Source organism: Burkholderia sp. LMU1-1-1.1 (assembly GCF_040675865.1).
GTDB lineage: Bacteria > Pseudomonadota > Gammaproteobacteria > Burkholderiales > Burkholderiaceae_D > Rugamonas.
In genome coordinates this window covers 1-112472 of record NZ_JBEGHG010000007.1, presented here as the reverse complement: position 1 = coordinate 112472, position 112472 = coordinate 1, and the positions used below count along the sequence as shown (strand labels likewise).

The 112472-nt window shown below is 66.1% G+C and carries 108 protein-coding genes and 1 pseudogene (1 of these 109 running past the window's edge); 66 read left to right on the top strand and 43 right to left on the bottom strand.

Features of this window, described 5'->3' with window-relative positions:
• Positions 1–292, bottom strand: partial view of a TonB-dependent receptor plug domain-containing protein gene (locus MRBLMU1_RS08355; protein WP_363499634.1) — the beginning only. 2111 nt of this gene lie to the left of the window's left edge; the window shows 292 of its 2403 coding nt (coding positions 1–292); the start codon lies at positions 290–292; its stop codon lies off the left edge, out of view.
• Positions 293–545: 253 nt separating this feature from the next.
• Here MRBLMU1_RS08355 and MRBLMU1_RS08350 point away from each other — a divergent pair, with 253 nt between their 5' ends.
• From MRBLMU1_RS08350 to MRBLMU1_RS08335, 4 genes are all read left to right on the top strand, one after another.
• A complete protein-coding gene (locus MRBLMU1_RS08350; protein WP_363499632.1) occupies positions 546–3719 on the top strand; it encodes an error-prone DNA polymerase in 3174 nt (1057 codons plus the stop codon).
• A 165-nt stretch (positions 3720–3884) separates the two neighbouring features.
• Positions 3885–4565 carry an isochorismatase family protein gene (locus tag MRBLMU1_RS08345; protein WP_363499630.1) on the top strand — a complete coding sequence of 227 codons (681 nt, stop codon included), beginning with the start codon at positions 3885–3887 and terminating at the stop codon, positions 4563–4565.
• 107 nt (positions 4566–4672) lie between these two features.
• Complete coding sequence (locus tag MRBLMU1_RS08340; RefSeq protein ID WP_363499628.1) at positions 4673–5134, top strand: GNAT family N-acetyltransferase; 462 nt, start codon at positions 4673–4675, stop codon at positions 5132–5134.
• A gap of 161 nt (positions 5135–5295) precedes the next feature.
• A complete protein-coding gene (locus tag MRBLMU1_RS08335; RefSeq protein ID WP_363499626.1) occupies positions 5296–5883 on the top strand; it encodes a hypothetical protein in 588 nt (195 codons plus the stop codon).
• Between the two features lie 80 nt (positions 5884–5963).
• On the opposite strand, the gene MRBLMU1_RS08330 is transcribed toward MRBLMU1_RS08335, so the two are convergent.
• Positions 5964–6146: a hypothetical protein gene (locus MRBLMU1_RS08330; protein WP_363499624.1), complete on the bottom strand. Its 183-nt coding sequence runs from the start codon at positions 6144–6146 to the stop codon at positions 5964–5966.
• Positions 6143–6565: a PRC-barrel domain-containing protein gene (locus MRBLMU1_RS08325; protein WP_090314957.1), complete on the bottom strand. Its 423-nt coding sequence runs from the start codon at positions 6563–6565 to the stop codon at positions 6143–6145. The genes MRBLMU1_RS08330 and MRBLMU1_RS08325 overlap by 4 nt, the downstream gene beginning before the upstream one ends.
• 222 nt (positions 6566–6787) lie before the next feature.
• On the opposite strand from MRBLMU1_RS08325, the gene MRBLMU1_RS08320 reads away from it, so the two are divergent.
• The 15 genes from MRBLMU1_RS08320 to MRBLMU1_RS08250 all read left to right on the top strand — a co-directional run bounded on the left by MRBLMU1_RS08320 (position 6788) and on the right by MRBLMU1_RS08250 (position 20622).
• Positions 6788–8482, top strand: coding sequence for a CTP synthase (locus tag MRBLMU1_RS08320; RefSeq protein WP_363499621.1), 1695 nt, complete (start codon positions 6788–6790; stop codon positions 8480–8482).
• Positions 8479–9333: a 3-deoxy-8-phosphooctulonate synthase gene (gene kdsA, locus MRBLMU1_RS08315; protein WP_090314954.1), complete on the top strand. Its 855-nt coding sequence runs from the start codon at positions 8479–8481 to the stop codon at positions 9331–9333. The genes MRBLMU1_RS08320 and kdsA overlap by 4 nt, the downstream gene beginning before the upstream one ends.
• A 149-nt stretch (positions 9334–9482) precedes the next feature.
• Complete coding sequence (gene eno / locus MRBLMU1_RS08310; RefSeq protein WP_363499619.1) at positions 9483–10766, top strand: phosphopyruvate hydratase; 1284 nt, start codon at positions 9483–9485, stop codon at positions 10764–10766.
• Between the two features lie 60 nt (positions 10767–10826).
• Entirely contained in the window at positions 10827–11156 is a 330-nt protein-coding gene (gene ftsB, locus MRBLMU1_RS08305) for a cell division protein FtsB (protein ID WP_363499617.1), read from the top strand.
• Between the two features lie 156 nt (positions 11157–11312).
• Positions 11313–12170, top strand: a complete 858-nt coding sequence (locus tag MRBLMU1_RS08300) for a hypothetical protein (protein WP_363499615.1) — start codon at positions 11313–11315, stop codon at positions 12168–12170.
• Positions 12171–12242: 72 nt separating this feature from the next.
• Entirely contained in the window at positions 12243–12365 is a 123-nt protein-coding gene (locus MRBLMU1_RS08295; RefSeq protein ID WP_363499613.1) for a hypothetical protein, read from the top strand.
• A 4-nt stretch (positions 12366–12369) separates the two neighbouring features.
• Positions 12370–13305, top strand: coding sequence for a L,D-transpeptidase family protein (locus MRBLMU1_RS08290; RefSeq protein WP_363499611.1), 936 nt, complete (start codon positions 12370–12372; stop codon positions 13303–13305).
• Positions 13306–13379: 74 nt separating this feature from the next.
• On the top strand, positions 13380–13844 hold the full coding sequence (locus MRBLMU1_RS08285) for a DUF4124 domain-containing protein (RefSeq protein WP_363499609.1): 465 nt from the start codon (positions 13380–13382) through the stop codon (positions 13842–13844).
• A 30-nt stretch (positions 13845–13874) separates the two neighbouring features.
• A complete protein-coding gene (locus MRBLMU1_RS08280) occupies positions 13875–14279 on the top strand; it encodes a VOC family protein (RefSeq protein WP_363499607.1) in 405 nt (134 codons plus the stop codon).
• On the top strand, positions 14276–14893 hold the full coding sequence (locus MRBLMU1_RS08275) for a DUF1349 domain-containing protein (RefSeq protein ID WP_363499605.1): 618 nt from the start codon (positions 14276–14278) through the stop codon (positions 14891–14893). The genes MRBLMU1_RS08280 and MRBLMU1_RS08275 overlap by 4 nt, the downstream gene beginning before the upstream one ends.
• A complete protein-coding gene (locus tag MRBLMU1_RS08270) occupies positions 14893–15603 on the top strand; it encodes an aspartate/glutamate racemase family protein (RefSeq protein WP_363499603.1) in 711 nt (236 codons plus the stop codon). The genes MRBLMU1_RS08275 and MRBLMU1_RS08270 overlap by 1 nt, the downstream gene beginning before the upstream one ends.
• Positions 15600–16235 carry a glutathione S-transferase gene (locus MRBLMU1_RS08265; protein WP_363499601.1) on the top strand — a complete coding sequence of 212 codons (636 nt, stop codon included), beginning with the start codon at positions 15600–15602 and terminating at the stop codon, positions 16233–16235. Before MRBLMU1_RS08270 ends, MRBLMU1_RS08265 begins: the two co-directional genes overlap by 4 nt.
• A gap of 16 nt (positions 16236–16251) precedes the next feature.
• The gene (locus MRBLMU1_RS08260) at positions 16252–16821 is read left to right on the top strand and encodes a gamma carbonic anhydrase family protein (RefSeq protein WP_363499599.1); all 570 of its coding nucleotides are present in this window, start codon (positions 16252–16254) and stop codon (positions 16819–16821) included.
• 249 nt (positions 16822–17070) lie between these two features.
• A complete protein-coding gene (locus MRBLMU1_RS08255; protein WP_363499597.1) occupies positions 17071–19422 on the top strand; it encodes a TonB-dependent receptor domain-containing protein in 2352 nt (783 codons plus the stop codon).
• 18 nt (positions 19423–19440) lie between these two features.
• Positions 19441–20622 (top strand): hemin-degrading factor, encoded by a 1182-nt coding sequence (locus MRBLMU1_RS08250; protein WP_363499595.1) that lies wholly within the window; start codon positions 19441–19443, stop codon positions 20620–20622.
• Positions 20623–20700: 78 nt separating this feature from the next.
• Here MRBLMU1_RS08250 and MRBLMU1_RS08245 read toward each other — a convergent pair whose 3' ends face one another.
• The 3 genes from MRBLMU1_RS08245 to MRBLMU1_RS08235 form a co-directional block, all read right to left on the bottom strand.
• Entirely contained in the window at positions 20701–22974 is a 2274-nt protein-coding gene (locus tag MRBLMU1_RS08245) for a phosphocholine-specific phospholipase C (protein WP_363499593.1), read from the bottom strand.
• A 123-nt stretch (positions 22975–23097) separates the two neighbouring features.
• Positions 23098–24291 carry a glycerophosphodiester phosphodiesterase gene (locus MRBLMU1_RS08240; protein ID WP_363499591.1) on the bottom strand — a complete coding sequence of 398 codons (1194 nt, stop codon included), beginning with the start codon at positions 24289–24291 and terminating at the stop codon, positions 23098–23100.
• The gene (locus MRBLMU1_RS08235) at positions 24291–26705 is read right to left on the bottom strand and encodes a TonB-dependent receptor (protein ID WP_363499589.1); all 2415 of its coding nucleotides are present in this window, start codon (positions 26703–26705) and stop codon (positions 24291–24293) included. The genes MRBLMU1_RS08240 and MRBLMU1_RS08235 overlap by 1 nt, the downstream gene beginning before the upstream one ends.
• Positions 26706–26835: 130 nt before the next feature.
• Here MRBLMU1_RS08235 and MRBLMU1_RS08230 point away from each other — a divergent pair, with 130 nt between their 5' ends.
• Complete coding sequence (locus MRBLMU1_RS08230) at positions 26836–27153, top strand: hypothetical protein (RefSeq protein WP_363499587.1); 318 nt, start codon at positions 26836–26838, stop codon at positions 27151–27153.
• Between the two features lie 7 nt (positions 27154–27160).
• Entirely contained in the window at positions 27161–28132 is a 972-nt protein-coding gene (locus tag MRBLMU1_RS08225) for a bile acid:sodium symporter family protein (protein WP_363499585.1), read from the top strand.
• Between the two features lie 73 nt (positions 28133–28205).
• On the opposite strand, the gene hslO is transcribed toward MRBLMU1_RS08225, so the two are convergent.
• Positions 28206–29159, bottom strand: a complete 954-nt coding sequence (hslO, locus tag MRBLMU1_RS08220) for an Hsp33 family molecular chaperone HslO (protein ID WP_363499583.1) — start codon at positions 29157–29159, stop codon at positions 28206–28208.
• A gap of 3 nt (positions 29160–29162) precedes the next feature.
• On the bottom strand, positions 29163–29687 hold the full coding sequence (locus MRBLMU1_RS08215) for a gamma carbonic anhydrase family protein (protein WP_363499581.1): 525 nt from the start codon (positions 29685–29687) through the stop codon (positions 29163–29165).
• A gap of 162 nt (positions 29688–29849) precedes the next feature.
• Between MRBLMU1_RS08215 and MRBLMU1_RS08210 the strand changes: the two genes are divergently transcribed.
• Positions 29850–30734 carry an alpha/beta fold hydrolase gene (locus tag MRBLMU1_RS08210; protein ID WP_363499579.1) on the top strand — a complete coding sequence of 295 codons (885 nt, stop codon included), beginning with the start codon at positions 29850–29852 and terminating at the stop codon, positions 30732–30734.
• A gap of 117 nt (positions 30735–30851) precedes the next feature.
• On the opposite strand, the gene MRBLMU1_RS08205 is transcribed toward MRBLMU1_RS08210, so the two are convergent.
• Positions 30852–31133, bottom strand: a complete 282-nt coding sequence (locus MRBLMU1_RS08205) for a hypothetical protein (RefSeq protein WP_363499577.1) — start codon at positions 31131–31133, stop codon at positions 30852–30854.
• A 393-nt stretch (positions 31134–31526) separates the two neighbouring features.
• Positions 31527–32019 (bottom strand): annotated as a pseudogene (locus MRBLMU1_RS08200) (IS66 family transposase); the annotation flags it as partial.
• A gap of 402 nt (positions 32020–32421) precedes the next feature.
• Here MRBLMU1_RS08200 and MRBLMU1_RS08195 point away from each other — a divergent pair.
• The 10 genes from MRBLMU1_RS08195 (at position 32422) to bamC (ending at position 42342) form a co-directional block, all read left to right on the top strand.
• Complete coding sequence (locus tag MRBLMU1_RS08195) at positions 32422–32805, top strand: glutaredoxin family protein (RefSeq protein ID WP_363499575.1); 384 nt, start codon at positions 32422–32424, stop codon at positions 32803–32805.
• Positions 32806–33981: 1176 nt separating this feature from the next.
• On the top strand, positions 33982–34989 hold the full coding sequence (locus tag MRBLMU1_RS08190; protein ID WP_414646047.1) for a threonine ammonia-lyase: 1008 nt from the start codon (positions 33982–33984) through the stop codon (positions 34987–34989).
• Complete coding sequence (locus MRBLMU1_RS08185) at positions 34983–35816, top strand: 3',5'-nucleoside bisphosphate phosphatase (protein ID WP_363499571.1); 834 nt, start codon at positions 34983–34985, stop codon at positions 35814–35816. Before MRBLMU1_RS08190 ends, MRBLMU1_RS08185 begins: the two co-directional genes overlap by 7 nt.
• Before the next feature lie 120 nt (positions 35817–35936).
• Positions 35937–36812: a protease HtpX gene (gene htpX, locus MRBLMU1_RS08180; protein WP_363499569.1), complete on the top strand. Its 876-nt coding sequence runs from the start codon at positions 35937–35939 to the stop codon at positions 36810–36812.
• A 73-nt stretch (positions 36813–36885) separates the two neighbouring features.
• Positions 36886–37509 (top strand): L-threonylcarbamoyladenylate synthase, encoded by a 624-nt coding sequence (locus MRBLMU1_RS08175; protein ID WP_363499567.1) that lies wholly within the window; start codon positions 36886–36888, stop codon positions 37507–37509.
• Positions 37510–37589: 80 nt separating this feature from the next.
• The gene (locus MRBLMU1_RS08170; RefSeq protein WP_363499784.1) at positions 37590–38267 is read left to right on the top strand and encodes a site-2 protease family protein; all 678 of its coding nucleotides are present in this window, start codon (positions 37590–37592) and stop codon (positions 38265–38267) included.
• 7 nt (positions 38268–38274) lie between these two features.
• Complete coding sequence (locus MRBLMU1_RS08165; protein WP_363499565.1) at positions 38275–39477, top strand: tryptophan--tRNA ligase; 1203 nt, start codon at positions 38275–38277, stop codon at positions 39475–39477.
• A 44-nt stretch (positions 39478–39521) separates the two neighbouring features.
• Entirely contained in the window at positions 39522–40070 is a 549-nt protein-coding gene (locus MRBLMU1_RS08160) for a class I SAM-dependent methyltransferase (protein ID WP_363499563.1), read from the top strand.
• 84 nt (positions 40071–40154) lie between these two features.
• Entirely contained in the window at positions 40155–41030 is an 876-nt protein-coding gene (gene dapA / locus MRBLMU1_RS08155; protein ID WP_363499561.1) for a 4-hydroxy-tetrahydrodipicolinate synthase, read from the top strand.
• A gap of 121 nt (positions 41031–41151) precedes the next feature.
• Positions 41152–42342 (top strand): outer membrane protein assembly factor BamC, encoded by a 1191-nt coding sequence (gene bamC / locus MRBLMU1_RS08150; RefSeq protein ID WP_363499559.1) that lies wholly within the window; start codon positions 41152–41154, stop codon positions 42340–42342.
• 195 nt (positions 42343–42537) lie between these two features.
• On the opposite strand, the gene MRBLMU1_RS08145 is transcribed toward bamC, so the two are convergent.
• The 9 genes from MRBLMU1_RS08145 to MRBLMU1_RS08105 all read right to left on the bottom strand — a co-directional run bounded on the left by MRBLMU1_RS08145 (position 42538) and on the right by MRBLMU1_RS08105 (position 50282).
• Positions 42538–42786 (bottom strand): hypothetical protein, encoded by a 249-nt coding sequence (locus tag MRBLMU1_RS08145; RefSeq protein WP_315219227.1) that lies wholly within the window; start codon positions 42784–42786, stop codon positions 42538–42540.
• A gap of 289 nt (positions 42787–43075) precedes the next feature.
• Positions 43076–43552, bottom strand: a complete 477-nt coding sequence (locus MRBLMU1_RS08140) for a hypothetical protein (protein WP_363499556.1) — start codon at positions 43550–43552, stop codon at positions 43076–43078.
• Positions 43553–43573: 21 nt separating this feature from the next.
• On the bottom strand, positions 43574–44695 hold the full coding sequence (locus tag MRBLMU1_RS08135) for a cupin domain-containing protein (protein ID WP_363499554.1): 1122 nt from the start codon (positions 44693–44695) through the stop codon (positions 43574–43576).
• A 90-nt stretch (positions 44696–44785) separates the two neighbouring features.
• The gene (locus tag MRBLMU1_RS08130) at positions 44786–45532 is read right to left on the bottom strand and encodes an ABC transporter permease (protein WP_414646044.1); all 747 of its coding nucleotides are present in this window, start codon (positions 45530–45532) and stop codon (positions 44786–44788) included.
• Between the two features lie 15 nt (positions 45533–45547).
• Positions 45548–46780, bottom strand: coding sequence for an ABC transporter substrate-binding protein (locus MRBLMU1_RS08125; protein ID WP_363499550.1), 1233 nt, complete (start codon positions 46778–46780; stop codon positions 45548–45550).
• A gap of 29 nt (positions 46781–46809) precedes the next feature.
• On the bottom strand, positions 46810–47616 hold the full coding sequence (locus MRBLMU1_RS08120; RefSeq protein WP_363499548.1) for an ABC transporter ATP-binding protein: 807 nt from the start codon (positions 47614–47616) through the stop codon (positions 46810–46812).
• On the bottom strand, positions 47613–48683 hold the full coding sequence (locus MRBLMU1_RS08115; protein WP_363499546.1) for an acyl-CoA dehydrogenase family protein: 1071 nt from the start codon (positions 48681–48683) through the stop codon (positions 47613–47615). Before MRBLMU1_RS08115 ends, MRBLMU1_RS08120 begins: the two co-directional genes overlap by 4 nt.
• Before the next feature lie 2 nt (positions 48684–48685).
• Positions 48686–49240: a carboxymuconolactone decarboxylase family protein gene (locus MRBLMU1_RS08110; RefSeq protein WP_363499544.1), complete on the bottom strand. Its 555-nt coding sequence runs from the start codon at positions 49238–49240 to the stop codon at positions 48686–48688.
• Positions 49241–49343: 103 nt separating this feature from the next.
• Entirely contained in the window at positions 49344–50282 is a 939-nt protein-coding gene (locus MRBLMU1_RS08105) for an AraC family transcriptional regulator (protein ID WP_363499542.1), read from the bottom strand.
• Between the two features lie 147 nt (positions 50283–50429).
• Here MRBLMU1_RS08105 and MRBLMU1_RS08100 point away from each other — a divergent pair, with 147 nt between their 5' ends.
• A complete protein-coding gene (locus tag MRBLMU1_RS08100) occupies positions 50430–50972 on the top strand; it encodes an FKBP-type peptidyl-prolyl cis-trans isomerase (RefSeq protein ID WP_090314900.1) in 543 nt (180 codons plus the stop codon).
• Between the two features lie 9 nt (positions 50973–50981).
• Here MRBLMU1_RS08100 and MRBLMU1_RS08095 read toward each other — a convergent pair whose 3' ends face one another.
• From MRBLMU1_RS08095 to MRBLMU1_RS08080, 4 genes are all read right to left on the bottom strand, one after another.
• Positions 50982–51968, bottom strand: coding sequence for a hypothetical protein (locus MRBLMU1_RS08095; RefSeq protein ID WP_363499539.1), 987 nt, complete (start codon positions 51966–51968; stop codon positions 50982–50984).
• Positions 51965–54685, bottom strand: coding sequence for a DNA mismatch repair protein MutS (gene mutS / locus MRBLMU1_RS08090; RefSeq protein ID WP_363499537.1), 2721 nt, complete (start codon positions 54683–54685; stop codon positions 51965–51967). The genes MRBLMU1_RS08095 and mutS overlap by 4 nt, the downstream gene beginning before the upstream one ends.
• Positions 54686–54837: 152 nt before the next feature.
• Positions 54838–55584, bottom strand: coding sequence for an SDR family oxidoreductase (locus tag MRBLMU1_RS08085; RefSeq protein ID WP_363499535.1), 747 nt, complete (start codon positions 55582–55584; stop codon positions 54838–54840).
• Positions 55585–55714: 130 nt separating this feature from the next.
• On the bottom strand, positions 55715–56569 hold the full coding sequence (locus MRBLMU1_RS08080) for an AraC family transcriptional regulator (protein ID WP_363499533.1): 855 nt from the start codon (positions 56567–56569) through the stop codon (positions 55715–55717).
• Positions 56570–56970: 401 nt separating this feature from the next.
• Between MRBLMU1_RS08080 and MRBLMU1_RS08075 the strand changes: the two genes are divergently transcribed.
• The gene (locus MRBLMU1_RS08075) at positions 56971–58506 is read left to right on the top strand and encodes a class I SAM-dependent methyltransferase (RefSeq protein ID WP_363499531.1); all 1536 of its coding nucleotides are present in this window, start codon (positions 56971–56973) and stop codon (positions 58504–58506) included.
• Positions 58507–58551: 45 nt separating this feature from the next.
• Here MRBLMU1_RS08075 and MRBLMU1_RS08070 read toward each other — a convergent pair whose 3' ends face one another.
• Positions 58552–59946 carry a sensor histidine kinase gene (locus tag MRBLMU1_RS08070; protein WP_363499529.1) on the bottom strand — a complete coding sequence of 465 codons (1395 nt, stop codon included), beginning with the start codon at positions 59944–59946 and terminating at the stop codon, positions 58552–58554.
• On the bottom strand, positions 59943–60608 hold the full coding sequence (locus tag MRBLMU1_RS08065) for a response regulator transcription factor (RefSeq protein WP_363499527.1): 666 nt from the start codon (positions 60606–60608) through the stop codon (positions 59943–59945). The genes MRBLMU1_RS08070 and MRBLMU1_RS08065 overlap by 4 nt, the downstream gene beginning before the upstream one ends.
• A 187-nt stretch (positions 60609–60795) precedes the next feature.
• On the opposite strand from MRBLMU1_RS08065, the gene MRBLMU1_RS08060 reads away from it, so the two are divergent.
• Both MRBLMU1_RS08060 and MRBLMU1_RS08055 read left to right on the top strand, forming a co-directional pair.
• Positions 60796–61116 carry a type II toxin-antitoxin system RelB/DinJ family antitoxin gene (locus tag MRBLMU1_RS08060; RefSeq protein ID WP_363499525.1) on the top strand — a complete coding sequence of 107 codons (321 nt, stop codon included), beginning with the start codon at positions 60796–60798 and terminating at the stop codon, positions 61114–61116.
• Positions 61046–61438, top strand: a complete 393-nt coding sequence (locus tag MRBLMU1_RS08055; RefSeq protein ID WP_363499523.1) for a type II toxin-antitoxin system YafQ family toxin — start codon at positions 61046–61048, stop codon at positions 61436–61438. The genes MRBLMU1_RS08060 and MRBLMU1_RS08055 overlap by 71 nt, the downstream gene beginning before the upstream one ends.
• On the opposite strand, the gene MRBLMU1_RS08050 is transcribed toward MRBLMU1_RS08055, so the two are convergent.
• On the bottom strand, positions 61431–62366 hold the full coding sequence (locus MRBLMU1_RS08050; protein ID WP_414646043.1) for a LysR family transcriptional regulator: 936 nt from the start codon (positions 62364–62366) through the stop codon (positions 61431–61433). The genes MRBLMU1_RS08055 and MRBLMU1_RS08050 overlap by 8 nt on opposite strands.
• 122 nt (positions 62367–62488) lie before the next feature.
• On the opposite strand from MRBLMU1_RS08050, the gene MRBLMU1_RS08045 reads away from it, so the two are divergent.
• The 8 genes from MRBLMU1_RS08045 to MRBLMU1_RS08010 all read left to right on the top strand — a co-directional run bounded on the left by MRBLMU1_RS08045 (position 62489) and on the right by MRBLMU1_RS08010 (position 73245).
• Positions 62489–63355: an oxidoreductase gene (locus MRBLMU1_RS08045; protein ID WP_363499521.1), complete on the top strand. Its 867-nt coding sequence runs from the start codon at positions 62489–62491 to the stop codon at positions 63353–63355.
• Positions 63356–63474: 119 nt separating this feature from the next.
• Positions 63475–65127 carry a GGDEF domain-containing protein gene (locus MRBLMU1_RS08040; protein WP_363499519.1) on the top strand — a complete coding sequence of 551 codons (1653 nt, stop codon included), beginning with the start codon at positions 63475–63477 and terminating at the stop codon, positions 65125–65127.
• Positions 65128–65345: 218 nt separating this feature from the next.
• Entirely contained in the window at positions 65346–65816 is a 471-nt protein-coding gene (locus MRBLMU1_RS08035; protein ID WP_363499517.1) for a rhodanese-like domain-containing protein, read from the top strand.
• A 24-nt stretch (positions 65817–65840) separates the two neighbouring features.
• Positions 65841–66785 carry a serine O-acetyltransferase EpsC gene (gene epsC, locus MRBLMU1_RS08030; RefSeq protein WP_363499515.1) on the top strand — a complete coding sequence of 315 codons (945 nt, stop codon included), beginning with the start codon at positions 65841–65843 and terminating at the stop codon, positions 66783–66785.
• Between the two features lie 16 nt (positions 66786–66801).
• Positions 66802–67062, top strand: a complete 261-nt coding sequence (locus tag MRBLMU1_RS08025) for a helix-turn-helix domain-containing protein (protein ID WP_363499513.1) — start codon at positions 66802–66804, stop codon at positions 67060–67062.
• 200 nt (positions 67063–67262) lie between these two features.
• Positions 67263–68195 (top strand): family 2A encapsulin nanocompartment shell protein, encoded by a 933-nt coding sequence (locus tag MRBLMU1_RS08020; protein WP_363499511.1) that lies wholly within the window; start codon positions 67263–67265, stop codon positions 68193–68195.
• A 9-nt stretch (positions 68196–68204) separates the two neighbouring features.
• On the top strand, positions 68205–70211 hold the full coding sequence (locus MRBLMU1_RS08015; RefSeq protein ID WP_414646042.1) for a family 2A encapsulin nanocompartment cargo protein cysteine desulfurase: 2007 nt from the start codon (positions 68205–68207) through the stop codon (positions 70209–70211).
• Positions 70212–70293: 82 nt separating this feature from the next.
• Positions 70294–73245: an EAL domain-containing protein gene (locus MRBLMU1_RS08010; protein WP_363499509.1), complete on the top strand. Its 2952-nt coding sequence runs from the start codon at positions 70294–70296 to the stop codon at positions 73243–73245.
• On the opposite strand, the gene MRBLMU1_RS08005 is transcribed toward MRBLMU1_RS08010, so the two are convergent.
• Complete coding sequence (locus MRBLMU1_RS08005) at positions 73246–74001, bottom strand: SDR family NAD(P)-dependent oxidoreductase (RefSeq protein ID WP_363499507.1); 756 nt, start codon at positions 73999–74001, stop codon at positions 73246–73248.
• A 135-nt stretch (positions 74002–74136) separates the two neighbouring features.
• On the opposite strand from MRBLMU1_RS08005, the gene MRBLMU1_RS08000 reads away from it, so the two are divergent.
• On the top strand, positions 74137–75039 hold the full coding sequence (locus MRBLMU1_RS08000; RefSeq protein ID WP_363499505.1) for a LysR family transcriptional regulator: 903 nt from the start codon (positions 74137–74139) through the stop codon (positions 75037–75039).
• On the opposite strand, the gene MRBLMU1_RS07995 is transcribed toward MRBLMU1_RS08000, so the two are convergent.
• Genes MRBLMU1_RS07995 through MRBLMU1_RS07965 form a run of 7 tightly spaced genes read right to left on the bottom strand, consistent with a single transcriptional unit; the run spans position 75036 to position 80802 of the window.
• A complete protein-coding gene (locus MRBLMU1_RS07995) occupies positions 75036–76334 on the bottom strand; it encodes an MSMEG_0569 family flavin-dependent oxidoreductase (protein ID WP_363499503.1) in 1299 nt (432 codons plus the stop codon). The genes MRBLMU1_RS08000 and MRBLMU1_RS07995 overlap by 4 nt on opposite strands.
• 47 nt (positions 76335–76381) lie before the next feature.
• Complete coding sequence (locus tag MRBLMU1_RS07990; RefSeq protein WP_363499501.1) at positions 76382–76669, bottom strand: MSMEG_0570 family nitrogen starvation response protein; 288 nt, start codon at positions 76667–76669, stop codon at positions 76382–76384.
• Positions 76662–77678 carry a sll0787 family AIR synthase-like protein gene (locus MRBLMU1_RS07985; RefSeq protein ID WP_363499499.1) on the bottom strand — a complete coding sequence of 339 codons (1017 nt, stop codon included), beginning with the start codon at positions 77676–77678 and terminating at the stop codon, positions 76662–76664. The genes MRBLMU1_RS07990 and MRBLMU1_RS07985 overlap by 8 nt, the downstream gene beginning before the upstream one ends.
• Complete coding sequence (locus MRBLMU1_RS07980) at positions 77675–78217, bottom strand: MSMEG_0567/Sll0786 family nitrogen starvation N-acetyltransferase (protein ID WP_363499497.1); 543 nt, start codon at positions 78215–78217, stop codon at positions 77675–77677. The genes MRBLMU1_RS07985 and MRBLMU1_RS07980 overlap by 4 nt, the downstream gene beginning before the upstream one ends.
• Positions 78214–79326 carry an MSMEG_0568 family radical SAM protein gene (locus MRBLMU1_RS07975; RefSeq protein WP_363499495.1) on the bottom strand — a complete coding sequence of 371 codons (1113 nt, stop codon included), beginning with the start codon at positions 79324–79326 and terminating at the stop codon, positions 78214–78216. Before MRBLMU1_RS07975 ends, MRBLMU1_RS07980 begins: the two co-directional genes overlap by 4 nt.
• Positions 79323–80300, bottom strand: coding sequence for a Nit6803 family nitrilase (locus MRBLMU1_RS07970; RefSeq protein WP_363499493.1), 978 nt, complete (start codon positions 80298–80300; stop codon positions 79323–79325). The genes MRBLMU1_RS07975 and MRBLMU1_RS07970 overlap by 4 nt, the downstream gene beginning before the upstream one ends.
• A 19-nt stretch (positions 80301–80319) precedes the next feature.
• Positions 80320–80802, bottom strand: coding sequence for an MSMEG_0572/Sll0783 family nitrogen starvation response protein (locus MRBLMU1_RS07965; RefSeq protein ID WP_363499491.1), 483 nt, complete (start codon positions 80800–80802; stop codon positions 80320–80322).
• Positions 80803–81197: 395 nt separating this feature from the next.
• On the opposite strand from MRBLMU1_RS07965, the gene MRBLMU1_RS07960 reads away from it, so the two are divergent.
• The 7 genes from MRBLMU1_RS07960 (at position 81198) to MRBLMU1_RS07930 (ending at position 87943) form a co-directional block, all read left to right on the top strand.
• Positions 81198–82607: a PLP-dependent aminotransferase family protein gene (locus MRBLMU1_RS07960; RefSeq protein ID WP_363499489.1), complete on the top strand. Its 1410-nt coding sequence runs from the start codon at positions 81198–81200 to the stop codon at positions 82605–82607.
• A gap of 88 nt (positions 82608–82695) precedes the next feature.
• A complete protein-coding gene (locus MRBLMU1_RS07955) occupies positions 82696–83367 on the top strand; it encodes a heavy metal response regulator transcription factor (RefSeq protein WP_363499487.1) in 672 nt (223 codons plus the stop codon).
• Positions 83364–84818 (top strand): heavy metal sensor histidine kinase, encoded by a 1455-nt coding sequence (locus MRBLMU1_RS07950; RefSeq protein WP_363499485.1) that lies wholly within the window; start codon positions 83364–83366, stop codon positions 84816–84818. The genes MRBLMU1_RS07955 and MRBLMU1_RS07950 overlap by 4 nt, the downstream gene beginning before the upstream one ends.
• Before the next feature lie 87 nt (positions 84819–84905).
• A complete protein-coding gene (locus MRBLMU1_RS07945; RefSeq protein ID WP_363499483.1) occupies positions 84906–85388 on the top strand; it encodes a VOC family protein in 483 nt (160 codons plus the stop codon).
• The gene (locus MRBLMU1_RS07940; RefSeq protein ID WP_363499481.1) at positions 85385–85798 is read left to right on the top strand and encodes a YciI family protein; all 414 of its coding nucleotides are present in this window, start codon (positions 85385–85387) and stop codon (positions 85796–85798) included. Before MRBLMU1_RS07945 ends, MRBLMU1_RS07940 begins: the two co-directional genes overlap by 4 nt.
• A gap of 53 nt (positions 85799–85851) precedes the next feature.
• A complete protein-coding gene (locus MRBLMU1_RS07935; RefSeq protein WP_363499479.1) occupies positions 85852–86664 on the top strand; it encodes a YciI family protein in 813 nt (270 codons plus the stop codon).
• Between the two features lie 31 nt (positions 86665–86695).
• Positions 86696–87943, top strand: coding sequence for an RNA polymerase sigma factor (locus MRBLMU1_RS07930; protein ID WP_363499778.1), 1248 nt, complete (start codon positions 86696–86698; stop codon positions 87941–87943).
• Between the two features lie 126 nt (positions 87944–88069).
• Here the strand turns inward: MRBLMU1_RS07930 and MRBLMU1_RS07925 are convergent, their stop codons facing one another.
• Positions 88070–88582: a GAF domain-containing protein gene (locus MRBLMU1_RS07925; RefSeq protein WP_363499477.1), complete on the bottom strand. Its 513-nt coding sequence runs from the start codon at positions 88580–88582 to the stop codon at positions 88070–88072.
• Positions 88583–88847: 265 nt separating this feature from the next.
• Between MRBLMU1_RS07925 and MRBLMU1_RS07920 the strand changes: the two genes are divergently transcribed.
• The 6 genes from MRBLMU1_RS07920 (at position 88848) to MRBLMU1_RS07895 (ending at position 95694) form a co-directional block, all read left to right on the top strand.
• Complete coding sequence (locus MRBLMU1_RS07920; protein ID WP_363499475.1) at positions 88848–89081, top strand: hypothetical protein; 234 nt, start codon at positions 88848–88850, stop codon at positions 89079–89081.
• A gap of 73 nt (positions 89082–89154) precedes the next feature.
• Positions 89155–90267 (top strand): ligase-associated DNA damage response exonuclease, encoded by a 1113-nt coding sequence (locus tag MRBLMU1_RS07915; protein ID WP_363499473.1) that lies wholly within the window; start codon positions 89155–89157, stop codon positions 90265–90267.
• Positions 90260–91906 (top strand): ATP-dependent DNA ligase, encoded by a 1647-nt coding sequence (locus MRBLMU1_RS07910; protein WP_363499471.1) that lies wholly within the window; start codon positions 90260–90262, stop codon positions 91904–91906. Before MRBLMU1_RS07915 ends, MRBLMU1_RS07910 begins: the two co-directional genes overlap by 8 nt.
• Positions 91903–94416: a ligase-associated DNA damage response DEXH box helicase gene (locus MRBLMU1_RS07905; RefSeq protein WP_363499469.1), complete on the top strand. Its 2514-nt coding sequence runs from the start codon at positions 91903–91905 to the stop codon at positions 94414–94416. The genes MRBLMU1_RS07910 and MRBLMU1_RS07905 overlap by 4 nt, the downstream gene beginning before the upstream one ends.
• A gap of 8 nt (positions 94417–94424) precedes the next feature.
• Positions 94425–95144, top strand: coding sequence for a ligase-associated DNA damage response endonuclease PdeM (gene pdeM, locus MRBLMU1_RS07900; protein ID WP_414646040.1), 720 nt, complete (start codon positions 94425–94427; stop codon positions 95142–95144).
• Between the two features lie 160 nt (positions 95145–95304).
• Positions 95305–95694: a KGG domain-containing protein gene (locus MRBLMU1_RS07895; protein ID WP_363499467.1), complete on the top strand. Its 390-nt coding sequence runs from the start codon at positions 95305–95307 to the stop codon at positions 95692–95694.
• 112 nt (positions 95695–95806) lie between these two features.
• Here MRBLMU1_RS07895 and dnaK read toward each other — a convergent pair whose 3' ends face one another.
• Both dnaK and MRBLMU1_RS07885 read right to left on the bottom strand, forming a co-directional pair.
• Positions 95807–97735, bottom strand: a complete 1929-nt coding sequence (gene dnaK, locus MRBLMU1_RS07890; protein ID WP_363499465.1) for a molecular chaperone DnaK — start codon at positions 97733–97735, stop codon at positions 95807–95809.
• A gap of 97 nt (positions 97736–97832) precedes the next feature.
• Positions 97833–98330, bottom strand: coding sequence for a pyridoxamine 5'-phosphate oxidase family protein (locus MRBLMU1_RS07885; protein ID WP_363499463.1), 498 nt, complete (start codon positions 98328–98330; stop codon positions 97833–97835).
• 204 nt (positions 98331–98534) lie between these two features.
• Here MRBLMU1_RS07885 and MRBLMU1_RS07880 point away from each other — a divergent pair, with 204 nt between their 5' ends.
• From MRBLMU1_RS07880 to MRBLMU1_RS07855, 6 genes are all read left to right on the top strand, one after another.
• The gene (locus MRBLMU1_RS07880) at positions 98535–99173 is read left to right on the top strand and encodes a PepSY-associated TM helix domain-containing protein (protein ID WP_363499461.1); all 639 of its coding nucleotides are present in this window, start codon (positions 98535–98537) and stop codon (positions 99171–99173) included.
• Between the two features lie 21 nt (positions 99174–99194).
• Positions 99195–99710 (top strand): DUF2271 domain-containing protein, encoded by a 516-nt coding sequence (locus MRBLMU1_RS07875; protein WP_363499459.1) that lies wholly within the window; start codon positions 99195–99197, stop codon positions 99708–99710.
• Between the two features lie 13 nt (positions 99711–99723).
• Positions 99724–100548, top strand: a complete 825-nt coding sequence (locus MRBLMU1_RS07870; protein WP_363499457.1) for a DUF4198 domain-containing protein — start codon at positions 99724–99726, stop codon at positions 100546–100548.
• 10 nt (positions 100549–100558) lie between these two features.
• Positions 100559–101605, top strand: coding sequence for an FAD:protein FMN transferase (locus MRBLMU1_RS07865; RefSeq protein WP_363499455.1), 1047 nt, complete (start codon positions 100559–100561; stop codon positions 101603–101605).
• A 5-nt stretch (positions 101606–101610) separates the two neighbouring features.
• Entirely contained in the window at positions 101611–102978 is a 1368-nt protein-coding gene (locus tag MRBLMU1_RS07860) for a sulfite reductase subunit alpha (RefSeq protein WP_363499453.1), read from the top strand.
• Positions 102979–103364: 386 nt separating this feature from the next.
• Positions 103365–106133, top strand: coding sequence for a TonB-dependent receptor (locus MRBLMU1_RS07855; protein WP_363499451.1), 2769 nt, complete (start codon positions 103365–103367; stop codon positions 106131–106133).
• A 97-nt stretch (positions 106134–106230) separates the two neighbouring features.
• On the opposite strand, the gene MRBLMU1_RS07850 is transcribed toward MRBLMU1_RS07855, so the two are convergent.
• The 6 genes from MRBLMU1_RS07850 to MRBLMU1_RS07825 all read right to left on the bottom strand — a co-directional run bounded on the left by MRBLMU1_RS07850 (position 106231) and on the right by MRBLMU1_RS07825 (position 110664).
• Positions 106231–107544, bottom strand: a complete 1314-nt coding sequence (locus tag MRBLMU1_RS07850) for a DUF2325 domain-containing protein (RefSeq protein WP_363499449.1) — start codon at positions 107542–107544, stop codon at positions 106231–106233.
• A gap of 12 nt (positions 107545–107556) precedes the next feature.
• Positions 107557–107889: a hypothetical protein gene (locus MRBLMU1_RS07845; protein WP_363499447.1), complete on the bottom strand. Its 333-nt coding sequence runs from the start codon at positions 107887–107889 to the stop codon at positions 107557–107559.
• A 99-nt stretch (positions 107890–107988) separates the two neighbouring features.
• Positions 107989–108186, bottom strand: a complete 198-nt coding sequence (gene hemP / locus MRBLMU1_RS07840) for a hemin uptake protein HemP (protein WP_363499445.1) — start codon at positions 108184–108186, stop codon at positions 107989–107991.
• A 179-nt stretch (positions 108187–108365) separates the two neighbouring features.
• Positions 108366–109163, bottom strand: a complete 798-nt coding sequence (locus tag MRBLMU1_RS07835; protein ID WP_363499774.1) for a Crp/Fnr family transcriptional regulator — start codon at positions 109161–109163, stop codon at positions 108366–108368.
• 297 nt (positions 109164–109460) lie between these two features.
• On the bottom strand, positions 109461–110105 hold the full coding sequence (locus MRBLMU1_RS07830; protein ID WP_090314830.1) for a response regulator: 645 nt from the start codon (positions 110103–110105) through the stop codon (positions 109461–109463).
• 91 nt (positions 110106–110196) lie between these two features.
• Complete coding sequence (locus MRBLMU1_RS07825; protein WP_363499442.1) at positions 110197–110664, bottom strand: universal stress protein; 468 nt, start codon at positions 110662–110664, stop codon at positions 110197–110199.
• Between the two features lie 395 nt (positions 110665–111059).
• Between MRBLMU1_RS07825 and MRBLMU1_RS07820 the strand changes: the two genes are divergently transcribed.
• Positions 111060–111896, top strand: a complete 837-nt coding sequence (locus tag MRBLMU1_RS07820; protein ID WP_363499440.1) for a protein phosphatase CheZ — start codon at positions 111060–111062, stop codon at positions 111894–111896.
• On the top strand, positions 111896–112472 hold a 577-nt coding region (locus MRBLMU1_RS07815; protein WP_363499438.1), incomplete at its 3' end, for an Hpt domain-containing protein. The genes MRBLMU1_RS07820 and MRBLMU1_RS07815, both read left to right, overlap by 1 nt.

Below are 112472 nucleotides of genomic sequence, written 5' to 3'. Positions count from 1 at the left end.
CGCTCTGGCGGGTCGAGTTGAACGATGGCGAGATGTAGGTCAGCGACTGCGCCAGGTCGAACTGGCCGCCCTGTTCGGAGACCTTGTTCATCGGGATGATATCGACCGGCACCACGGTGTCGGTGGCCGACGAGGTGGCGCGGCGCGAGCCGACCAGCGTGACCGTTTGCATGGGAGCGGCGGCGGCCTCGGCCGGCGTGGTCTGGGCGTGGACGGCGGGACTCAGGCTCAGCGCGGTCGCGCCATAGAGGGTGAATAAGACGGCGTTGCGTAAGGTGGTGTTGGCTGGCACGTTTCGGCTCCCATGAAAAATTTGATTCTATTCAAATAATTTATATTGATATGGGTTTTCTGCCAATTTTGCGTTTAAACACTATTTACTGTTGTTTTGACGCGCCAACCGGGCCCGTGCGGGCGCCCGGGCTACGTAGTGTTACGGATGCCGCGCCGGGTCGGGTGGACTCGGCACCGGCCCCTATTAAAATGATTACGCGGCGGAAGGGGGGGCTGGGTGTAGAATACTGTATATAAACACAGTATCCATCATGAGCTTGTCATCGCCACCATCGTCGCAGGGACTGCCGGCCTACGCCGAGCTGTTCTGCATGAGCAACTTTTCCTTCCTGCAGGGCGCGTCGCGGCCGGAGGAGCTGGTCGCGCGCGCCGTCGAGCTCGATTATGCGGGGTTGGCCATCACCGACGAATGCTCGCTGGCCGGCGTGGTGCGCGCGCACGCGGCGGCCAAGGAGGCCGGTTTGCCGCTGGTCATCGGCAGCCACTTCCACCTGAAGAACCCGGACGGCAGCGCCGCGCTGTCGCTGGTCGCGCTGGCCAGGAACCGCGACGGCTACGGCAATTTGTGCGAATTGATCACCATCGCCCGCAACCGCGTCGCCAAGGGCAGCTACCTGCTGACGCCGGCCGACCTGGCCGCGCCGGCGCCGGCTTACGCGCATTTGAAGGGTTTGCCGGACTGCCTGATGATACTGCTGCCGCACTATCCGGCGCACCAGCCCGGCGACGTTGACCGGTTGCACGCGCAGGCGGCGTGGATGGAGGCGACCTTTCCGGGGCGCGCGTGGATGGGGCTGAACCTGCTGCAGCGCGCCTTCGACGAGGCGCATCGCCTCAGCATAGCCGAGGTGGCGTTGCAGCACGGCATGGCGGTGGTGGCCGTGGGGCAGGTGTGCATGCATGTGCGCTCGCGCAAGCCGCTGCACGACACGCTGACGGCGGTGCGGGTGGGCAAGCCGGTCGGCGAGTGCGGCTATGCGCTGGCGCAGAACGCCGAGCAGCATCTGCGTCCGCGCCTGCGGCTGGCCAACCTGTATCCGCCGGCGGCGCTGTTCGAGACCTTGCGCATCATGCAGGAGTGCACCTTCAAGCTGACCGAATTGTGCTACGAGTATCCGCACGAGCTGGTGCCGGCTGGCCACACGCCGGCCAGCTACCTGCGCCAGGAGGTGTACGAGGGCGCGGCGCGGCGCTTTCCGGCCGGGTTGTCGGACAAGGTGCGCGGCCAGATCGAGAACGAACTGAAACTGATCGCCGAGCTTAAATACGAACCGTATTTCCTGACCGTCTACGACATCGTGCGTTTCGCCCGCGACCAGGGCATCCTGTGCCAGGGGCGCGGCTCGGCGGCCAACTCGGTGGTGTGTTTTTGCCTTGGCGTGACGGAGGTCGACCCGGAGCGCAGCAACATGCTGACCGGGCGTTTCATCTCGCGCGAGCGCAACGAGCCGCCCGACATCGACGTCGACTTCGAGCACCAGCGGCGCGAGGAGGTGATCCAGTACATCTATAAAAAATACGGCGCCGACCGCGCCGCGCTGGCGGCCGTCGTCATCAGCTACCGGCCCAAGAGCGCGCTGCGCGACAGCGGCAAGGCGCTCGGCGTCGACCTGGCCATCGTCGAGAAGGTGGCCAAGTCGCACCACTGGTTCGACAGCCGCCACGACCTGCTCGGGCGGCTGGCCGAGTGCGGACTCGACCCGGACTCGCAACTGGCGCAGCAATGGGCCTCGCTGGCGATGACGCTGCTGGGTTTTCCGCGCCACCTGTCGCAGCATCCGGGCGGCTTCGTCATTTCGCACGAGAAGTTATCCCGGCTGGTGCCGATCGAGGCGGCCACGATGGAGGGGCGCTGCGTGATCCAGTGGGACAAGGACGACCTCGAAGAGCTCGGCCTGATGAAGGTCGACGTGCTGGCGCTGGGCATGCTCACGGCGCTGCGGCGCGCGCTCGACATGGTGGCCGAGCGCCGGGGCGCGCCGTTCCGCATGCAGGACATCCCGGCCGAGGACAAGCCTACCTACGCGATGATGTGCCAGGCCGACACCATCGGCGTGTTCCAGATCGAGTCGCGCGCGCAGATGAGCATGCTGCCACGGCTGCGGCCCAAGGTGTTCTACGACCTGGTCATCGAGGTGGCGCTGGTGCGGCCCGGGCCGATCCAGGGGGGCATGGTGCATCCGTATTTGCAGCGGCGCCAGGACAAGCGCTTGGTGGTCTATCCTGCCGGCTTGGAGGAGGCGCTGGGCCGCACGCTGGGCGTGCCGATCTTCCAGGAGCAGGTGATGCAGATCGCCGTCATCGCCGCCGGCTTCAGCGAGGGCGAGGCCGACCAGTTGCGGCGCGCGATGGCGGCCTGGAAGCGCAAGGGCGGTGTCGACAAATACCAACAGCGCATTATGGATGGCATGGCCGAACGCGGCTACGACGCGGCGTTCGCCGCCGCCATCTGCAGCCAGATCCAGGGCTTCGGCGAATACGGCTTTCCCGAATCGCACGCGGCCAGTTTCGCGCTGCTGACCTATGCCAGTTCCTGGCTCAAATGCCACGAGCCGGCCGCCTTCCTGTGCGCGCTGCTCAACAGCCAGCCGATGGGGTTCTACAGCCCGTCGCAACTGGTGCAGGACGCCAGGCGCCACGGCGTGGTGGTGCGCGAGATCGACGTCACCATCAGCGGCTGGGATTCGTCGCTGGAGGAGCCGGCGGGCAAGCTCGGGCAGCCTGCGGTGCGGCTCGGCCTGTCGATGATGAAGGGCATGCGCGACGGCGCCGCCCAGCGCATCGAAGCGGCGCGCGCGCGGGCGCCGTTCGCCGGCGTCGCCGACCTGGCGCGGCGCGCCGACCTGGACCGCCACGACCTGCAGGTGCTGGCCGCCGGCAACGCGCTGGTCCACCTGGCCGGCAACCGCCGCCAGGCGCTGTGGCAGGCGGTCGGCGCCACGCCGGACAAGGACTTGCTGCGTCCGACAACGCCAGACGAGGAGGCGCCGGTGCTGGCGCCGCCGACCGAGGGCGAGGAAATCCTCGGCGACTACCGCTCGCACGGCCTGACTTTGGGCCGGCATCCGCTGGCGCTGCTGCGCGCCAAGTTGCTGGAGCACCGCTTTTTGCCGGCGGCCACCTTGAACACCTACACCAACGGCATGCTGGCGCGCGCTTGCGGCATGGTCACGGTGCGGCAGCGGCCGGGCACGGCCAAGGGCGTGCTGTTCATCACACTTGAGGACGAGACCGGCAACGTCAACGTCATCATCTGGCCCAAGCTGGTGGAGGAGCAGCGCCGCGAAGTGCTGGGCGCGCCGCTGCTGGGCGTGTATGGCGTTTGGCAACAGGAGGGCATCGTGCGCCACCTGGTGGCCAAGCGGCTGGTCGACATGTCGCACCTGTTGGGCCGCCTGCCGACCATCAGCCGCGATTTTTGTTGAGGAGGGATTCCGAGCCGACGGCGCCCCCCATTTCGGGGGGAGTGCGGAGCGCGAACTTTCGCCGCGCCGCCACCGCGGACACAAATTCAGGCAAGCTGATTGGAGGCGCGCATTCGCGATTGCCCGCCATCACTGTCACCATTGCCCAACCAAGGAGAACGACCCATGCAAGACACCCCACATTCCAAATCCAGTGTACTGGCCACCGGCGGCGGCGCCGCGCTGCTCGATCCCGCCGATACCCTGGTGCTGCTGTTGGACCACCAGTCCGGGCTCTTCCAGACCGTCAAGGATATCGCGGTGGCCGACCTGCGGCGGAATGTGGAGACGATCGCCAGGCTGTGCACCCTGCTGAAGATCCCGGTGATCACCACCGCCTCGGAGCCGGCCGGCAGCAACGGTCCGCTGATGCCCGAAATCCACCAGTACGCCCCGCATGCCGTCTATGTGCCGCGCAAGGGCGAGGTCAACGCCTGGGACAACGCCGACTTTGTCGGCGCGGTGCGCGCCAGCGGCCGCAAGACGCTGGTGATGGCTGGCGTCTGGACCAGTGTTTGCGTGATGTTCCCGGCGCTTGACGCCGTCGCGGCAGGCTACGATGTCTACGCCGTCATCGACGCCTCCGGCGACCCGAGCGAGATGGCCTCCCGCGTCTCCGTCGCGCGCTTCGCGCAGGGCGGCGTCAAGCCCACCTCGACCAACGCGTTGCTGTCGGAACTGCACCGCACCTGGGCGCGCCCGGAAGCGGCGGAGCTGGCCAAGCTGTACGGCCTGGTAGCGCCCAACTATGCGGCCGTGGCGGAGAGCTATGCGCGGGCACAGCAGGCGGTGCGGGACGCGGCCTAGGATCCACTTGGTAGCCAAGCGGTTGGCCGACATGTCGCACTTGCCAGGCCGACTGTCGACCATCAGCTGCGATTTTGAAGTTCTGGCAGAATGGCCGGATGAACAAAATGACCATACGTCAGGCACGGCCGGGCGACGCCGCCGCCATCAGCGCGTTGATCGTCCCGCTGCTGCCATTGCTGACCCTGGAGCCAAGTGGCGCCGGCGCAGAGAAATTTATCGAAACCATGCAGCCGCCCGCGATCGAACGTGTGTTGGCGGACGAGCGTTACGACTACCAGTTGGGCCATGTCGCTGATGAGCTGGCCGGCGTGGTGGCGGTGCGCGACCACGCGCATTTGTATCATTTGTTCGTGGCGTCCAAGTGGCAGGGCAGGGGCTTAGGCCGGCTGCTGTGGCAGGCGGCCAGAGCGCGCGCGCTTGGCAAGAACGCCGATGGCGCCTTCACCGTCAACTCGTCGGCGTTCGCGCTGGAAATGTACCGTCACCTGGGATTCGTTCCCGCCGGCCCACGCGCCGAGCACGATGGCATCGCCTACATTCCAATGCGCTTGCCTGCGCCTGCGTAAGCGGAGTGTATGGGGTGAGCCCACGCCACCCCGTGCGGGAACGATACTCTTTTGGCTGTCGGTTTCCGTCTCTTTTTGTCTTTTTTGAACTCCAGCTCGGCCTCCGGGTCTAAAGAGACAGGAAGAGACAAAAACCGACAGAAACCGCAAGGAGAAAGAGTATGAATCCCCGAGAGACTCGCTCACTCCCACCAGCTACTGAACTCCAGCTTGAAGAATTCCTGCGCAAAAGCGGCAGCGCTTTATCGCTCACCGAGGCGCTGGTGGCCGCCGTCAAATTGTGGATCGAGCGCGAGAAGGCGAACGCCCAGCCATTGCGCGGCTACCAATGGAAGATTTTATTTCTACCGGAGGGAACCCGCGTACGCATGCAATATGAGGAAGACTGGCATAGCGCCGAAGTGCTCGGTGACGAGTTGATGTATCGCGGTCGTCCCGTGTCCCCGCATCAGTTGACCCAGGCCGTGGCGGGCGACGTACGCAATGCCTGGCGGGATCTGTGGATACGTTTTCCAGGAGAAAAGAACTGGGCGTGCGCCGCGCAACTGCGCGCCCGTCTGCAAAAACGCGCGGCCACTACGCCGCCAACGCCGGCCGAGGCGATGGCCAAAGCAGCCCAAACAATGAGCAACGCGCTGAACGCCGCACTGGTCTTGATCGAGCACGTCGACTTGCAGTGCCGAAACACTCTGGAGCGCCGCTTGCCCAAAAGCCGTCGTGAATATGATGAACTAGAGGATATCCATTAAAAAAAGACTTCGGCCGCCCATTCGCATGGGCGGCCGAAGCCGTACTACAACGATGCCTGGGAGGTGGTTATCCCTCCAACTCATCGCCTCTTGCGCCGCAGGTGGTCCGCCACCTGGTATTCACGATTGTCGGACCAGCTCGCCAGCGTGACGGGGACGCCGGCCGGCGGCCGCGCCTCCGTCTGGCGCCGGCGCGCGATCCGCACCATCAAGGTCGCGGTTAGCGCGGCCGCGCCGGCCAGCATGAACAGGGCCGACATCACAGCGGACCGCTGTCGAGGTTGTCGTAGCGGGTGCCGTAGTAGCTGTGGATCTGGCTGGCCCAAGTCTGGTTGGCCATGTTGGGCCAGTGGTCGGTGTCGAAGCCGGGCGCGTTTTCGATGCGCTCTTTGTCGATGTTGAGGGTGAAGCGTTTGTTGACCGTGTCCAGGGTCAGCGCTTCCCACGGCACGGCGAACAACTTCTCGCCGATGGTCAGGATGCCGCCCGACGACATGACCGCGTAGGCGATTTTGCCGGTGCGCATGTCGAGCATGATTTCCTTGATCTCGCCCAGGTGTTCGTTCTTCAGATTGTGCACGTGGTCGCCGATCAGCGTGTCGGCGCCCATCAGTTCGGGACCGGGGCCCTTGTTGCCGTTGTCGACATACATACCGTAAGCATCGCGTTCTGTGTAGCTCATGATGTCCTCCTCTAAGAATGAGTTGCCATTCTGACTTTATCGTTTGTGACGGTCTGTACGCTGAGACACAGTCGGACCGGATTGCCAAACCGGCCATTTTTGCCGAATAAACAATCGGAGTTTTCCGGTCCGTAGCGGATTTTTCCGGGGGCGATGCTGAAGAAATAGCCGTTTTAGGGTATAATTTCAATTTCCCGCACGTGCCGTTCGGCACTATCTGCAATGACCAAATTTGTCTTCGTCACCGGTGGCGTCGTGTCTTCCCTTGGTAAAGGGATTGCCGCCGCCTCCCTCGCCGCGATCCTCGAATCGCGCGGCCTCAAAGTCACCATGCTCAAGCTCGACCCGTACATCAACGTCGACCCTGGCACGATGAGCCCCATGCAGCACGGTGAAGTGTTCGTCACCGACGACGGCGCCGAGACCGATCTCGACCTCGGCCACTACGAGCGCTTCATCTCGACCCGCATGAAAAAGGTGAACAACTTCACCACCGGCCAGATCTACGAATCGGTGATCCGCAAGGAACGCCGCGGCGAATACCTGGGCAAGACCGTGCAGGTCATTCCCCACATCACCAACGAGATCCAGGACTACATCCGCCGCGGCGCCGAGGGTTACGACGTGGCCCTGTGCGAAATCGGCGGCACCGTCGGCGACATCGAGTCGCTGCCGTTCCTCGAGGCGGCACGCCAGCTGAGCCTGCGCGCCGGCCGCAAGAACACCGCCTTCGTGCACCTGACCCTGGTGCCGTACATCGCCTCGGCCGGCGAACTGAAAACCAAGCCGACCCAGCACTCGGTGCAGAAACTGCGCGAGATCGGCATCTCGCCGAACGCGCTGCTGTGCCGCGCCGACCGCCCGATCCCGGACGACGAACGCGCCAAGATCTCCTTGTTCTCCAACATCGAAGAGCAGGCCGTCATCTCCGTGTGGGACGTCGACACCATCTACAAAGTGCCGCAGATGCTGCACGACCAGGGCCTCGACGCCATCATCTGCGAGGCGCTCGACATCAACCCGGCGCCGGCCGACCTGTCCGTCTGGAGCCGCCTGATCTACACGCTCGAGCATCCGAAGAGCGAAGTGTCGATCGGCATGGTCGGCAAATACGTCGAGCTGACCGAATCGTACAAGTCGCTGACCGAAGCGCTGCGCCACGCCGGCATCCACAACGAATCGAAGGTCAACATCGAGTACATCGACTCGGAAGAGATCGAGACGACCGGCTGCGCCGCGCTGGCGAAATACGACGCCATCCTGGTGCCGGGCGGCTTCGGCAAGCGCGGCGTCGAGGGCAAGATCATGGCGGCCCAGTTCGCCCGCGAAAACAAGATCCCCTACCTGGGCATCTGCCTCGGCATGCAGGTCGCGCTGATCGAATACGCGCGCCACATGGCCGGCCTGACCAGCGCCAACTCGACCGAGTTCGACCTGGAAACCTCGCAACCGGTGGTCGCCCTGATCGACCAGTGGCAGGGCCAGGACGGCAAGGTCGAAAAGCGCGACGAGAACTCCGACCTGGGCGGCACCATGCGCCTGGGCGCGCAAACCTGCGCGATCAAGCCGGGCACGCTGGCGGCCGAGATCTACGGCCCGGTCGTGACCGAGCGCCACCGCCACCGCTACGAGGCCAACAACCACTACCTGCCGCGCGTCGAAGCGGCCGGCCTGGTGGTGGCGGCCCGCACGCCGACCGAGGACCTGTGCGAGATCATGGAACTGCCGCGCACGGGCGACAATTCGCACCCGTGGTACATGGGCGTGCAGTACCACCCGGAATTCAAATCCACCCCGCGTGACGGCCATCCGCTGTTCACGTCCTACATCAAGGCGGCACTGGCCCACAAGGCAGCCGGCGGCAACCGCCCGCACGCCGTCGCTGAGAGTACTGCGTTGCAAGGAGATGCGGCATGAAACTCTGTGGCTTCGAAGCCGGCCTCGATCAGCCGTTCTTCCTGATCGCCGGCACCTGCGTGATCGAATCGCGCCAGATGGCGTTCGACACCGCCGGCGCGCTCAAGGAAATGACGGCCGCGCTGGGCATCCCGTTCATCTACAAGTCCTCGTTCGACAAGGCCAACCGGTCGTCGGGTACCTCGTATCGCGGCCCCGGCCGCGACAAGGGCCTCGAGATCCTCGGCGACGTCAAGCGCGAACTGGGCGTGCCGGTCCTGACCGACGTCCACTCGATCGACGAGATCGCCGAAGTGTCGGCCGTCGTCGACGTGCTGCAGACGCCGGCCTTCCTGTGCCGCCAGACCGATTTCATCACGGCCTGCGCGCAGTCCGGCCTGCCGGTCAACATCAAGAAGGGCCAGTTCCTGGCCCCGCACGACATGAAAAACGTCATCGACAAAGCACGCGCGGCCGCCAAGGCCAAGGGCTTGCCGGACGACGTCTTCATGGCGTGCGAGCGCGGCGCCTCGTTCGGCTACAACAACCTGGTGTCCGACATGCGCTCCCTGGCCATCATGCGCGAATCGAACTGCCCGGTCGTGTTCGACGCCACCCACTCGGTGCAATTGCCGGGCGGTAACGGCACCTCGTCGGGCGGCATGCGCGAGATGGTGCCGGTGCTGTCGCGCGCGGCAGTCGCCGTCGGCGTGGCCGGCCTGTTCATGGAAACCCACCCGAACCCGGCCGAGGCGCTGTCGGACGGCCCCAACGCCGTGCCGCTGGGCCGCATGAAGGAACTGCTGTCGACGCTGATCGAGCTGGACCGCATCACCAAGAAGGCTGGCTTCCTCGAGAACAGTTTCAACTAAGCAGCTTCATCTAAAGCAATCGCAGGCAAAAATGCCCGGCGCGCGTTGGCAAACACCTCTGCGCCGGGTTATATTCCCGTTATCCTTAAATTGTCCATCATGCAACACACGATGGACAAACACGTTTTCGTCTAACTTTGGAGAATGACATGAGTGCTATTGTTGATATTATCGGCCGTGAAATTATCGATTCGCGCGGCAATCCGACCGTCGAATGCGACGTCCTGCTCGAATCGGGCGTCATGGGCCGCGCCGCCGTGCCATCGGGCGCCTCGACCGGTTCGCGCGAAGCGATCGAACTGCGCGACGGCGATCCGAAGCGTTATTTCGGCAAGGGCGTGCTGCAAGCCTGCGAAAATATCAACACCGAAATCTCGGAAGCGATCATGGGCCTCGACGCCAATGAACAAGCCTTCCTGGACCGCACCCTGATCGATCTGGACGGCACAGAAAACAAAGGCCGCCTGGGCGCCAACGCCATGCTGGCCGTGTCGATGGCCGTGGCCAAGGCCGCCGCCGAGGAAGCCGGCCTGCCGCTGTACCGCTACTTCGGCGGCTCGGGCGCGATGCAACTGCCGGTGCCGATGATGAACGTCATCAACGGCGGCGCCCACGCCGACAACAACCTGGACATCCAGGAATTCATGATCATCCCGGTCGGCGCGCCGTCGTTCAAGGAAGCGGTGCGCTACGGCGCCGAGGTGTTCCACACCCTCAAAAAGATCCTGCACAAGAAGGGCCTGAGCACGGCCGTCGGCGACGAGGGCGGCTTCGCCCCGTCCCTGGCCAACCATGAGGAAGCGATCAAGCTGATCATCCAGGCCATCGAGGAAGCCGGCTACGAGCCGGGCGCGCAGATCGCCATCGGCCTGGACTGCGCCGCCTCCGAGTTCTACAAGAACGGCAAGTACGAGTTGGAAGGCGAGGGCCTGTCGCTGACCGCCACCGAGTTCACCAACCTGCTGGCAACCTGGTGCGACAAATACCCGATCATCTCGATCGAGGACGCGATGCACGAGGGCGACTGGGACGGCTGGGCCATCCTGACCAAGGAACTGGGCAAGAAAATCCAGCTGGTGGGCGACGACCTGTACGTCACCAACACCAAGATCCTCAAGGAAGGCATCGCCAAGGGCATCGCCAACTCGATCCTGATCAAGATCAACCAGATCGGCACCCTGACCGAAACCTTCGCCGCCATCGAAATGGCCAAGCGCGCCGGCTACACGGCCGTCATCTCGCACCGTTCGGGCGAGACCGAGGACTCGACCATCGCCGACATCGCCGTCGGCCTGAACGCGCTGCAGATCAAGACCGGCTCGATGTCGCGTTCGGACCGCATGGCCAAGTACAACCAGCTGCTGCGCATCGAGGAAGACCTGGGCGACATCGCATCCTACCCCGGCCGCGACGCGTTCTATAACCTGAAGTAATGTAGTGCCGCGCGGCCGCCGGACCCGTGTCCGGCGGCCGCGCTCGAGCCCATATCGACCATGCGCCTGATCACCCTCGCCCTGGCAGTCTTGCTGCTGCTGATACAGTACCCGCTCTGGCTGGGGAAGGGCGGCTGGCTGCGCGTGGCCGACCTTGAAGCGCAGGTCGGCACGGCCCACAAAAAGAACGCCGAACTGCTGGCCCGCAACGCCAAGCTCGACTCGGAGGTGCGCGACCTCAAGGACGGCACCGGCGCCGTCGAGGAACGCGCCCGCTACGAGCTCAGCATGATCAAACAAAACGAAATCTTCATCCAGATCGTCGGCAAGGGCCAAGCCGCCCCGCCGGTGCCACTGGCGGCGCCTCCAGCGCCCCCGGCCGGCCAATAACCCGGATCACTTCTAAAACACGTAGGGCGGATTAGCGCAGCGTAATCGGCCAGGCGCCGTCGGCGGCTCATCGGCCCCCGTGACATTTCGCTAGATTTCCACGCGGAAATAAACTGTATGATACCGACGAGCACCCAGCGAAGTGACCATACCGCCATGACCCAAGCCCCCGCACAAGCCCGCGCCGTCCCGGCGCCCCGCCCAAAGCCCGGCCGCCGGCCGCCCGCCCGCGCCTGGGCAACACTGCTACTGGCCGCCACGCTGATCCCCCCCGCCGCCAACGCCACCTGCATCCCCGTGCGCGTCGGCTACATGGACCAGCACCGCCCGCCGTACTGGCTGGGCGAGGGCGCCGAAGTCCCCGACCCGCCCGGCGCCGCCGTCGACCTGATGCACGACGCCGTGCTCGGCGCTGGCTTCGGCTGCCCGCCGGTCTGGGTGCGCCTGCCGATCGCCCGCCTGCGCGTCGCCCTGGCCAACGGCGACATCGACATGTCGCCCATGGGAGAGCTACCGGTTTACCCGCCGGAGATAGCGCTACCACGCGACAAGGCCGGCAACATCGACCTCGACCGCGCCATGCACAACGCCCTGATCGTGCTGGTGCGCGCCGGCGACAAGCTGCCGGCCTCTACCCAGCCGATGCAGTACTTCAAGGGCAAGCTGCTCGGCGTGGCGCAAGGCCAAAGCTACGCTGCCCGCCTGCGCGACGCCGGCCTGACGATCGACGACGGCGCGCGCGACCTCGATCGCAATCTCGAAAAACTGCGGCTCGGGCGCATCGACGGCGTGGTCGTCGCCGCCGTCTCGCCCGAGCACCTGAAGGCCACCTTGGCGCGCTACAAGGGCGCCGTCGTGCAACTGCCGCAGCCGCTGATCAACACGCGCGTCTGGCTCGCCTTCAACGACACCTTCTACCGCGCCCACCCGGCGCAGGTCGAGGCATTGTGGACCTGGCTCGACGTCAACCGCCACCGGCTCGGCTACGTCATGCAGAAATACCGCAAGCAGTAGAAGTGCGCGATGCGGGTCCGCGATTTGGTAGAATCCGGGTCCGTTATAGCGACCATCAGAATCGACTCCCCCATGCTCCACCCCATCTCCTTCGGCGTGCGCGACCTCCAGTTCGCCGGCCTGTTCCACGACGCCGCGCTCGTCGATCCCGATGGCCACCGCATCGAAGCGGCCATCAACCGTCCCCAGGCCTGATTTGTTGAAGACGCTGTTTGTGACCATCGCGCTGGCGCTGGCCGGCATCGCCGACGCGAAATCCCCGGCCCCCGCCATCTCCGCCAACCCGGCCGCCGGCGGCCACGACCTGCTGCGCGCGCAGGTGCTGCTCGACCGCGCCCATTTCTCGTCCGGCGAGATCGACGGCAACAAGGGCAGCAACCTGCGCAAGGCCGTCATCGGTTTCCAGAAGCTGCACCAGCTGCCGCTGACCGGCGTGCTCGACACGGCCACCTGGGCCGTGCTCTCGACCGACACCGCGCCCGTGCTCGACGTCTACACCGTCACCGCCGAGGACGTGGCCGGCCCGTACCGGCCGGTGCCGGCCACGATGGCCGACAAGGCCAAGCTGCCGGCGCTGGGCTACGCCAGCCTGGCCGAGGCGCTGGGCGAGAAATTCCACAGCAGCCCCGAGCTGCTGCGCCGCCTCAACCCCGGCAAATCGTTCGTCCGCGCCGGCGAGCAACTGCTGGTGCCGAACGTGGCGTCGGCCAAGCCGCTGCCCAAGGCGACCTCGATCCTGGTCGACGCCAGCGACGGCACCCTGACCTTGCTCGACGCCGGCGGCATGCCGATCGCGCAATTCCCCGCCAGCACCGGCAGCGCCCACGACCCGCTGCCGGAAGGGCGCTGGGAGGTGCGCGGCATCGCCGCCAACCCGGAATACCGCTACAACCCCAAGCTGTTCTGGGACGCCAAGGCGGGCGACACCGGCGCCCGCATCCCGGCCGGCCCCAACAACCCGGTAGGCGCCGTCTGGATTCAACTGAGCAAGCCGCACTACGGCATCCACGGCACGCCGGAGCCGGGCAAGATCGGCAAGACGCAATCGCACGGCTGTATCCGCCTGACCAACTGGGACGCGCGGACGGTGGCGCGGGCGATCTCGCGCGGCGCCGTGGTGTTGTTGCAAGGTTAGTGACATTTCAATAGATTCTACGCGGAAATAATCCGTAGAATTGGCTGGTCGATTCTCCATGAGAACAATCTTCCATGACCAAAAACCTTGCCGCGTCGCTGACATTGCCGCTGGCGCTGGCCCTGCTGGGCGCCAGCGGCACCGTCCACGCCGACATCTACAAATGGGTCGACGCCAACGGCGTCACCAACTACACCGACAACCCCGACAGGGCCGGCGGCGCCCGCGTGCAGATGCTCAAAACGTCGGCCGCGCCGGCGGCCGATCCGGCCGGCACCTGGCAACAGCGCGAGGCCGAGTTCCAGCGCCGCCAGCAGCACAAGCTGATGGCGCCGGCCTACCGCCCGCGCGGTGAGGGCGGGGCAGGCGGCGGAGCGAACGCCGCCATCCATCGCGGCGGCCAGCCGGAAACCGACGCCAGCCGCTGCGCGCTGGCGCGCGCCGTCATCGACGGCACCGTGCGCCACGCCAACGACCTGCCGATCGACCGCTACGACCGCGACGTCGCCACCAACGATATCCGCACCTATTGTCGCTAAGTTAATTTAAAATGGCCGCAGGAGGTGCGTATGGCCATATCCCTGGATCACCTGATGGTGCCGTCGCGCGACAAGCTGGCGGCGGCCAAACTGCTGGCCGAGCTGCTGGACGTGCCGTGGTCGACCACCGGCATCGGCCCGTTCGCCCCGGTCTACGTCAACGACGGCCTGACCATCGACTTCGACGAATGGGCCGGGCCCGTTCCTTTGATACACTACTGCTTCCGCGTCGACCAGGCCGAATTCGACGCCATCCTCGCGCGCATCCGGTCGGCCGGCATCGCCTACCGCAGCGCCGTGCATGGCCCGACCGACTTCGCCGTCGACACGCAACACGGCGGCAGCATCGTCTATTGGAACGAGCCCGACGGCCACCAATGGGAAATGCTCACCGTCAGCTACGCACGGCCACCACCAGACAAGGACACCGGATGAGCGACACCCCGCTGCACGAAACCTTCGCCGACACCATGCTCAGCCCAAGGCTGCAATGGGATTGCGAGCCCGCCCACTGGCAGGTCGACTACGGCGCCAACCGCCTGCGCATCCACACCGACGCCGCCACCGACTTCTGGCAGCGCACCCACTACGGCTTCCAGGTCGACAACGGCCACTTCCTGCACCTGAAGGCCGAAGGCGACTTCGTGCTGACGACCAAGGTCACCTCGCGTCCCGTGCACCAGTACGACCAGGCCGGGCTGATGGTGCGGCTGTCGTCCGGCTGCTGGCTCAAGACCTCGGTCGAGTTCGAACCGGACGGCGACAACCGCCTCGGCGTGGTCGTCACCAACGGCCATTATTCGGACTGGTCGACCCAGCCGCTGGCCAAGGAGATCGACACCATCTGGTTGCGCGTGCGCGCCGAGGACAACGACTGTATCGTCGAATCGTCGCTCGACGGCGAGCAATGGACGCAACTGCGCATGGCCCACCTGCACGAGCGCGCGGGCGCCGACTCGATCGCCTGCGGCCTGTACGCCTGCAGCCCCAAGGAAGCCGGCTTCGAGGCCGAGTTCTCCTTCCTCAGCTTCATTCCGGGGCGGATCTGATGAAGACTATCGGATTAATCGGCGGCATGAGCTGGGAATCGACGGTGCCGTACTACCGGGAGGTCAACCAAACGGTCAAGGAGCTGCTGGGCGGGCTGCACTCGGCCAAGGTGGTGCTGGTCAGCGTCGACTTCCATGACGTCGAACGCTTGCAGCGCGCCGGCGACTGGGACGCGGCCGGCGCGCTGCTGGCCGGCGCTGCCCGTTCGCTGCAGGCCGCCGGCGCCGACTTTATCGTGCTGTGCACCAACACCATGCACAAGGTCGCGCCTGCCATCGAGGCGGCGGTGGACATCCCGCTGTTCCACATCGCCGACCCGACGGCCGCCGCCATCAAGGCCGCCGGCCATACCAAGATCGGCCTGATCGGCACCCGTTTCACGATGGAGCAGGCGTTCTACAAGGACCGGCTGCGCGAGTTGCACGGCCTGGACGTGATCGTCCCCGAGCCGGCCGGGCGCGACATCGTCCACCGCGTCATCTACGAAGAACTCTGCCTGGGCAACATCGTCGACGCCTCGCGCGACGACTACCGCCGCATCATCGCCGCGCTGGTGGAGCGGGGCGCCCAGGCCGTCATTCTCGGCTGCACCGAGATCTCGCTGCTGATCCACCCATCCGACGCGGCCGTGCCGCTGTTCGACACCACCGCCATCCACGCCCGCAAGGCCGCCGAGTTCGCGCTCGGTGATTCGAAGGAGAAAACATGAAACTGATAGGCATGCTCGATTCCCCCTATGTGCGCCGCGTCGCCGTGTCGCTGCAGTTGCTTGACGTGCCGTTCGAACACCAGTCGCTGTCGGTGTTCCGCACCTTCGACCAGTTCCGCCAGATCAATCCCGTGGTCAAGGCGCCGACCCTGGTCACCGCCGACGGCACCGTGCTGATGGACTCGACGCTGATCCTGCAATACGCCGAAACCCTGGCCAGGCCCGAGCTGCGGCTGACGCCGTCGGACCCGGCCGCGTTGTTGCGCTCGCTGCGCGTGCTCGGCCTGGCGCTGGCCGCCTGCGACAAGGGCGTGCAGATCGTCTACGAACGCAACGTGCGTCCGGCCGAAAAACTGCACCAGCCGTGGGTCGAGCGCGTCACCTTGCAAATGCTGTCGGCCTTCGACGCGCTCGAAGCCGAGCAGCGGGAGCGGCCGCTGATCCTCGGCGGCCCCGGCACGGACCACGGCGCGGTCATGACGGCCGTCACCTGGCACTTCATGCGGCAAATGCTGCCCGAGGTGGTGGCCGCCGAAAACTATCCGTCGCTGGACGAACTGTCGCGCCGCGCCGAAGCGTTGCCGCCATTCGCCGCCGCGCCGCACGGCGACAGCACCTATTTCCCCCACTGACTTATCCGGACACCGCATGCCCTTATCCCCGTATCTCGACACCAGCCCCGTCCTTGGCGACGACATCTATCTGCACGCCTCGGCGCAAGTGATCGGCGACGTCCGTATCGGCCGCGACAGCTCGGTCTGGTGCAACACCGTGCTGCGTGGCGACGTCAACCGCATCGTCATCGGCGAGTGCAGCAACGTGCAAGACTTCGCCATGGGCCATGTCGCCCACAAGCACCCGGGCAAGCCGGACGGCTCGCCGCTGATCATCGGCGACTACGTCACCATCGGCCACTCGGTGCTGCTGCACGGCTGCACCATCGGTAATGAATGCCTGATCGGCATGGGTTCGATCATCATGGACGACGTCGTGGTGCAAGACCGCGTCATGATCGGCGCCGGCAGCCTGGTCTCGCCGGGCAAGGTGCTGGAAAGCGGCCACTTGTACGTTGGCCGTCCCGCGAAAAAAGTCAGGGCGCTCAGCCCGGAGGAAATCGCCTACCTGAAATACTCCGCCGAGCACTACGTCCGCGTCAAAAACAACCACATCAGCAGCGAGACCAACGCAACGCGGAGCCAGGCCAACGAACCGTCCTGACCTCACCACGGCCTGAACACGTGAAAAAATCTAAACCACGTAGGGCGGATTAGCCGGAACGGCGTAATCCGCCAAGCTCCGCCAATACCGCCAGAAAATTTCCCCCCGTCTTACATCCTAACCGCTTTGACAATAATCAATCTTTACACGCCAACCACTTGTAAATGAGAATCATTATTGCTAGTATGCGTTTTTGCCAGCAATCGTAGGTCCGAGAGCCAGCCGTCCACAACTCTCTCTTGGAACTCTATGGCTGCCACCACCACGGGCGCCCGGCATTCGGCCGCGCCTTCTCACGTCCCACGACCGCGCCTGATGGGCGTCGCGGTGCACTCCGCAATGATCACCCTGATGGCCGCCGCCATGCTCCCGGCGCACGCGCAACAAGCGCAAGCGGCGGCTGCCGCCAGCGCCCCGGCCCTCGGCGAAATCGTCGTCCAGGCCAAGCGCGACGAAGCCGCCTCCACCCGCAACGGGACCACTACCGTCGTCAGCACCGAGCAGCTGGAGCAGAACAACGCCATCGACATGGCCAAGATCGCCCGCTACTCGCCGCTGATCAGCGTGCCGGCGGCCGCCAGCGGCGGCGCCAACGTCTGGGACAGCGCCGGCAACACCGGCATCAACATTCGCGGCGTCGAAGGCAACCGCGTCAGCCTCGAAGTCGACGGCATCTCGCTGCCGGACGCCGCGCCGCGCCCGGAAGGCACGTCGATGAACTCGTTCGGCATCGGCCGCGATTACACCGACCCGGAAACCTTCCACTACGTCGGCATCGGCTCGGGCGCCAGCCCGGCCGGCGGCGGCACGCCCGGCCTGGGCGGGGCGGTCTCGTTCGTCACCAAATCGCCGGAGATGTACCTGGACGGCACCCGCAAGCTCTACGCCGACTACAAGTTCGGCTACGCGTCGGAACAGGCGTCGCGCATGCACGCCGTCACCGCCGCCACCGCGCTCGGCGAGCACCTGCAAGCGCTGATCGTCGCCGTCCACCGGGACGGCGCCGAAACCAAGACCGAAGGCGACGCCGTTCCCAACCCGGACGACTGGTCGTCCGACGCCGTGCTCGCCAAGCTGAACTGGAAGCTCGCCCGCGACCAGGAACTGCGCTTCACCATCGACCACTACAAGGCCGAACACGACCGCGTCTACAACAACAAGGTCGGCGCCCTGTATCCCGCCGGCGCGACGCAGAACTCCAACACCGAGCGCACCCGCTACAGTGTCGAGCACCGCTACACGCCGGCCAACGGCCTGCTGTTCGACAAGCTCGAAACCAAACTCTACAAGCAAACCGCCTCGGTCGAGGACGACACCAACGCCGACTACGTCAGCGGCGGCCAGCCCTACATCCGCAACATCACCACCGGCTACTTCAACGACAGCAAGGGCATCGCGTTCGACGCCGTCAAACAGTTGAACCCGTCCACGGTGCTCGGCTACGGCGTGCTGTACGAGGAGCTGGAAAGCCGCCGCCCATGGATCGAGGACCGCACGGTGGTGCGCACCGGCGCCCACCAGATCACGATGAAAAACCGCATGGCCGACATGGACACCGACAAGCTGGCCGCCTACGTGCGCGGCGAGTTCGGATTCGACCTGGCCGGCCACCAGGCCACGTTGACGCCGGGGCTGCGCGCCGAGCGGCGCAAGCTGACACCGCAAAACCTGCAAAACTACGTCATCGCCGTGCCGAGCGCGGCCAGGGAAATCCGCGAGGACAAGGACACCTTCGTCACGCCGAGCCTGAATTTCTCGGTCGAGCTGGCGCCGCAGCTGAGCACCTACGCCCAATACACGCGCGGCACCCGCCTGCCGAGCGCGGCCGAGCGCACCGGCACCTACGACTCGTTCAGCTACACCGGCGCCGGCAACGGCTACGCCGTGCTGGGCAACCCCGACCTCAAAAAGGAAACCAGCAACGCCTTCGAGGTGGGCCTGAAGGGCGCGCCGACACAAGGTGTAGAGCTCAGCTTCTCGCTGTTCCACACCAGTTACGACAACTTCATCGAATACGCCGCGCAGCCGGCCGACCCGGTCAACTACCCGACCATCACGCAAGGCCTGTTCCGTCCGGAAAACGTCGGCAAGGCCAAAATCCGTGGCGGCGAAGTGAGCAGCCGCTTCGCGCTGGGCCAATGGTGGCAGCCGATGCGGGGCTACAGTCTGGCGCTGGCCGGCGGCATCTCGCGCGGCACGGCCGAAAACAAGGACAGCGGCAAGAAGGCCGAACTGGCCTCGGTGCAGCCGTACAAGGCCAACGCCACGTTCGCCTACGACGACCCGGCCAAGCGCGGCGGCGCCGCCTTCATCGTCAGCACGGTGCGCGGCAAGCGCGCTTCGGCCGACGTGTTCACCAGCGCCACGACCGGCATGTTCGCCGTGCCCGGCTACACGGTCATGGACCTGACCGCGTACTGGCACATCAACAAGCACGCCACCGTCAGCGGCGGCCTGTACAACCTGGCCGACCGCAAGTACTGGGACTACGCCTCGTCGCGCAGCCTGGTCGCCGGCACCACGGCGGCCACGTTGGCCGACATCGAACGCCAGGCGCGTCCGGGCCGCAACTTCGCCGTCAACCTTAAAGTCATCTACTAAACAACCCACGGAGCCACCATGAAACCTCACCACCGATTTACCCTGGCGCTGACCGGCGCCTTGCTGTTCACCGCGTTGCCGGGCGGCGCCGCCAGCCTGGCCGAACGCTGGGAAACCCTGCGCGCCGAGCAGCCCAAGCTGGCCGCGCGCGACGCCGCCAAAACGCTCAGCGTCTCGGAAGCGGACCTGCTGGCGACCGGCATCGGCAAGACCGTCGTCCGCCTCAAGGAAGGCGACACCGTGCCGCGCGAAATCATGCGCCGCGCGCTCGACCTGGGCAAGGTGCTGGCGCTGACGCGCAACGAAAATGGCGTGCTCGAGCGCACCGGCGTCGCCAGCAAGCTCAAATCGCAGGACGACATCGTCGGTCTCGAGGAAGACAAGCAAAAGGAACGCGAAGCGCGCCTGCGCAACATCGCCGGCGGCTACCTGGGCGGCGAGATCGACCTGCGTTTCACCTTCGACAAATGGAAATACGCGTTCGCGGTGACGCAGCCGGGCAAGGACGGCGCCGTCTCGCGCAGCCTGCAATTCTTCGACGCCAGCGGCAACGCCGTGCACAAGCTGTACCTCAAGAACGACGCCGGCGTGCCGGTGTTCGACAAGCTGGTGGCCGACTTCCGCGCGCCGTCGCAAAGCGCCGACCTGAAGGTGGCCGCGCAACCTGTGAAGGCCAAGGAAAAGCCGGACAGCGAGATCGACGTCAAGGAATTCCAGCTGGCATGGAATGAAATCAACGACGTACACCAGTTCAACCGCCTGCTGACGGAGTTCGGCGTCTCGCGCCAGCAAGCGATGCGCCTCGCCCCGGCCGGGGCCGCCACGCGCATCACGCCGCAAGCGGTGCGCCAGCTGCTGGAAGAGACGGCCAAGCAAAAGATCGACATCATGGTCTTTTTGGGCAACGGCTCGACGATCCAGATCTTCAGCGGCAAGGTAGGCAAGGTCGCCGCCTCGCCGGGCTGGTTCAACGTGCTCGACCCGGAATTCAATTTGCACCTGCGTGACAGCGCCTTCGCCAGCGGCTGGGTGGTCAAGCGCGCCGGCATCACCTCGGTCGAATTCTACGACCACAATAGCGACCAGGTCGTCAGCTTCTTCGGCGTCCGCGAACCGAAAAAACCGCAGCCGGAAAGCTGGATCAACATGACCGCCGCCTTGCCAAAAGCCGACGACGCCTCGCGCCAAGCGAGCCGCTAAAAACCCGGGGTCAAGTCTGTCATTCGGACACGGACTGGTCAGTAAGCGCGGTCAAATAGATCAGCTCGTGTCTGAATGTCAGACTTGACCCCGGAGTGGCATTCCCATCGCCGGGTCGCTGACGGAGTCCCTGCCGTTTTCGACCCGTCCGGCGTAGCGGCGCCGGAAACTTTTCTGCGCGCCGCAGGTGATCGTGAAGTCATACCAGTTGCCGCTGTCGGCCACCGGCCATTGGAACGTTCCGACGCCTCCGCCGGCCACCGCGATCGTCCACGGGCCGTCGCTTCGATACGCTTCGGCCGTTGCCGTGAATGTGCAAGCGTCGCCGTGGTTGTGGATGTCAACCGTCAGCCCGGCCGGACTACCCGCCTCGTAGCGGATGTCGATCTCCGGGCCCGCCGCACCCTCCTGCTCGTTGAGGTCGCCAATAAAGTGGCGGTGAAAGCCGTTCGGTCCCAGCACCCACAGGCGGTAAGCGCCGCCGTCCGCCGCAACCTCCCAGCTTCCCTCCAACGTCTTGCCGGCCTCGACTACATAGCGCCGTGGTATCCGGTCCAGGTGCAGCTCGTCGTACACGTGGAATACCGCGCCGGCGCGGTCGCCGCTGTCGTTGGCGAACGCCAGCGTCACCCGCTGCGCGCTGGCGGTGGCGCGCGCCGTCACCTGCAATACATAGGGCAGTGCGCGCGAGGGGCGGGTGCCGCCGGCCTGCGCCGGCAGTCTGGAGGTGGTCGTCGCCGGCGGGTGTTCCAGCGCGGCGGCCTTGGCCTGGGCCAGCGCCAGCGCGTCGACGTCCGCCTTGGTGCTGCGCCCGCCGAGCGTTGGCAACGCCTCGGCGTTCGGGTTGACGAAGTTGAAGCAGGAGGTCAGGTCGCCGCACACCGCACGCCGGTAAGCGCTGATCTGCGGCTCGAGGACGCCGAAGCGCTTCTCGAGAAATTGCAGCACCGAGGTATGGTCGAAGACCTGCGAGTTGACCCAGCCGCCACGGCTCCACGGCGACACGATCCACATCGGCACGCGCGGCCCCGGTCCGTAGGGGCGGCCATCGATCGCCGGCTGCCTGCCGGTCGCCGGCGTGTGGTTGTGGTACTCGAGCGCCATATCGGCGGCGCTCAGCGTGGTGCCGCCGGCGATGCCGCCGTCGGCGGCCACCGATGGCGGGCACGGCGCCGGCAGGTGGTCGAACAAGCCATCGTTCTCGTCGAAATTAATCAACAGAACGGTCTTGCTCCACACCTCTGGATGCGCCGTGAGCGCATCCAGAATTTCCTGCACATACCAACCGCCCTGGGCCGGGCTGGAGCATGCCGGATGCTCGCTGTAGACCGATGGCGCGATGATCCACGACACGGCCGGCAGCTTGCCGTGGCTGATGTCCTCGCGGAAGGTTTCCAGGAAACCATGCGGCATGGTGTTGTGGAATCCCTTGGCCAACGGGCTGAGGGCGTCGTCGATGCCGGCGTCATAGAACGGGCCGGCGCGATTGACGTCCTGGGTGATGTCGGTGGCGGCGACGTGCAGCGGACGGCGGCGCTCGGGCAGTTTTTCGATTTCCGCGCGCCAGTGGCGAAAACTCATCATCTCGTTGCAGCCGAAGTTGTCGACCAGGCTTTGGTACACCTTCCAACCGACCCCCGCCTTTTCCAGACGGTCGGCGTAGGTGGTCCAGGTCCAGCCTTCGCTCGAGGGGCCGATGTCGTTGCCGTCCTCGTACTGGTTGTTGAGCACGGCCACCTGGACCGGTTTGCCGTCGGCCGGGCTTCGGCCGTTGGGGCCGTTGGTGCCGGTCCAATAGAACAGCCGGTTCGCGATCGTCCCCGTGTGCATGCCGCAGTGGTAGTGGTCGCAGAGGGTGAAGGCATCGGCCAGCGCCCGTTGGAACGGCACCTCGGCGGTTTCGAAATATCCCATCGACAGCGCGGTCTTGGCGTCCGGCCACCGGTTCATCCGGCCGTGGTCCCACGCCGCCTGCGAATCGATCCATGTGTGCGGCGTGCCGCCGGCGCGTTGCGCATTGCCCTTGCTCGCGTCAAGGTGGAAGGGCATATAAGTCGCGGCGGGCGTGGTGCTGGTCTGATACAGGACGTTGTAGCCGTTCGGCGCTGGCGCGACGAAGCGGTCGCCGTATCCGCGCACGCCCCTGAAGGTGCCGAAGTAGCTGTCGAACGAGCGGTTTTCCAGCATGAGCATGACGACATGCTGAACATCGTTGATGGTGCCGGTGGCGTTGTTGGCTTCGATCGCCAGCGCGCGCCGGATCGCCGGCGGGAATCCGGACAGGGCGGCGATCGAGGCGGCGGTGCCGAGGGAGCTGCGCAGGAACTTGCGTTTGGAATGATCTGTGGGCATGGTGGAGAATCTCACTCCGGGGTCAGGTCCACCATTTCTACACGTGCTTATCTGTTTGTAGCGATTTGGCGCCACTACACATCAGTTCGTGTAGAAATGGTGGACCTGACCCCGGAGTTGCTGTTAGGTGCCGACGGCGGCGCGGCCCAGCGCCGGGTCGTCGGTGAAGAAGCCATCGAGCCCGATGGCGATGTAACGCTTCATCTCGGCGATCGAGCCGGCTTCGTTGCGCGCCTGCAGGCTGCCGCCGTCGCGGAAGTCCGTCGCCAGAAACTGGTTCTCCGGCCGGAACGTCCACGGCTCCACGCGCAGGCCGGCTTTGTGCGCGTCGTCGACGAACGAACTCGGCTCGGCCAGGCTGCCGTCCTTCTTCAGCGGAATGATCGAGCGCGTCGGCGGCGCGATCACGTCGGCGTACTGTGCGATGTCGCGCATGCCGGCCGGCGTGCACATCTGCGCGAACGTCAGCTTGCCGCCGGCCGCCGCCACATCCATCGGCCGCACGTCCTGGCCGATCACCAGCTGCATGATGCGCAGGTTGGCGCGCCGTCCCAGCTTGCCCCGCAGGTACTTCAGATTGGCCACCTCGAACGACTGGATCTCGACCGGGTTGCGGCGCGTGTAGTCGTGCGCGTCCAGGATCGCCAGGAAGCGGTCCTCCAGCGGCAGGCCGACGCTGGCGAAGTAGGTCGAGTGCTTCAACTCCGGCACGATGCCGATGATGCGCCCGCGCGCCGCCGCCTCGGCCGCGACGAAGTCGATGATCTCCTCGAACGTCGCGACCTGGAACATGCCGTTGTACTGCGCGCTGCCCGGACGGTAGGCCGGGATGCGCTCGACCGCGCGCAAGGTCTTCAGTTCGGCCAGCGTGAAGTCGTCGACGAACCAGCCGTCGTGCGGCTCGCCGTCGATGGTCTTGCGCGTCTTGCGGCTGGCGAACTCCGGGCGGCCGGCGACGTCGGTGGTTTCGCTGAGATACGCCTCGTGCCGTGCCACCAGCACGCCGTCCTTGGTGCTGCACAGGTCAGGTTCGACGTAGTCGGCGCCGTCGGCGATGGCCTTGGCGTACGACGCCAGGGTGTGCTCGGGCCGCAGCGCGCTGGCGCCACGGTGGGCGAACACCAGCGGCTTCTTGCCGCCGCCGATGCCGCCGGCGCCGACCGGCGCGATGCCCGGCAGGCCCGACTGGTCGGCCAGGCCGCCGGTCGCCGCCAGCACCGACGATGCCGGCAATATCAGCGAGGCGCCGGCGGTCAGCGCCGCCGTTTGGATAAAGCCCCGGCGCGACAGGCGCGATGGGAAATAAAGTTTGTTCATCAGAAGTCAGCCATCAAAGTCAGGAAGCCCTGACGTGGTGCGATCGGGAATGTATTGTAAGTCCCGCTGGCGGCGCCGACCACCACATTCAGGCTGCCCTCGCGATCGGCCAGGTTGGTGATGTTGACGCGGTAGCGGGCGTTCTTGATCAAGCCGCCGTTGAGGAAGGGCAGCTTGCCCGACACGCCAAGGCTCATCAGGAAGTAGCTCGGCACCGACAGGTCGTTGGTGTAGGTCGCGTAGCGCTTGCCGACGTAGTCGCCGATCAGCTGGAACTCGGTGTCGGCGACGGTCAAGGTGGCCACCGTTTTGTTCATCCACTCCGGGCTGCCCGGCACGGCCTTGCCGGCGGTCGGCACGATGGCCGCGCCGTTCATGTAGTTGTCCTGGTATTCCGAGCGGTTGTACGACAGCGCGTTGTAGAACGAGAACATGCGGCCGAAGTGCAGCGTGCCGGACAGGTCGATGCCGTCGGTCTTGACGCTGCCGACGTTGGCCAGCACCGGGTTGCCGCCGATGATGGAGGTGATCACCGGCGTCGGGCTGATCTGCAGTAGGCGGTCCTTGAAGTCGACGTGGTAGACGTTGACCTGGCCGTCGATGGCGCTCACACCGCCGATGTCGAGCTGGTGGCTGGTGCGCAGGCCCGCTTCATAGGTGATCGAGGTTTCCGGCTTGGCCGTATCGCGGAACAGGTCGAACGCCTGCTGGCTCGCCAGGCTCCACGGCGAGGCGCCGCCGCCGCCGTAGGTGACGAACTGGCGCATGTTCTTTTGCACATTGACGAACAACTGGTCATGCGGCGTGATGTCCCAGCGCGCGCCGAGCTGTGGCAGCAGCCATTTCTTGGTGGTGATCTTGCCGACCGGCAGGGCGGTCGAGCCGTTGGCGATGGCGCCGACCTTCGGCTGCACCGGGAACTGGCCGTCGGCCCATTGCAGGCTCGATTTGAAGCCGGCCTGCAGCGCCAGGTCGTCGCGCACGCGCCATTCGTCCTGCACCGAAATCTGCGCGACCTTGTTGTCGATCTTGCTGCCGTACTGCGTGATCAGCGGATCGCTCGGACGGTCGTACGGCGAGCTCGGATGGTTGACGTCGAACGCGTACCAGCGGCGGTAGGCCGACGAGCGGTTGCTTTCGAGCCAGAGGCTGGCCTGCAGCTTGTGGTCGCCCAGTTCGGTGGACAGGCTCGATAGGTAGCCGCTGCGGTTGATGGTGTATTCGGTGGTGCGCGTGGCGTAGCCGGAGTTGCCGAACACTTGCTTCAGGTTCTGGCCGGGGAAGTAGACCGAGAACAGGCCCGGCAGGCCAGCCACGCCGATCGGGCCGGCCACAATGCCGACGCCGTCGTCGTTGTGGTAGTAGACCTGGTTGGACCAGGTGGTCGATTCGCCCAGGTTCATGTCGAACTTGGCGTAGGTCAGCCAGTCGGTGCGCTGGGCGACGCCGTAATAGTTGCGGTAGTTGTTGCCGTCGGCGGCGGGGGTGACCCCGGTCGGCGACAGGTAGGACAGCGCCTGCTGGATGTTCGGATACATGAACGGGCGGGTGTACGGCTGGTACTTCTCGCTGGCCGAGCGCACCGTGCTGTCCTCGTTCGGCTCGGTCTTGTCCGAGTAGTTGACGAACAAGGTCAGCTTGCCCAGGCCCGATTGATTGACGAACTTGGCGTTGAACTGGTCGCCGCCCTGGCGGCCGTGGAAGTCCCACGCGCGCTGCTCCTGGTGCACGCCGGAGATGTAGGCGCTGTTGCCGTCGCCGAAGCTGCCGGTGTCGTAGCGCAGGAAGGTGCGCGAGGTCTTGTAGCTGCCGACGGTCTGCTGCAGCGCGAGGTTGCGCGTCTGCGATGGATCGCTGGAGAAGGTCTCGATGGTGCCGCCCAGGTTGCTGGTCGACGCGGTCGACAGGTCGCCGGCGCCCGACGACAGGATCACGCTGCCGACGTTTTCGCTGATGACGGCGCGCTGCGGCGACAGGCCGTTGTAGTTGCCGTACTGCTGGTCGCCCAGCGGCACGCCGTCCATCGTGTAGCCCAGCTGCGGGCCGCTGAAGCCGTGGATGAACAGCGAGGTGTTTTGTTCGTTGTTGCCCCATGGGTCGGCGGTCTGGAAGCTCACGCCCGGCAGGGTTTGCAGCGCTTTCAATGGATTGATACCCGGCAGGATCTTCTGCATATCGCTCTTGGTCATCGCGACCGACGAGCGGGTCTTGCGGGTGGCGATCTCCACGGTGGCCATCGGCGCCGCTACGGCCCCGGCTGCGGAGGTATCGGCGCTATCTGCAGCGGCGGCGGGAGCGTCGGCGACATTGGCCGGAGCGGCCATTTCAGCGACGGCGGCGGCGACGTTGGCGGCCATGGCCAGCATCGGGAAGCTCAGCGCGGCGAAGCACACTGCGGATAATTTCTTGTTCATGTTCTGCCTTGGAAAACCGATTAAAAGAGTAACAACAGGAATAGCAACGCAGCGCATGATAGTTACGGCGTGTTACCGGGTGATGACCGATGCGTTACACTGCCGTATGGAAATAAGAGGGAAGAACAGGATGCGTATACTTCTGATGCTGGCCTTGGCGTTGCCACTGGCCGGCTGTTACACGGTCAATCAGGCCAAGCTGGGCAACTTCGTCGCCGACACCGTGCAGCCCGGCATGCCGCTGGAGCAGGCGGTGGCGCGCATGCGGGTCGAGGGCTTTTCCTGCAACACCAGCAGCGCCGGCACCGTGACGGTGTGCACCCGGACGCAGGAACGGCTGATGCGCGGCGCCTGCGTCGAACGCGTCGATCTGATCCGCGGCACGGCGTCGGCCAAGACGCTCGGCGCGGTCGAGATTCTGGAAGTCCAATGCGCCAAGATGTGGTAACCCAGCGATGACCCGTCCCCGATTCCTACCCGATAACTTTACGCTGGCCATGCTCGTGACGATAGGCACGGCCAGCCTGTTCCCTTGCACCGGCCATGGCGCCGTCATCTTCAACGGCATCACCCATGGCGCCGTGTGCCTGCTGTTCTTCCTGCACGGCGCCAAGCTGTCGCGCGAGGCGGTGGTGGCCGGCATCACGCACTGGCGGCTGCACTTGCTGGTGCTGTTGTGCACGTTCGCGCTGTTCCCCTTGCTGGGATTCGTGCTCAAGCCGTTGCTGATGCCGCTGGTGACCCCGGACCTGTATCTGGGCATCCTGTTCCTGTGCATGTTGCCGTCCACGGTGCAATCGTCGATCGCCTTCACGGCGGCCGCGCGCGGCAATGTGCCGGCGGCGATCTGCAGCGCGTCGGCTTCGAACCTGCTGGGGATTTTCCTGACGCCGCTGATGGTCGGGTTGTTGACGGCGGCGCAGATGACGGGTGGTTCGCCGTGGGAGTCGGCGTTGCAGATCGCCTTGCAGTTGCTGCTGCCGTTTATCGCCGGGCAGGTCGCGCGGCGCTGGATCGGTGCCTGGGTCGAGCGCAACAAGCCGCTGACGCGGATGGTGGATCAGGGGTCGATTCTGCTGGTGGTGTACACCGCGTTCAGCGAGGCGGTCGGGCAGGGCTTGTGGCATCAGCTGTCATGGTCGTCGCTGGGCGGGCTGATGTTGATTGACGTGGTGTTGCTGGGATTGGTGATGCTGACCGCCGCGCAATTGAGCCGGCGGTTGGGATTCAGCCGCGAGGACCGGATCGCCATCGTGTTTTGCGGATCGAAGAAGAGTTTGGCCAGCGGCGTGCCGATGGCCAAGGTGTTGTTCGCGGGCGGCGCCTTGGGCGCGGTGGTGTTGCCGTTGATGTTGTTCCACCAGTTGCAATTGATGGTGTGCGCGGTGCTGGCGCAGCGGTATGCCAGAGCGCCGGAGGTAAAGTAGTCTTCAACCCGCAAAGCGGCCACCTGGGGTCGTACCCGGTCGGGTACGACCCCGGCCTGCGGGGTGCGGGTTATCAATGCTTAACGTCGCTCGCCGGTATCAACGCCGCGACCGGCTCGTCGCTGGCGAACAATTGCGCGCAATCGACCTTGTCGTAATCGTAGTGCTGGCCGCAGAAATCGCAATTGACGCCAACGTGGCCCTGCTCCTCCAGCACGCTGTCAACTTCCTCGCGTCCCAGCATCTTGAGCATGTTGCCCACTTTCTCCCGCGTGCAGGTGCAATGGAACGACGGGCTCAACGGATCGAATACCCGGATCGTCTCTTCCCAGAACAAGCGCTGCATCAGCACATCGACTGTCGTCTCCAGCAACTCCTGCTCCTTCAACGTCGAGCCCAGGATCACCGCCCGGTTCCACGTCTCCAACGCATCCTCCTGCGTCAGCGGCGCGGCGCCGGCCTTGCCGCCATGGTCCGGCAGCTTTTGCAGCAGCAGCCCGCGCGAGACGTTGTCGTCCGCCGCCAGCCACAGCTTGGTGTCCAGCTGTTCCGAGCGCAGCATGTAGTTTTCGATGACGGTCGCCACATCGTCGCCGTCCAGCGGCACGATGCCCTGGTAGGGCTGCTGGCCGGGTACCTTGTCGGCCGGGTCGAGCGTGATGATGAAGCGGCCCTTGCCATTGGCGTTCAACATCGCCGGCAAGGTGGCGTCGTCGGCGATGACCGCGTTCTCGGCCAGCTTGGCGGTGGCGCGCAGGCGCAGCTCGGCGTCGCACTCGACCACCAGCAACTGCACCGGACCGTCGCCATGGATTTGCATGATGATGGACCCGTTGAACTTCAGGTTGGCCGACAGCAGCGCGGCCGCGCCGACCATCTGGCCCAGCAGCTTCTTGACCGGGGCGGGGTAGGCGTGCCGCGACAACACCTCGCGCCACGTGGCCGAAATGTCGATGAATTCGCCGCGCACGGCGGCGTTCTCGAAGATGAATTTCTGCAGGACGTCCGTAGTCAGGGTAATGCTCATGTTTTATCCAATCTTTTTGAGTTGCGTCTTGAACAGCTGGCCGCGTTGCACATAGCTGTCGGCGCTGGCGAGCAGGCGCGCGGTGTCCTCGGCGGTCAGGGTGCGCACGGCCTTGGCTGGCGAGCCGATGATCAGCGAGTTGTCCGGGAATTCCTTGCCTTCGGTGACCAGCGCGCCGGCCCCGACCAGGCATCCGGCGCCGATCTTGGCGCCGTTCAGGATCACGGCCTGGATGCCGATCAGGGCGCCGTCGCCGATGGTGCAGCCGTGCAGCATGGCCTGGTGGCCGATGGTCACGTTCTTGCCCACGGTCAGCGGGTAGCCCATGTCCGTATGCATCACGGTGCCCTCCTGGACGTTGCTGTTCTCGCCAATGGTGATGCGTTCGTTATCGCCGCGCAAGGTCGCGCCAAACCACACCGACGTGTTGGCATGCAGGCTGACCTTGCCCACCAGGGTCGCGCTGTCGGCGACAAATGACGATGCATCGATCTCTGGCGCGTGTTCGCCCAGTTGATAAATAGACATTGGAAACCTTCGGTTGAATGATGGGAACGGCGGGATGGCGCTATTTTACGCTTGCACCAGCAGCGAACGGTCGTGCTATTATTTTGCTTTGCGGCCAGCAATGTACCGATATTGCGCCGACTCCGCCGTTTTCAAGCTTCAGTCTATATGAGGACAAGAACCATGATGCTGACACCTTCCCGCTCCGAATTCCTCACCATACGCGGTTTGCGTTGCCATTTGCATCACTGGGGCAGGGAAGGCGCGCCCAAGATCTTCATGCTGCACGGCTGGATGGACGTGGGCGCCTCGTTCCAGTTCGTCGTCGACGCCTTGAAGGGGGACTGGCACGTGATCGCGCCGGATTGGCGCGGTTTCGGCTTGTCCGACCGCAGCGGTGACGACACCTATTGGTTCCCCGACTACCTGGCCGATCTGGACGCGATCCTGCGCCACTATTCGCCGGACAAGGCGGTCGACATCGTCGGCCACAGCATGGGCGGCAACATCCTCGGCCTGTACGCGGGCGCACGGCCGGAGCGCATCCGCAAGCTGGTCAACCTGGAGGGCGCGGGCCTGCGCGCCGCCAAGCCCGAGCAGGCGCCGGGCCGCTACGCCAAATGGATGGACGGTTTGCTGGAAAAGCCGGAGCTGCGCACCTATCCGTCGCGACAGGCGGTGGCGGCGCGCTTGCAGAAAACCAATCCGCGCCTGAGCGACGAGCGTGCGGCCTTCCTGTCGCAGCACTGGTCGGCGCAGAACGAGCAGGGCGAGTGGGAGATCCTCGGCGATCCCGTGCACAAGCAGCAAGGCCCGCTGCCGTACAACGTCGACGAGGTGATGGCGTGTTGGAAAGCCATCACGGCGCCGGTGCTGTGGGTCGAGGCCGACCAGACCAATATGTGGGACTGGCTCGGCTCGAAGCCGGGCGGGCAGGTGGAGCTGGAGCGCCGCCTCGGCCATTTGCGCGATGTCACCCGCAAGATGGTGCACGATGCCGGCCATATGCTGCACCACGACCAGCCGGTCGAGCTAGCTGGTTACATCGAGGAATTCTTGATGGCGTGACAGGGGCGTTATTTCGACGATGGCGTCCAATATTGGGCTAACGCTATACGCTGGCCGAGCTCGGGCGGGTTGCTAGGCGTATTTATCATCGGCGCTGTAGACTGGCAGCCTGTGTTGCTAAGGCTCATGGTACCCGGGGCAAAATAACCCCTCTTCGCCCTCCAGTCTTTCAGCAAGCATTGTCGCTTCACTTGGCGATTCCGTCACGACATCATCAAATCCAATGACTGACCGTCCATCCACCACATTGATGTATTGCACGCGTAGCACTAACGCCCCTCGCAAAATTTCGACAACATCGCCAATTTTGGGATGCGACGCTAGTTCTAGTTCGCCAGTCACGTTCCCATATGCGCGAATTGGCGATTCAAAGATCGAAAAATCGATTTCATATCTCATGGGTTCGGAGCTCCTGGTGTCAGCAGCGTCATCGCTGCAGAAGTGTCACTACTCATGTCACAGCCCATTTTTCGTCCGAGTGTGATCATCGCCCAGATGTTATTGATGCGTCCGTTCAAATCATCCCGTGTACGAGCCACATCGTACTCGTGTTTGTCATGCCTGGATTTGGCGTACTGTACATACCTAAAAGAATAGTGTCGGTGCGGCATCTTTTCCATTTTAATCAATGCCAATCCGGCTTCACAAGCCCCTCCAGCGCATACTGCAGGAATAAGCAGACAGAAAGGGCATAGGCCCGCCGGATCAGTGTAAGCGTCTGCCCACTGACGTCTTGAGTACTTGGGGAATTTGATTGATGATGGCGTCATACCTCTGGGAAGCGGCGTGATCTCAATGGGCTGCTGGCAGGTTGCAGTTCCAGGGTAAGAAATCATCAACCCGGTTAACGGGATGGTCGGCGATATGCGTCAGCACGTGACGCAACCAAGCTTCGGGCGACACCGTTCAGCTTGGCCGTGCCGATCAGCGAGTAGATCGCGGCGGCGCGGTCCTCGCCGCTGTCGGCGTCGGCGAACAGGTAGTTGCGGCGGCCGATGGTGACGCCACGCAAAGTGCGTTCGGCAGCCGAGTTATCAATCTCGATGACGCCGTCGTCGCAGTAGCGCAGCAACGCCGGCCACAGTTTGAGCGCGTACAGGATCGCCGCCGCCGTGTCTGACTTGCGCGACAACGTATCGAGCGTGATACGCAGCCAGCGTTCCAGACCGTCGAGCAGCGGGCGCGAGCGAGCTTGCCGAACTTGTCGTCGTTCGTCGGGAGGATTGCCCCGGATCTCGGCCTCGATCACATAGAACTCGGCGATCCGCGGCAGCGCCTCGGTGGTCAGAGGCGTCGCGCGCAGGTCGGACTGCCGCACGAAACGGCCCCCGATGAATTAATCAGTGCTTCCCTAACGTGATAGTGCGCTGTTGGCCCAGCCAACGGCAACCATTTTTGCTATACGCCAGTTTTGGCTGCTAATTTCGCGAAGATACAAGCGCACCTGCGATATTAATTCTGCACATTGAAACATCTTTATTCGAGGTAAATCACAACATTCTCACGCTTTGTAACTTTTCTGAATAATCAACTGGTATGGTTGATGAAAAACATCAATATGTCGTAGAAATTAGAATTTTCCTCTGCTATCATTAAATGGAATTTTGATTCGACATACTCGAATTAATAAACATACGCCACCCTACCAGCATTGCCACGTCGATTTTTGAAATTAGGAATATCAAAGATGATTGCGAGATTAAAAACCACTGCATTGTATTTCTTAATTTTGGCTGGTGGCCTTGGAGTAGGGTTAGCAATAGCAAAGTTACCAAAATTGCTAGAAAAACGTTATCAGCAGGGGGATTATTCGGCCTATTTTTCTACCTCAAACGTGAAGGTGGTGATTTACGGTACATCCACCTGCCCGTTTTGCGCTAAAGCACGCGACCACCTTACACATAAAAAGATCGCATTTTCCGACTTCAATGTCGACAAATCGGAGATCGCTAACGAACAGTTCAAAACATTTAAGGGAACTGTCGTGCCTGTAATCATCATCGGAGACAGGCTCATAACTGGATTCCAACCCGATGTCATTGACGAGGCGTTGCGTGCCGCAGTTCATTAATTCACTCCCACCGGAACCGGTGGATTCTGGGAATTTTCCGATTAATTTTGACCAAGTTTTGATATATTTAGGTTGCATCCCTGTAATTTTATTACTGAAAAACTTTGAAAGGTAGAATGTGAAAAAGCTAAAATTATTCCTGTTTTCCATCGGCGTCGGTACGGCATTCGCATTTGCGCATGCTGATGACAATTTGCCATGCAGTTACTACTGCGACGTGAATTATAATACTTGTGGTGAGGGTGGCCTCAGCGCTGGCGCCTGCTCTAAACTATATGATATGTGTAACGAGGCCTGCAGAGCAGGAGGGGAATGATCTTACGCTCCTTGGTTTGATGGATTTCAAACCAAAGATCTTAAACGACTTGAACAATGGGGGCCGTAGCCAGCCACGGCATCGGTCCCTGTTAAAATCTTCGCCAAGGCAAAATGGATCGGCCGAATCCAAAATAAGCCTGAATGTTTCAATCGACTGGTCAGAACAGGGAGAACCCCATGTCGCAGTTCGATGATTCGCACCCGTACGTTGCATCAATCTGCAGCCTTCAACGATTGCCTCGAGCACGCTCTCGCAGGCCTCTCCGCGCGGCCAGTTACCTGCCAAAGCGAACACCCTATCGCCATCAAGCCAGGCCGCTACGGTACCTCCGCTATACATGGACCATTAGGTTGCCCCTGCTGTTGAGCGTTGGCCTTTACTTACGACGGCGAAATGCAGAGCCGTTCAGCAATGGATTCTGTGGCTGGCGGCTCAACCGACGAAATTCGATGATGATAGTCTGATGCGATCTTATGAAACATTGGAGATTTTGGCTGCCGAACAGCTCTAAGCTTTTTGCGCCGAGAACTGGAACCGTGAAGGGACAATGAGCTTCACGTAAAGTGACATCTCCATCCCGCATTTGTTGCGTTGGGGCTTGCCAGGGCCTTGGTTCTTTGGCATGATTGATCGCATGAACCCGCATAACACCACCGTCACGAACCTCCGCCACGTCGCCGCAGACGCCGGCCGGGCCGCGTTCGCCGGTTGCGGTCGGTCCGTCTCCATTATTCGAATTATTCAGGGTCGCTGAGCTGCGGCTGCGCCGGTGCTTGGCGCCCCCAGTCCCAGCGCATCATCGCGCGCGGGCACGGCCCGCGCTCCCCTGAATAGTCTCATGGAGCACCCCAATGACAATGTCCCACCCGTACCCCTCGCTGTCCCAGATCCGCGATACCGCCGCACGCCTGCAAGGAAAAGTTCTGCGCACCCCCGTCTGGCGCTGGCAAACCGGCGTCATCGAAGAACAATTCCCCACCACCGAGGTCTGGCTCAAGCTGGAACTATTTCAAAAAACCGGCACCTTCAAGCTGCGCGGCGCGCTCAACTGCATCGAGGCGCTGGACGCGGCGGCGCGCCGGCGCGGCGTGGTCGCTGTCAGCGCCGGCAACCATGCGATCGCCGTGGCGTACACGGCGCGGCTGGCCGGATGTAGCGCCAAGGTCGTCATGCCGGCGCACGCCAGCCCCGCGCGCATCGGCGCCTGCCGCGAGTTCGGCGCCGAAGTGTTGCTGATGCCCGACGTACACCAGGCGTTCGCGCGCGGCCGCGAGATCGAGCGCGACGAGGGCCGCACCATGCTGCATCCCTACGACGGCCCGCTGACCGCACAGGGCACCGGCACGGTCGGGCTGGAGCTGATGGCGCAGGTGCCCGATCTGGACGCGGTGGTGGTCCCGGTCGGTGGCGGCGGCTTGTGCGGAGGCATCGCCGCCGCCGTCAAACAGCTCAATCCGCACTGCGCCGTGTACGGCGTCGAACCGTTCGGGGCCGACGCGTTGTACCGCAGCTTCGCCTCCGGCGCGCCGGAGACGCTGGAGCGGGTCGATACCGTCGCCGACAGCCTGGGCGCGCCGTATGCGATGGAGTACAGCTTCAACGTCTGCCGCCGCTTCGTCAACGAGGTGGTGCGGGTCGACGACGACCAGATCTGCGAGGCCATGCTGTATTTGTTCCGCGACGCCAAGCTGGTGGCCGAGCCGGCGGCGGCGGTGGCGACCGCCGCGTTGTTCGGTCCGCTGCGCGAGCGGTTGGCGGGCAAGCGCGTGGCTTTGCTGGTGTGCGGCTCGAACATCGATCCCGCGCGCTTTGCGGAGCTGCTGTGCCGGGGCGCGCGCATCCGGGATACAATGACAGCATGTTAAAAGTCGATCTGCACTGCCATTCCAATGTCTCCGACGGCGTTCTTGCTCCCGCCGCCGTGGCCGCCCACGCGCGCAAGGCCGGCGTCGACGTCTGGGCCTTGACCGATCACGACGAAGTCGGCGGGATTCCGGCCGCCCGCGCCGCCGCCAAGGAGCAGGGGATGCAGTTTGTCTCCGGCGTCGAGATTTCGATCACGTGGGCCAATGAAACGGTGCACATCGTCGGCCTGCGCATCGACGAGACCAACGCGGCGCTGGTCAACGGCCTGGCGTGCACGCGCTCGGGCCGCGACAACCGGGGCCGGGAAATCGCGCGCCAGCTGGAAGCCGTCGGCATCAAAGGCGCCTACGAAGGCGCGCTGACCTACGTCGGCAACCCGGACCTGATGTCGCGTACCCACTTTGCCCGCTATCTGGTGGAAATCGGCGCCTGCGCCAATATTCCGGATGTGTTCAAGAAGTACCTGTCCGAGGGCAAGCCGGGTTACGTGCCGCATTGCTGGGCTAGCCTGGCGGATTCGGTCGAGTGGATACGCGGGGCCGGCGGCATCGCCGTCATCGCCCACCCGGGGCGATATCGCTTCAGCCAGCTGGCCCAGGGCCAGTTGTTCGACGAGTTCAAGCAACTGGGCGGGGAGGCGATCGAGGTCGTCACCGGCAGCCATACGCCGGACCAGTATCCGGTGTATGCGCAGTTGGCGAATAGTTACGGTTTTCTCGCGTCGCGCGGGACCGATTTCCACGCGCCGGGCGAGTCGCGTGTCGATTTCGCGTTGTTGCCGCCATTGCCCGCCAACGTCAAGCCGGTGTGGCACGATTGGTTCTAGGCTGCGCCGGTAATATCTTTCGCTGATTACCGGCGGTAATTAATATTGCCATCTTGATTTTGCGTAAAGCCGGTCATACCTTATGATCTGGGCAAACTTGTCCGTATCGGAGAACAACCAATGAAACGCATCGTCCTGTTTATCGCCACCAACCTCGCCGTCATGCTGGTGCTGTCCATCGTGCTGTCGCTGCTGGGCATCGGCCGTCCGGGCGCGGGCGGCAACCTCGAGATGGGCAGCCTGCTGGCGTTTTCGCTGGTGGTCGGTTTCACCGGCGCGATCTTCTCGCTGCTGATCAGCAAGCCGATGGCCAAATGGTCGACCGGCGCGCGCGTGATCGAGACGCCGTCGTCGTCGACCGAGCTGTGGCTGGTCAACACCGTCAAGGCGCTGTCCGAGCGCGCCGGCATCGGCATGCCCGAGGTGGCCGTCTACGCCGGCGAGCCGAACGCCTTCGCCACCGGCGCCTTCAAGAACTCGGCGCTGGTGGCCGTGTCGACCGGTTTGCTGGAGAACATGAACCGCGACGAGGTCGAGGCCGTGCTCGGCCACGAGGTGGCCCACATCGCCAACGGCGACATGGTCACCATGACGCTGATTCAGGGCGTGGTCAACACCTTCGTGGTGTTCCTGGCGCGCGTGGTCGGCTTCTTCGTCGACAAGGTATTGCTCAAGAACGACCGCCAGGGCACCGGCATCGGCTACATGGTCACCGTGTTCGTCTGCGAGCTGGTGTTCGGTCTGGTCGCCTCGCTGATCGTGGCCTGGTTCTCGCGCCAGCGCGAATTCCGCGCCGACGCCGGCTCGGCCAAGCTGCTCGGCAGCAGCGTACCGATGCAGCACGCGCTGGCCCGCCTGAACGGCATGGAGCCGGGCGCCTTGCCGCAATCGATCGCCGCCTCCGGCATCACCAACCGTGGCGGCTGGGGCGCGCTGTTCTCGACCCATCCGCCTTTCGAGCAGCGCATCGCCGCCTTGCGTAGCGTACAATCCTGATGTTATTAATAGCGGCCTGGGCCGGCTGTGGTCCCCCACAACTTCAGCTAAAACCAGGCCCTGCCACCCAACCATGAGTCAATTCTTCCAGGTCCATCCCGTCAACCCGCAAGCGCGCCTGATCAAGCAGGCATCGCAGATCATCGACGGCGGCGGCATCGTCGCCGTGCCGACCGATTCCTGCTATGCGCTGGTCTGCCACCTGGACGACAAGGGCGCCGTCGAGCGCCTGCGCCGCATCCGCGGCATCGACGAGAAGCACCACCTGACCCTGCTGTGCCGCGACCTGAGCGAGATCGGCGTCTACGCGCGCGTGGACAACCGCCAGTTCCGCCTGCTCAAGAGCGCCACGCCGGGGCCGTACACCTTCATCCTCGAGGCGACCAAGATCGTGCCGCGCCGGCTCAGCCATCCGTCGCGCAAGACCATCGGCCTGCGCGTGCCGGAGAACCCGATCGTGCTGGCGCTGCTGGAGCAGTTGCAGCAGCCGCTGCTGGGCACGACCCTGATCATGCCGGGCGAGCAGGACGCGCTCAACGACGCCGACACCATCTGCGAGCGGCTCGGCAAGCAGATCGAGCTGGTCATCGACGGCGGCGCCTGCAGCATGGAGCCGACCACCGTGATCGACCTGACCGGACCGGACGCCGAACTGGTGCGCCAGGGCCGGGGCGACGCGGCCTTGTTCGGACTCTGACCCTCCCTTCGCGACAAGGCAAGCGCGCCGGCCTTCGACGGCGCCCAAGATCACTTAGCAGCCTCTGGTAGAATCCCTCCATCATGGATATAGATAGCATCGTCCGGACCATCACGGTCTACGCCATCCCGGTTCTTTTTGCAATTTCCCTGCACGAAGCCGCCCACGGCTATGTCGCCCGCTACTTCGGCGACTCCACCGCCGCCGACATGGGCCGCCTGAGCATCAACCCGATGCGCCATATCGACCCGTTCGGCACGGTGCTGCTGCCGCTGGTGCTGAGCCTGCTGACCCTGCCCGCGCTGGGCTACGCCAAGCCGGTGCCGGTCGATTACGATCGCCTGCGCAACCCGAAAAAGCAGATGGCCCTGGTGGCCGCCGCCGGTCCCGGCGCCAACTTCGTCATGGGGCTGGGCTGGATGGTGCTGTGGGTGGTGCTGACGTTCGTGTTCCATGCCGACCAGGACGACTTCTTCATCCTGATGGCCAAGGCCGGTATCGGCGTCAACTCCGCCATGTTCGTGTTCAACCTGATTCCGCTGCCGCCGCTCGATGGCGGGCGCATCGTCACCGGCATCCTGCCGATGCCGCTGGCGCGCAAGTACGCGCAGATCGAGCGCTATGGTGTCTACGTCTTTATCGGCCTGATCCTGATGATGCAGTTCGGACTGCTGACCGGTTTCCTCATCAGCGGCATGCATCTGGTGCAGGGCGTTTTCCACATCCTGGTCAAACCGCTGATCTTCCTTTTGGCTTAAGCAAACCATGTATCCCGATCGCGTCGTCTCCGGCATGCGTCCGACCGGCTCCATGCACCTGGGCCACTACCACGGCGCGCTGAAAAACTGGATCAAGCTGCAGGCCGAGCAGCCGTGCCTGTTCTTCGTGGCCGACTGGCACGCGCTGACCACGCACTACGACGATCCCAGCGTCATCGAGCGCAGCACGTGGGAGATGCTGATCGACTGGCTGGCCGCCGGCATCGATCCGTCGCAGACGACCTTGTTCATCCAGTCGCGCGTGCCGGAGCACGCCGAGCTGCACCTGCTGCTGTCGATGGCCACGCCACTGGGCTGGCTCGAAAGGGTGCCGACCTACAAGGACCAGATCGACAATCTGTCGCACCGCGACCTGGCCACCTACGGCTTCCTCGGCTACCCGCTGCTGCAGGCGGCCGACGTGCTGATCTACCGCGCGAGCATGGTGCCGGTGGGCGACGACCAGGTGCCGCATATCGAGATGATGCGGGAAATAGCGCGACGTTTTAATCACTTGTACGGCAAGGAAAAAGGCTTCGAGGAAAAGGCGGAGAAGGCTGTCAAGAAGCTGGGCAGCAAGCGCGCCAAGCTGTACATGGAGCTGCGCACCGAATACCAGCAGGACGGCAAGGACGAGGCGCTGGAGCAGGCCAAGGCCATGCTCGACGACGCCCAGAACTTGTCGCTGGGCGACCGCGAGCGCCTGTTCGGCTATCTGGAGGGCAGCCGCAAGCTGATCCTGGTCGAGCCGCAGTCGCGCCTGACCGCCGCCTCGCGCCTGCCGGGCCTGGACGGACGCAAGATGTCCAAGAGCTACGGCAACGCCATCGCGTTGCGCGAGGACAAGGAATCGGTCGGCAAGAAGATCCGCACCATGCCGACCGATCCGGCGCGCGTGCGCCGCACCGACGCCGGCGATCCGGCCCGCTGCCCGGTCTGGCAATTCCACCAGGTGTATTCCGATTCGCCGACCCAGGCCTGGGTGCAGCGCGGCTGCATGTCGGCCGGTATCGGCTGCATCGAGTGCAAGCAGCCGGTCATCGACGCCATCGTCAAGGAGCAGGAGCCGATGCACGAGCGCGCCCAGCAATATCTGGACGACCCGTCGCTGGTGCGCGCCATCGTCGCCGACGGCAACGACGCCGCCCGCCGCCTGGCCCAAGACACCATGCGCGACGTGCGCGAGGCCATGGGCCTGGCCTACACCTAGCGCTGGAAACTTTGTAACCCTTCGTAAATTCCGGTAAAGACATCATGAGCGATAACATCTCCCCCTGGGTACGGCGCTACGCCCCTTTGATCCCCGGCGGCGACGTGCTGGATCTGGCCTGTGGCAACGGCCGCCATACCCGCCATCTGGCCTCGCTCGGCCATTCGGTGGTGGCGGTCGACCGCGATCCGGACGCGCTGGCGCTGGCGGCCGGCCCCGACATCACCACCTCCAACATCGACCTGGAGGAGGCCGGCGCCGCCTGGCCGTTCGGCCCCGCGCGATTCGCCGGCATCGTGGTCACAAACTACTTGCATCGTCCGCTAACAGCCGCGATGATCGCCAGCCTGGCGCCGGACGGCGTGTTGATCTACGAAACCTTCGCCGACGGCAATGCGCAGTTCGGCAAACCGTCGAATCCGGACTTCCTGCTCAACCCGGGCGAACTGCTGGACTGGGCGCGCGAGCACGGCCTGCGCGTGGTGGCCTTCGAGGACGGCGTCGTCGACGCGCCAAAAACTGCCATGGTGCAACGAATCTGCGCCGTGAAGCCCGATTTTCCGCGTGTGGCGGCGCTGTTGCCGCCATTTTGACGGCCGATTTGTCGCCCCGAATGCACCATAACCGCGACTCATCGTCTACAATCGTCGTTTTAATACTTTATGCAGTGGTTTCCTATGATTAAGGGCAGCATAGTAGCAATCGTCACTCCGATGCACCCGGACGGCAGTCTGGATTTCGAGGGCCTGAACCGCCTGATCGACTGGCACATCGCCGAGGGCACGGACAGCATCGTCATCGCCGGCACCACCGGCGAATCGGCCACCGTCAGCGTCGAAGAGCACTGCGCGCTGATCAAGGCGACGGTGGCCCACGCCAACGGCCGCATCCCGATCATCGCCGGCGCCGGCGCCAACTCGACCGCCGAGGCGATCAAGCTGACCCGTTTCGCCAAGGAAGCGGGCGCCGACGCCACGCTGCAAGTGGTTCCCTACTACAACCGTCCGACCCAGGAAGGCATGTTCCAGCACTTCAAGGCCATCGCCGAGGCGGTGGACTTGCCGGTGATCCTGTACAACGTGCCGGGCCGCACCGTGGCCGACATGAGCAACGAGACCATCCTGCGTCTGGCGGCCGTGCCCGGCATCGTCGGCGTCAAGGACGCGACCGGCAACATCGGCCGCGGCTACGACCTGCTGCGCCTGGCGCCGAAATCGTTCGCCGTCTACTCCGGCGACGATCCGACCGCGATGGCGCTGATGCTCGGCGGCGGCGCCGGCAACATCTCCGTCACCGCCAACGTCATGCCGCGCGCCATGGCCGAGATGTGCGCGGCCGCGATCGCCGGCGACATCCCGAAAGCGGTGGCGCTGAACAATCAAATGTTCCCGCTGCACCAGAAGCTGTTCATCGAGCCGAACCCGGTGCCGGTCAAGTGGGCGTTGGCGGAAATGGGCAAGATGCCGGCCGGCATACGCCTGCCGCTGGTGCCGCTGGGCGCCGATTGTCACGACGCGGTGCGCGCGGCCCTGCGAGAGGCCGGCGTACTGTAAAACCCCGGCAGGCACGCTGGCGCCCGCGCTTTTTGACGGGCGCGGCGGCTGCCTGAGCAACAAGCCCCGACTCGATCGGATCATATTTTGCTGCACTCCAGCTTCTTATAACAGTAACGACATGACTATACGCAAGACAGCTTCTATTTCCTCGCAGCGCGTGCTGGTACTGGGCGCATTGATGGCCAGTTTGACCGGTTGCGGCATGATCAGCTCCGTCATCGGTAACGACAAGGTGGACTACAAGTCCGCCAAGAAGGCCAGCACCCTGGACGTGCCGCCGGATCTGACGCAATTGCAGAAGGATAACCGCTACTCGCTGCCGGACTCGAACAACGGCGTCGCCACCGCCTCCGGCTACAACGCCGCCAAGGGCGCGGCGGCCGCCGCCGGTGTCGGGCCCGGCGTGGTCGTGCCGGGCCAGCCGGCCGCCGGCACCGTGGTGCCGACCACCGTCAACGATATCAAGGTCGAACGCGACGGCAACCAGCGCTGGCTGGTGATCAAGCAGACGCCGGAGCAACTGTGGCCGCAGCTGAAGAAGTTCTGGGAGGATTCGGGCTTCACCTTGGCGCAGGAACTGCCGACCGCCGGCATCATGGAAACCGAATGGAACGAGAACCGCGCCAAGATTCCGCAGGACTTCATCCGTAACACCATCGGCAAGGTGTTCGACTCGGTCTATTCGAGCGGCGAGCGCGACAAGTTCCGCACCCGCATCGAGCGCCGCGCGGACGGTGCCAGCGAGATCTACATCAGCCATCGCGGCGCCCAGGAAGTGGTCACCGGCGCCCAGAAGGAATCGACGATCTGGACCCCGCGTCCGAACGATCCGGGCCTGGAAGCCGAATTCCTGGCGCGCATGATGAACAAGCTGGGCAACGGCGGCGAGGACACGTCGCCGGCCAAGACCGCCGTCGAATCGGCCATCGTCCAGCCGCAGCACGCTTCGCTGGTCGGCACCGGCGCCGAGCGCGCCGTGCAGGTGGACGAGGGCTTCGACCGCGCATGGCGCCGGGTCGGCCTGGCGCTGGACCGCGCCGGCTTCACCGTCGAGGACCGCGACCGCACCAGCGGCACGTACTTCGTCCGCTACATCGACGACGCGACCGAAACCAAGGGCTTCTTCAGCAAGCTGTTCAGCTGGGGCTCGTCGTCGGAAGCCGATAAGGAAGCGCAGCGCTATCGTATTTCGGTGAAGGCCGGCGCTGGTAACAGCAGCATCGTTACCGTCATGAACAATGCCGGCAAACCGGAAACGGGTCCGGTCGGCGATAAGATCCTGACCCTGCTGCACGAGCAATTGAAATAAGCTTGACCGCGGTGGCGGCGCCGGATTGGCGCCGCCGTCTGAATATCCGGAGAATATCCGGGCATAAAAAAACCGGCGCGATGCGCCGGTTTTTTTATATCTGCGAATAAATGGAGATTTCCATTTGGACGCAAAAGCTTCAGACGAAAAAAAACCCGCCGACGCCATAAGCGCGGGCGGGTTTTTCCTTACTGATTACTTCGAAGCAGCAGGTGCCGAAGCAGCTGGAGCAGCAGCGTCAGCAGCAGGAGCGGCTGGAGCAGCAGCGTCAGCGGCTGGAGCGGCTGGAGCAGCAGCGTCAGCGGCTGGAGCAGCTGGAGCGGCAGCAGGAGCGGCTTCTGGAGCCACTACTGGTGCTGGGGTAACGGTGGTTTCTTCTTTTTTCGAGCAAGCGGTCAGAGCAGCAACGGCCAGCAGGGAAACGATCAGCAGGGATTTTTTCATGGATTTTCCTTAGTAAATACAAAATTGAACACAGTGTTGCGATTAATAATTACCGGTAATTATCGCTCATTAGGTCGTCTTCGAAGGCTTTTCGTACCTGACATGGTGCCTGCCAGACAACGGAAACTTCCTAACCGAATATTATAGCGATTTTTACTGCGTCGCAATAGGACAAAGAGCCGTTCTCACAACTATTTTGCGGTATCGCAACATTTCGCTTTCGACTTCGGTTTAGGGAAGCCGGCGGCTACGGAGTTCGCTTCGAACACCGCATTTTACCCCCAACCGCTCAAAGTCCTGTTGAATTTGCAAACAATCCGGGACCGGATTCGTCCCAAATTGTAAGGAAACGTTCCAAAGGCGTGTTTATATCGGCGGGGCCGTCGAAAACTGCTTCACCACGGAAATGATCCGAATGAAAACGGCGGACCACATGACGGTCATCGGCAATACAGAAAGAGTCCGTTAGTTGCCGCAAAGACTGGCTGGTGCGCCGGATCTCGATCGCATGGCCGTAATCCTTAACCAAACGCAAGAAACGCGGCGCGTCCCGCTCGATCGCGCGGCCATCGTGGGCGGCCAGTTGCAGGCGTCCACCCCCTTTGAGGAAGCGGCGCAGCACCGCGTCGGTGGCGCTGCCGCCCAGGTTCCAGATGGCGAAATCGGGATCGAACAGCCGCAGCGTATGCTCTGCACGGTCCAGGCAGGCGGCCAATTGTTCGGCAAACCCGCCCTTCGTCGTAAAGGGAAATACTTGCCTTTCCATCCCGCCCTCCGTCAAGTTTGATTAGCCCAGTTCGATCCAGCCGTCCTGATACCACGTGTACAGCGCGTCCATCACATCGTCCGACGCCTGCGCCAGCTCGGCGCCGGCCAGTGCGCGTTTATTCGCCAGCAATTCCAGCGCCACCTTGTCGGCGCGGCCGACGCCGAACGATTCGCCGTTGATGAACACGTGCTTGCCGCGATACAGCATCTGCGTCTTGCGCGACAGCGACAGGCCCTTCTTCGCGGCCGCCTCGCCGAACTTGCCGAACGTCAGCGGCTTGGCCGGTCCGGTGAAGAACACGTTGTGCTTGGGCTCGGACATATACTCGCCCAGGAAGATCGTCACGTCCTCTTCGGTGAAGCGGACCTTGTTGATTTCCTCGGTGATCGTGTCCAGCATGTGACGCGGAATCTCGGCCGGCTTGGCCGTCGCCTCCAGTTCCGGATCGGCGTAGCGGCCCGGCAGGTCGATCGAATCGGCCATGAATTGCAGGAACGCCTCGCCCAGCTCCTGGTACGACGGCGAGCGGAAGCCGATCGAATAGGTCTGGCAATCGCCGATGGCCACGCCGTCGTGCGCGTAGTGCGGCGGCAGGTACAGCATGTCGCCCGGGTTGAGGACGAACTCCTCGTTCGGCTTGAAGTTGGCCAGGATCTTGAGCGGCAGGCCCTCGACCAGGCTCAGGTCCTTCTGCGGGCCGATGCGCCAGCGGCGCTGTCCCTGCGCCTGCAGCAGGAACACGTCGTAGGAATCGAAGTGCGGGCCGACGCCGCCGCCGTCGGTGGCGAAGCTGACCATCAGGTCGTCGAGGCGGGCGTCGGGGATGAAGCGGAACTGGCGCAGCAGCGCGTCGGCCTTGGCGTCGAACAGGTTGACGCCCTGGACCAGCAGCGTCCATTCCTTTTGCGTCAGCGGCGGCAGGTTTTCCAGCGGGCCGTGCTGCATCGACCATTCGCCGTCGACGGCCGCGATCAGGCGCGATTCGGCGTGGTTGGTCGAGGCCAGCTTGGTCAGGGCATCCAGGCTCAGCAGTGGCTTGAAGCCGGGGATGGCGTTACGGATCAGGAGTGGCTTTTTGTGCCAGTAGTCGCGCAGAAACTGCGCCGGCGTGATGTCGCCGAGGAGCTGTAATTTTTTCATACCGCATTATAAACCCGCACCCCCGTCAGAGGGGGCGGACCCGATGGGGCCGCCCCCGGCGGTCCGCGCCGTGCGGGTTGATGCTTGCGTTCAGCGCGCGTGCAACCACCTGGCGTGCAACCACCGCGCCAGATAATCGAGCGCGAACCCCAGCACGCCGATCAGCACGATCGCCGCCATCAACTCGTTGTAAGCCAAGCGGTCGCGCGCGTCGAGAATGAAGTAGCCCAATCCCGCCGACACCCCCAGCATCTCCGCCGGCACCAGCACGATCCAGATGATGCCGATCGCCAGCCGCACCCCGGTCAGGATATCGGCCATGATCCCCGGCAGCACCACGCGCAGCACGGTCTCCGTCCTGGTGGCCGACAAACTGCGCGCCAGCAGCAGCCAGTTCGGATCGAGCCGCGCGACGCCGGTGGCGGTGTTGAGCAAAATCGGCCACACGGCGGCGAACGCCAGTAAAAAGTAGACCGGCGCGTCGCCCACGCCCAAGGTCATCACCGCCAGCGGCATCCAAGACAGCGGCGACACCATGCGCAGTAGCTGGAACAGCGGCATGGCCGCCGCCGCGAAGCGCCGCGAGCTGCCAACCAACACCCCCAGCGGCACGCCGATCAGCACCGCCGCCGCCAGGCCATAACCAACCCGGCGCAGACTGAGGCCGATGTCGCGCCAGATGTCCGGCCCTTGCAGTAGTTGTAGCAGCGCGCGGCCGGCCTCCAGCGGCGCGAAGGCCGCCGCGATCGGAGTGTCCTTCTCCAGCGCGACGACCCCGGCCTGCCACAGCGCCAGCGCCACCGCGAAGCCGAGCAGCGGCAAACCGGCGCGACTCATGACATTCGCCATCCGTCAGACCGCCAGCACTTCGCCGCGCAGCAGGTTGGCCGGCAGGCCGAACGCGCCCGGGCCGCCGACGGCGGCGATCGCCTTGCGCACGAAGCGGTCGTCGATCAGGTCGCGCGCGACGAACGACGGCTCCAGCTTTTGCAGGAAGCCGGTGTCGCCCTCCAGCCGCGTGGTCTTGAGCGCCTTGACCATCTGCTCGGTGTACGACGCGAACGGGAAGGGCTGGAAGTCGATGCGGCGCTGGTTCCAGTCCTTGTGGACGATGACGCCGCGTTTTTCGTAGTCGGCGTAGTCGGTCACGGTCAGCACCTTCGACAGCACCTGCAGCGCGTGCGGCGTGTAGCGGTGGGCGTCGCCGTTCGACAGCAGGCGCGCGGTGTCGATCTGGTTCGAGCGCGTCCACAGCTGCGCCTTGACGATCGCGTTGGTCACGCGCTGCGCCCATTCCGGACGGGCCGCGATGTCGCGCTCGGACAGGAAGGTGACGCAGCAGGCGTGGTTCTTCCAGACGTCGCCGGAGAAGCGCAGCACTTTGCCGACGCCGTTGGTTTCGGCCAGCGCGTTGAACGGCTCGGCGACGATGAAGCCGGCGATCGATTTGCTGGCCAGCGCGGAGACCATCTCCGCCGGCGCCAGCACCACCAGGTTGACCTCCTTTGGCCCGATGGCGCCCTCGCGGCCCTTGGCCACCACCGACAGGCCGGCCTTGGCCAGGATCTGCTGCAACAGGATGTTGTGGATCGAGTACCAGAACGGAATCGCCACGGTGCGTCCGCCCAGATCGGCGACGCTGTTGATCTCCTTGGCCACCGTCAGCGCCGAGCCGTTGACGTGGTTCCACGCCACCACCTTGGCCGGGAACTTGGCGCCGTAGCGCACCGACATGGTGGCCGGCGACAGCAGGTGGATCACATTGACCTGGCCGGAGACGAAGGCCTCGATGATCTGCGCCCAGCTGCGGAACAGGCGCGGCGTCTCGGCCTGCAAGCCCTCGGCCTCGAACAGCTTGCGGCCGTGCGCCACCAGCAGCGGCGTGGCGTCGGTGATCGGCAGGTAGCCGATCTTGACCGGCTGGTCGTCGCCTTTCGGGCCTTGTTGCGCCATGGCGTCGCCGGCGAACAGCAGCGGCGCGGCGACGCTGGCGCTACCCAGCGCGGACACGCGCAGGAAGTCGCGGCGCGTCATGCCGCAGTCGCAATCGGAGGCGGCGCAGATGTGGTAAGGGTTTGCGGTCATGGGGAGCTTTCGGATGGTTTGAATGATGTTCAGGCGGCCGATTCGGCCGCCGGCGAGGCGGGCGCGCGCACGTCCTGCAGCGCGGCGAGGATGCGCAGCCGCAGCGCGCCGATCGCATCGGTGTCGGCCAGGCGCGGATGCGGCAGGTCGACCTGCCATTCATGCACGATGCGCCCCGGCTGGCCGCCCATCAGCACGATGCGGTCGGCCACCAGGATCGCCTCGTCGATGTCGTGTGTAACCAGCAGCACGGCGCTGTGCCAGCGGTGCACCACGTCGACCAATAGCGCTTGCATTTCGGCGCGGGTGATGGCGTCGAGCGCGGAAAACGGTTCGTCGGCGAACAGCAGCTCCGGCTGGCGCGCCAGCGCCCGTGCCAGCGCCACGCGCTGCGCCATGCCGCCGGACAGCGCGTTCGGGTAGCGTTTCTCGCTGCCGGCCAGGCCGACGGCGTCGATCGCGTCCTGCACACGCTTGGCGTGGTCTTGTTTCGATATCTTCGGCTGGTGGGCGAAATCGAGGCCGAAGCCGACGTTGGCGGCGACGTTCAGCCATGGCAGCAGGCTCGCTTGCTGGAACACCAGCGCGCTGCGCGGACTCGGTTCGGTCAGCGGCGCGCCAAGGAAGGCGACCTTGCCGCGCGAGGGACGCTGCAGGCCCGCCAGCACGCGCAGCAAGGTCGATTTGCCACAGCCGCTGCCGCCGAGCAGGCAGACGATTTCGCGCGGGCGCACCGCGAGCGTGATGTCGTCGAAGGTGTGGCCGGCGCCGGGGTAGGCGAAACCAAGCCCCTCGGCTTGCAGCGCCAGGCCGTCGCTCATACTGGCGTCGTTCATTTCGCGGACGCCGCGTGCCTGGCCAGCGCCGCCTGCAGCTGCGTGATGCTCGGCGTGATCACCGGGATGAAGGCCGCTTCGCGCCAGCGCCGCGCGAAGCCGTCCTGCTCCTGTTCCAGATAGGCGTGGCCGCCCTTGGCGTGCAGTTCCAGCGTCAGCGCCTCTTGCACCAGATCGGCCAGCGCGATGCGCAGCCGGAACAGCGTCGGCGCGTCGGCGACGAAGCGGCCGTCGGCCACGCCTTCGAGCAGGTGTTGCGTGTGCAGCGTCAGCGCATCGCGCGCGGCGGCGATGCGCTCACCGAGCTGGCCGCGTCCCTTGGCGCCGCTGTCGAGGGTGCGGGCCGCCTGTTCCAGGCTGGCGCGCGCCAGGCCGATCGACATCCCGCATTGCATGCCCAGGAAGGCTGGCCGCACGCGCGGCAGCCAGTCCGGCGCCTGCGACGAGATGATGTTCTCCGGCGCGACCGCCACGCCTTCGAGCCGAACGGCGGCGGTGTTACTGCCCCGCATGGCGATCAGCTGCAAATTGGCGCTGCGCTGCACGCCGGAGGCGTCGCCGGAGAAGGCCACCACCGCCGGCGGCGCGCCGTTGACCGGCGCAACGGCGGCCGCCGCGACAAAGCGCTGCGGCCGCAGGTTGGTGATCCAGGCCAGCTTGCCGTTCAAGGTCCAGCCATCCCCGTCCGGGCTGGCGTCGATCTGCAGCGGCTCCATCCCCGACAGGAATTTCATCGCGTTCGACAAGCCGGTGGCGCCGGCCAGAGTGCCGGCCATCAGTTCCGGCAGCAGGCGTTCGCGCAGCGCCGCGTTCGGGCTTTGCAGCAGATATTCGATGAAGCTGCGCTGACCCCAGTAGACGAAGGCCGCCGTCACCGAATGGCGCGCCACCTCGGCGATGCCGTCGATGGCGTCGCGCACGTCGCCGCCGCTGCCGCCAAGATGGGACGGCACGCCCGCCAGGAAGCAGCCCTGCGCCGCCAGCGCGGGCATCACCTGGTCCGCCAGGTCTTCGGATTGGTCGAGGGAGTCCGCGTGCTGCGCCAGCCAGTCGTAGAGGCCCGTCATCCTTACACCGCGCCAGGCAGATACGGTTGCAGCTGCGGATTGACCGGCGTGCCGGCCAGGCTGTTGGCGAAGTTGCACAAGGTGGCCAGGCTGATGCCGAGCACCACCTCCAGCGCCTGCTGCTGGTTGTAGCCGGCGTCGATGAAGGCTTGCAGCTCCTCGTCGCCGACCGCGCCGCGCCGGGCGATGACGGCGGCAGCGAAGCGGGCCACCGCGTCCAGCTTCGCATCGCCGGTGGCGGCGCCGGTTTGCAGCGCGCGCACGGTGTCGGCGTTCTGGCCGGCCTTTTTCAGCGCGATGGCGCTATGGCCGGCGATGCAGAAATCGCAGCCGTGGATGCGCGCGGCTGTGATCTGCACCACTTCGCGCTCGGCCAGCGTCAGGCTGGCGCGCGAGTTGATGGCGGAAACGGTCAGGTAGGTTTCCAGCGCCACCGGCGCGTTGGCCAGCACGCCGATCAGGTTGGGCAGGTAGCCGTTGTTGGCGATGGCTTTTTCGACGAAGGCGCGGCTATCGGCCGGCGCGGTGTCGAGCGTGTGCAGGGTCAGACGGGACATGGTGGTTTTTCCTAAATGTTGACGACATATTATCAGGCGCGCGCGCGATCCGCGCCATGTCCAAAAGTCGCGGTTCCTTGTTCAAACGTCTTTTTCGTTCTTCTTATGCGGTCGCGCGCAGCTGGCGGCGGTAGGCGCCCGGCTGCTCGCCGACGATGCGCTTGAAGGCGCGCGTGAACGCCGCGTTGGACTGGTAGCCCACGTGCGCGGCCGCCTGCTCGACCGAGTCGCCGGCGTTGAGGCGCTGGGTGGCCAGCCGCATGCGCAGGCGCAGCAGGAACTGCGCCGGCGTGACCCCGCCGGCGCCGGTGAAGTGCTTGCAGAAGGCCGCGCGCGACATGTGCGCGGCGTCGGCCATGCGGGCGATGCTCCAGTCGTCGCCCGGATTGTCGAGCATCCGTTCGAGCAGCGCCATGAACTCGCCGCGCTGGGCCAGCGCCAGCAGGCCGGCGGTCAGCGCCTCGCGCTGGCTGGCGTGGCGGATCAGGTAAAAGAACAGCAGTTCGACCAGGCGAGCGATCAGCGGCGACGGCCGCTCGGGATCGCCGCCGTTGGCCGCCTCGGCGTGGATCATGTCGAACAGCGCCGCGCTGTGGCCCAGGGCGGCGTCGCCGCTGCGGCACACCAGGTATTCGGGGAAGGAGCCGATCACCATCGGACTGAGGGCGCCGCTGAAGCGGAAGAAGCCGCAGGCCAGGCCGGCGCCGTCGCTGCCGGCGTACTCGTTGCCGCCGTCGTCGCCGGCCAGCGGCAGCATCGGCTGGCGCGCGACCGGGGCGGCGGGGTCCGGCGAGGAACTCAGGAAGTGCGCCACATCGCTCATCAGGAACACGCCGTCGCGCGCGTGCAGCCGCAGCGCCGGCTGGCCGTCGATGTGCAGATAGCACATGCCCCGCAGCACCAGGTGGAAGCTGGCCATGGCCCGGCCGGCGGTCGACACGCGCCACGGCCCGCAGTAGCGGCCCACGTGCAGCGCGGCGGCGTCGAGCTCGATACTGCCGAGCAGCCATTGGGCGAGTTTGTCGGAGGTGGCTTGTCGCATGGACACCATTGTAGGGCTTGCGCCGTGCAAGGGACAGAACCGAATCGCATATCGTTATGCGGATTGCGTATGCGCCGTCCGGGGCGGCGCGGCCCGGTGCACGATTAAAGGTATAATCTGCCTGCTCATAACAGAAAGGAAATTCCAATGAAGATTGCCAAGAACACGGTCGTGACTGTGAATTACAAACTGTCCGATGCACAGGACAATCTGATCGAAGACGGCCGTCAACCGATGGTCTATCTGCACGGTGGCTACGAGAACACCCTGCCAAAAATCGAAGAAGAACTGGACGGCAAGGAAGTCGGTTACTCGTCGATCATCCAGATCGAGCCCGAGGACGCGTTCGGCGACTATGACGCCGCGCTGGTCAAGGTCGAGCCGCGCAACCGCCTGCCGGAGCCGCTGGAAGTGGGCATGCAGTTCGAAGGCATGCCCGACGGCGACGACGCCGACGAAGCGATGATCTTCACCGTCACCGATATCGCCGACGACAAGGTCGTTTTGGACGGCAACCACCCGCTGGCCGGCATGGCGCTGCGCTTCTCGCTCAACGTCACCGAAGTGCGCGAAGCGTCGGACGAGGAAATCGCCCACGGCCACGTGCACGGCGCCCACGGCCACCACCACGGTGACGAGGACGACGAAGGCGAAGACGGCGACCACGTCGCCATCCACCCGATCCACTAATCTAGTCGATCACGGCGTCGTCTCGGCGCCGCCGCCCTTGATGGTGAACAGGGCGGCGGCGTCGGGATTGACGCGCACCTCGGCCCATTCCGCGGCCACGCTCAGATGCCCGACGTTGCCGCGCCAATCGATGGCCGGCTCGGTCCTGCCGGCGCCGCCGGTCTGGGGCTGGGTGTCGACCAGCAGCACCTTCCCCTTGAATTTTCCGGCCAGCGTCTTGATTTGACGGCGCGGTTCGGCGAAGCCGTCCTGTTTCGACTCGAAACGGGGCAACAGCGAAAACCCTTCCTCCTCCTGCAGTCCGACGGCGCCGTCCGAGAACAGCACCAGCCCGTGCATCTTCTGGCGCGCGGCCAGGGTGAACAGGCGGTGCAGCCAGGCGCGGTTGGCGACCAGGCGGTCCTCGTACTCGCTGTTGCGGCCCGCCTCCGGCCGATAGTGGTTGTTGTTGGCCGGCAGATTGATGGTGGCGAACAGCACCTTGCCGTACTCCCAGTGCGCGTTTTCGGCGTAGCTGCGGAACTTCGCGGTGCTGGACAAGCGCGTCACCTGCATGCGCTGCGCGCCCAGCGACTCGGGCTCGCCGTAAAACAGCTCGCGCAGGCGGTTCAGGCGTTCGATCGCGTTCGAGCGGCCGGCCGAATTGAGGCAGGCGCTCCAGTCGCTGCCGGCCAGCGACACCACCACCGGCGCGGCCGCGTCGTCCAGGATCGCGTGGCGCGCGGCGTACAGCCTGTCGCTGCAAGGCTCCTTGTCGCCCTTGATGCCGGTGGCGACGATGAACGCCGAATTGGCCTGCATGGCGGCGGCGATGGCGCGCCTGAGGGGCGCCTCGTCGGCGCCGTTCTTGAACGGATGGCCGATGACCGCGAACTGGAAGCCCTTGCCGGCCGATGGCGAGCGCGCGTGCGCCGGCGCGACCGCCGCCGCGATGCTCAGCGCGATGGTCAGCGCGATCTTTTGCGCAAAGACCCGCCTGGACGCGGCGCGCGTCATGCCTGCGCGGTCTCCGTCAGGTGCTTGAGCTGATGCTTAAGCTGATACAAGCGGTCCAGCGCCTCGCGCGGGGTCAGCGCGTCCGGGTCCAGATCGTCGAGCGCCTCGAGCAGCTCGCGCATGGCCGGCGTTGGATTGCCGTTGCCATGGCCGGTGGCGCCGTCGGCGGCCGCCGGCGTTTCCAGCGGCTCGTCGTTGGCGTCGGTGGTCGGCGCCGCGAACAGGTCCAGTTGCGGCGTGGCGTCGAGCGCCTGCGCCTCCAGCCGCGCCAGGTGCTTGCGCGCCGCCTTGATCACCGTCTGCGGCACGCCGGCCAGCTGCGCCACCTGCAAGCCGTAGCTCTGCGAGGCCGGCCCGTCCTGCACCGCGTGCAGGAACACGATGCTGTCCTTGTGCTCGACCGCCGACAGGTGCACGTTGGCCGCCGTCGGATGGCTCTCCGGCAGCTGCGTCAGTTCGAAGTAGTGGGTCGCGAACAGCGAGAAGCTGCGGCTGGTGTCGATCAGGTGGCGCGCGATCGCCCACGCCAGCGCCAGGCCGTCGAAGGTCGAGGTGCCGCGTCCCACTTCGTCCATCAGCACCAGCGAATGCTCGGTGGCGCCGTTGAGGATCGCCGCCGATTCGGTCATCTCCACCATGAAGGTCGAGCGGCCGCCGGCCAGGTCGTCGGTGGCGCCGATGCGGGTGAAGATGCGGTCGATCGGGCCGATCGTCGCGCTGGTGGCCGGCACGTAGCTGCCGACGTAGGCGAGCAGGGTGATCAGCGCCACCTGGCGCATGAAGGTCGATTTACCGCCCATGTTCGGACCGGTGATCAGCAGCAGGCGGCGGTCGTCGACGAAGCGGCAATCGTTGGCGATGAAACGCTCGATCTGGTTCTCGACCACCGGATGGCGGCCCTCGACGATGTTGATGCAGGGGCCGTCGACCAGCTGCGGCGCGCACCAGTTGTGGCGCAGCGCGTGGTCGGTCAGCGACACCAGCGCGTCGAGTTGCGACAGCGCTTTCGAGATCGTTTGCAGGCAGCCGATGAACGGCGCCAGGTCGGCCAGCAGCTGGTCGTAGAGCATCTTCTCGCGGGCCAGCGCCTTGTCCTGCGCCGACAGCGCCTTGTCCTCGAACGCCTTCAGTTCCGGCGTGATGTAGCGCTCGGCGTTCTTCAGCGTCTGGCGGCGGCGGTAATCGTCCGGCACCTTGGTGGTCTGGCCGTGCGTGACCTCGATGTAGAAGCCGTGCACCTTGTTGTACTCCACGCGCAGGTTGGCGATGCCGGTGCGGGCCCGTTCGCGCGTCTCCAGGTCGACCAGGAACTGGCCGGCGTTCTCCGACAGCGCGCGCAGCTCGTCGAGCTCCGCGTCGAAGCCGCGCGCGAACACGCCGCCGTCGCGCACCATGTTGGCCGGCTCCGGCGCCACCGCGCGCACCAGCAGGTCCAGGCACTCCTCGGGCGAGGACAGGTCGGTGTGGATGGCGTTGAGCAGGCCATCCGGATCGGTCAGCGCGCGCTGCAAGCCGTGGCGCAGGGCCGGCAGCTGCTTGACGCCGTCGCGCAGGCTGGCCAGGTCGCGCGGACGCGCCGACAGCAGCGCGATGCGCGTGGTGATGCGTTCGATGTCCGGCACCTGCGCCAGGGTGTGCGACAGGCCGCCGGTGGCGTCGGCCCGCGCCAGCGCGGCGATGGCCTCGTGGCGCGAGCGGGCGATGGCCTGGTCGCGGCGCGCGTGGTGCAGCCAGTAGCGCAGCAGGCGCGAGCCCATCGCCGTGCGGCAGTGGTCCAGCAGCGAGAACAGGGTCGGGGACTCCTGGCCGCGAATGGTCTCGGTCAGTTCCAGGTTGCGGCGCGTGGCCGCGTCCAGGCCGATGAATTCACTCTCGGTCTCGGTGCTCAGGCTGCGCACGTGCTGCAGGCCGCGCCCCTGGGTCGACTGGGCGTAGCGAAGCAGCGCGCCGGCCGCGCCGAACGCCGCGCCCAGGCCGTCGGCGCCGAAGCCGGTCAGCGTCGCCACGCCCAGCTGATCGAGCAGCGACTTGTGGCCGCTGACGACGTCGAAGTGCCAGTCCGGCACCCGGTTGACGTGGCAGTGGACGGCCTCCTCGAACAGGTCGGCGTTGTCGCCGCGCAGGATCTCGGCCGGCGCGATGCGTTCGAGCTCCTGCTGCATGCGGGTGTTGACGGTGCGGCTGTCGCCGGAGAACTCCATCAGCTTGAGCGAGCCGCTCGCCAGCGACAGCCACGCCAGGCCGGCGGTGCACACCTTGCGCTGGCTGATGATGCACATCGCCAGCAGCGGGCGCTCGGCCTTTTCCGGCAGCAGGTCGGCGTCGGTCAGGGTGCCCGGCGTGACCACCCGCATCACCTTGCGCTCGACCGGGCCTTTGCTGGTGGCCGGGTCGCCGATTTGTTCGCAGATCGCGCACGACTCGCCGATCTTGACCAGCTTGGCCAGATAGCCCTCGAGCGAGTGGAACGGCACGCCGCACATCTTGATCGGCTGTCCGCCCGACGAACCGCGCGCCGTCAGCGTGATGCCGAGCACGCGCGCCGCCTTTTCCGCGTCCGAATGGAACAGCTCATAGAAGTCGCCCATGCGGTAGAACACCAACATATCGGGATACTCGGCCTTGATGCTCAGGTACTGCTGCATCATTGGAGTAATTTTTTCTGTGGGACTGTTCTTGACGGCGGCGGCGTTGATTTCGTTGGGGACGGTGGTCATTGGTTCTTTTTCGGCGGTGCGATGAGTCTGGTTTTGCCGGGGCGAAACGACCCCGGCGCTTAACCCGACATTCTACCGCGTTCGGCGACGCGTTGATGGATTCGCGACGCCGGTTGGACGCCAGCCGGTGACGGCGGCGTCCAGGCTTCCGCCTACCAGGGCTGCTCGGTCGGCATGATGAACAGCTCGGCCACGTCGACATGTTCCGGCGCGTTCAGCGCGTAGAGGATGGAGTCGGCGATGTCGTCGGCCTTGAGGAACGTCATTTGCTGTTTCAGGCCCTCCATCTGCTGGCGGTAGGCCTGGTCGGAGATGTGCTCGAACAGCTCGCTCTCGACCGCCCCCGGCTGCAGGCAGGTGACGCGGATATTGTATTTTGGCGCCACCTCCATGCGCAGGATGTCGGAGAACGCCGCCACCGCGTGCTTGGTGGCGCAGTACACGCCCAGGCCGGCGAAGGTCTTGCGGCCGGCGATCGACGAGGTGTTGATCATGTGTCCCGACTTCTGCGCCTGCATGATCGGCAGCACGGCGGCCACGGTGTTGAACAACCCCTTGATGTTGACGTCGACCATGCGGTGCCATTCCTCGACGCGCAGGCTGGCGATGTCCGAGATCGGCATCAGGCCGGCGTTGTTGAACGCAATGTCGACGCGGCCCCATTTCTCGTGCAGCGTGGCGACGCCGCCGGCCACCGACTCCTGGTCCGTCACGTCCATCGGCAGAGCGACCGCCTCGCCGCCGGCGGCCTCGATGTCGGCCGCCAGCGCCCGCAGGCGTTCCAGGCGGCGCGCCGCCAGGCCGACCTTGACGCCGTGCGCGGCCAGTTTCTTCGCGGTGGCCGCGCCGATGCCGCTCGACGCGCCGGTGACCAGGGCTACTTTTCCTTTGAGTTCCATGTCCTATCCTTTCGAGTGTGAAGTTGGCGCTTCGCGGCGGGCTGCCTGAAGCACGGATTCATGATGCCGCCGGGCGCGGTTAGCGTCGCGCGGCGGCTTGCTCGAACTGTCGCGATCTTGCGGCGCGCCGTCAGCGGTAGGCCGAAGGGGGGACGCCGGTGTGCTTGCGGAACACCGACGCGAAATGACTGGGGCTGCCGTAGCCGACGGCCAGCCCGACCTGGATGATGGCCGCGTCGGTCTCCGACAGCAGGCGGCGCGCCCGCTCCATCCGCAAGCGGATGAAGTAGGCCGACGGCGGCAGCCCGGTCGACTGCTTGAACGCGCGGCTGAAATGGAATTCGCTCAGCTCCGCCTCGCCGGCCAGCCGCGCCAGGTCGAACGGTTGCGCCAGGCGCGCGCGCATCGAGTCGACGATCCGGTGCAGCTTGTAGGCCGGCAGGCCGCCGCGCGGGCGCGCCGCGCCGGCGCCGTACGCGCGCGCCAGATGCACGGCCAGCGCCTGGGCGATGCCCTGGATGTACGGCCCGCTCGGCGTCCGCTGGCCGACCAGTTCCACGCGGATGTGCTCGAGCAGCGCCGACAGCGTGGCGTCGCGCCCGCCGGACACTTCGCGCAGCGCGGTATCGCGCATCAGCGCCACGCCAATGTACACGTGCATGACGGTGAACGGCGCACCGGGTTCGGCCCGCCAGCGCATCTCGGTCGGGGTGGTGGCGGTGGTGAGGAAAAAGTCGCCGGCGGCGACGCGGTTGGCTTGCCAGGCGCCGCCGGGCGCGCGCTCCTCGACCACGGCCGCGCCGGACAGTATCCACACGATCAACGGTTCGGGCACGGCCGGAATGGTGATCTCGTCCTGCACCGGCCGGCGCGACAGGATCTGTACGAACACGTCGCCGGACGACTGCGCGCGGTGCTCCCTGAGCAGATCTCCGGGAATGTAGGCTTCGAAGGCCTCGGCGGAGGTTTTCGGTATCGCTTGCATCGTCACCTCGGAAAAGGGTTGGCCAGCCAGCAGTATGGCCGTTGAGAAAAGGACACGAAATATCGGATACTATTTCCGCGTTGCCCAATCCTCCAAAATTGACCGCTATTGAAAAGAAAAGACATCTGCTGTGCGGCACCGCCGCACAATGTTGTTGTCATGCGCATGTTGGCGCGATAGTATTTAAGAACCGGCCCGCAAGACGCGCACGATGTCGGCCGCGGTTCCGGCGGTTTGGGCAGGAATTGCGGCGGATCAGGCAATCGGCCTGGCGCTTGGCTGGCGATAATAGCGGGTTGCTAGTGACAGTTCGGCGTCCGGGAAAAGCTTGCACCTGCGCGGTTCCCCCCGGGCGGGATGGCGCCCCATGGCGCTCGTTAATCTCGAGATCAAGGAAACGCATGACTGATTGGACCAGCGGCTATGTCGCGGACATTGGCTACACTTATGGATATTACGGGGAACTCAATCCGCTGCGCGCCCGGCTCCCGCTACTGACCGCCAATCTGGCGCTCCCCAAATCCGGCGTCGCATGCGAGCTGGGCTTCGGACAGGGTGTCAGCACAAACGTCCATGCCGCCGGCTCGGGCACGCGCTGGTACGGCACCGACTTCAATCCCTCGCAGGCCAATTTCGCCCAGCATCTGGCGGAGAGTTTCAGCGACGGCCCGCAACTGTTCGACCAGTCCTTCGCCGAATTTTGCGCCCGGGACGACCTGCCCAACTTCGATTTCATCGGCCTGCACGGCATCTGGAGCTGGATCTCCGATGATAACCGCGCCACCATCGTCGATTTCCTGCGCCGCAAGCTCAACGTCGGCGGTATCCTCTATATCAGCTATAACACCCAGCCGGGCTGGGCTGCGATGGTGCCGGTGCGCGACCTGCTGAACCAGCATGCCGACGTGCTGGCGCCGCCCGGCGCCGGCGTGGTGGCGCGGATCGAAGGCGCGCTGGCCTTCGGCAAGAAATTGTGGGCCGTCAATCCGGCCTTCGCCCGTACCAATCCGCAGATCGCCGACCGGCTCAAGAATATCGATGCCATGGACCGCAACTACCTCGCGCACGAATACTTCAACCGCGACTGGTTGCCGATGTCGTTCGCCGACATGGCCAGCGCGCTGGCGCCGGCGAAGATCGATTTCGCCTGCTCGGCCACCTACCTCGACCATTTGCCCAAGGTCCACATGACGCCCGAGCAGATCGCGTTGCTCGACGAGTTGCCCGATCCGGTGTTCCGCCAGAGCACGCGCGATTTCATGGTCGGCCAGCAGTTCCGGCGCGATTATTGGGTCAAGGGTGCGCGCAAGTTGAGCGCGCTCGAATACGGCGAACAGCTGCGCGCCCAGCGCGTGGTGATGGTGGTGCCGCGCGACAGCGTGACCATGACCGTCCAAGGCGCGCTGGGCGAGGCCACGCTGTCCGACGCGATCTACCGGCCCATCCTGGATTTGATGAGCGATCACCAGGTGCGCAGCGTGGGTGAGATCGAGCAGGCGTTGCGCGAGCATGCCATACCGCTGGCCAGCCTCCACCAGGCGCTGATGGTGCTGACGGAGAAGGCCGCGCTGGCGCCGGCGCATGACGAGGCGACGATCGCGTCCGCGCGTCCGCGCACCGATCAGCTCAACCGCGTGTTGCTCGACCGCGCGCGCGGCAGCGCCGACATCAACTATCTGGCCAGCCCGGTGCTGGGCGGCGCCGTGGCGCTGACACGCTTTCCGCAACTGTTCATCCTGGCCATCCAGGCCGGCAAATCGTCGCCCGAGGAATGGGGCGCCTACGCATGGCAGATCATCAAGGCCCAAGGACAGAGCATCGTCAAGGCGGGCCAACCCTTGCAGGGCGACCAGGCCAACCTGGCCGAGCTGATCGCGCAGGCGACCGAGTTCGGCAGGCAGCGCGTGGCGGGATTGCGCGCCCTCGGCGTGTTCTGACGCCCGGTGAAAAAACGGGGGAGCGAAGCGCCTTTCCGGCGCCGGCTATGCGCGCCCCGCCGGGGGCGCCGCGACCGCCGGAAACAGCACGCGCACCCTGAAGCCGGCGTCGTCGAGGCCGGCTCCCGTTTCAATCACGGCCCGGTGCAGCTCGGCGATGCCGGCCACCAGCGACAGGCCGATGCCGCTGCCGCGCATCGGGTTGCCCGCGACGCGGTGGAACCGGATGAAGATGGCGGCGCGTTCCGACTCGGGCACGCCGGGGCCGTCGTCTGCCACTTCAAGATACGCTTGTGGCGGCGCGCCCGGCGCGCCGGCGGCCCGGTAGCCGCAACTGACCAGCACCCGGCCATCGGCGGCCGTGTAGCGCAAGGCGTTGTCGATCAGATTGCGCAGCAGGATGCCGATTTCGTCGATGTCGCAGCGGATCTGGCAGGTATGGACGTTCAGGTAGATCGCGCGCCGGTTCTGCGCGGCGAGCACCTCGAATTCCCGCACGACGTGCTGTGCCAGCGCGCTCAGGTCGGTCTCCACCTGCTTGACGGATTTGGTTCCCGCGTTCAGGCGGGCCAGGTCGAGCAATTGCTCCGACAGGCGGGTGCTGCGCCTGGCCATCAGCAGCAATTTGTCCAGGGCCTCCCGGGTGGCCTGGGGATGGTCGGCGCGCAGCGCGATCTCGACCTGCGCCTGCAGCGCCGACAGCGGGGTGCGCAACTCGTGCGCGGCGTCGCCGATGAAGCGGCGCTCGCCCTCGATGGCTTCATCGAGTTGCTCCAGCACATGGTTGAACGACGTGACCAGCGGATGCAACTCGCTGGGCAGGCGCTCCAGCGGCAGCGGTGTGAGATCGAAGTTGCGCCGCCTGCGCATGGCCGCGCCCAACGCCGTGACCGGCTTGAGCGAGCTGCGCACCACGAACCACATGATGACGCCCGCGAGCAGTAGCAGCAAGGTCGCCAGTATCAGCGAATGCGAGACCTCCTTTCGCAGGTCGGCGTCGACGACGCTTTGCAGATTGCCCACCTGGACGGTCACCCGGCCGCTGCGGTCGGAAACACTGTAGACGCGCCACTTGCGGCCCTCGACCATCGTCGACGCCGGGCCGTCGATGAAGCTCGGCTGCAGCGGCTGGGTGGGCGCGCCCGGTGTGCTGCGCGCCAGGCTGCCGCGATCGAGCCAGATCTGGAATTTGAGCCCGTCGAGGTCGCGCCGCGCCGGCGCCGGCAGTTCCAGTCCCGGCCCGCCCCTGCGCTCGAAGCGGCTGGCCGCCGGTATCGTGATGATGAGCTGGGTGGCGATGGCCCCCAGTTTCTCGTCCCAGGTGCTGGTGCGGTTGAGCGTCAAATGGGTCATGACGACGGCCACGACCACGACCCAGCACAGCAGGGTGACCCCGAGTATGACGAGCAGCAATTGCGCGTTGATCGAGCGTGGCCTCATGCCGTGGGTTGTCCGATGACGTAGCCGAGGCCGTGCACGGTGCGGATCAGATCGTCGCCTAGCTTGCGGCGCAATTGGTGGATGAAGACCGCGATGGTGTTGCTCTCCACGGTGCTGGCGGTGCCGTAGACCAGGTCTTGCAGATGGTCGCGCGTGACCACGTGGCCGGGACGCTCCATCAGCGCCAGCAAGGTGCGGTACTCGTTCGCGCTGAGCACCACCTCGGCGTCCCCCTTGTGCACCACCCGGCGGCCGCGATCGACGCGGACGTCGCCGTAGGTGACCACCGGCACCACGCTGCCCTGGCTGCGGCGGATCACCGAGCGCACGCGCGCCCACAGCTCGTCGAACTGGAACGGCTTGACCAGGTAGTCGTCGGCGCCGGCGTCCAGGCCGGCGATGCGCTCGCTCAGCTGGCCGCGCGCGGTCAGGATCAACACCGGGGTGGCGTCGTAGCGTTCGCGCATGGCGCGCAACACCGTCAGGCCGGATTCGCCCGACAGGCCGATGTCGAGCAGCACCACCGAGTAGGTGTGGTCGGCCAGGGCGGCGCGCGCCGCCGGCGCGTCGCAGACGTGGTCGACGCCCCAGGCGTTGAGCCGCGCGCCGGCGCAGATGGTCTCGCCCAGCATCGGGTCGTCTTCCACAAGAAGGAGTCGCATTCGGATCGTTTCGGTTGGCAAAGTCGGGCTTGCCTTCGATGATGGCACGGACATTTTAGGTTCTTTTTAAGGCGGCCCGGGTTGGCGACCACGCTGGACTCTTACAAAAAGACGGGCTACACTGGGTTGTGGCTACATTGTAGCTACACTGTAAGATAATCCAAGTGGTATTGATGAAGGAAGTCATATGTTGACAGCAACTATACGCTCCCGTGTCGAGCCCGAGCTGAAAGAGGAGGCCACCAGGATACTGGAATCATGTGGCCTGGATTTGTCCACCGCCATCCGTCTTTTCCTCAACAATGTCGTGGTTGCTAAAGGGCTGCCGTTTGATATTGCGCCCAATCCCACAACAGTCGCGGCGATGGAAGAGGCTCGCAAGCTTTCCGCACGATTTAGTTCCCCTGAAGAGTTTTTCGATGAATTAGAGGATAAAAATGCCAGTGAAGAAGGGCAAGGGCGAAAAAAAATCTCGAAGCCCCACGCTGGAAAGCCCAAGCGTCGATGACAGGCGGTTGGTTCCTAAAGTAGCCGAGTTCGGCGGTGCGCGCCCGCCACGTATTTTTGACAGAACCAGCGCCTTTAAAAAAGACTGGGATCGGCTAGTGTCAAGCGGGCGCTACGATATGTCGCGCCTTAAAACCGTCATGATGCATTTGATCGCGAATGAAGGTCCGCTGCCTGCGGAATACGCGGATCATGCCTTGCTGGGGAAATGGCAGGATCATCGAGATTGTCACGTTGGCGGCGACTGGGTTCTCATCTATAAGCTGACGGCAGCGGAAGTGATTTTTGTGCGCACAGGCACTCACAGCGATCTTTTTAAGTAGTTTGTCGTCCATGCTGATTCACCGCGTCCGCAGACCGGATGAAATCGACAAACGCGCGCAGCGGCGCCGGCAGGTGGCGCCGGCCCGAATAGTATAAAAACGGTCCCGGGAAATCCGCCCACCAGTCTCGCAGGATCGGCTGCAACTGGCCGGACGCCATGTACGGCTCCAGCCACTCCTCGAACAGATAGATCACGCCGTGCCCGGCCACGGCGGCGCCCACCGCCAGGTCGAACACGGTCGGCGTGACGACCAGCGGCCCGGTCGGCTCGACGGTCAGGGTCTGGCCGTCGCGCTCGAATTCCCATGGATAGATGGCTCCGCTGAGAAACTTGCCGCGCAGGCAGTCGTGCCGCAGCAGGTCGCGCGGGTGCTCGGGCACGCCGCGCCGCGCCAGATAGCCGGGCGACGCCGCCACCGCGAAGCGCTGCACGCGCGGCCCGATCGGAATGGCGATCATGTCCTGTTCCAGCCGCTCGCCGTAGCGGATGCCGGCGTCGCAGCCGCTGGCGACGACGTCGACGAAATTATTGTCGATCACCACGTCCAGCACGATGTCGGGATAGGCGCGCATGAATTGGTTCACCAGCGGCTGCAGGAAAAAGCGCGCGGCGCTGACCGGCACGTTGAGCCGCAAGGTGCCGCGCGGGCTGTCGCGCAGGTCGTTGAGCACGTCGAGCGCGCCGGCCACCTCGTTCAACGCCGGCTGCAGGCGCGCCAGCAGCAACGCCCCGGCCTCGGTCGGGGTGACGCTGCGGGTGGTGCGCAACAGCAGCCGGATGCCGAGCTGGTTCTCCAGCCGCCGCAGCGCTTCGCTCAGCGCCGACGCCGATTGGCCGCCGGCGCGCGCGGCCTGCCGGAAGCCGCCGTGCTGGACGACCAGTGCGAAAGTGGCCAGATCGGCCATGGAAGGGGTATTCGTGGTCATCGGTGCGCTTTCGATTGTGCGGATTTTCGTACAGCCCGTGCGGCATTGCCCCCATTATCACACGGTCTCCCTGTCGCTACCATGTGTCCATGCTTTCCCACATCACACACCAGGAGATCGACATGGGCAGATATTCACCTTCCAGCGACCAGTTCACGCCCGCCAGCAGCGCCCTGCGCTTCAACCGCGTCGGCTACGGCGCCATGCAACTGGCCGGGCCGCACGTGTGGGGGCCGCCGAAGGACCGCGCCGCCGCCGTGGCCGTGCTGCGCGAGGCGATCGAGCTGGGCGTCAACCACATCGACACCGCCGATTTCTACGGGCCGCACGTCACCAACCAGATCATCCGCGAAGCCTTGCACCCTTACCGCGACGATTTGACCATCGTCACCAAGATCGGTTTTGCGCGCGGCGCCGACCAGTCGTGGCTGCCGGCGGCGTCGCCGCAACAACTGCGCGACGCGGTGCATGACAACCTGCGCAACCTGCAATTGGACGTCCTTGACGTGGTCAACTACCGCGCGCCGGGCGTGCAAGGCCCGGACGGCTCGTCGATCGGCGAGGCGATCGCGGCGATGGCGCGCCTGAAGGAGGAGGGGCTGATCCGCCATATCGGCGTGAGCAACGTCACGGCGGAACAGGTGGCCGAGGCGCGTTCGATCACCGGCATCGTCTGCGTGCAGAACCAGTACAACCTGGCCCAGCGCGGCGACGATCCTCTGATCGACACGCTGGCCGCGCAGGGCATCGCTTACGTGCCGTTCTTCCCGCTGGGCGGATTCTCGCCGTTGCAGTCCGACGCGCTGACCAGGGCGGCCGCCGCGATGGACGCGCAGCCGATGCAGGTGGCGCTGGCGTGGCTGTTGCAGCGCTCGCCCAACATCCTGGTCATCCCCGGCACTTCGTCGGTGGCGCACCTGCGGGACAACGTCGCCGCCGGCGCCTTGCGCCTCGACGCCGACACCTTGGCGATACTGAACGCCATGTGACGCCGGCTGTGGGAAATCCGACACACAAATTACTTTGTGGAAAGTAATCCTGTTATGATCCCATGACGAGGCCCAATCCCCGCCGCGTTTTTACCCGTTAAAAATAGCCAAAGGGAAGTATGCCGCAGTCCACTATCAACGAGCCCGACCCCATCGCCCCGCCGTCCGCCGGCGCCGGTGGCGGGGCGGGCGCGTCAAAACTGGTGCAGCTCGAGGGGAAAAAGCGGCCCGTCGGCCGCGCCGCGTCTTTTTTCCTGATTTTCGTCATCTGCGCCATGTGCGGCCTGCAGTTCGCCTACCGTAGCGGCGCCCGCCAGACCCAGCTCGAAGAGAGCCGGCGCGCCACCGTCAATATCGCCAGCGCCACCGCCGAGCACGCGGAGCGCACGATCGACATCGTCGCCTCGGTGCTGTTCGGCGTGGTCGAGCGGGTCGAGGTGGACGGCACCGGTCCGTCCAATTTCCCACGCCTGCACAGGCTGCTGAAGGCGCGGGTCGCCCAGACCCGTGGCCTGCTGGGCATCTTCGTCTACGATGAACAAGGCCGGTGGGTCATCACCTCGCTCGACCAGGTCGGGCCGAACGCCAACAATGCCGACCGTCCGTATTTCAAGTATCACCAGGCGCACGCCGATCGCGGCGTGCACATTGGCGCGCCGGTGCGCAGCCGTTCGTCCGGCCAGTGGATCTTGCCGGTGTCGCGCCGCATCAACCACCCCGACGGCTCGTTCGCGGGCGTCGTGCTGGCGACCATCCGCATCGATTATTTCCAGGAGTATTACGACGGCTTCGATATCGGCAAAGCCGGCGCGATCTTCATCGCGCTCGCCGACGGCACGCTGATCACGCGCCGCCCGATGCTCAACAACGTGATCGGCACCAGCCTCAATGGCGGCGCGGTGTTCACCCAGCTGGCGCAGGGGCACGACAGCGGCACGGCGATGCGGGTGGCCCTGGTCGACAAGGTCGAGCGGCTGTACAGCTACCGGCGCGTGCGCGGCTACCCGCTGGTGATCGCGGCGTCGCTGGCCAAGGAGGAGATCTTTGCCCAATGGTGGATCGACACCTGGCGCCAGTGCGGCGCGCTGGCCTTGCTGCTGGCCACACTGGGCTGGCTGGGCGCGCGCCTGTTCCGCCAGATCAGCCTGCGCGACCGGCTGGAGGTCGAACTGCGCAACTCCCGCGTCGCGCTGGAGGACAGCGTCGGCAAGCTGGAGCTGATCGCCACCACCGACGCGCTGACGGGCTTGAAGAACCGCCGCTACCTCAACGAGCGGCTGGAAACCGAACTCGCGCGCGCCGCGCGCGACGGCCTGCCGGTGGCGCTGATCATGCTCGACGTAGACTTTTTCAAGCGCTACAACGACAGCTACGGCCACCCGGCCGGCGACGCTTGCCTGAAGCTGGTCAGCGATGTCGTGGGGAAGGCCGCGCAACGCGGCGCCGACGTCGCCGCCCGCTTCGGCGGCGAAGAGTTCGTGGTCTTTCTGGCCAACACGGATCTGGACGGCGCCCGCGCCGTCGCCGAAGGCATCTGCGCGGCGGTGCGCGCGCTCAACGAGCCGCACCGTGCCAGCGATTTCGGCGTCGTCACCATCAGCGCCGGGGTGGTCGCCAGCGTCCCCGTCCCGGGCGGCGGGGGCGGCGCGCTGATCGAAGCGGCCGACGCGGCGCTGTATGAGGCCAAACACCAGGGGCGCAACCGGGTATCCCCGCCGCCGAAGCCCGGGAACCATCCGTCCCCGCGGCAGCCGGCCTGCGCCGAAGCCTGACACCCCGCGCCACTTCCCCGCCTTTCCCGCCACGGCCGGCATTCGCCGCGCCGTCTTCAATCGACGGCATCCCGTCGCATATACGGTTTCCGTCTTTGCGAAGTTGATTTTATTCGTTTTGTTTCACTTCGCCGAACCGTATATTTCATCTCGCAAGCCGTCTATCGCCATCAACCGGCCGACGGATTCCACCATTCAAGCCATCATAAGGTCTCTCTATGTCAGTCGACGTCCTCTCGCCGGCACTGCCTCCAGTGCTGGCATCGATCAAGGCCGACGCGGCCGCGTCCCAATTGCCGTATGCCGGCGGCGTCCGCCCGGCGGTCGCCTGGGAACTGTTCTCCACCCAGGACGTGCTGCTGGTCGACGTGCGCACCGGCGAGGAGCGCAAATTCGTCGGCCACGTGCCCGACAGCCTGCATCTGCCGTGGGCCACCGGCACCGCGCTGACGCGCAATCCGCGCTTCGTGCGCGAACTGGAAAGCAAAATCGGCGGCAAGGACACCGTGGTCCTATTGCTATGCCGCAGCGGCAAGCGCTCCGCCCTGGCGGCCGAGGCCGCCACCAAGGCCGGGTTCACCAACGTCTTCAATGTCCTCGAAGGCTTCGAGGGCGAGATCGACGCGCGCCAACAGCGCGGCAAGGCGGACGGCTGGCGCTTCCACGGCCTGCCGTGGGTGCAGGACTAAACCCATTTTTCCGACGAGGACAGCGTGGCTACTTTCGACATCACCACCATCGTGCAGTCGCTGCACGAGGCGCGCCACCGCTGGCGCCAGCAGCAAAGCCGCGGCAGCGAACCGGGCGGGCGGGAATTCCCCTCGCGTAACGCGCTGGCGGCCATCATCGACAGCCTCAAGGGCGTGCTGTTCCCGATGCGGCTGGGACCGCCGGACCTGCGCCAGGAAAGCGAGGACTTCCACGTCGCCCACGCGCTCGACGGTGTGCTGCACGCGCTGCTCAAGCAGGTGCGGCGCGAGTTGACATACAACGCCGGCCTGCGTGGCGAACCAGTGCGCGTCGACGCCAGTGTCGAACACGACATCGACCAGGAGGCGCTGGGCGCCGTGCGCAGCTTCGCCGCCGCGCTGCCGGCCATCCGCTCGCTGCTCGACAGCGACGTCATGGCCGCCTACCAGGGCGACCCGGCCGCGCGCAGCGTCGACGAGGTGCTGCTGTGCTACCCGGGCGTGCTGGCGATGATCCATTACCGCATAGCCCACCAGTTCTACACGCTGGGGCTGACCTTGCTGGCGCGCATCGTGTCCGAGCTGGCGCACGGCGCCACCGGCATCGACATCCATCCCGGCGCGCGCATCGGCGCCGGCTTCTTCATCGACCACGGCACCGGCGTGGTGATCGGCGAGACGGCCGTCATCGGCGCCCGCGTGCGGCTGTACCAGGCCGTCACGCTCGGCGCCAAGCGCTTCCCGACCGACGCCGAGGGCAATCTGCAAAAGGGCTTGCCGCGCCATCCGGTGGTCGAGGACGACGTCGTCATCTACGCCGGCGCCACCGTCCTCGGACTGATCACGATCGGCAAGGGCGCCATCATCGGCGGCAATGTCTGGCTGACGCACGACGTGCCGCCGGGCGGACGCATCGCCCAGGCCGAGTCGCGCGTGGGCGCCTTCGCCAACGGCATCGCGGCGGCATGAGCGGCGGGGAGGACGGATGAACAGCCTTGTGCGCAGCTTCGGCATCGGCGTGCGGCAACTGCGGGAGGCGCGGGGGTGGTCGCAGGAACAGCTGGCCGAAAACTCCAATCTGAACCGTTCCTACGTCGGCGAGATCGAGCGGGGCAGGGTGATCGCCTCGCTGCTGACGGTCGAGAAGCTGGCGCTGGCGCTCAAGCTGACGCCGTCGGCCCTGTTGACGCGCGGCGAGACCGTCGGCCATGCGCTGACATCGCGTTCCGAGCCGCCCGGCGGCTGATCGCTACCCCGGGGTCAGTGCCGACATTCAGACACGAGCTCGGCGGCCGGGCTGTTCAGCCCGTGTCCGAATGTCGGCACTGACCCCCGGGTGGGATTGGTGGCGATAGCATGTTGAGCTGACTCATCAGTAACGCCATACTGGCCCGGTTATTTTCCGCATAACCTTATTTGTTTTTCACTTACTGAAATGGAGTCACGATGTCGGCAACTGTAGGCGGTACCACGGCGCTGGGCGATAACGCAGCGCGGCAATTAGCGAACGCGACCAAGACCGTTCCCCAGCTCGAGACCATCAGCCCGCGCTGGCTGACGCACCTGCTGCAATGGGTGCCGGTGGAGGCCGGCATCTACCGCCTCAACAAGGTCAAGAATCCGGAGGCGATCAAGGTGACCTGCACCGCGCGCGAGCAAGAGAACCAGTTGCCGCGCACCTATGTCGACTACGAGGAAAACCCGCGCGAGTATTTCCTCAACGCCGTCTCGACCGTGCTCGACGTGCACACCCGCGTCTCCGATCTCTACAGCAGCCCGCACGACCAGATCAAGGAGCAGCTGCGCCTGACGATCGAGACCATCAAGGAAAACCAGGAAAGCGAGCTGATCAACAATCCCGACTACGGCCTGCTGGCCCAGGTGACCGACGAGCAGCGCATCCTGCCGCTGACGGGCGCGCCGACGCCGGACGACCTCGACGAGCTGCTGACCAAGGTGTGGAAGGAGCCGGCCTTTTTCCTGACCCACCCGCTGGCGATCGCCGCCTTCGGCCGCGAGGCGACCCGGCGCGGCACGCCGCCGCCGACCATCAGCCTGTTCGGCTCGCAGTTCATCACGTGGCGCGGCATTCCGCTGATTCCGTCGGACAAGGTGCCGGTGGCCGACGGCAAGAGCAAGATCCTGCTGCTGCGCGTGGGCGACAAGCGCCAGGGCGTGGTCGGCCTGTTCCAGCCGGGCCTGCCCGGCGAGCAAAGCCCGGGCCTGTCGGTGCGCTTCATGGGCATCAACAACCACGCGATCTCGTCGTACCTGATCTCGCTGTACTGCTCGCTCGCGGTGCTGACCTCCGACGCGCTGGCCGTGCTCGACGACGTCGAGATCAACAAGTACCACGACTATCCCGACACCTACAAGTAAGCGCGCGACGTGAGCCTCCTTTCGCCCCCCATCTCCCTGCCGGCGGACCGCGCCGCCGGCGTTCCCGAGCCGTCCGGCGCGCCGTTCGATCCGGCCGCGCTGGCGCGCCTGGCCAACGAGTTCTTTTCGGCGCCGCCGTTCGCCCGGCAACTGGACGTCCCCGGCGTGCAGGCGCCGGCCAATATCGCGCCGCCCGGTTCGCCGCTGGTCAGCCCGGCCGGCTTCGGTCCCAGCGTGCCCGGCACGCCGATCCCGCAGGGACAGATCCCCGGCACCAATTTGCTTCCGGCGTCGCCGACCCAGGTGCTGTCGCTGGGCAATCGCGCGCCGGCGTTGATGCCGGCCGCGCAGGCCGGCAACGGCGTGCCCGACAAGGCGTTCGGCGCGATCCCGGCGTATGAGCCGCGCAACGGCGGCGCCGTGCTGGGCGTGCCGAACGTGTCGGACACGACCGCGACCGCCAGCCCGCCGGCCGAGGCGTCGTCGTACTATTTCCTGGGCGAGCGCTATGGCCAGCCGCGGCCGCAAGCGAACTCGGCCGCCGTGCCGGCGCCGCCATACCAGCAAGCGGACGCGTCTTTGCCGACGCCGTCGCTGCCGGCGTCGCGGTTGCCGGCCCAGCCTTCGCTGGCGCCGCCGGCCACCGGCTTGCCGGGCGCGCCCGCGCCGGCGGCGCCCTCGCCGTCGTCGGCGCCGCAGTACTACTTCGTCGACGCGGTGGTGTTGCCGAGCGGCTACGTCACCCCGGCCAAGCCGGCGCCGCACGCGACGGCGCCGTTGGCCGGCGGCGACCGCCATCCACCGTTCGACGTGCACGCGGTGCGGCGCGATTTCCCGATTCTCCAGGAAAAGGTCAACGGCCGCCAGCTGGTCTGGTTCGACAACGCCGCCACTACCCACAAGCCGCAGTCGGTGATCGACCGCGTCGCGTATTTCTACGCGCATGAGAATTCGAACATCCACCGCGCGGCGCACGAGCTCGCCGCGCGCGCCACCGACGCCTACGAGGGCGCCCGCGAGCGGGTGCGGCGCTTCCTCAACGCGCCCGACGTCAACGAGGTCATCTTCGTGCGCGGCACCACCGAGGCCATCAACCTGGTGGCCAAGAGCTGGGGCGGGCAACACGTGGGCGAGGGCGACGAGATCATCGTTTCCAATCTCGAGCACCACGCCAACATCGTGCCGTGGCAGCAACTGGCCGCCGCCAAGGGCGCCAGGTTGCGCGTGATCCCGGTCGACGACTCGGGCCAGGTGTTGCTCGACGAGTACCGCAAGTTGCTCAACGACCGCACCAAGATCGTCGCCGTCACGCAGGTGTCGAACGCGCTGGGCACGGTCACGCCGGTCAAGGAAATTGTCGAGCTCGCCAAACGCGCCGGCGCCAGGACCCTGGTCGACGGCGCGCAATCGGTCTCGCACATGCGCATCGACGTGCAGGACATCGGCGCCGACTTCTTCGTGTTCTCGGGCCACAAGCTGTTCGGGCCGACCGGCATCGGCGCGCTGTGGGGCAAGCGCGAGGTGCTCGAGGACATGCCGCCATGGCAGGGCGGCGGCAATATGATCGCCGACGTGACGTTCGAGAAGACCGTGTTCCAGCCGATCCCCAACAAGTTCGAGGCCGGCACGGGCAACATCGCCGACGCCGTCGGGCTGGGCGCGGCGATCGACTACGTGACGCGTATCGGCATCGAGAACATCGCCCGCTACGAGCACGACCTGCTGGTGTACGGCATGCGCGAGCTGGGGCAAATCAAGGGCGTGCGCCTGATCGGCACGGCCGCCGACAAGGCCAGCGTGATGTCGTTCGTGCTGGCCGGTTACACCACGGAAGATGTCGGTCACGCGCTCAACGAGGAGGGCATCGCCGTGCGCACCGGCCACCATTGCGCGCAGCCTATCCTGCGGCGCTTCGGCGTGGAGACGACGGTGCGGCCGTCGTTGGCGTTTTACAACACGTTCGACGAGATCGACCGCTTGATCGCCGTGGTGCGCAGGCTGGCGGCGGCACGGTAGAAACGCGACCAAACGGCGCGGCGAAAATCCGGCAAAATAGTCGTTAACTTTTGTCGATCCGCGCCGATTCGGCCGGGCAGCCATGCCGCCGTCTTCCACAATGTCGATGCCGTTGCCGCACCAGGCGGCGGAGATGTTCCGCCTGATGGCGGAGGAGATCAAGGAATGCGCCATCTTCCTGATGGACGCGCGCGGCGTCATCACCAGCTGGAGCCACGCGGCCGAGACCATGAAGGGCTACCGCGCCGACGAGGCGATCGGCCGGCACCTGTCGCTGCTGTACTGTGACGAGGACAACGCGCGCGGCTGGGCCGACCACAATTTGTGCGAGGCGGCCAATCACGGTTTTTATCGCGAGGAAACATGGCGCAGGAAAAAGGACGGCAGCCTGTTCTGGGCGCGTATCGCCCTGACCGGGCTGCGCGACGAGCGCGGCCAACTGGTCGGCTTTTCCAAGCTCACGATCGACCTGACGCGGCACAAGATGCTGGAGCAGTGCCTCGACGACAAGGAGGAGAACCGCCGCATCATGACGGCGGCCAACGCCGGCACGTGGAAGTGGGACGCCGCCAGCCGCCGGCTGGCGTTGTCCCCCGAGCTGAAGCAATTGCTCGGCTACGACGCCGGCGGCGCCGCGCCCGACGCCAGCGACTGGCGCACCCTGGTCGATCCGCAGGACGTGCCGGCCGTGTGCGCCAGGTTGCGCACCATGATGACGTCCATGCCGGCGCAGCCGCTGGCCCTGGAGGTGCGATTGTGCCGCCAGGACGGCGACTGCCGCTGGTTCTTCGTGCGCGCCGACTGGCGGCGCGATATCGAGGGCCAGGGCGAACTGAGCGGCGTGTGCGTCGACACCCACGACATGCGCCTGCTGGCCGAGGAGCGCGAGCGCCTGCTGAATGAACTGCAACTGGTACGCCAGCGTTTTCGCGCCGTCCTCGACCAGATGCCGTCCGGCGTGCTCGTGGCGGAGGTGCCCTCGGGCAAGCTGCTGTATCAAAACCTCAAGGCCAGGCGCATCTTCGGCGCCACGCTCGACGACACGTCCAGCTATCACGACTACGCCCGCACCGACGTCCGCGATCCGGACGGGCGGCGCCTGCCGGCGCACGAATTTCCGCTGGCCCAGGCGATCATCACCGGACAGCCGGTGCCGGCGCGCGAGCTGGTGTTCCATCCGCCCGGCGCCGCGCCGCGTTGCTTCCGCGTCGGCGCCACGCCGGTGCAGGCCGACGGCGACGACCTCCGCATGGCCGTCGCCGTGGTCCACGACATCGACGACCTGAAGCGGATGCAGGAATCGCTGCGGGCGGAAAAGGAGCGCGCCGAAGTGACCTTGCGGGCGATTAGCAACGGCGTCATCACCACCGGCCTGGACGGCTGTATCGACAGCATGAACACGGCCGCCGAACGGCTGACCGGCTGGAGCCAGCGCCAGGCGCTCGGGCTGCCGCTCGACCAGGTGCTGCAACTGGACGAGGAGCCGGCGGCCGAGGCGGCCGAGGCGGCCGGTCCCGCGCGCGCGCCGCCGTCCGCGCCAGGCGCGGCGCGCGTCACCGATCCCGTGCAGCGCTGCATGCACGAGAACCGGCCGGTGGCGCCGGCCGCGCCGGCGGTGCTGTTGTCGCGCAACGGCAGCCGGCACACGATCGAATACGCGGCCGCGCCCCTGCAACTGTCGGACAACCGCACCTGCGGCGCGGTGCTGGTGCTCAACGACGTCACCGAGTCGCGCGGGCTGCTCAAGCACCTGAGCTACCAGGCCAGCCACGACGTGCTGACCGGGCTGGTGAACCGGCGCGAGTTCGGCGTGCGCTTGCAGCGCGCGCTCGACCGCACCGGCCAGCCCGGCGCCAGCAACAGCGCGCTGCTGTACCTGGACCTGGACCAGTTCAAGATCGTCAACGACACTTGCGGCCACGCGGCCGGCGACGACCTGCTGCGCCAGCTGTCGGTGGCCTACGGCGCCCACGTGCGCGAGCGCGACACGCTGGCGCGCATCGGCGGCGACGAGTTCGCGCTGATCGTCGAACACTGCACGATGGAGGAGGCCAAGGTGGTGGCCAACAAGCTGCTCGAGACCACGCGCAACTTCCGCTACCTCTGCAACAACCAGGTGTTCCGGCTGGGCGTGAGCATCGGCCTGACGCCGCTCGACGGCGGCACCACGACGATGGAGGAGGCGCTGCGCCAGGCCGACCACGCCTGCTACATCGCCAAGGAGGGCGGCCGCAACCGGGTGTTCCTGCAACAGCGGGGCGGCGCCGAGATCGCGCAGCGGCGCAACGACATGTACTGGGTCAAGCGGCTCGGCGACGCCTTCCGCAACGACGAGCTGCAGCTGTACCACCAGCCGATCCGCGCGCTCGGCGCCAGCGGCAGCGGCGGGCTGCACTACGAGATCCTGTTGCGCATGAAGGACGGCGGCGCCGGACCGGTGGGACCGACCAGCTTCCTGCCGGCGGCCGAGCGCTACGACATCATGCAGGAGGTCGACCGCTGGGTGCTGGACCGCAGCCTGGCCTGGCTGGAGGGCCATCCCGGGCATGTCGCCCGGCTCGAGCTGTGCACCATCAACCTGTCGCAGCGGGCGCTGGCCGATCCGGGTTTTCAACAGTACGCGGTCGCACGCATCCAGGCGGTGGCGGTGCCGGCCCATAAACTGTGCTTCGAGATCACCGAGACCGGCGCGTTCGCCAACCTGCCGAACACGTTGTCGTTCGTGCTGGCGCTGCAACGGCTGGGGTGCCGCTTCGCGCTCGACGATTTCGGCACCGGCATGGCGTCGTTCGCCTACCTGAAGCAGTTGCCGGTCAATTACGTCAAGATCGACGGCTCGTTCATCCAGATGATGACCAGCAGCACGGTGGACTTCGAGATGGTGCGTTTCACCAACGACATCAGCCACATCATGGGGCGCCGCACCATCGCCGAGTTCGTCAACGACCCGGACACGCTGGCCAAGCTCACCGAGATCGGCGTCGACTACGCCCAGGGTTTCATGCTGGGCGAGCCGCGGCCGCTCGATGGCTGACTAGATTTGCGCCAGGCCGCCGTCGACGAACAGCTCGATGCCGTTGACGAAGCTGGCGTCGTCCGAGGCCAGGAACACCGCCGCCTTGGCGATTTCGTCGGGTTCGCCGACGCGGCCCATTGGAACCTGCGCGGCGAGGTGGTCGAGCAGGCCTTGTTGTTGGGCGGCGTCCGGCCCGGCCAGCTCCACCAGGCCGGGGGTCTTGATCGGACCGGGGCTGATGGTGTTGACCCGGATGCCGCGTCCCTTCAGGTCGAGGATCCAGTTGCGCGCGAACGAGCGCACCGCCGCCTTCGACGCGGCGTAGACGCTGAACGCCTCGGTGCCGACGCTGCCGGCGGTCGAGCCGGTCAGTATCACCGACGCGCCCTCGCCCAGCAGCGGCAGCGCCGCCTGCACCGTGAACAGGGTGCCTTTGACGTTGCGGTTGAAGGTGTCGTCGAAGTGTTCCTCGGTGATCTGGCCCAGCGGCAGCATCGAGCCGCCGCCGGCGTTGGTCACCAACACATCGAGCTTGCCGTGTTCCGCCTTGACGCGCTCGAACAGCGCCCGCAGTTGCGACGGGTCGGCCGAATCGACCCGCGTGCCGACGGCGGCCGCGCCGATCGCCTCGACGGCGGCGTCGAGTTCCGGCTGGCGGCGCCCGGTGATGTAGACGCGCGCGCCCTCGGCGGCGAAACGTTTGGCGATGGCCAGGCCGATGCCGCTGGTGCCGCCGGTGACGACGGCTACTTTTGCTTCGAGTTTCTTGGACATGATGTTTCCTTTGCGATGGGTGGGGTCCGGAAGACCATGAACACAGTGTGCGGCCGAAACAGGTCCGCGATAAGACAGGCGCGGCGCATATAATTTATGCTTTAATTGCATAAATTAATTTTAGTTCTGGTCCAAATGAATAAATTGCTGTGGATGCGCTGTTTTGTGCGTGTGGTCGAGACCGGCAGCTTTTCGGCCGTCGCCCGCGAGCTCGCCATCGGACAGCCCAACGTCAGCCGCCATATCGCCGCGCTGGAGGCGGACCTGGGCGCGCTGCTGCTGCACCGTTCAACGCGCCAGCTGGCGGTCACCCCAGAGGGGCAGCGCTATTACGCGCAGGCGCGGCAGGCGCTCGACCTGATCGCCCAGGCGGAGGCCGACGTGCTGGGGCAGCACAATCCGCGCGGCTTGCTGCGCGTGGCCTGCTCGCCGGCGCTGGGCACGGAAATCATCACCGACACCTTGCCGGCCTTCCTGGAACGCTATCCCGACATCGAGCTGGAATTGCGCATGGGCGACGCCTATGTCGATCTGGTGGCCGAGGGCGTCGACGTGGCCATCCGGGGCGGCGAGCTCAAGGACAGTGCGCTGCGCGCCCGGCGCGTGGGCAGCTCGGAGCGCTTGTGCGTCGCCAGCGCCGGCTATGTGGCCCGGCACGGCGCGCCGGCGGCGACGGCCGACCTGGCGCGGCACCAGTGCATCGTCTACACGCTGCTCGGGGGCGGCGGCGCGTGGCGGTTCAGCGATGGCGAGGTCGACGTGCGCGGGCGGCTGCGGGTCAACAGCCTGGAAGGCGTGCGGCGCGCGGCGCTCGACGGCATCGGCATCGGCTACCTGCCGATGTGGATGGTGGCCGATCACCTGCGGACGGGGGCGCTGGTCGCCGTGCTGGCCGGGCACGCCCCCGCGCTCACGCCCGTCAACGCGGTCTACTCGGCGGCGCGCCTGCTGCCGCTGCGCGCGGCCGTTTTCATCGACCACGTCGCCGCGCTGTTCGCGGCCACGCCGGGGCTCGACGGCGTGCTGCTGGCGCGCTAGGCCAGCGCGCTGGCTGGCGCGGCGTGCGTGGCGGCGTCGATGCCGGCATCCATCCTGGCGGCGATGTGCGCGGCCAGATGTTCGGCGTCGCGGCCGACGCCGGAGAAGCGTCCCGAGCCCCAGGTGTACTGCCACGGCAGGCCAAGGAAGTACAGGCCGGCTGCCTCGGTGACGCCGCGCTCGTGCCTCGGATAGCCGCGCCGGTCGAAGATGTCGGCGTCGATCCAGCCGAAATCGGTGCGGAAGCCGATGCACCAGACAACGGCGGCGACCCGCGCCAGGTCCAGCGTCGCCGGGGCGTCGGCGGCCGGCTGCCACAGCGGCTCGTATGGCGCCTGCGCCGGCGCGGCGATGCCGTGTGCCTCGATATGGCGGTCGATGCTGTCGTTGATCTTGCGGTAGACGGCGTCGGCGCCATCGAGGTTGGCGCGCAGGTCGTCGCCGAAATGCGCCACGCCGCCGCGCAGGCCCTGGTAGCGGCCATACAGCGCCATGCCTTCCAGCGCGAACTTGCGCAGGTCGATATCGCGCCCGCCATCGCGCCCGGTGACGTAGTGGTTGGTCTTGTCGCGCACCCCGGCGCCGAGCGGGTGGCGCTCGACCGGCAGGTCGTAGTACGCCATTTCATCGAGCCATTTGACGACATCCTTGCCACGGTAGCGGCGCGCCACGCGCGGCGCGTCGCCCACGCACAGGTGCACCTTGCGCCCGGCCAGGTGCAGGTCCTCGGCGATCTGGCAGCCCGACTGGCCGGTGCCGACCACCAGCACCTCGCCGTCCGGCAGCCGCCCGGGGTTCACATAGTCCGAAGAATGCAGCTGCGCGACATTCGCGGGCAATTGCGCGGCGTCGGCCGGCAGGATCGGTGTGTGGTAGCCGCCCACCGCCACCACCACCTGGCCGGCGCGAAAGAGGCCAGCGTCGGTGGCGACCTCGTAGCCGCCGCCATTTTCCGGCGCCACGGCGCGCACGGCGGTGACGGTCACGCCTTCGCGCGCCGGCGGCGCGAACGCGGCGATGTAGCCGTCGATGTAGTCGACGATCTGCTGCTTGACCATGAAGCCGTCCGGATCGTCGCCCCGGTACGGAAAGCCGGGCAGCGCGCATTGCCAGTTCGGCGTGACCAGGCAAAAGCTGTCCCAGCGCTCGCTGCGCCAGGCGTGGCCGAGCCGGTGCTTTTCCAGGATCAGGTGCGGCACGCCGCGCTGCTTGAGCAGGTAGCTGAGCGACAGGCCGGCCTGGCCGCCGCCGATGATCAGGACCTCGTGGTAGGGATGGGTGGTGTGGCTGGACATGATGGATACTCGCGTGGATGAAGGGGATGGTTGGATCGCGGGCGCGCTCAGCGCGGCAGCGTCTCGACGGTGACGGCGGCGCCGGGATCGGCCTCGAAGCGGCCGGCGCTGGCCTCGAGCCGCGCCAGCTGGTCCATGGCCGAGGAGCAGGCGTAGCCGTATTTCAGGCGCACCCGCTCGCTGGCCAGGGTCAGCGCGGTGCGGCTGCGCGCCATGAAATCGGCCAGCGGGTAGCGTTCGCCGGCGCGCAGATACTCATGGACGACCGTCGACGGGGAATAGCACTGGCTGACGCTGTCGTCGGGCCAGCGCACGGTGAAGCGCACTTCAGGCATGGTCTGTCTCCTTGGCGGGGGCGCAGCCGATCAGCGCCTGTTGGTTGAAGTCCCACAGCGTGGCGCGGGCCTGGCCGCCCAACGTCAGTTGCAGCTTGCGGCCGGCGTCGGTGCGGCCGATGACGGCGCAGGCCAGTTCGCGGCTGCGGAAACGCGCCGCCACCGCGTCGACATGGGCGTCGTCGACGCTGAGGATGAAGCCGTAGCTGGGGAAGGTCGCCAGCCAGCGCGCCAGCGGCACGCCGTCCGGACGGGGAAGCGCGGCCAGGTCGATGGTGGCGCCGATGCCGGAGCATTCGAGCAGCATCAGCGCGGTGCCGGCCACGCCGGCCATGCTGATGTCCTTGGCCGCCGCGCACAGGCCGTCCTCGGCGATCGCCGGCAGCAGTTCGAGGTCGGCGCGCAGGCGTTCCGGCGGCGCGCCGACGCTGGCGTTCCAGTAGTCGTAGGGCTCGTGGTAGGCGCCCCGGAAGTCGAACGCCACCACCAGGTTTTGCCCGGGCAGGGCGTCAAAGCTGGTGAGCAGCCGGTTGGCGCGCCCGGTGATCGCCACCGACAGCTGTTCGCGGTCGCTGCGCCGGTTGCTGTGGCCGCCGACGATGGGGACCCGGTAGGTTTCGGCGGCCGCCGCCATGCCTTGCAATAGCGGCAGCGCGGCGTCGCCGTCGCGGCTCCACAGCGCGTCGACGACGGCCAGCGGCCGTCCGCCCATGGCGTAGATGTCGCTGACGTTGACCATCACGCCGCAGTAGCCGGCGAACCACGGCTCGCGGGCGACGAACTCGTTGACGAAGCCTTCGATCGCCAGCAGCAGATAGCCGCCGCCGTCGCACGGGATGGCGGCGCAGTCGTCGCCGACCGGCGCGGCCCAGGCGCCGCCGCGCGCCGCGCCGTCCCCGGGCGTCGCCAGCGCGCGCACCACCTGCGCGATATCGCCCTTGTGGGCGATGCCGGAGGAGGCGCGCAGCGTGCGCACGATGTGCGCCAGTTCGATCTCGGCCGCGCTCATGGCGCGCCCCGGGCGCACAGGAAGCCGCTGGCGCCGTCGGCGATCGGCGGGTAGAAGCCCAGGTCGGCCCGCATCAGGTGGTGGACGCGGCCATGCAGCTCCAGCGGCCCGAGGCTGCGCCAGTGCAGCTGTTCGAACATCGCCACATTTTGCTCCTGCACGTGGGCCAGAAAGGTGGTGCAGCCCAGGGCGCGCGCGCTGCCGACGGCCAGCCGTATCAAGCCGCTGCCGACGGCGGCCTGGCGCCGCGCCGGGCGCGCCACGGCCAGGCGCGAGCCCCACCACACGCCGCCGGCGGCATGATGGATGCGCACCGTGCCGGCCACTTCGCCGGCGCCGGCGATCGCCACCAGCGTCAGCGCCGTGGCGTCGATGTCGTCGATGTCGTCGCCGTCGAACAGGCCTTGTTCCCCGCAGAAGACGGTGTGGCGCAGGCGCAGGGCGGCTTGCCGCTCGGCGTCGCTGGTGGCGAGTTTGATGCGCACGGTCGGCCCGGCCGGAGCGGTTGGGGCAGGGCGGACCAGCAAGGCGGTGTTCATGACGGATTCCTTTCAAAGGTGGACAACGAGGAGCAGGCGCCGCAACGCCCGCAGCCGGCCTTGATGTCGGAAGAACGCAGGCCGCCGGCGCCGAGCATTTCTCCCAGCGGCGCGAGCAGCGCGCGCATGAAGTCGGGCGACGGCGCCGGATGGTCTTCCAGCGGCGTGCCGGCGATCGGCACGAAAGGCACCACGAACGGATAGACGCCGATGGCGATCAGCTGTTCGCAGCAGCGCAGGATGGCCTCGGGCGTGTCGCCCAGGCCGGCCAGGATGTAGGTACTGACCTGGCCGTGGCCGAACACCTCGACCGCGCGCGCGAAGGCGTCGAAGTAGCGCTCCAGCGGCACGCCGGCCTTGCCCGGCATGATGCGCGCGCGCACTTCGGGCGTGACCGCCTCCAGGTGCATGCCGAGCGTGTCGATGCCGGCGTCGCGCATGCGGGCGAACCAGGCGTTGTCGTCGGGCGGCTCGCACTGGCCCTGGAGCGGCAGCGCCACCGCCGACTTGACGGCGAAGGCGCTCTCGCACAGGATGGCGGCGCCACGGTCGGTGGCGTTGGGCGTGCCGGTGGTCATGACCATGTGGCGCACGCCGTCGAGCAGCACCGCCGCCCGCGCCACCTCGGCCAGTTGTTCCGGCGTCTTGCGCAGGATGGTGCGGCCGGCCGCCAGCGACTGGCCGATGGCGCAGAACTGGCACGACTTGCGCCGGCTCCCGTAGCGGATGCAGCTTTGCAGCACCGTGGTCGCCAGCACGTCCTTGCCGTGCAGGGTGGCGATCTGCCGGTACGGTACGCCGTCGAGCGTTTGCATCTTGTAGAAGCGCGGCTGGCGCGGGAACGAGATCATGCCCACGGCGCGGCCGTCGCGCAGGATGGCGCTGCGCCCGTCCGGGCCCGCCGGCGCGGCCAGGTAGGGCGAGTGGAAGGCGCCGCCGGTGTGCACCGGGACCATCACCGTCAGGCCGTCGACGGTGACCGCCTTGTGGTCCGACGGGCCGGCGCCGCCGCGCCGGCTGGGGGCGCCGTCGCCCGGATCGCTCAGGCGCATGCCCAGCGATTGCAGCTCGGTGATCAGCCGCTGGTCGGGGGAGGTGATGGCGCTCATGCCGCCTGCTCCACGGGCTCGCCGTCGCCGGGGAGCGGGTGCGCAGAACGCAGCGCGGGCTTGGCGCGGTCGTCGATCACCAGGTTAAGCAGCTCGGGCCGGGCGTAGTGGCCGACCGAATCCATCATCCGTTTGCGCTTGGTGATCAGCGCCATGTCGAGGTCCGCGATGACGATGCCTTCGCCGCTGCGCAGCGGTTCGGCCAGCAGCACGCCCTCGGGCGAGACGATGGTGGTGCAGCAGCCGCCGCGCAGCGCCTTCTGCTGCGCCGGGTCGGTGGTGATGGTGGCGATCTGCTCCTCGGTCAGCCAGCCGGTGGCGTTGATGACGAAGCAGCCCGATTCGAGCGCGTGGTGGCGGATCGTCACCTCCATCTGGTCGGCGAACACCTGTCCCACCATCGAGCCGGGGAACTGCGCGCAGTGGATTTGCTCGTGCTGCGCCATCAGCGCGTAGCGCGCCAGCGGGTTGTAGTGCTCCCAGCAGGCCAGCGCGCCGACCCGGCCGACGGCCGTCTCCACCACTTTGAGGCCGCTGGCGTCGCCCTGGCCCCAGATCATGCGCTCGTGGTAGGTCGGCGTGATCTTGCGCCGCTTGAGCACCAGCGCGCCGTCGGCGTCGAACACCAGCTGGGTGTTATACAGGCTGCCGTGATCGCGCTCGTTCACGCCCAGCACCACCACCACGCCGTGGCCGCGCGCGGCGGCGGCGACGGCGTCGGTGACGGGCCCCGGCACCGCCACCGCGCGCTCGTACAGCAGCAGATGTTCGGCGCCGGCGGCGAAAGGCGGACGCACGAACGAAAAGTAGGGGTAGTAGGGCACGAAGGTCTCGGGAAAGACCACCATCTCGGCGCCGTTGGCCGCCGCTTCGGCGATCGCTTCGAGCACGCGCGCCAGCGTGCCGCCGGCGCTGGTCAGGTCCGGCGCGATCTGCACCGCCGCCGCCCGCACCGTCTTCCTGGTCGTTGTCATAGGTCCGCCTCCTTTCCGCTTACAGCGTCCAGGTGTCGATGATCACCGCGTTGTCGCGCAGGTGCAGCAGCTTCAGGTCCAGCACGTCCTGCGGGGCGATAGCGCGGATGCCTTCGATCAGCGACGGCTCGCCGTGGCCGTACAGCGCCTGCAGCGCGAAGCGGCAGGCGTAGACCTTGCCGCCTTCGGCCATGAACTTGACCAGCTGGTTGTTCTGGTTCAGGTGGCCGGGGAAGGCCTCGTCGCCCAGCGTGGGAAAGCCGCGCTGCAATCCCAGTGTCACGCCCGGGCCGTACAGCAGCACCGTGGTCTCGTAGCCTTTGCGCTGCAGGCGGGTGGCCTGCAGCAGGTTGACGAAACCGATCGAACCCTCGAAGGCGACGGTGTGGAAGGTGACCAGCGCCTTTTCGCCCGGACGGGCTTTGACGTCCTCGAATACCTTCTCTTCGTAGTCAACAAAATAGTCGCCCTTGACGTGGGCTTTGTGGTCGATGGCTGGCATGGCGTTGGTTCCTTCAATGGAGTTGTAGGGAGCACCGGGCGTTCGGATTGACTGCGCCGCGATAGCCCCTTTGAATGCATCCGGCGTGCCAGGGCGGCCGCATTGAGGGGCTGTTTGCAGGGATGGAAATCCAGTCAATCCGGGTTTTCGGCCTGGGCGCCATTCTGCGGACGGCGCGCCGGTTTTCAGGCCGCGGCCGCCGCTCCATTCAAGTCGTGCAGTCAATCGCCTGTATCTACGGGGAAAGATCCAGAACGGACCTGCGCCGCGATGGGGCGCGGTGCGCGCCGATGGTGCGCCGGCACCGCGCTTTCCCCGCTTTCCGGTCGGTTTCGGCCGGCACGGATAATGCATGCAATCGGCCCGTCAAGTTTGAATTGAATGGAGAAACCGCGATGCCCAAATCCGCCGCCGCGTGGCTGCCGAAACTGAAAAAAGGCCAGGGACCGGTATACAAGGTGATCGCCGACGCCATCGCCGCCGACATCGCCACCGGCCGGCTCGCGCCCGAGCAGCGCTTGCCGCCGCAGCGCCAACTTGCCGACGCCTTGGGCATCGACTTCACCACCGTGGCACGCGCTTACGGCGAGGCGCACAAGCGCGGCCTGGTCGATTCGACGGTGGGGCGCGGCACCTTCGTCTGCGGCCGCCGGGCGATGGCGATCCCGCGGGCGGTGGCGGGGCGGCCCAACGTCGACTTGTCGATGAACATGCCGCCGGAGGCGCTCACGCCGGAGTTGTCGGCGCTGATGCGCGCCGGCGTGGCGTCGCTGGGCGAATCGCCGGCCGCCATGCAGGCGCTGTTGCGCTACCAGGACTTCGGCGGCTCGGCGTCGGACCGCGAAGCCGGCGCCTTGTGGCTGCGGCGGCGCGGCCTGTCGGTGGAACCCGAGCGGCTGCTGGTGGCGCCGGGCGCGCAGGCGGCGCTGCTGGCCATCCTCAGCACCGTCGCGCCGCCCGGCTCGGTGGTGTGCTGCGAGGCGCTGACCTATCCCGGCCTGCGCGCGCTGGCCGGCCTGCTCAACCTGCGCTTGGTCGGCTTGCCGATGGACGGCGAGGGCATCGACGCGCTGGCCTTCGCCGCCGCCTGCGCGCAGTACGCGCCGCAGGCGTTGTACTGCAATCCGACCTTGCTCAACCCGACCACGTTGACGATGTCGCCGCAGCGGCGCCAAGCCATCGTGCAGGTGGCGCGCCACTACAAGGTGCCGCTCATCGAGGACGACGCCTACGGTTTCCTGCCGCGCGACGGCGCCGCGCCGATCGCCGCCATCGGCGCCGACATCACCTTTTACGTGGCCGGACTGGCCAAGTGCATCGGCGCCGGCCTGCGGCTGGCCTACGTTGTCGCACCCGACGTGGCGGACACCGCGCGGCTGGCGGCGGCGCTGCGGGCGACGGCGGTGATGGCGTCGCCGTTCACGGCCGCGCTGGCGACGCGCTGGGTGCGCGACGGCACCGCCGACCTGGCATTGAATGCGATTCGCAAGGAGTCGATGGCGCGCCAGCGGCTGGCCGCGCGCATCCTGCCGGCCGGCAGCTACGCCTCGCAGCCGGAGGCGTTCCATTTGTGGATACGCCTGCCGCCGCAGTGGGACCGGCTGGCGTTCACCGCCCACCTGCGCGCCACCGGCATCGGCGTGGTGCCCAGCGACGCCTTCGCGGTCGATGGCGGCGGTCAGCCGCCGCAGGCGGTGCGCGTGTGCATCGGCGGCCTCGCCAGCCAGGAGCAGCTGCGCCACGCACTGCAAACGATCGCCGACGCCATGCGCGAGGCGCCGCTGGCGGCGCCGGCGGTGTTGTGAGCGGTCCCGCATGATGTATCCTTGTTAAGTGCTGTAAATGACGGATTTGTAATCCAAATCCGCCTTCGAACATCGGACAATGGGCGTCATGAAAATACTGGTGGTGGAAGACGAGCCCAAGGCGGGCGATTACCTGGTCAAGGGCTTGCGCGAATCGGGCTACGTGGCGGACCTGGCGCGCAACGGCGTCGACGGCCTGGCGCTGGCGCTGGAACACGACTACGACCTGATCGTGCTGGACGTGATGCTGCCGCAAATGGACGGCTGGGCGGTGCTGGGCAAGCTGCGCGAGCGCAAGCACACGCCGGTGCTGTTCCTGACCGCGCGCGACGACGTGGCCGACCGGGTCAAGGGGCTGGAGCTGGGCGCCGACGACTATCTGGTCAAGCCGTTCGCCTTCGCCGAGCTGCTGGCCCGCATCAAGACCCTGATGCGGCGCGGGCCGGTGCGCGAGGCCGACGTGGTGCGCGTGGCCGACCTGGAGATCGACGTGCTGCGCCGCCGCGTCACGCGCCAGGCCCAGCGCATCGAGCTGACGGCCAAGGAGTTCGCGCTGCTGCACCTGCTGGCCAAGCGCCAGGGCGAGGTGCTGTCGCGCACGCAGATCGCGTCGATGGTGTGGGACATGAACTTCGATTCCGACACCAACGTCGTCGATGTCGCGATCCGCCGGCTGCGCGCCAAGATCGACGACCCGTATCCGCTCAAGCTGATCCAGACGGTGCGTGGCATCGGCTATCTGGTCGAGGAGCGCGCGTGACGGTGGCGCGGGCGGCGCGCGCCGCGCCCGCGCCGAAAGCGCGCAGGCCGCGTCCGCTGTCCCTGACCTTGCGGGTGGCTCTGCTGCTGTCGGCGGTGGCGGTGGCGACCTTCCTGGCGGTCGGCGCCTACCTGTACCAGACGTTGGCCAGCCAGATGGCCCGGCGCGACGATATCGAGTTGATCGCCAAGGTGGCGCAGATACGCCGCATCCTGGCCGAGCTGCCGTCGCCGCGGGCGATCGTGGAAAATCCCCGGCCGCTGACCGATGCGCTGTTCGGGCACGATGATTTCATGCTCAGCGTCAAAGGTCCGGACGGCGCGCCCTTGCTGCGCACCTCGCTGACTTCGCGGCCGCTGCCGCAGGTCGAGCGCGTGCCGCCACAGCGGGCGCTGACCCTGGCCGACGTGCACGACTGGACGCCGGCCATGGGCACCGGCCGCATGGTCAGCGCGGTCGGGCTGGTGGGCGCGGACGGCCAGCCGGTGCAGATCACCTTGGCGCGCGAGCGCTCGGACCGGCTGCGCCTCATGCGTAATTACGCGGTCGACCTGTTCGTCGCCCTGTGCGTGGGCGCGACGCTGGCCGCCTTGCTCGGCTACGCCATCGTGCGCCACAGCATGCGGCGGCTGCGCTCGGTCATCGGCAAGGCCAACGACATCAACACCAGCCGCCTCAACACCCGCCTGTCGGTCGAGGACGCGCCGGTCGAGTTGCGCGAGATGGGCCAGGCCTTCAACGCCATGCTCGACCGGCTGGAGGATGGCGTGCAGCGCCTGTCCGGCTTTGCCGCCGACCTCGCGCACGACCTGCGCACGCCGGTCAACACCTTGATGATGGAGACCCAGGTGGCGCTGTCGCGCCCGCGCACGGTGCAGGAGTACCAGGCGCTGCTGGCCTCCAACTCCGAGGAGTACGAGCGGCTGGCGCGCATGATCGAAAACACGCTGTTCCTTGCGCGGGTCGACAACGCGCAGTTGGGCCTGCGGCGCGAAGCGGTCGACCTGCGCGCCGAGCTGCAACGCATCCATGATTATTTCGAAATCCTGGCCGACGATGTCGGCGTGCGGCTGACGGTCGAGTCGCCGCCGCTGCGGGCCGAGGTCGACCCGGTGCTGTTGCAGCGCGCGGTGGGCAACCTGGTGTCGAACGCGATCCGCCACACGCCGGCCGGCGGCGAGGTGGCCTTGTCGGCGCGCGCAACGGCCGACGGCGTGGAATTGGCCGTCAGCAACACCGGCCCCGGCATCGCCGCCGAACACTTGCCGCACATCTTCGACCGTTACTACCGGGCCGACCCGGCCCGCTCGGACCACGCGCACTCGGCGGGACTGGGCCTATCGATCGTGCGCGCCATCATGGAATTGCACGGCGGTAAAATCCGCGTGGACAGCATCCCGGGCGCGCGCACGGTTTTTTACCTGTCGTTTGAAAAAACTCAAAATATTTAAGAAAATCTGTCGATTTGGTTTGTGCTGCTTCGTCGTGGAGGTAGAGTGGGATGTCTCACTCGGTTCAACCACACTTAGGAGATCACCATGACTGCACCAGTAGAACCCGTCCCCCGCGACATGCACACGGTCACCCCGCACCTGGTGTGCGACGGCGCGGCCGACGCCATCGAATTTTATAAAAAATCCTTCGACGCGGTCGAAACTGCCCGCATGCAGACGCCGGACGGCAAGATCATGCACGCCAGCGTGCGCATCGGCGACTCGACCGTGATGCTGGTCGACGAGTTTCCCGACTATGGCAGCGTCGGCCCCAAAAAACTCAACGGCAGTCCCGTGACCATGCACGTCTACGTGCCGGACGTGGACCGGGTGTTCGCGCAGGCGGTCGCCGCCGGCGCCACCGTGCGCATGCCGCTGGAGAACCAGTTCTGGGGCGACCGCTACGGCCAGGTCGTCGATCCGTTCGGCCACAACTGGTCGATCGCCACCCATGTCAAGGACATGACGCCCGAAGAGATGAACCAGGCGATGCAATCGATGAACCCCGAATGCGGGCCGCAATCATGAGATTCATGATCATCGTCAAAGCCACCGAGGACTCGGAGGCGGGCAAGATGCCGGGCACCGAGTTGCTGACGGCCATGGGCAAGTTCAACGAGGAACTGGTCAACGCCGGCGTGCTGCTGGCCGGCGAAGGGCTGCAGCCCAGCGCCAAGGGCGCGCGCATCCGCTACGAGGGCAGCCAGCGCACCGTGATCGACGGCCCGTTCCCCGAGATCCGGCAGCTGGTCGCCGGCTTCTGGCTGATCCAGGTGAAGTCGAAGGAGGAGGCCATCGAATGGATGAAGCGCTGTCCGAATCCGTCCGACGGTCCGTCCGAGATCGAGATCCGCCAGGTGTTCGAGCTGGAGGATTTCGGCGACGCCGCCACGCCCGAGATCGTGGCGCGGGAAGAGTCCTTGCGCGCACGCTTGTGAAGCTGCTACCTTAGTGCTAAACATCCGCGTTAAATCTTTTTCAGGAGCAAGGAATGGAATTCATGGTACTGCGCCGCGCCAACCAGAGCACCGAGCGGGGCGAGCAGCCCCCCGCTTTGGAGCCGGGCGTTTTCCTGCGTCCCAGCACCGAGGCGGTGCGCTTGACGCGCCGCGACGGCGAATGGTTGCAAAGCGTCGGCCCGTTTTCGCCGAAGGAGCTGGTGGCCGGCTTCACCTTGGTCGAGGCGGCCTCGCGCGAGGACGTCATCGAGCAGGTGCGCTGGTGGCCCCTGTTCGACAGCGGCGCGGTCTATGAAATCCGCGATCCCGGCTGCGCCGGCGGTTGCCACAGCATCGACGAGCGCGGCACGGTGCTGGGCAACATGCCGCAACGCGACGTCGCGCTCAAGCGCTATGTGGTGTTGCTGCGCTCGGACGTCGAGGCGGAGGCCGACCTGATGCCGCCGCCGGAGGTCATCGACCGCATGAACGAGACCAACGAGGCGGCCGTGCGCGAACGCGTGCTGCTGGCCGGCGCCGGCCTGCGCGGCACGGCCACCGGCGCGCGCGTGCATTTCGCCAATTCGAAGACCACGGTGGTCGACGGCCCGTTCACCGAGGTGAAGGAGCTGATCGCCGGCTACTGGATGGTGCAGGCCGCCACGCGCGAGGAGGCCATCGCCTGGGCCAAGGCCTATCCGTATCCGCACCGGGGCGACCTGACCCTGGAGATACGCGAGGCGTGCGAACGCATCGAGCACCGGGAATTCACCCCCGAGATGCGCGCGGCCGAGGAGCGCCTGCGCGCCGAACTGCTGGAGGCCGGCCTGCGCGGCGCCTTCGGCAAGAAGAACCGTGGCCTCTGACGTCGCCCGGATCGTCGAGGCGGTGTGGCGGATGGAATCCGCCAAGATCATCGCCGTGCTGGCGCGCATGCTGCGCGATGTCGGCCAGGCCGAGGAGCTGGCGCAGGACGCGCTGGTGCAGGCGCTGGAGCGCTGGCCCGAAACCGGCGTGCCCGAGCAGCCGGCCGCCTGGCTGACCACCGTCGCCAGGAACCGCGCGCTGGACGTGCTGCGGCGGCGCCAGCTGCACCAGGAAAAGGAGGCGGCGCTCAGCTACGAAATCGAGGGCATGTTGCAGGATGCCGCGCCGGACCTGGAGGCGGCGGTGGCCGACGCGCTGGAAAACGACATCGGCGACGATCTGCTGCGGCTGGTGTTCGTGGCCTGCCATCCGGTGCTGCCGACCGATGGCCGGGTGGCGCTGACGTTGCGGCTGCTGGGCGGGCTGAGCACCGAGGAGATCGCCCGCGCCTTCCTGGTGCCGGAATCGACGGTGGCGCAGCGCATCGTGCGCGCCAAGCGCACGCTGGCCGAGGCGAAGGTGCCGTTCGAGGCACCGCGCGCGCACGAGCTGGTCGAGCGGCTGGCGTCGGTGCTGCAGGTGGTCTATCTGATCTATAACGAGGGCTATTCGGCCAGCGCCGGCGCCGACTGGATGCGGCCGGCGTTGTGCGAGGAGGCGCTGCGGCTGGGACGCATCCTGGCCGAGCTGGCGCCACAGGAGCCGGAGGTGCACGGGCTGGTCGCGCTGATGGAGATCCAGTCGTCGCGCGCCCGCGCACGGTTGGGCCCGGGTGGCGAGCCGATACTGCTGCTGGAGCAGGACAGGTCGCGCTGGGATCAGTTGTTGATACGGCGAGGCTTGTCGGCGCTGGCGCGTGCGGAGCGCACGGGGCGCGGGCTGGGGCCGTATGGCGTGCAGGCCGCGATCGCCGCCTGCCATGCGCGGGCGCGGCTGGCGTCGGAGACCGACTGGGGGCGGATCGCCGCACTGTACGACGCGTTGTCGCAGCTGGCGCCGTCGCCGGTGGTCGAACTCAACCGGGCGGTGGCGGTGTCGATGGCGTTCGGGCCGGAGGCGGGGCTGGAGGTGGTGGACGGCTTGCTCGATGTGGCGGCGCTGAAGAATTACCACCTGTTGCCGAGTGTGCGCGGGGATTTCCTGGCCAAGCTGGGGCGCAACGACGAGGCCAGGGCGGAGCTGGAGCGCGCCGCGCAATTGACGCAGAACGAGCGCGAGCGGACGCTATTGCTGGCCCGCGCCGGCCAGTTGCGCGTGAGTCGCCACGGAGACACGTAGGGGGGATTAGGCGGAACGCCGTAATCCACCAATGCATGGGCCGCCGGCGACTCAACCATGGCGGATTACGCTGCGCTAATCCGCCCTACGTGTTTCCGAGGTTGTTACAGCGCCCATGACGCCGGATTATGCATCCACCAGCGTCGCCTCCAGCACCTTCACCAGCGCCTCGATCCCGTCGGCATCGGTCTGGTCGAAGCGGTTCGGCAGCGGACTGTCCAGATCGAACACGCCGACGATCTCGCCGTTGGCGCCGCGCACCGGCACCACCAGCTCCGAACGCGAGTTGACGTCGCAGGCGATATGGCCCGGGAACGCATGCACGTCCGGCACGACGATCGATTTACCCTCCACCACCGTGGTGCCGCACACCCCGCGCCCCTTCTTGATACGGATGCAGGCGGGCTTGCCCTGGAACGGTCCGAGCACCAGCTCGTCGCCCTTGAGGAAGTAGAACCCGGCCCAGTTCAAGCCCGGCATGCTGTTGAACACCAGCGAGCTGAAGTTGGCGGTGTTGGCGATCAAGTCGCTCTCGCCGTGTACCAGGCCCGTCAGTTGTGAGCGCAGGTCGTCGAACATGGCGAGCTTGGCTTCCGGGGTGTCGGTGCTATAGGCGGTGTCGCTGAGGGTAAAAGTCATGATATTTTGGTAATCAATTGTGTCGATTGAGGGGCCGCGAAGCGCGGGTGGGCTTCGTCCTGGCCGCTATGGTAGCCCAAGCCGGCCGGACGCGCAGCGGCAAGGGTTCCGGCATGAAGGGCGTGAACGCCTGACGGGGGCCACGTCCCTCCTACGACAAATGTAGGCAGTCTCCGATGGCGTGCGCCCGCCATGCAGGCTACCCTTGTCGCAGTGCGTCACGACTTCCACGGACGCGTCTTTTACCAATCCAAACGGAAAATCTATGTCGACCAGAAAAAAGAACGCCGACTCACAGCGTCAGGGCAAGCCAAAAAATAATGACAAGCAAGAACAGCAGCAACAACACACCGGCAGCGAGGGCGGGCCTGCACAGCCAAGCCCAACTGTAAGAGGCCTCGACCTCGCCGCCATGCTGATGATAGGCGACGAACATGTCGTCCTCAGCGGCCAGGAGGACGACAACATCAGCTTCATGGCGGAGTTCATCGATCCCTGATGAAGGTGCGCTGCCTGACAGACGGAGGCATATGACGGCGACAGAATCGGTCATCGTCTTTTGAAAGCTGCCCATGTCCGCACCCGTCTCCGCAGCATCCGCCGCATCCGATCTGGTGGTCGTCCGCAAGGAAGGCCTGTACTGCGTGCCCGGCCAGTTCTACATCGACCCCTGGCGGCCGGTGGAACGGGCCGTGATCACGCACGCCCACGGCGATCACGCCCGGGGCGGCCATCGGCACTATCTGACGGCCGAGACCGGTGTGAACGTGGTCAAGTCGCGCCTGGGTCCGATCAATATCGAGGGGCTGGCCTACGGCGAGCGGGTGGTGCACAACGGCGTGACGATCTCGCTGCACCCGGCCGGTCACGTGCTCGGTTCGGCACAGGTGCGGATGGAGTACCAGGGACAGGTGTGGGTGGCGTCCGGCGACTACAAGGTCGAGGCGGACAGCACCTGCACGCCGTTCGAGCCGGTGCGCTGCGATACCTTCATCACCGAATCGACCTTCGGCCTGCCGATCTACCAATGGCAGCCGCAGCAGGAAGTGTACGACGACATCAACGACTGGTGGCGGTCCAACGCCGAGCAGGGCCGCGCCAGCGTCATGCAGTGCTACAGCTTCGGCAAGGCGCAGCGCATCCTGAGCGGGCTGGACCCTGAGGTCGGGCCCATCATCTGCCACGGCGCCGTGCAGACCTTGAACCAGGTCTACCGCGACGACGGCGTGTGGCTGCCGCCGACCGTCATGGTGGGCGAGGTCGACAAGCAGGCCATCGGCCGTGCCATGGTCATCGCGCCGCCGTCGGCCGCCGGTTCGCCATGGATCAAGCGCTTCGGCGACTTCAGCGACGCGTTCGCCAGCGGCTGGATGCAGCTGCGCGGCGCGCGCCGCCGGCGCGGCGTCGATCGCGGCTTCGTGCTGTCCGACCACGCCGATTGGCCGGGATTGATGCAGGCGATCTCGGCCACCGGCGCCGAGCGCGTGATCGTCACCCACGGTTCGATCCCGGTGCTGGTGCGCTGGTTGCAGCAGCAGGGCCTGCAGGCCAGCGGCTTCGACACCGAATACGGCGACGACGAGGCCGACGAAGTTGCGGCCGCCGGCGTCGCGGCGGACCCGGCGGCCACAGCGGCCGCCGCGAACGCGCACTCCACCGAGACGGAAGGAGTCGCCGATGCGTGATTTCGCCCGTCTTTACGCGGAACTCGACGAGACCACGTCCACCAGCCGCAAGCTGGCGGCGCTGCAAGCCTACTTCAGCAGCGCGGCGCCGCAGGATGCCGCCTGGGCCGTGTACTTCCTGGCCGGCGGCAAGCCGCGCCAGGCGGTGCCGACCAAGCTGCTGCGCCAGTTCGCCATCGAATACTCGGGGCTGGACGACTGGCTGTTCGACGAGTGCTACCACGCGGTCGGCGACCTGGCCGAGACCATCGCCCATATCCTGCCGCCGCCCAGCCAGCCGAGCGACATCGGCCTGGCCGACTGGATCGAGCTGGGCATCGCGCCCCTGCGCGGCGCCGCGCCGGAGGCCGTGCGTTCGGCGCTGCTGCTGTACTGGGACCAGCTCGACACGCGCGAACGCTTCCTGCTGACCAAGCTGATCGGTGGCGGCTTCCGCGTCGGCGTGTCGCGGCTGTTGGTGACGCGCGCGCTCAGCGCCATCGCCAACCTCGACAGCAAGCTGGTGGCGCAGCGCCTGATGGGCTGGACCGACGGCAGCGTCAGCCCGACGCCGGCCGGCTTCCTGCAACTGATCGCCGCCCACACGCCGGAGGAGCACGCGCAGCGCGGCGGCCAGCCGTATCCCTTCTTCCTGGCGCACGCGCTGCTGGACCGCGAACCGGCCTCGCTGGGCGCGCTGTCGGACTGGCAGGTCGAATGGAAATACGACGGCATGCGCGCGCAACTGGTCAGCCGCGATGGCCAGAACTGGCTGTGGTCGCGCGGCGAGGATTTGATCACCGAGCGCTTCCCGGAGCTGGCCGCGCTGCGTCTGCCGGATGGCGTGGTGATCGACGGCGAGATTTTGATCTGGCATGGCGGCAACGCGCCGGCGCCGTTCGCCGACCTGCAAAAGCGCATGGGCCGCAAGCAGGTGTCGGCGCGCCTGCTGGGCGAACTGCCGGCCGTGCTGGTGGCCTACGACCTGTTGGAGATGGACGGACGCGACCTGCGCGAGCTGCCGCAGTCGGAGCGGCGGCGCATGCTCGAACAATTGGTGAGCATGCTGCGTGCGCAGCAGGCGGCGCCGCAGCTGCGCCTGTCGCCGCTGATCGCCGCCGACAGCTGGGAGCACCTGGCGCAAATCCGCGAGGAGTCGCGCGAGCGCGGCGTCGAGGGCATGATGCTCAAGGCGGTCGACGCCAAGTACGGCGTCGGGCGCACCAAGAACGTCGGCACCTGGTGGAAGTGGAAGATCGATCCGTACAGCGTCGATGCGGTGCTGATCTACGCGCAGAGCGGCCATGGACGGCGGGCGTCGCTGTACACCGACTACACCTTCGCCGTGTGGGAACAGGACGGCGACGGCGGCGAGCGCAAGCTGGTGCCGTTCGCCAAGGCCTACTCGGGCCTGACCGACGCCGAGATCGCCAAGGTCGACCAGGCCATCCGCAAGACCACGGTGGAGAAATTCGGGCCGGTGCGCAGTGTCACGCCCAGCATGGTGTTCGAGATCGGCTTCGAGGGCATCGCCAGCTCGCCGCGCCACAAGTCCGGCATCGCGGTGCGCTTCCCCCGCATCCTGCGCCAGCGCGACGACAAATCGATCGACGAGGCCGACACGCTCGATACGCTGAAAAGCCTGCTGGCGACATCATGAGCGCCCGGGGCGGCCCCGCGCAAGCGAAGCTGAAAGCCGCCGCGTCGCCGGCCATTCCAACCACCCCGGCCGAGGCCTGGTTCGCCGCGCGCGGCTGGAGCGTCTTCCCGTTCCAGCGCGAGGTATGGGCTGCCGCGGCGGCCGGCCGCTCGGGGCTGCTGCACGCCAGCACCGGCGCCGGCAAGACCTACGCGGTGTGGTTCGCCGCGCTGCAGCGGGCGGCCATCGAAAAGCCGGGTCGCGCCAAGGCGGGACTCAAGGTGTTGTGGATCACGCCGATGCGGGCGCTGGCCGCCGACACCCTGCGCGCCTTGCAGGAGTCGGCCGAGGCGCTCGCGCCCGCGTGGCAAGTCGAGGCGCGCACCGGCGACACCAGCTCGGCGCAACGCGCGCGGCAAAACAAGAAGCTGCCCGACACGCTGATCACCACGCCCGAAAGCCTGACCCTGCTGCTGAGCAAGGCGGAGGCGGCCACCCAGTTCGCCCAGCTCGATATGATCATCATCGACGAATGGCACGAGCTGATGGGCAACAAGCGCGGCGTGCAGACGCAGCTGGCGCTGGCGCGCCTGCGCATGTGGAATCCGGCGCTGCTGGTGTGGGGGCTGTCGGCCACGCTCGGCAACCTGGAGCAGGCCAGGCAGGCCTTGATGCCGGACGGCGTCACCGTCGAAGGCCACGTGGCCAAGGAGATCCAGGTCGACACCCTGATTCCGGCCAACCCGTCGCGCTTTCCGTGGGGCGGCCACCTGGGCATCCAGATGCTGGGACCGGTGATCGCGGAAATCGACAAGCACGCGACCACCTTGGTGTTCACCAACACGCGTTCGCAGGCGGAGCTGTGGTATCAGCACATGCTGGAAGCGCGCCCCGACTGGGCCGGGCTGATCGCGCTGCACCACGGCTCGCTCGACAAGGAGGTGCGCGACTGGGTCGAGCAGGGGCTGAAACAAGGCCGGTTGAAGGCGGTCGTGTGCACCTCCAGCCTGGACCTGGGCGTGGACTTCCTGCCGGTCGAACGCGTGCTGCAGATCGGCAGCGCCAAGGGCATCGCGCGGCTGCTGCAGCGGGCCGGGCGCAGCGGCCACGCGCCGGGCCGTGTCTCGCGCCTGACGCTGGTGCCGACCCAAAGCATGGAGCTGCTGGAGGCGGCAGGCGCGCGGCAGGCGGTGGCGGCGCGCGACATCGAGGCGCGCCCGGTGCCCGACAAGCCGCTCGACGTGCTGGTGCAGCACCTGGTGACGATGGCGCTGGGCGGCGGGTTCCGCTCCGAGGAACTGTATGCGGAGGTGCGCACCGCCTGGTCGTACCGGAATCTGGGCCCGGAGGAGTGGCAGTGGGCGCTGGACTTCGTCGCGCGCGGCGGCCAGACCCTGGCCGTGTATCCGGAATACCGGCGCGTGCTGCCGGACGAGGACGGCGTCTACCGCGTGCCCGACGCGGCGCTCGGACGGCGCCACCGCATGGGCATCGGCACCATCGTTTCCGACAGTTCGCTGCAGGTCAAGTTCCTCACCGGCGGGCGCATCGGCAGTGTCGAGGAATCGTTCATTTCGCGCCTGCGCAAGGGCGACCATTTCCTGTTCGGCGGGCGCATCCTGGAATTCGTCCGCCTGCACGAGATGACCGCCTACGTGCGGCGCGCCACCGGCGCCAAGAAGGGCGCGGTGCCGCGCTGGCAGGGCGGCAAGATGCCGATGTCGTCGGAGCTGGCGCACGCGGCGCTGGAGCAGCTGCGCCTTGCCACGCTGGACCGTTACGAGGGACCGGAGATGGAGGCGATCAAGCCGCTGCTGGAGATCCAGCGGCGCTGGTCGGCGCTGCCTACGCCGCACACCACCGTCGTCGAGAGCATGCACAGCCGCGAGGGCCGCCACCTGTTCATGTTCCCGTTCGCCGGACGCTCGGTGCACATCGGGCTGGCGTCGTTACTGGCGTGGCGGGTCGGCCGGATGACGCCGGCGACGTTTTCGATCGCCGTCAACGATTACGGCTTCGAGCTGCTGGCGCCGCAGGAGATCGACTGGGCAGCGCTGATCGGCCCCGAGGGTGGCATCGGCGCCCAGGTCGGCCTGTTCAGCACCGAGCATCTGCTGGAGGATGTGCTGGCCAGCCTGAACGCGACCGAGTTGTCGCAGCGGCGTTTCCGCGAGATCGCCCGCATCGCCGGGCTGGTGTTCCAGGGCTATCCCGGACAGCCCAAAAGCGCGCGCCAGTTGCAGGCGTCGTCGTCGCTGTTCTACGCGGTGTTCACCCAGCACGACGCTGGCAATCTGCTACTCACCCAGGCCCAGCGCGAGGTGCTCGAGCAGGAACTGGAATTGAACCGCCTGCGTGCCACATTAGAGGCGTTGCAAGCGCGTCAAGTCAGTTATCATGTAACCAAGCGGGCGACGCCGTTCGGCTTCGCGCTGATGGTCGAGCGCTTCCGCGAAAAGCTCAGTACCGAAAAACTGTCGGATCGCGTCGCCAGGCTGGTGCGCGAACTTGAAAAGGCGGCCGGACCATGACGATTGCAATGAGCAAGGCACAACAGATGGAGGAAGCCGGCGTCGCCGGCATGGCGGGAACCCTGGCCATCGAGCTGGCGGGCGAACAGGTGCTGCTGTTGCCGGAGAAGGCGCTGTACTGGCCGCGCGAAAAAATGCTGATCATCGCCGATATCCACTTCGGCAAGGCGGCCTCGTTCCGCGCGCTGGGCGTGCCGGTGCCGGGCGGGACGACGTCGGCCAATCTGCGCGCGCTCGACGGCCTGCTGGCGCGGCACGCGGTGCGCGAGATCCTGTTCCTCGGCGACTTCCTGCACGCGAAGGCGGCGCACGCCGAGGCGACGATGACGGCGATCCACGGCTGGCGCCTGGCGCGGCCGGCGCTGAAGCTGACGGTGGTGCGCGGCAACCACGACGCCCACGCCGGCGATCCGCCGGCCCGGCTGGGCATCGACATGGTCGACGAGCCGCTGCGGCAGGCGCCGTTCGCGTTCTGCCACCATCCCGACCTGCTGGTGGCTGGCTATCTGATGGCCGGCCATGTGCATCCGGTGTACCGCCTGCGCGCCGGCTGGGATTCGCTGCTGCTGCCGTGCTTTCTGGTCGGCGAGGGCCGGGTGGTGCTGCCGGCGTTCGGGGCCTTCACGGGCGGCCATCCGGTGCTGCCCGAGCCGGGCGAGCGGCTGTTCGTCACCAGCGGCGATACCGTGGTCGAAGTGCCTGTCAAACCGCATGTCGCGCCGATGTAGGGGGGCGCCGGCGGTGTCGACGCCGGTGGCGGACGCTGTGCAGGGAATGGTCCTACATTCTCTGCTGCGCATGTCCTATATTACGCCGCTGGGTCGTGCACTAGGATGTATCCACCTGTGTAGCAAGCAGGGATGATGCGATTCATCCAAGGAGACGATCATGGCTACTAACGATACCAGCGGTACCCACGGCGGCAGTCGGGGCAGCAAGCAAGGCGGCAAGTCGGGCAATGAACAGAGCGAGCCCAAAAAACGCGGCTTCGCTTCGATGGACCCGGAGCAGCAGCGGCAGATCGCGGCCGAGGGCGGCCGCGCTGCCCATGAAAAAGGCACGGCGCACGAATTCACTTCGGAAGAGGCGCGCCGCGCGGGCGCGATGAGCCACAAAAACGATCCCAACAGCCAAAGCGCCAGTAGCGCCTCGCGCTCCGGTTCGGGTGGCGGCAACAAGGGCAGCGCGCGCGACGAGGATGACGACGAAGGGGGCGGCAAGGCCAGCCGTGGCGGCAGCCGCTCCGGGTCCACGGGCAGCTCGGGCTCGAAATCCTGATGGGCGATTGATGTGCGGCTGGCGCCTTCTCCTCTGGGACCGGCCGTTTTAAGACCTGCGGACGTCACGTCCGCAGGTCTTTTTTTTGGGCCGGGCACTTTTATCCGTTTCGTTATTTACGCACTTCCTTGCAGTCCGCATCGACCACATCGTCCTGCGTTTGTTCCTGTCGCCGTCCGGCTTCCGGGGCCGGCCCGGCGCCAGCTCCCGCGTCGCCGCCGTTCATTCCCGCATACATCTGCTCGCCCAGCTTCTGCGCCGCCGTCGACAGCGCCGCCGCTTTCGATTCGATGTCGGCCTGGTCGTTGCCCTTCAACGACGCATCGAGCGCGGCGACGGCGTCGTCGATGCGCGCGCGCTCGGGCGCGGCCAGCTTGTCGCCGTGCTCCCGCAGGGTCTTGCGCGTGGTGTGCAGCAGCGCGTCGGCGGCGTTGCGCGCCTCCACCAGCGCCTTGGCGCGGCGGTCGTCCTCGGCGTGGGCGACCTCGTCCTGGACCATCTTGCGGATCTCCGCCTCGGTCAGGCCGGAGTTGGCCTTGATGGTGATCTGGTTTTCCTTGCCGGTGGCCTTGTCCTTGGCGCCCACGTGCAGGATGCCGTTGGCGTCGATGTCGAAGCTGACCTCGATCTGCGGCATGCCGCGCGGCGCCGGCGGAATGCCGACCAGGTTGAATTCGCCCAGCAGCTTGTTGCCACTGACGATGTCGCGCTCTCCCTGGTAGACCTTGACCGTCACCGCCGGCTGGTTGTCGTCGGCGGTGGTGTAGACCTGGCTGAAGCGGGTCGGGATGGTGGTGTTTTTCGGGATCATCCTGGTCATCACGCCGCCCAGCGTCTCGATGCCCAGCGACAGCGGCGTGACGTCCATCAGCAGCACGTCGCTGCGCTCTCCCGACAGCACCGACGCCTGGATCACCGCGCCCACCGCCACCGCCTCGTCGGGGTTGACGTCCTTGCGCGCCTCCTTGCCGAACAGCTCGCGCACGGCCTGCTGCACGCGCGGCATGCGCGTCATGCCGCCGACCAGGATCACGTCGTCGATCTCGTCGACGCCCAGGCCGGCGTCCTTGAGCGCGGTCCGGCATGGCGCGACGGTGCGGGCGACCAGGTCCTCGACCAGCGACTCGAGCTTGGCGCGCGTGAGCTTGATGCCCAGGTGGGCCGGCGAGCCGTTGGCCATGGCGACGTACGGTTCGTTGATGTCGGTCTGCTGCGTCGACGACAGCTCGATCTTGGCGCGCTCGGCGGCGCTCTTGATGCGCTGCAGGGCGATCGGGTCGCGGCCCAGGTCGACCCCGCTGATCTGCCGGAACTCGGCGATGATGTGGTCGACCACGCGCTGGTCGAAGTCCTCGCCGCCGAGGAAGGTGTCGCCGTTGGTCGACAACACCTCGAACTGTTTTTCTCCCTCGACGGTGGCGATTTCGATGATGGAGATGTCGAAGGTGCCGCCGCCGAGGTCGTAGACGGCGATCTTGCGGTCGCCCTGGGTGCTCTTGTCGAGGCCGAAGGCCAGCGCGGCGGCGGTCGGCTCGTTGATGATGCGCTTGACGTCGAGCCCGGCGATGCGGCCGGCGTCCTTGGTGGCCTGCCGCTGCGAGTCGTTGAAGTAGGCCGGCACCGTGATGACGGCGTCGCCCACTTTCTCGCCGAGGTAGGCCTCGGCGGTCTGCTTCATCTTGCGCAGCACCTCGGCCGAGACCTGCTGCGGCGCCAGCTTGTTGCCGCGCGCCTCGATCCAGGCGTCGCCGTTGTCGGCGCGGATGATGGTGTAGGGCATCAGGTGGATGTCCTTTTGCACCTCGGCCTCGTCGAACTTGCGCCCGATCAGGCGCTTGACGGCGTACAGCGTGTTTTTCGGATTGGTGACGGCTTGCCGCTTGGCGCTCGCACCGACCAGGATTTCGTCGTCCAGATAGGCGACCACCGAGGGCGTGGTGCGCGCGCCTTCCGCGTTCTCGATCACCTTGGCCTGGCCGCCCTCCATGACGGCGACGCAGGAGTTGGTGGTGCCTAAATCGATACCGATGGTTTTGCCCATGATTGTTCCTCCCCATGAGGCGCGGACGCGCGCCTGTCCGGTTCAGACCATCAAGCGCCGGCTTGGTTCCGGCGTCGGGCGGGGAGGACTGCCCGGGTCAGAGGCAGATCGTGGTATGGCGGCCCATGGCCACCGGCGCGCGGCCGGTGATGGCGGCCCGGGCGATCTGCACCAGCTGTTTCATCTTGGTCGAGCCGGCGTCCCAGTACTCGGCCGACTCGATGCGCACGCGGATCAGGGTCAGGTGCGGATCGTCGACGCCGTCGGGGAACCAGCTGCGCGCGGACGCGTTCCACAGCTCGCGCGCCTTGGCGCGGTCCTTGAGCACGTAGGCGCGCCCCGAGATGGACAGGTAAAGGTTGCGCTCCGGGTCGGAGTAGCTGATATTAACGCCTGGATGCTGCGGCAGGTCGAGCATGAAGGCCGCTTCGTCCGAGGCGAAGAACCACAGGTTGCCCTCGTTGTCGAGCTGCTGGGTGGTCAGCGGACGGCTGGTGAGCACGTGTTCCGCGTCGAAGGTGGTGAACATGCCGAAACGCACATCCTTGATCTTGGCGGAGATGGTGTTGATCTGGTCTTGCGAATACAGCGGCATGATGCGCCTCCATGACAAAAGGATGATACGGCCCCAGCATACGCGTCGCCCGGGCCGCGCTCTGTACGCGTTCTCACGCTAGCCTACACAAGGAACTTTACACAGGCGTTACATTGGACAGGTTGACAACGTAAATGATAATAATTATCATTTGTGTTTGTGCCTGGCTCAAAGGCAACACTTTCACCGAACCGAGGACATGATTTGAGCGCTCAACAAGCCAGCAATGCCAGCCGCGCGGTATGGCTGAAGAACCTGCACCAGTGGCATTGGATCAGCTCGGCTTTATGCCTGCTCGGCATGTTTTTGTTCAGCATTACCGGTATCACCTTGAACCACGCCTCGCAGATCGAGGCCAAGCCGACGGTGGTGCGCCGGCAGGCCACGGTGCCGGCGGCGCTGACGGCGCAATTGCGCGCCTACGCCGCCGACCACGACGGCGCCAAGGAGCCGCTGCCGGCGGCCGCCGAACAATGGTTGAGCGACACCTGGAAGGTGCAGGCCGGCGGCCGCGCCGCCGAATGGGCGGCCGACGAGGTTTATCTGCCGATGCCCAAGGCCGGCGGCGATGCCTGGGTGCGCATCGCGCTGGAGGACGGCACGGCCGAATTCGAGAAGACCGACCGCGGCTGGATCTCATGGCTCAACGACGTCCACAAGGGCCGCAACACGGGCGCCGCGTGGAACTGGTTCATCGACATCTTCGCCGGCGCCTGCCTGGTGTTCTGCATCACCGGTTTGCTGATCCTGAAATTCCACGCCGCCAACCGGCCGTTCACCTGGCCGATGGTCGGCCTGGGTATTCTGATTCCGTTTGTCATCGCTTTGCTGTTCATCCATTAACTATCTCTCCCCGGGTACTCCATGAAATTACGTTATTCCATCGCGTTGAGCCTGCCGCTGGCCAGCGCCTCGGCCATGGGCGCCGATCTGGCCCTCAAACTCGACGTGCCGCAATTGAACGTTGCCGAATACCACCGCCCCTACATCGCCGCGTGGCTGGAGAACGCCGACCAGAAAGTGGTGACCAACCTGGCCGTGCTGTACGACACCAAGAAGAAGGACAACGCCGGCACCAAGTGGCTCAAGGACATGCGCCAGTGGTGGCGCAAGACCGGGCGCGACGTCGCCATGCCGATGGACGGCGTCAGCGGCGCGACCAAGGCGCCGGGCGAAGTGTCGCTGACCTTCCCGGGCGCCAAGGCGGCGCTCGACAAGCTGCCGGCCGGTAACTACACCTTGCTGGTGGAGGCGGCGCGCGAGGCCGGCGGACGCGAAGTGGTCAAGGTGCCGCTGCAGTGGCCGCCGAAGTCGGCGCAAAATCTCACCGGCCAGGGCAAGGAAGAACTGGGCGCCGTGGTTGTACAACTGAAACCATAAGAAAGCAGGGGACATGTCTACACTGAACAAATCACTGGCCGCGCTGGCGCTGGCCGGCATGGCGCTGACGGCGCACGCGCACAAGCCGTGGCTGCTGCCGACGTCGACCCTCGTCGAGGGCAAGGAAGCCTGGGTCACCATCGACGCCGCCATCTCCGAAGGCCTGTTCGACGTCGACCACCAGCCGTTGAAGATCGACACCGTCGTCATCACCGGCCCGGATGGCGCCAAGCTGGAAAAGCAGAACGTCGCCAACGGCAAGATGCGCAACAGTTTCGACCTGAAGCTGCCCAAGCCGGGCACTTATAAGATCGAGCTGGTGTCGAAGAATGTGTTCGGCAGCTACAAGAACGCGGCCGGCGAGATGAAGCGCTTCCGTGGCACCGAGGAAACTCTGGCCAAGGACGTGCCGGCCGACGCGACCGATGTCAAGCTCACCCGCACCGACAGCCGCCTGGAGACCTTCGTCACCACCGGCGACCCGGACATGGCGGTCTTCAAGACCACCGGCGTCGGCCTGGAGATGGTGCCCGTCACCCATCCGAACGACCTGCGCGCCGGCGAGAAGGCGACCTGGCGTTTCCTGCTCGACGGCAAGCCGGCGGCCAACCAGGGCGTAAGCCTGATCCCGGGCGGCGTGCGCTATCGCGGCACCCTGGGCGAGATCCGCCAGAACACCGACGCCAAGGGCGAGCTGACGTTCACCCTGCCGGCGGCCGGCATGTACATGGTCAGCAGCAGCTGGCCGGCGGCCGCGCCGCAGGTGCCGGGCCAGCCGCCGCAGATGGCGCCGCGCCGCGCCAGCTACGCGGCGACGGTCGAAATCCTGCCGGAATAAGCCGCTCCGCATGCGCCGGGTTCTCCTGCCTCATCATATTTCCGAAGACCCGGCGCCGGCGGGCGGCGTGATCCGTGATTTCGCCGGCCGCAGCATGGGCACCAGCTGGTCGGTGCGGCTGGTGGCCGCGCCGGAAGGCTCGCCCGGCCACCTTGCGCTCGACCATCTCCAGCATGGGCTGCAACGGCAGCTCGATGCCATCGTGGCCGAGATGAGCCACTGGGAAACCGATTCCGACCTCGGCCGCTTCAACCGCGCCGGGGCCGGCACTTGGCTGGCCCTGCCGCCGGCATTTTTCGACGTGCTGTCGTTCGCGATAGGGGTGGCGCGCGATTCCGGCGGCGCCTACGATCCGTGCGCCGGCACCCTGGTCAACCTGTGGGGCTTCGGGCCCTACGGGCGCTTTGACCAGCCTGAATTCGTTCCCCCTTCCGCCGACGAGATCGCCGTCGCGCGGACCCAGCTGGCCGCCGCCGGCGTGCGGCTGGAGCGTGAAGGCCGCAAGGCCCTGCAGCCGGGCGGCGTGCAGCTCGACCTGTCGGCGGTGGCCAAGGGCTACAGCGTCGACCGGCTGGCCTACTATCTGAAAACCCAGGGCGTCGAGCATTATCTGGTGGAGGTCGGCGGCGAGCTGCGCGGCGCCGGCGTCAAGCCGGACGGCCAGCCGTGGTGGGTGGCGCTGGAGGAGGTGGGCGATGCGCAGGATGGCGCCGGTGCGTGGGCGCCCGCCCCGCTGGTGCTGGCGCTGCACGGCCTGGCGGTGGCCACCTCGGGCGACTACCGCCGCTACTTCGAACTCGACGGCCGGCGCTATTCGCACACCATCGATCCGCGCAGCGGCATGCCGATCGCCAACGACCTGGCGTCGGTCACCGTGGTGCACGGCCAGTGCATGGCGGCCGACGCCTGGTCGACCGCGCTGACGGTGCTGGGTGCCGAACAGGGCCTGGCGCTGGCCGAGCGCCAGGGGCTGGCGGCGCGCTTCGTCGCCCGCGACGCCGGCGGCGGCTTCACCGAACACATGAGTTCCCATTTACGCGGCATGCTAAACGAATAAGCTGAATGATCTGGACCGACGACCCTACCCGATTGCTGCTGGTGGCAGGCCTGGGCGCCAGCTACGGCCTGGTGTGCCTGATGCCGTGGCTGCGCCATCGCCGCAAACGCCGGGCGGCGCTGCGCGCCAAGGCCGAGGCGGCGGCCTCGGCCTCGCCCGGCTGGATCGTCGCCTACGCCAGCCAGACCGGCAACGCCGAGGCGCTGGCGCAGCAAACCCTGGCGACGTTGCGGCTGGCCGGCATCGCCGCCCAGCTCAGCGAGCTGTCCGAGCTCGACGCCGACGACCTGCGCCGCGCCGAGCGCATCCTGTTCCTTGTCAGCACCTACGGCGAAGGCGACGCCCCGGACGCCGCCGCCGCCTTCGCCAGTCGCCTGATGACCACCGAATTGCCGCTGGCGCAACTGCACTACGCGGTGCTGGCGCTGGGCGACAGCGCCTACGGCCAATTCTGCGGCTTCGGCCGGGCGCTGGACGCCTGGCTGGCCGCGCGCGGCGCGCAGAGCCTGTTCCCGCGCATCGAGGTCGACCGCAGCGCCGACGCCGCCATCGCGCTGTGGCGGCAACAGTTGAGCCACCTGGCCGGCACCAGCGACGCGCCGGACTGGAGCGCGCCGGCGTTCGAGGACTGGCGGTTGAGCGCGCGCGTGGCGCTCAACCCCGGCAGCGCGGGGGCGCCGGTCTACCACCTGGAGCTGACGCCGCCTGGCGGCGTATTGCCGGACTGGCAGTCGGGCGACCTGGTGCAGATCGCCGCGCCGGCCGAGCCGTCGCGTCCGCGCGAATATTCGATCGCGTCGGTCCCGGCCGACGGCGGCGTGCACCTGCTGGTGCGCCTGCACAGCCACGAGGACGGCGGCCACGGCGTGGCGTCCGGCTGGCTGACGCGCCAGGCCGAGCCGGGCCAGACGGTGCGCTTGCGGCTGCGCCAGCACCGCCGCTTCCGGCTAGAGGACAACGCGGGGCGGCCCTTGATCCTGATCGGCAACGGCAGCGGCATCGCCGGCCTGCGCGGCCACCTCCGGGCGCGCGCGCTGGCCGGGCAGGGGCGCAACTGGCTGCTGTTTGGCGAGCGCAACGCCGAGCACGACTTCCATTACCGCGACGAGCTGACGGCGCTGCACCAGGCGGGACGGCTCGACCTGGACCTGGCCTGGTCGCGCGACGGCGGCGCCGCGCGCTATGTGCAGGACCTGCTGCCGGTGCGCGCGGACAAGTTGCGCGCCTGGGTCGCGGAAGGCGCCGCCATTTATGTGTGCGGCAGCCTGGAGGGGATGGCGGCGGGCGTCGATGGGGCGCTCGAACAGATACTGGGGCGTGCCCGGTTGGATACATTGGTGACTGAAAAGCGTTATCAGCGCGACGTTTATTGACTGAAATCGTCATATTGACGATGGGATATATATATCGATGTGGTAAAAACGCCACGCTTGCATATGGGTGAAACGCGCTTTTGCAAAATAAAGTTTATTCATAATAGCTTGCTTCTAAACAATCAACATTTCTCGCCGTTTTGTCTTATTGTTTCCGGAAATTGCCCTAAAACATCCCCCTTTTGTGACAAAGCCGTTACATAATCCCCGCCTGATGAGCAAGGACCGTTCCTACGCACTCGTCGCTTAGCCTGTTCCTTTTCCGTCCTGCGTTGCGGCCCCCGGCGGCCGAATCCGCGCCAGGCCTGTCTCGGCCGCCATAGCGCGACGCGCACGCATTCACCTTGCTCATGTAGTTTATATAACCACATTACAGGGAGTAGTGAATGATTTTGCAAGAGAAAGTCGGCGCCCGATCCGTGCGCCTGGCACTCGCAGTCCTGGCCGGTACCACCATGTTCGCGGGTCAGGCGTCGGCACAAGAGCAGGCGATCCAGAAAGTGGAAATCACCGGTTCGGCCATCAAGCGTATCAACGTCGAAGGCGCCTTGCCGGTGCAACGCCTGAGCTCGGAACAGATCGCCAAGACCGGCGCCACCTCGGTTGCCGAACTGATCCAGGCCCTGCCTTCGATGCAAGGTTTCACCGTCGCCGCGATCGCCGCCGGCACCAACTCCGGCGGCCGCGTGTCCGCCTCGATCCACAACATCGGCGAAAGCTACACCCTGGTGTTGCTGAACGGCCGCCGCATCGCCCCGCAAGGCTCGGGCTCCGCGATCAACCTGAACGCCATTCCGATGAGCGCGGTTGAACGCGTCGAGATCCTGACCGACGGCGCCTCGGCCCTGTACGGTTCGGACGCCATCGCCGGCGTGATCAACTTTATCCTGAAGAAAAACCTGCAAGGCGGCAGTATCGAAGCGACCGCCAGCCAGCCCGGCCAAAGCCGCGCCGGCCAGTCGAGCAATTTCAGCGCCACCTACGGTTTCGGCGACCTCGACACCAACCGCTACAACGTTTTGCTGTCGGCCCGCCACGACGAGAACAGCCGCGTCAAAGCCACCGACCGCGAATTCGCCAACAGCTCGTTCCTGCCATTCAGCTGGAACGGCCAGAACTACATCCACGACCGTTCGAGCACCTCGGCCGTGCCGGGCAACGTCGCCGCGACCTACCGCGACGGCCGCACGCCAACGTCGACGTCGTCGATCGGCTTCAATCCGTACCGCAACATCAACGGCCAGTGCGGCCCGATGAACCAGCCGCAGAAGAACAACACGGCCACCGTGCAGAACTGCGGCTTCGATTCGGCCGCTACCGTCGAGATCGTACCGGCAAGCAAGCGCGACACCGTGTTCGCCAAAGGTACCGCCAAAGTCGGCGAGAGCTTCGAAGTGTTCGCCGAGGCCGCGTACTCGCGCATGGACCTGACCGCCCGCATCGCGCCGAACACCGCGTCGATCGCGCTGGCCAAAGGCTCGCAGCTGTACAACAACTACGTGCGTCCGTACCTGACCGCCGCGCAAGACGCCAACTTGACGAGCGCCACCGCCTCCTACCGCACCTACGACTGGGGCACCCGCGACAGCCAGACCATCACCGAAGCGAAGCACCTGGTGCTGGGCACCGAGGGCGAGATCGGCGCCTGGAGCGTCGGCGCCGGCCTGACCTGGTCGGAGAACTCGATCGACGAGCGCTATCAGGGCGGCTACGTGAAGAACGCCGAGTTCCGCAGCATGCTGGCCAACAATCAGTTCAACCCGTTCCTGGCCGCCGGTGAGCAGAGCGCCGCCACCAAGCAATTGATCGCCAACTCGGTGTTCAAGGGTTCGATCCGCGAGGCTTCGACCACGCTCAAGGGTATCGATTTCCGCGGTTCGCGCGAACTGTTCCAGCTGCCGGCCGGCGCGGCCAGCATCGGTCTGGGCGGCGACTACCGCAACTACCACTACAAGCAAACCCCGAACGCGACCTCGTCGGACATCTACGGCTTCAGCGCTTCGCCGGCCTACGACATGGAACGTGACAACTACGGTGCTTTCGCCGAGATGATCATCCCTGTGATCAAGACCGTCGAAGTGACCGCCGGCGCGCGTTACGACACCATCGAAGCGGTCAAGAACCACATCGCCAACCGCGAAATGGGCAACAAGGAATCGGCCAGCACCTACAAGGTGTCGGCCCGTTGGCAGCCGACCCAGTCGTTCCTGATGCGCGGCTCGTACGGCACCGGCTTCAAGGCGCCGTCGATGCTCGACATCGGCCAGCCACTGGTGGCGGCCGGCTTCACCGCCTCGCCATGGGAATGCCCGGCCAACCTGGCGGCGGAAAACTCGGCCTACTGCCGCGTTGGCAAGAGCCAGTACAACGTCCTCTCCGGCGGCAACGAGAAGCTCAAGCCCGAGAAGTCGAAGCAGTTCACCGTGGGCTTCCGTTTCGAGCCGACCAACTCGTTCTACGTCCAGGCCGACCTGTGGGACGTGAAGATCCGCGACGCCGTCTCGGCGGTGTCGGAAGCGCAGATCTTCGCCGATCCGGTCCAGTTCCGCGACCTGTTCACCACCTTCGTGGAACCAGGCAGCGGCCAGACCTTGTGGGCCAAGAAAACGCTGTCGGTCAACATCGGCCAGACCCACAACCAGGGTATCGACTGGGAAACGACCTACCGTCACCGCTTCGGTTTCGGCAACCTGAGCGCCACGCTGAACGGCACCTACCTGCTCAAGTCGGACTACACCCGTCCGGGCACCAGCAACGACTGGGTCAACAGCATGAACTTCTTCGGTATCGATGACCAGGTCGCGTTCCGCCATGTGATCCGCCTGGCCACCACGCTCGACACCGGCGCGTTCTCGAACTCGCTGATCGCCAACTACCGCAACGGTTACACCGACGCGTCGGCGACCTCGTACAACCTGGGCACGAACAAGAACGAAACGTTCCGCATCGAAGTGCCGTCATACCTGACGTTCGACTGGCAGGGCAAGTGGCAGGCGACCAAGCAGTTCAGCCTGCGCGCCGGCGTGAAGAACCTGGCCGACCGCAATCCACCGCTGTCGCTGCGCGCTTCGTCCGGCCACCAGATCGGCTACGACGCACGCTACGCCGATCCGATGGGCCGTACGTTCTACATGACCGGCAACTACACCTTCTAAGCCGGCTCGCCGCTTAGCAAGCAAAAGCCCCCACCAGCCTGAACCCGGTCAAGACCGTGTTCAGCGCGGGTGGGGGCTTTTTTTATGCCGGGTATTGTTACGGTTCGGCGCCGGCCTGCTCCAGGCCGCGCGCCAGGCTCGAGATGCTGGGATTGTCGATGAACACGCAGCGGGTGCCCGTGCGCTTGCAATAGTCCTTGACCCGCCAGTAGGCGCTGTGGCTGATGCAGCCGGTCTGGCAGATCACCAGGTCGGCCGCCGCCAGGCTGGCGTCGAGGCGGTTGGCGTTGTCCTCCAGCCCGCCGTCGTGGTGGGCGAACTGCGCGCCCTGTTGCTCGATCAGCTCGCGGTAGGTGGCGACGTTGCCCGAGCGTCCGCCCACGCACAGCACGGCCCGGTCGCTCAGGCGCAGCGGCATCTTCATGACATGCTCGACCACCTGGCGCGTTTCCTCCTGGATCGGCGCCGGCGGCTCGACGGCGCGCAGCGCCTCGGTCTTGAGCTCGGCGATCTGCTGGCGCAGCGCGCGCTCGCGCTCGTCCATCTGGGCCAGGCGCTCGGCCAGCTTGGCGCGCGTCTCCAGGCCCGGGATCGATTCCTTCAACTGTTCGAGCTCGGTGCGCAGCGAATCGATCATGCTGTCCTTGCCCACCAGTTGCGCGCGCAGCTGCATCAGTTGCGTCGCGTGGCGCTCGGCGTCGGCGCTCTTGTCGGCCAGCAGGGCGGCGGCGCGCTGCTGGGCCTTGCCCAGGTCGTGCGTCAGGCGCGCGTTCTCGGCCAGGGTGGCGTTGAACTTGCCGATGTCGGCGCGCACGCAGGCGCCGGCCTGGTGTTGCACCATGTGCAGGTCGCGGCACATCTGTTCCTCGAGCTCGCTGCTGCAGCGCGGATGGGTCAGGCCGGCCCAGAAGGCGCCGGCGACGTCGCCGTTGGCCACGGCCGTGCGCCACAGCTCGCCGACCTGCTCGGTCGTCTTGGCGCTGCGGAAGCGCAGCAGCACGGCCGCGTAGCGCCGTTCCAGTTCCTTTTGCAGCGCCTCGGACAGGCGGTTGCGGTTGGCGCATTCGGTGACGGCGCCCACGTGCACCTCGTAATCATCGGCGACGACCTTGCCGCTGGTGACCTTGTCGACCAGCTTGCGCAGCACGCCCAGCGGGAAGCCGACGCCGACCAGCGGGCAATGGCAGGCGTGGCCCAGCTCCCACAGCCGGCGGCGGCGCGAGGTGTGCGCCTCCGGCTCCCCGGCGAGGATGGCGGCGACGTTGCTGATGACGGGCTTGACGACTTGCCGGGCGGCGGGCTGGTCGGCGCCGACCGGAAGCTGGGCCTGGGCCGGCGCCGGGTTGGCGGTGCCCAGCCGTGGCATGGCGGCGGCGACGATGGCCGCCAGCGGATCGTGTTTTTCGCACATCTGATCGTCTCCTCAGGCGGTGGCCGGCGCGCTGCGGGCGCGCGCCATGATGCGGCTGAGGAAATTGGTCTTCTCCTGCTCGTGCATATTGCGTTCGACCACCGTGGCCCACTGCTCGGACAACTGCTGGCAGGTGGCGCTGAGCACCGGCGCCAGGTCCGGCAGGCTGGCCAGCGCCTTCAGGTGGCGCTCGATCACCGAGGCCAGCTTGACGCAGCCGCCGGCCGCGTCGCCGCCGGCCATGTAGTGCGACATCAGATGCAGCACGGCGGACAGCATCAGTTCGGGATTATGTCCGCCTTGCGAAGGGGCGAGAAAAATCGGATTGCTACGGTCTATGGCCATCAAACGCTCCTGGATCGAAATTGGGAGTGCGGCTGGCGGTGTGGCTGGCGACTCGGGGAGTGGGCGCGGCGGCGCCCGGGGCAAGCGGAATTAAAGGAATCAGGCGGTCAGGATCAGCTTGTTGAGCTGGGTGACGCGCAGGCGGTAGACGCGGCCCGCGTGTTCGATCTCGAGTTCGCGGCCGCCCTCCATCAGGCCGGCGCTGCTGATGCGCTTGACGGGCGAGACCGCCGAGGACACCAGGGCGGGGGAAGGGCGGGCCGGTTGCGACACGGGCAGGGTCAGGGTGGTGGTCATCGTCGTTTCTCCTTTAAATAAGAATGATTCGTATTTGCATTCATTATTGTGGAAGGCGGGACGGAATGCAAGCCTTATTTGAAATGAAGGTGGGGGTGTTCGCGGCGCTGCGGGGGGGCAGGCAAAAAAAAGCCCGGCGGGGAGGCCGGGCCCAAGGCTGGGTAATTGCCCGATATGGCTTACAGCGTGGCGAGCAGCTGGCCGGGCGTGACCGCCTCGCCCGCCTTGCTCTTGGCCGCGGCCAGTTGTTTGGCGCGGGTGCGCGACGGCGGCAGGCGCCGCAAGGTCTTGAGCGCCTCCGGGTCCTTGATGCCGATGGTGCGCTGGTCGACGCTGATGAGGCCGATTTCGTTGAAGGCCGACAGCGTGCGGCTGACCGTCTCCAAGGTCAGGCCCAGGTAGCTGCCGATCTCGTGGCGGGTCATGCGCAGGTTGAACAGCTTGCTCGAGTAGCCCATCTGCGCGAACCGGTCCGCCAGCGACACCAGGAAGCGCGCTACGCGCGCCTCGGCGCTGAGCGCGCCGAGCATGCCGATCATGGCCTGTTCGCGCACCAGCTCGCGGCTCATGACGCCGTACATCATGTTTTCCAGTTCCAGGTGCACGCGGCCGAGGGCGGTGAGCTTCTTGAACGGCAGCAGGATCAGGTCGCAGTCCGACAGCGCCACCGCCTCCGACGAGTAGTGGCGGGTGTGGATGCCGTCGACGCCGAGCATGTCGCCCTTCATCGGGAAGCTGAGCACTTGCTCGTTGCCGAACTCGTCGATCAGCACGGTCTTGAGGAAGCCGGAGTTGACGATGTACAGCGTGTCGAACGGCTGGCCGATCGTGTGGATGCGCTGGCCCGTCTTGAACTGCACGTGCTGGAACAGCAGTTCCTCGGTCGCGACCGAGACGGCCGCCGGGATGTGCAGCAGGTCGCAGACCTCCTTCAGGTTCGACCACAGCCGCCCCTGACGCTGACGGCCTGCCTCCATCGAAGAGGATTGCACCGTCGCGGTGGTGACTGGGCGAATTTCAGACGTTTGCGTTGACAGCATGTTGATCTCCTGATCAGGTAACTCTGTTCGTTGGGCCGGGGACGGTTGACCGCATGACATTTTGTACAGCAAATGTGCCGTATGGCATCTCGCTGCTTGGCATGTAGCCTTGCAGCATCAATCGTGTGGTTTCAGTATGCCAACAGAGGGAGGAGATAGATATCAGCAATGGCTGAATATGGGAGTAGGCGTCAGCGCACGGTTGTAGGAGGACTCCTACTGCCCGGGCCGGTTTCAGGTTTTGAAGGGGGACAACAGGCGATGCGCCACGGCATATTGGACCATCTCCGAGAGCGAGTTCATGCCCATTTTCTGCATGATGCGGGTTTTATGCGTGCTGACGGTCTTCACGCTCAGGTGCAGGCTGTTGGCGATCTCGGTGATCGATTTTCCCGCCACCAACAAGGAAAACACCTCGAATTCGCGGTCCGACAGTTGTTTATGCAACAGGCTCTCGTTCGGCATCATGATGTTGAGCGCCAATTGCTCGGCCACCTCGGTGCTGATGTAGGGCCGGCCGGAGGCGACCTTGCGGATCGCGCCGACCAGCTGGGTGCCGGCGCTCTCCTTGGTCAGGTAGCCCTGGGCGCCGGCGCGGATGGCGCGCACGGCGTACTGTTCCTCCTCGTGCATGGTGAGGATCAGGATGGCCAGCTTGGGCGCCTCGGCCTTGATCTGGCGGATCAGGTCGACGCCGCTGCGCCCGGGCATCGACAGGTCCAGCAGCAGCAGGTCGAAGCCGCCCTGGCGCACGTGGCCGAGCACTTCGAAGCCGTCGATCGCCTCGCCCACGATATCGATGTCGGGCGCACCGTCGAGAATGCGCTTGAGACCCTCGCGCATGATGGTGTGGTCGTCCGCAATAACTATTCGAATCATAAAGAGGCTATCTCAAGTGACCTGAAGTAAATGCTGTTGTGTTTGAATTAATCTTGCGATCTTACTACAGAAACCGCAATCAGGCCGCATTTTATTTGTGGTCCGGTTCTTTGATCAAGCGATGCACCAGCACCGGGATGCGCGAGTGCGACAAGACTTTGTTGGTCACGCTGCCCAGCAGCAGTTGCCCCCAGCCGCTGCGTCCGTGCGAGCCCATGAAGATCAGGTCGCAGGCGTTGTGTTCGGCCACGTCGACGATTTTAAGCGCGGCGCTCTCGGAAAACGTTGTCAGCGCCTCGCAGCGGACGTTGCGGCGGGCGCAGGACTCGACCACGTCCTTCGTGTGCTCCTTGCCGGCGCGCAGCATCGCGGCGCGGTATTCGTCCTCGCTCGGATAGCTGGGCGGGATGATTTCGACATAGATCGGATACTGGTATTCGGGCGCGACGAACAGGGCCAGCACCTCGGCGCCGAGCTGCTCGGCCAGCGCCACGCCGGCGCACGCGGTCTTGCTCGACACGGCCGAGCCGTCGGTGGTGATCAGGATTTTGCGGTACATGGCGAGCCTCCTTTGTCAACGCGGCCTACTTCCCATTGTAGTCGCGATTTACAGTATTGTTAGTAAGGAAAGACTTGATGTTTATCAAATAAAAGCTGTTTGCCCGGCCCGCCGGCGGCCGCTTTAACACTTGTTCACAGTTGCCCGGCGGCTTTTTTGCACACAAGCATCACGTTTGTGTCTTTAATGCTCCCTTAGTCGATCTATCCGGTGATAGTATCTCCAAATACAACGAAACAAGGCTTTGAGACGGAGAACAGGGCAGTCGACCGACGCCGGGATTGAATAATTCCGTGTTGCCCTGCTACACTCGCATAAGTGCTTTTTATTGCCGAGCGTCATCAATACGCAGGGTTGAGGGCAGCAATTTTACAAATTATGGAGAAGCAGGGATTATGACCAACGCCGCTGATGATTTCGACGCATTATTTGAAGAAGTGTCCGCTCAGAGCAAGACCGCAGCGCCCGCTCCAGCGCCTGCCCCCGCACCAGCCGCCGCAGAAGACGACCTCGAAAGCCTGTTCGACGAGGTGTCGTCGTCGGCCGCCGCGGCCGCGCCGGCGCCCGCACCCGTCGCAGCCGCGCCGGCTCCCGCGGCCGCGGCCGCCGAAGGCGGCGAGGCCGAGGAGGGCGGCGACAAGCCGATGTTCGAGCGTCTGGGCGGCATCGTGCGCCTGCTGCACGATTCGCTGCGCGAACTGGGCTACGACAAGGCGCTGACCGAGGCCTCGTCGCAGATCAACGACGCCCAGGACCGCCTGGAATACGTCGCCACCCTGACCGAACAAGCCGCCAACAAGGTGCTCAACACGCTTGACGAGGGCATGCCCGAGCAGGACACCCTGTCGAAGAAATCCAAGGAAATGGAGAACCGCTGGGCCGACCTGTTCGCGGGCAAGCTCAGCCTTGACCAGTTCAAGCAGCTCGCCGGCGATTCGCAAGCCTTCGCCGTGGCCGTCTCGGCCGCCACCGAGGCCGAAAAAGCCCGGCTGCTGGAAATCATGATGGCCCAGGACTTCCAGGACATCACCGGTCAGCTGATCAAGAAGGTCGTGAACATCACCAAGACGGTGGAGCACGAACTGGCGGAACTGCTGCGCGACAACGCGCCGCCGGCGGTACGCGAGAAAATCGCGCAAAAAGAAGTGTCCCTGATGTCCGGCCCCTCGGCTCCGGCCGTGGCGCTGAACCAGGACAATGTCGACGACCTGCTTGCTGATCTGGGATTCTAATGGACGATATGCTGAAGGATTTCGTCGTCGAGGCGATGGATCTGGCGGTCAACGTTGAAGAGCACTTGCTGCGGCTCGAACGCGACCCCGACAACAAAGAGACACTGAACGCGGTGTTCCGTTCCTTCCATACCATCAAGGGCGGCGCCGGTTTCATGGGCCTGCCGGCGATGGTCGCGGCTTGCCACTTGACCGAGAACCTGTTCGACGCGCTGCGCACCGGCGCCGCGCCGGTGACGCCGATCGCGATCGAGGCGGCGCTGCAGGCGTCCGGCTTCGTGGCCGACCAGCTCGCCGAACTGAACAACGGCGCCGAGCCGCACAGCCTGGCGCCGATGCCGCACGACTTGGAAGTGATCCTGACCGACGCCATCGAGGGCAAGACCGGCGCCGCCGCGCCGGCCGCCGCTCCGGCGCCTGCGCCGGCCCCCGTGGCCGCGCCGGTGGCCGCCGCACCCGCAGCCGCCGTGTCGATCACGTCCGAGGACGGCCTCGACTGGGAAGGCATGTATGAAACCGTGATGCCGGCCGGCAGCTATACCCGCCCGGCCGTCTCGGCCGCGCCCGCCGCCAGGC

Coding starts and splice junctions, on each gene's coding strand:
- MRBLMU1_RS08350 (WP_363499632.1), top strand. CDS start 546: ATGAGCTTGTCATCGCCACCATCGTCGCAGGGACTGCCGGCCTACGCC.
- MRBLMU1_RS08345 (WP_363499630.1), top strand. CDS start 3,885: ATGCAAGACACCCCACATTCCAAATCCAGTGTACTGGCCACCGGCGGC.
- MRBLMU1_RS08340 (WP_363499628.1), top strand. CDS start 4,673: ATGACCATACGTCAGGCACGGCCGGGCGACGCCGCCGCCATCAGCGCG.
- MRBLMU1_RS08335 (WP_363499626.1), top strand. CDS start 5,296: ATGAATCCCCGAGAGACTCGCTCACTCCCACCAGCTACTGAACTCCAG.
- MRBLMU1_RS08325 (WP_090314957.1), bottom strand. CDS start 6,565: ATGAGCTACACAGAACGCGATGCTTACGGTATGTATGTCGACAACGGC.
- MRBLMU1_RS08320 (WP_363499621.1), top strand. CDS start 6,788: ATGACCAAATTTGTCTTCGTCACCGGTGGCGTCGTGTCTTCCCTTGGT.
- kdsA (WP_090314954.1), top strand. CDS start 8,479: ATGAAACTCTGTGGCTTCGAAGCCGGCCTCGATCAGCCGTTCTTCCTG.
- eno (WP_363499619.1), top strand. CDS start 9,483: ATGAGTGCTATTGTTGATATTATCGGCCGTGAAATTATCGATTCGCGC.
- ftsB (WP_363499617.1), top strand. CDS start 10,827: ATGCGCCTGATCACCCTCGCCCTGGCAGTCTTGCTGCTGCTGATACAG.
- MRBLMU1_RS08300 (WP_363499615.1), top strand. CDS start 11,313: ATGACCCAAGCCCCCGCACAAGCCCGCGCCGTCCCGGCGCCCCGCCCA.
- MRBLMU1_RS08295 (WP_363499613.1), top strand. CDS start 12,243: ATGCTCCACCCCATCTCCTTCGGCGTGCGCGACCTCCAGTTCGCCGGC.
- MRBLMU1_RS08285 (WP_363499609.1), top strand. CDS start 13,380: ATGACCAAAAACCTTGCCGCGTCGCTGACATTGCCGCTGGCGCTGGCC.
- MRBLMU1_RS08280 (WP_363499607.1), top strand. CDS start 13,875: ATGGCCATATCCCTGGATCACCTGATGGTGCCGTCGCGCGACAAGCTG.
- MRBLMU1_RS08275 (WP_363499605.1), top strand. CDS start 14,276: ATGAGCGACACCCCGCTGCACGAAACCTTCGCCGACACCATGCTCAGC.
- MRBLMU1_RS08270 (WP_363499603.1), top strand. CDS start 14,893: ATGAAGACTATCGGATTAATCGGCGGCATGAGCTGGGAATCGACGGTG.
- MRBLMU1_RS08265 (WP_363499601.1), top strand. CDS start 15,600: ATGAAACTGATAGGCATGCTCGATTCCCCCTATGTGCGCCGCGTCGCC.
- MRBLMU1_RS08260 (WP_363499599.1), top strand. CDS start 16,252: ATGCCCTTATCCCCGTATCTCGACACCAGCCCCGTCCTTGGCGACGAC.
- MRBLMU1_RS08255 (WP_363499597.1), top strand. CDS start 17,071: ATGGCTGCCACCACCACGGGCGCCCGGCATTCGGCCGCGCCTTCTCAC.
- MRBLMU1_RS08250 (WP_363499595.1), top strand. CDS start 19,441: ATGAAACCTCACCACCGATTTACCCTGGCGCTGACCGGCGCCTTGCTG.
- MRBLMU1_RS08245 (WP_363499593.1), bottom strand. CDS start 22,974: ATGCCCACAGATCATTCCAAACGCAAGTTCCTGCGCAGCTCCCTCGGC.
- MRBLMU1_RS08240 (WP_363499591.1), bottom strand. CDS start 24,291: ATGAACAAACTTTATTTCCCATCGCGCCTGTCGCGCCGGGGCTTTATC.
- MRBLMU1_RS08235 (WP_363499589.1), bottom strand. CDS start 26,705: ATGAACAAGAAATTATCCGCAGTGTGCTTCGCCGCGCTGAGCTTCCCG.
- MRBLMU1_RS08230 (WP_363499587.1), top strand. CDS start 26,836: ATGCGTATACTTCTGATGCTGGCCTTGGCGTTGCCACTGGCCGGCTGT.
- MRBLMU1_RS08225 (WP_363499585.1), top strand. CDS start 27,161: ATGACCCGTCCCCGATTCCTACCCGATAACTTTACGCTGGCCATGCTC.
- hslO (WP_363499583.1), bottom strand. CDS start 29,159: ATGAGCATTACCCTGACTACGGACGTCCTGCAGAAATTCATCTTCGAG.
- MRBLMU1_RS08215 (WP_363499581.1), bottom strand. CDS start 29,687: ATGTCTATTTATCAACTGGGCGAACACGCGCCAGAGATCGATGCATCG.
- MRBLMU1_RS08210 (WP_363499579.1), top strand. CDS start 29,850: ATGATGCTGACACCTTCCCGCTCCGAATTCCTCACCATACGCGGTTTG.
- MRBLMU1_RS08205 (WP_363499577.1), bottom strand. CDS start 31,133: ATGAGATATGAAATCGATTTTTCGATCTTTGAATCGCCAATTCGCGCA.
- MRBLMU1_RS08195 (WP_363499575.1), top strand. CDS start 32,422: ATGATTGCGAGATTAAAAACCACTGCATTGTATTTCTTAATTTTGGCT.
- MRBLMU1_RS08190 (WP_414646047.1), top strand. CDS start 33,982: ATGTCCCACCCGTACCCCTCGCTGTCCCAGATCCGCGATACCGCCGCA.
- MRBLMU1_RS08185 (WP_363499571.1), top strand. CDS start 34,983: ATGTTAAAAGTCGATCTGCACTGCCATTCCAATGTCTCCGACGGCGTT.
- htpX (WP_363499569.1), top strand. CDS start 35,937: ATGAAACGCATCGTCCTGTTTATCGCCACCAACCTCGCCGTCATGCTG.
- MRBLMU1_RS08175 (WP_363499567.1), top strand. CDS start 36,886: ATGAGTCAATTCTTCCAGGTCCATCCCGTCAACCCGCAAGCGCGCCTG.
- MRBLMU1_RS08165 (WP_363499565.1), top strand. CDS start 38,275: ATGTATCCCGATCGCGTCGTCTCCGGCATGCGTCCGACCGGCTCCATG.
- MRBLMU1_RS08160 (WP_363499563.1), top strand. CDS start 39,522: ATGAGCGATAACATCTCCCCCTGGGTACGGCGCTACGCCCCTTTGATC.
- dapA (WP_363499561.1), top strand. CDS start 40,155: ATGATTAAGGGCAGCATAGTAGCAATCGTCACTCCGATGCACCCGGAC.
- bamC (WP_363499559.1), top strand. CDS start 41,152: ATGACTATACGCAAGACAGCTTCTATTTCCTCGCAGCGCGTGCTGGTA.
- MRBLMU1_RS08145 (WP_315219227.1), bottom strand. CDS start 42,786: ATGAAAAAATCCCTGCTGATCGTTTCCCTGCTGGCCGTTGCTGCTCTG.
- MRBLMU1_RS08140 (WP_363499556.1), bottom strand. CDS start 43,552: ATGGAAAGGCAAGTATTTCCCTTTACGACGAAGGGCGGGTTTGCCGAA.
- MRBLMU1_RS08135 (WP_363499554.1), bottom strand. CDS start 44,695: ATGAAAAAATTACAGCTCCTCGGCGACATCACGCCGGCGCAGTTTCTG.
- MRBLMU1_RS08130 (WP_414646044.1), bottom strand. CDS start 45,532: ATGAGTCGCGCCGGTTTGCCGCTGCTCGGCTTCGCGGTGGCGCTGGCG.
- MRBLMU1_RS08125 (WP_363499550.1), bottom strand. CDS start 46,780: ATGACCGCAAACCCTTACCACATCTGCGCCGCCTCCGATTGCGACTGC.
- MRBLMU1_RS08120 (WP_363499548.1), bottom strand. CDS start 47,616: ATGAACGACGCCAGTATGAGCGACGGCCTGGCGCTGCAAGCCGAGGGG.
- MRBLMU1_RS08115 (WP_363499546.1), bottom strand. CDS start 48,683: ATGACGGGCCTCTACGACTGGCTGGCGCAGCACGCGGACTCCCTCGAC.
- MRBLMU1_RS08110 (WP_363499544.1), bottom strand. CDS start 49,240: ATGTCCCGTCTGACCCTGCACACGCTCGACACCGCGCCGGCCGATAGC.
- MRBLMU1_RS08105 (WP_363499542.1), bottom strand. CDS start 50,282: ATGCGACAAGCCACCTCCGACAAACTCGCCCAATGGCTGCTCGGCAGT.
- MRBLMU1_RS08100 (WP_090314900.1), top strand. CDS start 50,430: ATGAAGATTGCCAAGAACACGGTCGTGACTGTGAATTACAAACTGTCC.
- MRBLMU1_RS08095 (WP_363499539.1), bottom strand. CDS start 51,968: ATGACGCGCGCCGCGTCCAGGCGGGTCTTTGCGCAAAAGATCGCGCTG.
- mutS (WP_363499537.1), bottom strand. CDS start 54,685: ATGACCACCGTCCCCAACGAAATCAACGCCGCCGCCGTCAAGAACAGT.
- MRBLMU1_RS08085 (WP_363499535.1), bottom strand. CDS start 55,584: ATGGAACTCAAAGGAAAAGTAGCCCTGGTCACCGGCGCGTCGAGCGGC.
- MRBLMU1_RS08080 (WP_363499533.1), bottom strand. CDS start 56,569: ATGCAAGCGATACCGAAAACCTCCGCCGAGGCCTTCGAAGCCTACATT.
- MRBLMU1_RS08075 (WP_363499531.1), top strand. CDS start 56,971: ATGACTGATTGGACCAGCGGCTATGTCGCGGACATTGGCTACACTTAT.
- MRBLMU1_RS08070 (WP_363499529.1), bottom strand. CDS start 59,946: ATGAGGCCACGCTCGATCAACGCGCAATTGCTGCTCGTCATACTCGGG.
- MRBLMU1_RS08065 (WP_363499527.1), bottom strand. CDS start 60,608: ATGCGACTCCTTCTTGTGGAAGACGACCCGATGCTGGGCGAGACCATC.
- MRBLMU1_RS08060 (WP_363499525.1), top strand. CDS start 60,796: ATGTTGACAGCAACTATACGCTCCCGTGTCGAGCCCGAGCTGAAAGAG.
- MRBLMU1_RS08055 (WP_363499523.1), top strand. CDS start 61,046: ATGCCAGTGAAGAAGGGCAAGGGCGAAAAAAAATCTCGAAGCCCCACG.
- MRBLMU1_RS08050 (WP_414646043.1), bottom strand. CDS start 62,366: ATGACCACGAATACCCCTTCCATGGCCGATCTGGCCACTTTCGCACTG.
- MRBLMU1_RS08045 (WP_363499521.1), top strand. CDS start 62,489: ATGGGCAGATATTCACCTTCCAGCGACCAGTTCACGCCCGCCAGCAGC.
- MRBLMU1_RS08040 (WP_363499519.1), top strand. CDS start 63,475: ATGCCGCAGTCCACTATCAACGAGCCCGACCCCATCGCCCCGCCGTCC.
- MRBLMU1_RS08035 (WP_363499517.1), top strand. CDS start 65,346: ATGTCAGTCGACGTCCTCTCGCCGGCACTGCCTCCAGTGCTGGCATCG.
- MRBLMU1_RS08025 (WP_363499513.1), top strand. CDS start 66,802: ATGAACAGCCTTGTGCGCAGCTTCGGCATCGGCGTGCGGCAACTGCGG.
- MRBLMU1_RS08020 (WP_363499511.1), top strand. CDS start 67,263: ATGTCGGCAACTGTAGGCGGTACCACGGCGCTGGGCGATAACGCAGCG.
- MRBLMU1_RS08010 (WP_363499509.1), top strand. CDS start 70,294: ATGCCGCCGTCTTCCACAATGTCGATGCCGTTGCCGCACCAGGCGGCG.
- MRBLMU1_RS08005 (WP_363499507.1), bottom strand. CDS start 74,001: ATGTCCAAGAAACTCGAAGCAAAAGTAGCCGTCGTCACCGGCGGCACC.
- MRBLMU1_RS08000 (WP_363499505.1), top strand. CDS start 74,137: ATGAATAAATTGCTGTGGATGCGCTGTTTTGTGCGTGTGGTCGAGACC.
- MRBLMU1_RS07995 (WP_363499503.1), bottom strand. CDS start 76,334: ATGTCCAGCCACACCACCCATCCCTACCACGAGGTCCTGATCATCGGC.
- MRBLMU1_RS07990 (WP_363499501.1), bottom strand. CDS start 76,669: ATGCCTGAAGTGCGCTTCACCGTGCGCTGGCCCGACGACAGCGTCAGC.
- MRBLMU1_RS07985 (WP_363499499.1), bottom strand. CDS start 77,678: ATGAGCGCGGCCGAGATCGAACTGGCGCACATCGTGCGCACGCTGCGC.
- MRBLMU1_RS07980 (WP_363499497.1), bottom strand. CDS start 78,217: ATGAACACCGCCTTGCTGGTCCGCCCTGCCCCAACCGCTCCGGCCGGG.
- MRBLMU1_RS07975 (WP_363499495.1), bottom strand. CDS start 79,326: ATGAGCGCCATCACCTCCCCCGACCAGCGGCTGATCACCGAGCTGCAA.
- MRBLMU1_RS07970 (WP_363499493.1), bottom strand. CDS start 80,300: ATGACAACGACCAGGAAGACGGTGCGGGCGGCGGCGGTGCAGATCGCG.
- MRBLMU1_RS07965 (WP_363499491.1), bottom strand. CDS start 80,802: ATGCCAGCCATCGACCACAAAGCCCACGTCAAGGGCGACTATTTTGTT.
- MRBLMU1_RS07960 (WP_363499489.1), top strand. CDS start 81,198: ATGCCCAAATCCGCCGCCGCGTGGCTGCCGAAACTGAAAAAAGGCCAG.
- MRBLMU1_RS07955 (WP_363499487.1), top strand. CDS start 82,696: ATGAAAATACTGGTGGTGGAAGACGAGCCCAAGGCGGGCGATTACCTG.
- MRBLMU1_RS07945 (WP_363499483.1), top strand. CDS start 84,906: ATGACTGCACCAGTAGAACCCGTCCCCCGCGACATGCACACGGTCACC.
- MRBLMU1_RS07940 (WP_363499481.1), top strand. CDS start 85,385: ATGAGATTCATGATCATCGTCAAAGCCACCGAGGACTCGGAGGCGGGC.
- MRBLMU1_RS07935 (WP_363499479.1), top strand. CDS start 85,852: ATGGAATTCATGGTACTGCGCCGCGCCAACCAGAGCACCGAGCGGGGC.
- MRBLMU1_RS07930 (WP_363499778.1), top strand. CDS start 86,696: ATGGAATCCGCCAAGATCATCGCCGTGCTGGCGCGCATGCTGCGCGAT.
- MRBLMU1_RS07925 (WP_363499477.1), bottom strand. CDS start 88,582: ATGACTTTTACCCTCAGCGACACCGCCTATAGCACCGACACCCCGGAA.
- MRBLMU1_RS07920 (WP_363499475.1), top strand. CDS start 88,848: ATGTCGACCAGAAAAAAGAACGCCGACTCACAGCGTCAGGGCAAGCCA.
- MRBLMU1_RS07915 (WP_363499473.1), top strand. CDS start 89,155: ATGTCCGCACCCGTCTCCGCAGCATCCGCCGCATCCGATCTGGTGGTC.
- MRBLMU1_RS07910 (WP_363499471.1), top strand. CDS start 90,260: ATGCGTGATTTCGCCCGTCTTTACGCGGAACTCGACGAGACCACGTCC.
- MRBLMU1_RS07905 (WP_363499469.1), top strand. CDS start 91,903: ATGAGCGCCCGGGGCGGCCCCGCGCAAGCGAAGCTGAAAGCCGCCGCG.
- pdeM (WP_414646040.1), top strand. CDS start 94,425: ATGAGCAAGGCACAACAGATGGAGGAAGCCGGCGTCGCCGGCATGGCG.
- MRBLMU1_RS07895 (WP_363499467.1), top strand. CDS start 95,305: ATGGCTACTAACGATACCAGCGGTACCCACGGCGGCAGTCGGGGCAGC.
- dnaK (WP_363499465.1), bottom strand. CDS start 97,735: ATGGGCAAAACCATCGGTATCGATTTAGGCACCACCAACTCCTGCGTC.
- MRBLMU1_RS07885 (WP_363499463.1), bottom strand. CDS start 98,330: ATGCCGCTGTATTCGCAAGACCAGATCAACACCATCTCCGCCAAGATC.
- MRBLMU1_RS07875 (WP_363499459.1), top strand. CDS start 99,195: ATGAAATTACGTTATTCCATCGCGTTGAGCCTGCCGCTGGCCAGCGCC.
- MRBLMU1_RS07870 (WP_363499457.1), top strand. CDS start 99,724: ATGTCTACACTGAACAAATCACTGGCCGCGCTGGCGCTGGCCGGCATG.
- MRBLMU1_RS07865 (WP_363499455.1), top strand. CDS start 100,559: ATGCGCCGGGTTCTCCTGCCTCATCATATTTCCGAAGACCCGGCGCCG.
- MRBLMU1_RS07860 (WP_363499453.1), top strand. CDS start 101,611: ATGATCTGGACCGACGACCCTACCCGATTGCTGCTGGTGGCAGGCCTG.
- MRBLMU1_RS07855 (WP_363499451.1), top strand. CDS start 103,365: ATGATTTTGCAAGAGAAAGTCGGCGCCCGATCCGTGCGCCTGGCACTC.
- MRBLMU1_RS07850 (WP_363499449.1), bottom strand. CDS start 107,544: ATGTGCGAAAAACACGATCCGCTGGCGGCCATCGTCGCCGCCGCCATG.
- MRBLMU1_RS07845 (WP_363499447.1), bottom strand. CDS start 107,889: ATGGCCATAGACCGTAGCAATCCGATTTTTCTCGCCCCTTCGCAAGGC.
- hemP (WP_363499445.1), bottom strand. CDS start 108,186: ATGACCACCACCCTGACCCTGCCCGTGTCGCAACCGGCCCGCCCTTCC.
- MRBLMU1_RS07835 (WP_363499774.1), bottom strand. CDS start 109,163: ATGGAGGCAGGCCGTCAGCGTCAGGGGCGGCTGTGGTCGAACCTGAAG.
- MRBLMU1_RS07830 (WP_090314830.1), bottom strand. CDS start 110,105: ATGATTCGAATAGTTATTGCGGACGACCACACCATCATGCGCGAGGGT.
- MRBLMU1_RS07825 (WP_363499442.1), bottom strand. CDS start 110,664: ATGTACCGCAAAATCCTGATCACCACCGACGGCTCGGCCGTGTCGAGC.
- MRBLMU1_RS07820 (WP_363499440.1), top strand. CDS start 111,060: ATGACCAACGCCGCTGATGATTTCGACGCATTATTTGAAGAAGTGTCC.